Raw genomic sequence first — 109,910 nt, 5'->3', positions numbered from 1 at the left:
CTTGGCACGGCGGGCGGGGTGATCGGGGCGCTGTTGCTGCTTGGCCTCTCCGCGCTTGGCCTGCGCCTTGCCGCGCGGCGGCTGGCGCGGTCGCGGCTGGTGCGCGGGCGCGTGGGGTTGCGCGCGGCGCTGGCGGCGATTGGCGGGCCACGGTCCGACGCGCTGCCGGTGATCCTGTCGCTGGGCCTCGGGCTGTCGGTCCTGGCGGCGGTGGGCCAGATCGACTGGAACCTGCGCCGGGCGATCGACCAGGACCTGCCGACCCGCGCCCCCGCCTTTTTCTTTGTCGATATCCAGAACGACCAGATCGGGCCGTTCCGCGCGATGATGGCCGCGAACCCTCTGGTCGGCGACATCGAAAGCGCCCCGATGCTGCGGGGCGTGATCACCGAGATCAACGGCCGCCCCGCGCGCGATGTTGCGGGCGACCATTGGGTCGTGCGCGGTGACCGGGGGATTTCCTATGCCGAAACGCCACCGCCCGGCACCAAGATCACCGCCGGGCAATGGTGGCCCGAAGGCTATGCCGGGCCGCCGCAGATCAGCTTTGCCGCCGAGGAAGCCGCCGAGATCGGGCTGAAACTGGGCGACAGGATCACGACGAACATCCTGGGCCGCGACATCGAGGCGGAAGTGACCTCGTTCCGCGAGGTGGATTTCTCGAATGCCGCGATGGGTTTCGTGATGGTGCTGGATGCCGCCGCCCTGCGCGCGGCGCCGCATACCCATATCGCCACGGTCTATGCCCCGCCCGAGGCCGAGGCGGACATATTGCGCACCGTCTCGCGCACCTGGCCAAATATCACCGCCATTGCCATCCGCGAGGCGGTGGACCGGGTGACCGAGGCGCTGGCGGCGATTGCCTCGGCCACGGCCTGGGCGGCGGCGGGCACCTTGCTGACCGGCGTTGTCGTGCTGATCGGCGCGGCGGCGGCAGGCGAAGGGGCGCGGGCCTATGAGGCGGCGCTCTTGAAGGTGTTGGGCGCCACGCGTGGCCGCATCCTGGGCAGTTTCGCGCTGCGGGCGGCGCTTCTGGGCGCGGCGGCGGGGGTGGTGGCGATTGCGGCGGGGGCAATTTCCGGCTGGGCCGTCATGGTCTTCGTGATGGACAGCCCCTATCGATTCGAGCCGGTCTCGGCCCTGGGCATCGTGATCGGAGGCGTGCTGGCGACGCTGCTGGCCGGGCTGGCCTTTGCGGCGCGCCCCCTGTCGGTGCGTCCCGCGCGGGTGCTGCGGGGCCAGGAATAGGCGCCGGAGTTGCCTGCCCCGCCGCCTGTCCCACGGTGGGACAGGTGACTGCCACAAAGGAAATCAACGGGTTGATCCGGCGGGATTCACCAAATCTTAAGGCCTGCCCGCCGGTCAGGCGCTGGCAGCAACCCGGGCCAGCCGCGCCCGCGTCAGGCCCACCGCGCGCAATTCCTTGTTGCGGGGCAGGATCAGCCGAAGCGCCCGAGCCAGCGCACCGAGCCACCACAACCCGCGCGCGGCCTTGGCCACCCGCGCCATCGCACCATCCGGCGCATTGGCCGCATAGGCTGCAAGGGCTGCGTCCAGAAGCCGTGTGTCATCAGGCCAGCGCACGAAGCAGCTTTGGGTGAAGATCACCACATCCATCGCCTGCCAGAAGCCGCCGCGCTTGCCGGGCCGGAAGCGTTCAAGGTCGATGAATCGCGCCTCTTGCCCGTCCCAGCAGATATCGCGGATTGCCGGACGGGCATGGACAAGCCCGGCCCAGTGCAACAGCGCCAAAGCCTTGCCCGCAGCCGCAAAGGCCCGCACCCCGTCTTCTGGCGCGGCCTTGTCAAGCTGCCCCAGGGGCGTGCCGACATCGGGGGTGACCAGGAAATCCGGCCCTTCCAGCGCCACTGGAACCACGGGCATTCCGTGATCGGCCAGCACATGCAGGCCTTGGCGTTCGGCATCGAACAGCGCCTGCGGATCGCCTTTCTGCAGGCGCAGGATCAGCCCCATCCGCTCGACCCGTTTCAGCCAGAACCGCCGCCCATCGGGCAGGTCGACCGGCCGCACCCGCTTGCGCGGGCCGGACAGGGCAGTCTTGACGGCCCGTATCAGGGCAGGATCGGCGGTCGAGGTCAAAAGGCGTCTCACAGATGTGGGAAACGCGAATGTAAAACCTCAGCAACAGATTTGTAAGGTCAGGCCTGCCCGACCCGGCCTAATGCCCGGCCAGAAACCCGGTGGGTGCCCGTTCAAGCAGCTCATCCGCCAGCGCATGCCCCAGGGACGCGCCGTCCCGCGCGGGGCCACGCCGCTCTGCGGCAATCGCCTCGGAACCATCGGGACGCAGGATCTCTCCGCGCAGCCACAGGCTGTCGCCGTCCAGAAGCGCAAGTCCGGCAATCGGGGTTTCGCAAGAGCCGTCGAGCCGCGCAAGGAAGGCGCGTTCGGCGGCCAGCCGCAACCCGGTGTCGCGGTCATGAATTGCGGCCAGCAGCCGGGCGGTGGCGGGATCATCGGCGCGGCGTTCGACGCCGATCGCGCCCTGCGCCACGGCGGGCAGCATCTGGGCCGGTTCGATGGCCGAGCGCGCCACATCTGCCATGCCCAGCCGCGTCAGGCCGGCCATGGCCAGGAACGTCGCGTCCGCCACGCCTTCCTCCAGCTTGCGCAGACGGGTCTGCACATTGCCGCGGAACTCGACCAGCTTCAGATCGGGGCGCCGCAGCGCCAGTTGCGCCCGCCGCCGCAGCGAGGAGGAGCCGACCGTCGCGCCTTGGGGCAGATCGGCGATGGCCGCGAATTTCAGGCTGACAAAAGCGTCGCGCACATCGGCGCGCGGCAGGTAGCAGTCCAGCAGCAGACCCTCGGGCTGAACGGTCGGCATGTCCTTCATCGAATGGACGGCGATGTCGATGCCGCCCGCCAGCAGCGCCTCTTCGATTTCCCGCGTGAACAGGCCCTTGCCGCCGATCTCGCGCAGCGACTTGTCCTGGACCTGATCGCCCATGACCTTGATCACCACCACCTCGAAGGCGGTCTCAGGCAGGGCGAAGGCGGCCATCAGGCTGCGCCGCACCTCATGCGCCTGCCAGAGTGCAAGCGGCGAGCCGCGGGTGCCGATGCGGAGCGGATGAGCGGGGGAAGGCAGGGCTTGGGTCATAACGCAGGCTTACCCGCGACAGAAGCGCCATTCAACGGCCCATGGCACCGGCCCGCCTTGACATGCCGCCGCAGAGGGGCAAGGCAGGGGCCGGAGGCCCGAATGACCCAGAAGCTGATCCTGCGCGCCCTTTCGGGCGAGACCCTGCCCACCCCGCCCGTCTGGATGATGCGGCAGGCCGGGCGCTATCTGCCGGAATACCGCGCGACGCGGGCGCAGGCGGGGGATTTCCTGTCGCTGTGCTACAACCCCGAGCTGGCGGCAGAGGTCACGCTGCAACCGATCCGCCGCTATGGCTTTGACGCAGCAATCCTTTTTGCCGATATCCTGCTGCTTCCCCAGGCGCTGGGGCGAAAGCTGTGGTTCGAGACCGGCGAAGGCCCGCGGATGGAAACCACGACGACCGCCGCAGAACTGGCCGCCCTGCGCCCGGCCGAGGCGGTCCATGACACGCTGAACCCGGTTTATGAGACGCTGCGCATCCTGTCGCGGGAACTGCCGCGCGAGACGACGCTGATCGGCTTTGCCGGCGCGCCCTGGACGGTGGCGACCTATATGATCGCCGGGCGCGGGACCAAGGACCAGGGCCCGGCCCATGCCCTGAAGGCCGCCGACCGGGCGACCTTCGCGGCGCTGATCGACAAGATCACCGAAGCCACGATCCTGTATCTTTCGGCGCAGATCCAGGCCGGGGCAGAAGTGGTCAAGCTGTTCGACAGCTGGGCGGGCAGCCTGAAGGGCCAGGATTTCACCGATTTCGCGGTGAAGCCGACGGCCCGGATCATCGCCGCGCTGAAGCGGCGGCATCCCGGCATTCCGGTCATCGCCTTCCCGCGCGAGGCGGGCCAGGGCTATGTCGGCTTTGCCCGCGCGACCGGGGCGGATTGCGTGGCGCTGGACAATTCCGTCTCGGCCGACTGGGCGGCGGAGCATGTCCAGAAGGATGGCTGTGTGCAGGGAAATCTGGCGCCACATCATATGGTTACGGGCGGCCAGGCGCTGGTGGACGAGACGCGGGCCATCGTGAAGGCCTTCAGCCATGGCCCGCATATCTTCAACCTGGGTCACGGCATCACACCGGAGGCCGACCCGGAGAATGTGAAGCGCATGATCGATACGGTGCGGGGCGGCTGATGCGCTTGCGCCGCTGGCTGATGGGCGGCGCGGCGCTGGCGCTGATCGGCGCTTTGGCCTGGCTTTGGATCTCGGGCCTGATCGGGCTGGGGCTGCATCTCTGGGCGATGCGCGGGGCCGAGGCGGACTGGCGCGACAAGGGGCTTTGGCTGCCCTTCTATCAGGTGACGATCGAGGCACGGCCGGTGGTGGGATTGTCCGAAAATGTCTCGGGCCTGACCTTCTCGCCCGTGACCGGCACGCTGTTCGCGGCGATCAACCGCCCGCCCGCGCTGGCGGAAATCGCCACGGACGGCAGGCTTCTGCGGTTGATCCCACTGGAAGGCGCCCGCGATCTTGAGGGCATCACCCATGTCGAGGGCAACCGGTTTGTCGTTTCGGATGAAGGGGATCAACGGCTGGCCTTTGTCGAGATCACACCACAGACGACGCGGCTGTCGCTGGCGGGCCTGCCGCATCTGACGCTGGATTTCGGCACTTTCGCCAATATGGGGTTCGAGGGGGTAAGCTGGGACCAGAGGCGCGGCGAACTCTTGGTGGCGCAGGAGATGTGGCCGGTGCGCGTGCTGGTGATTGCGGGATTCGCGCAGACCATGGCGGGGCCGGGCCTGGACGTGACGGTGCACGACTGGGTTCCGCAGGCGCAGGGCGGCCATTTCACCGCTGACCTTTCCTCGCTTTCCGCCCATGACGCCACGGGAAATCTTGTTCTGTTGTCAGACCTTACCTCGGCCCTGGTCGAATATGCCCGCGACGGCAGGCCGGTCTCGGCCCTGCCGCTATGGGCCGGCTGGGCGGGGCTTGCGGCAGATGTGCCGCAGGCCGAAGGGCTGGCGATCGGGCCGGAGGGCGATCTCTATCTGGTGTCCGAGCCGAACCTGTTCTACCGCTTCACCCGCAATCCGCGGGCGCCCTGGGCGGAGGAGGAAGGATGAGCCTTTGGGTCTGGGCGTCACTCGCCGCAGCGCTGGCACAGACGGGGCGCAATGCGGCGCAGAGCGGCTTGACGAAGACCCTGGGCACGCTGGGCGCGACCAATGTGCGCTTCCTGTTCGGCCTGCCCTTCGCGGCGCTGTTCCTGGTCCTGACCGTGACGGCGACGGGCGAAGCGGTCCCGGCGCTGACCCGCGCCACGCTGGGCTATACGGCGATGGGCGCGCTGGCGCAGATCGCGGCTACCGCGTTGATGTTAAAGGTAATGTCGCGTCAGGGATTCGGGCTGACGACGGCCTGGACCAAAAGCGAGCCGGTGCTGGTGGCGCTGGTCGGCTGGGCCATGCTGGGCGATCCGCTGACCCTGCCGATGCTGGGCGCGATCGGCGTGGCTGTCCTGGGCGTCCTTGTGCTGACGCTGAAGCCGGGGCTTGGGCGGGCGATGCTGACCGATGCCGGGCCGGCGGCGATGGGTCTCTTGGCCGGGTTGCTGTTCGGGCTGGCAGCCATCGGCTTTCGCGGCGGGATCGTCGCCTTGGGAGAGGGCGGCTATCTGATCCGCTCGGTCACGACCCTGCTGCTTTCCCTTTTCATTCAGACCCTTGTGCTTGGCGCCTGGCTGGCCTTCACCGACCGCAAAGCGCTGACCGGGGCCTTTCGCGCCTGGACCCCGTCGCTGGCGGCGGGGTTTCTGGGGGCCCTGGCCTCGGCCTTCTGGTTTCTGGCCTTCTCGCTGACCTCGGCCGCGAATGTGCGGACGCTGGCGCTGGTCGAGGTGATCTTCGCGCTGGCCGTTTCCTGGTTCTGGCTGGGCCAGCGCACGACGGCGCGGCAGAACCTTGGCATCGCGATCCTGCTGGCGGGGGTGGCGCTGCTGATGCGGGTGGCGCCGTAAGCCGTTGGGAACGCTGGATTAATCCCGCAACAGGGCGACGATTTCGCCGTCTTGCGACGGTCTTCCAAACGTCTTCCGCGACGGGCAAGGCCCGGGGCGTTAACCAAGATCAGCGACTCGGGGGTCAGGCAAAGAACGCCGCACCCAGCATCTCGCGCAGCGCGGCGACGGCGGGGTCGGCATCTTCGCAATCCGTGCCAAGCCGCAGGTCGATGGTCGCGACAAAGCCAAGCGCCGCCCGGGCGGCGGGGCGCACCGTCAGGAGAAGACCCTTCGACGTTTCGCGGACGCTGTCCAGGGCATCCTCGGCACCGAAAGCCTCATCGCCGATCTCGAACCAAACAGGGCCGCCCGCGACGGGCTGGCGGAACAGGAGATAGGGTTCCTCTTCATCCTCACCCTCGGCGAAGCCGATGAAGAGAAGCCCCTCCTCCTCATCCTCGACCACCGAGGCATAAAGGGCGTGCAGCGTCAGGTCGGGCTCGGCAGGCATGGCGTCAGATCCATTTGGCAAGGGGCGGCAGGCTCATCAGCACGGCATTGGCGTCATGGCCAGTTTCCAGACCGAATTTCGTGCCGCGATCATAAACGAGGTTGTATTCGGCATAGAGGCCACGATGGACGAGCTGGGCGTCGCGATCCATGTCGGAAAAGGGCGTGGCGTGGCGGCGTTCGGCCAGAGGCAGGAAGGCCGGAAGGAAGGCCTCGCCCACCGATCTGGTGAAGGCGAAATCGGCATCCCAATTGCCGGTATTCAGATCGTCGAAGAAGATGCCGCCGACGCCACGGGCGCGGCCACGATGGGGGATGAAGAAATATTCATCCGCCCAGGCCTTGAAGCGCGGATAGTAGGACGCATCATGCGCGTCGCAGGCGGCGCGCATCCGGGCGTGGAAATGCGCGGTATCCTCGGCATATTCGATACAGGGATTGAGGTCGGCGCCGCCGCCGAACCACCAGGCGCCGGGCGTCCAGAACATGCGGGTGTTCATGTGGACGGCGGGGGCATGCGGGTTGGCCATATGGGCGACAAGCGAAATGCCCGAGGCCCAGAAGCGCGGATCGTCCTCCATGCCCGGCACACCGCGCGCGGCCATGGCCTTTTGCGCGCGCGGGACAAGCGTGCCATGCACTTCGGACCAGTTAACCCCGACTTTCTCGAACACCGCGCCGCCGCGCAGGACGCTCATCAAGCCACCGCCGCCGCCTTCGGCCCGCGTCGTCGGCGTGACTTCGAAGCGGACCGGGCCGCAGGGCGGACGCGCGGCCGCGGCCTCAAGCGCCTCGAAGGCGGCGGTGATGCGATCGCGCAGGGTGCGGAACCACTGGGCGGCTTCGGCCTTGCGGGCGGTGAAGTCTTCGGTCATCGGGCGGCCTTTCGCTGATGCGACGTGCCTAGCCGCCAAACCGCCGATTTCCAAGGCGTCATTTGGCAGCAGCGATGGCAGCGGATAGGCTTGGGCCACCCCTGAGCGAGTCGCCGAAAATGAGACGCCTGATCCTGTCCCTGCCCCTGCTGCTGATCGCCTGCGGCACGCCGCAGGAGCAATGCATCGCCCGCAACACCCGCGATCTGCGCACTGTGGACGCGTTGATCGCCGAGGCCGAGGGCAATCTGGCGCGCGGCTATGCGCTGGTGAAGGAAGAGATCAGCTTTCCCGCCTTCGAGCCCTGCTATCGGCCGGGAAAGGCGACGCCGGACAACCCCCAGCCGCAGCCGGTGCTGACCACCTGCCGGACGCGCAGCTACCATACCGTCACCAAGCCGCAGGCGATTGATCTGCAGGCCGAGGCGCGCAAGCTCGCGCAGCTCAAGGAAAAGCGGGCACAGCTGGCGCGGGCGGCGGAGACGGTGGTGGCGCAGTGCCGCGCGGCCTATCCGGAATAGGCGCTTCTGGCGGATGCCCCGGGGGTTTCACACCCCCGGACCCCCGTGGGATATTTGCGAACAGAAGATGAAGCCGGCTGCCGGAGGGCGACCTTGGCGTTCAGAAGGCGGGGGCGGCGACCACATCGAGCAGGCCGCGGCCGCCATCGACGGTCAGGACCTGGCCGGTGACGAAGCGGCTGGCATCGGAGGCGAGATATTGCACCGTCTCGGCCAGTTCATCCGGCCCGGCGATGCGGCCAAGGGGGGTGCCGGCCTCGATCCGGTCGCGATAGTCGGGGGCTTCGCGCAGGGCGTTTTGCAAGCTGGCGGTCATCACGCTGGCAATGGCGATGGCGTTGACGCGGATGCCCTGCCCGGCCAGCACCACGGCGAGGTTTCGGGTCATCTGGTCGATGGCGGCGGAGGCCATGGCATAGCCCATCAGCACGGGCTGCACCCGCTGGGCGGCGAGCGAGGAGATGTTGACGATCGAACCCTTGGCCTCGCCCGGTTCGAGCCCGGCCTTTTCGGCGCATTGGATCATGCGCTTGGCCGTCATCTGCGACAGGCGCAGCGAGGTGAGGACATTCTGCTTCCACATCGTCTCGACCCCGTCTTCATCGGGGTTGAGCGTGTCGGAGGGCATCAGGCGGCGGCTGGCATTGACCAGGATGTCGACGCGGTCGAAGGCATCGAACGTGGCGGAGAGGAGGTTGTTGATCGTCAGCTTCTGGCACAGATCGCCCGCGAACATGCGGATCTGGCCTTCGGCGCGGGCTTCCTCGCCCACTTCGGCATCAAGCCGGGCCTCGTCGATATCGGCGAACATGACATTCGCGCCCTTGTCGACCAGATGGCGGGCGATGGCGAGGCCAAGCCCGTTGGCGGCGCCGGTGACGATGGCGGTCTTGCCGGAGACGGAGAAGCTCATGGGAAACCTTTAGCGGACGGGACGCCGGGGTTTGGCGGCGCGGATCAGGCGGAAGGCGGCATCGCCGCCGATGGTCTCGACCGACAGGAAATGATCACTCAGCGGCTGATCATAGGGCAGATGGCGGTTCGCGACCAGATAAAGCACGCCATCGGGCGCAAGCATGCGGCGCGCGGCGGCGATGAAGGCGGCGCCAAGGCCCGGATCGGCGGCGCGGCTGGCATGGAAGGGCGGGTTGGTGACGACGGTTTCGGCCAGGGTTTCCGGGCGGAACGTGGTGGCATCGGCCCAGTGGAAGCGGGCGCGGTCATCCTGGATATTGGCCTTGGCGCAGGTGACGGCCTCGGCCTCGGCCTCGACCAGATCGAGCCGTTTCACGCCCTTGCGGGCCAGGATTGCGCGGGAGAGATAGCCCCAGCCGGCGCCCAGATCGACGACCTTGGGACCGAGCGTGTCGGGCAGGGCCTGGGCCAGCAGCATCGAGCCGCGATCGGGCGCATCTGCCGAGAAGACGCCGGGGCGGGTGATGAAGCCGCCCTCGATCTGACGGTCGCCTGCGGCCCAGGACGTGAAGGGGGCCGGGTCGGCGGCGATGGCGACCAGCTTGCCATGCGCCTTGGTGACAGGTTCCGACACCGGGACGAGGCCACGCAATTCGCGGATCATCGCCTCGATCCCATCGGTCTTCTGGCCATCGACCAGCACCGGCGCGCCGGGCAGGCATTCGGCTGTGGCCTGGGCGACCAGCGCCCGGGCATGATCGCGGGCGCGGGGCAGGCAGATCAGGGCGGCGGCATAGGGCGCGGCAGGTGCGGTGGCATAGCCCCGCGCGGCGAAGGCGGCATGGTCGGGAAAGAAGCCGGTCAGGACGGTGACGCGATCCTGCGGCAGTGCGGAAAGGTCATCGCCCGCCTGCGGCCGGTAAATGGCGATGCGGCCCTGGGGTGGCAGGTCGAAGATGCCGGAGGCCAGCGCAAGGTCAAGACGGGCAGAACGCATGGGCGGGGCGCGAGGCGGCCCCTATTCCTTTTCCATCGTGCATTGCAGCGGGTGCTGGTGGCGGCGCGAGAAATCCATCACCTGCGCCACCTTGGTTTCCGCCACTTCATGCGAGAAGACACCCACCACGGCGAGACCCTTCTTGTGCACGGTGAGCATGATGTCGAAGGCCTGGGCATGGGTCAGGCCGAAGAACCGCTCCAGCACATGGACGACGAATTCCATCGGGGTGTAATCGTCGTTCAGGATCAAGACCTTGTACAGCGGCGGGCGCTGGGTCTTGGTCTTGGGCTTAGCCAGGAGCGAGGTGTCCATCCCCGGGCCATCGGTCTTGTCCGACAGGATATGGGGTTGGGTCGACACCGGATGAAGCTCCGTCCTTGGGGGATTCGCATTGCGGAAAGATGACGGGAATATAGCGAAATTTCCTTTAACGAAAAGGGGGTGGCTTGCGGGAATCTGCGTCTGGCGGCATCACCCCGGCAAAAGGAGGGCGCCATGATCACCACCATCGGCTTCGATGCCGACGATACCCTGTGGCAGAACGAGGCCTATTTCCGCCTGACGCAAGAGCGGTTTGCCGACCTGTTGCGCGACCATGCCGCACCTGAGCATCTCATGGCGCGGCTGCTTGAGGCGGAGCGACGCAATATCGGGGCCTATGGCTTTGGGGTGAAAGGCTTTACCCTGTCGATGATCGAGACCGCGATCGAGGTGACCGAGGGGCGGGTGCCGGCAAGCGTGATCCAGGAAATCCTGGGCGCGGGACGGGCAATGCTGGACCATCCGGTCGAGCTTTTGCCGGGCGCGCTGGAGGCGGTGACGGCGCTGGCGCAGAGCCATCGCATCGTGCTGGTCACCAAGGGCGACCTGCTGCATCAGGAGCGCAAGCTGGCGCAATCCGGCCTGGGCGAACATTTCCACGGCGTCGAGATCGTGTCGGACAAGCAGGCCGATACCTATGCCCGCGTCTTCGCCCGGCACGGGACGGGTGCGGATCAGGCTGCGATGGTCGGCAATTCCCTGAAATCCGACGTGATTCCGGCGCTGGAGGCGGGCGCTTTCGGCATCTATGTGCCCCATGGCGTGACCTGGGCGCTGGAGGCAGCCGATGAGCCGCTGGGCCATGCGCGCTATGGGCAGATTTCCGACCTGACCGGCCTTGCGCCGCTGATCGCCCGGATCGGCAGTTGACGCTATCCCTAGGGGCCAAATCCGCGCCGCCCCCTAGATGTCCACATTTTTTTGACAACTGCTGCTTTGCGGCCACAGCAGGCGGTTTTCCCCCAAAGCCATTGGAAAGTGACAGTTTTCCGCGCGCGAGAGCCGTGCTAGCCTTTCCCCTGGCAGAAACGAGGCTCCGCAAAGGGGCCCGACCACAGGCAAAGGGACGGGCGACGTGACCACGTTGATCGGGCGGTTTTTTCGCAACCTCTGGGCATGGGTGCTGCTTGCGGCCTTCACGGTTACGCAACCGGCCCTGGCAGCCCCTTTCGCGGCGATCGTGATGGATGCGCGGACGGGCGAGGTTCTGTACGAGAAGAACGCCGATACCCGCCTGCATCCGGCCTCGCTGACCAAGATGATGACGCTTTATATCGCGTTCCAGGAGATCGAGGCCGGTCGGCTGTCGCTGGACACGATGGTGACGATTTCCGCCCATGCCGCCAAGGAGCCGCCCTCGCGGCTGGGGCTGAAGGCCGGGCAGAAGATCGCGCTGCGCTATCTGATCCGGGCGGCGGCGGTGAAATCTGCGAATGACGCGGCCATGGCGATCGGCGAACTGATCGGCGGCGGGTCCGAGGCGGCCTTTGCAAAGCGGATGACCAAGACCGCCAAGGCGCTGGGAATGCGCAACACGACCTTCAAGAATCCGAATGGGCTGACCGCCGAGGGCCATTTGTCGACCGCGCGCGACATGAACCTGATGGGCCGCCACCTGTTCTATGATTTCCCCCAGTATTACAACATCTTCTCGCGTCGGACCGCCGATGCGGGCATGGCCAAGGTGACCAATACCAACTCGCGTTTCTTGGATGGCTATGAGGGCGCGGACGGGATCAAGACCGGCTATACGGTCGCGGCGGGCTTCAACCTGACCGCCTCCGCCAAGCATGGCAATGTGCGGCTGATCGCGACGGTCTTTGGCTCGACCTCGACCGCGGCGCGCAATGCCAAGATGGCCGAACTGATGGACAAGGGCTTTGCCCTGGCCAAGACCAATGTGCGCGAGCGCAAGCCCGAGGCGCCTGCGGTGACGGACGATGCGCTGATCGCCTCGGCTGAACCGGGGCCGATCGACGAGCCGGATGCCCAGGGCGGCGCCGCCAAGACGATCCGGGTTTCGGGCCAGGTGACGCGGTCCTTGCGACCCAAGGCACGACCGGGCGCGGCCCCGGCGGAAGATCTGATGGTGGCCACCGCCGAAGACGCGGTTGTGCCCGATGCGCTGGCCGAAGCGATCGCTTCGGGCGTCGCGGATGCGCTGGCCGAGGCATCGGCCCCGCCGCCGCCGGAAGGCACGCTGGAGGCGCAGGTCGCGGCGCTGGAGGCATCGCCCGCGGTGGACGAGGCGCCCGAAGCAATCGCCCTGGCCGAGGCGGTAGAGGCCCCTGCCCCGGCTTCAGGCTCGCTCGAGGCGCAGGCAGCGGCCCTGGCCGCAGGTGCCGCGCCAGCCGAGACGCCGGTTGCGGAAGCGGTCGAGACCGTCGTGACCGGGTTGCGGCCGCAGGCCCGGCCCGAATTGCCGGCCGAAGGCACGGCCCCTGCCGAAGAGACAGTGGTGGCGGCAGCCCCGGACGCTGTGGCGGCGCCTCCCGTCGAAGAGGTTCTGGCCGAAGCCGCGCCTGTGGCAGAGGCTCCGGCCGCCCCGTCGGAAACCGCCCTTGCCATGGCCGATACCAGCGAGGCCCCGCTGCCGCTGATCACCGATGTCGAGGAAGCGGCGGCGGTGGTCGTGCCGGAAGCGGCGATCCCGGCCCCGGCGGAACCCGCCCGCGCCGCACCGATCTTTGAACCGGTCGACGTGGCCGAGGCGACCCCGGAAGAGGCCGAGGCGCTGGTCGTGGTGTCGAAATCCACCAGCGGTGGTCGGGCCTGGGGCGTCAATGTCGGCGCCTTCACCTCGCGGTCGCAGGCCGAGCGGGCGCTGTTGAAGACCGCCCTTGCCGAAAGCGCCACGCTGAACGAGGGCTTGAAGAAGATCACCGAGAAGGGCGGCAAGTACCGCGCCTCTTTCCTGGGCCTGTCGGAAGACCAGGCGGGGCTGGCCTGCCGCCGCCTGCGCGCGCGCGGCATGGAATGCGAGGCGATCGGGCCGGCCTAAGGGTCAGGCCCGGCGCCACACCCGCCAGCCGGTGATGGCGAAGATCCCCAGCACCACGGCTTCGGCCAGGGCGAAGGGCGGCTCGGACCCCGTGGGGGCGAGGGCGCGCAACTCTGGCAGTTTGGTGAAGGCCTGGGCCATGGTGACGAAGGCCTGGAAGAAGGTCGAGAGCACGATGCCCAACGCAAAGAGCCTGGCCCAGATGCCCTGAAGGGCAAAGCCATAGCGGGCCACCGCCATGCCGATCAGCACGAGCGTGCCGAGAATGCCCACGGCGACGGCGGGGGTGACGGCGGGCAGCGGGAAGAGGAAGCCCGTGCCAAGGACCAGCGCCTGACAGAGGATGAAGACGACCGTCCAGAGACGCGGGGTCGGGGCGAAATAGGCCCCGATGGCGACAAGGCCGAAAGCCAGGGCAAGGAAGCTGAGGCCGGTATGCACGAGGGTCAGGGTCTGCGGGTCCATGGGGCGGCTCCGGGCAGGGGCACGGCGCGGATGGGTGCGCCGCGCGCGCAGGGTGCCCGACTTCGGAAGCGCCGCCAAAGGAAAACCGCGCAGGCGCTCAGGGGCGCGGCTTGTCGTCCCAATCCTTGGTCAGAATCCGGTTGGCATCGCCGTCGGGATCCTCGAATTGCCGCGTTTTCATCGCCCAGATGAAGGCCAGAAGGCCAAGGCCGCCCAGGCCAAGCGAGACGGGAATCAGGATGCCGAGGATTTCCATTACTTCAGCCGCAAAGCGTTCAGGGAGACGGTGATCGAGGAAAGCGACATGGCCAGCGCGGCGGCAAGCGGCGTGGCAAGGCCGACCAGCGCCAAGGGCACGGCGATGACGTTATAGGCGGCGGAGATGGCGAAATTCTCGACCATGCGGCGGCTGGCCTGGCGCGAGATGCGCAGGGCATCGGCTATGGGGGCCATGTCCTGGCCCAGAAGCACGATATCCGAGGCAACCCGGGCGGCGTCCAGCGCGGTGGCGGGCGAGATCGAGACATCGGCGGCGGCCAGGGCGGCGGTATCGTTCAGCCCGTCGCCCACCATGAGGACCTGCGCCCCCTGCCCTTTCAGCGCGGCGATGCGGGCGGATTTCTCGGCCGGCAGCACGCCCGCCGACCATTCGGCGATACCCAGCCGGGCGGCCAGCGCCGCGACGGCGCCGTCGCTGTCACCCGACAGCAGGATCACGCGCTGGCCCTGCGTCTTGAGCGCGGCCATGACGGTTTCGGCGCCGGGACGCAGGCGGTCGGCAAAGGTGAAGGCGCGGGGGGACTGGCCCTCGCCGGTGCAGAGATAGGTCGCTGTGACCGGCAGCGCCGTGCCGCCGCACCATTCGGCGCGGCCCAGACGGACCTTGCGGCCCTTCCAGACACCTTCGATGCCATAGCCCGGATGTTCGCGGACCTCCTCGACCCTTGCCGGCCGCAGCCCCTTGGCGCGCGCGGCTTCGGCCAGAGCCATCGCCAGCGGGTGGGACGAGGCCCCCGCCAGGGCAAGGGCCACTTCCTGCGCGACCTGCGGGTGGTCGGTCAGGTTGGTCACTTCCGGCGTGCCCATGGTCAGGGTGCCAGTCTTGTCGAAGACGACAGTATCGACCCTGGCCAGCCGTTCCAGCGCGGTGCCCTGCTTGATCAGAAGGCCCTTGCGGAAGAGCCGCCCCGAGGCCGAGGTGACCACGGCGGGCACGGCAAGACCCAGGGCGCAGGGGCAGGTGATGATCAGCACGGCGGCCGAGATGTTGATCGCATAGCGCAGATCGCCGCCGGTCTGCCACATCCAGAAGCCGAAGGCCGAGAAGGACAGCAGGTGCACAAGCGGCGAATAGGCCTTGGCGGCGCGATCGGCGAGCGAGGTGTAGCGCGTCTTGGCGCTTTCGGCGACGGCGACCAGATCGGCCATGCGGTGCAAGGACGAATCGCGCCCGGCGGCGGTGACGCGCAGGGTCAGCGGGCCGGTGAGATTGACTTCGCCCGCCGAGACCTTCGTCCCCTCACCCGCCCAGACCGGCAGGCTTTCCCCGGTCAGAAGGCTGCGATCCAGTTCCGACGTGCCCGTGACGACAATGCCATCGACCGGCATCCGCCCGCCGGGGCGGACAAGGACAAGATCGCCCAGAGCCACTTCGGCCAGCGGCTTTGCCTGCTCGGTTCCATCCGTCACCACGATGGCGCGGGGCACTTCGAGCGCGGCCAGTTCCTGCGCGGCAGAGCGCGCCACGGCGCGGGTGCGGTGGTCGAGATAGCGGCCCAGCAGCAGGAAGAAGGACAGCATCACCGCGGCATCGAAATAGGCGTGATGGCCGGAATGAATGGTCTCGAACAGCGAGATCGAAGAAGCGAGGATGAGGGCGAGAGAGATCGGCACATCCATGCCCAGGCGGCCCGCTTTCAGCGAATTCCAGGCGGATTTGAAGAAGGGCTGGCCCGAGAACACCACGGTCGGCAGGGCGATGGCGGCAGAGATCCAGTGGAACATGTCGCGGGTCACGCCCTCGGCGCCCGACCAGACCGCGACCGACAGGAGCATGACATTCATCATGGCGAAGAAGGCCACGCCCAGCCGCATCAGCAGGTCGCGCGACTGGCGGTCGGTTTCGGTGGTGGACAGAAGACCGGGGTCCAGCTCATGCGCCTCATAGCCCGCCGCCTTGCAGATGCCGATCATCTGGGCGGGGGTGACGTCTGGCGCGGCGTCGATCGACAGGCGCTTGAGGGTGAGGTTCAGCCGGGCCGAGCGCACCCCGGGCGCGGCGAGCGCGGCGGCCTCGAGCGTCGAGATGCAGGCGGCGCAATGGGCGGCGGGCAGCGACAGCATGATGCGGGCATCTGCCGGCGCGGCCATGGCGGCGATGCGTTCCGCCGAAGGCGCTGCGACGCAGGCCGGGCAGGCGGACAGCCCGCCCGAGACCGGGTCGCTGCCGCCAAGATCGGGGTCGGCATAGGCCATGGCGTCAGCCCTTCACCGCAATGTCGACGCGCCGTTCGAACAGCGTGCCATCCCTGGCATGGGCCGTGACCTTGACCATCCAATAGCCCTTGGCCAGCGGCACTTCGGCCTCATAGGCATCGCCCAGGAGGGTGAAGGGCGGGGTCACGTCATCCTTGGCCTCGGTGGTGCGTCCGATCAGGACCGAGAGATCGGCCACCTGGACGGGGTGGCCCTGCTGGTCGGTGAAGGCCACGCGGACGCGGCCGCGGTCATGGCTGACGTCCAGCGTCCAGCCCAGCGCCTCCTGCGCGGCGCGGCGGGCATCGAACTCCTGGCTGGCGACGTAGGAATTGTCGGTCTCCAGCCCCGGAAAGGTGCTGACGGCCTTCCACGCCATCAGGACATTGACCGCGATGATGATGCCGAAGGCGCCGACGGTGATGGCCAGAACATGGCGGCCGGTGATCTCGGACATGGTTCAGTTGCCTTTCCCGTTGAAGATCGTCTCGTGCGAGACGCGGTCGGTGCCCGGCTGGTCGGCCGTTCCCTCATCGGCGATCCAGAACCGCAATTCGGTGCGGTCGGTGCTGGCGGCGACGGTATCCTTGGCGGCGGTGACATAGGCGCGCGCCTCGAAGGTTTCATTGGCGGGCACCAGGATGCGCAGATCGTCGCGCCCTTCAAGCGTAAGTGCAAGCGGCGCCGAAGAGGCGACCGAGATATCGAACCAGCGGTCCTCACCATGCTTGTTGCGCAGCCGCAGGTCATAGGTGTTGCGGATCGAGCCATCCGACAGGGTGACAAAGGTGGGGTTGCGCACCGGGGTCACGTTGACGTCGATTTCGGTGCGCAGGAACAGCGCCACGATCAGACTGACGCCGACCCCGGCCCAGAGCACGGTGTAGAGCACGGTGCGCGGGCGGAAGACGTGTTTCCACACCGATTTCGGCGGCTGGCCCGCGCGTTCGCGCACCTCGTCGGTCAGGGCCAGGTAGCCGATCAGGTCGCGCGGCTTGCCGATCTTGTCCATCACGTCATTGCAGGCGTCGATGCAAAGACCGCAGGTGATGCAGGCGAGCTGCTGGCCGTTGCGGATGTCGATGCCCATCGGGCAGACGTTCACGCAGGCCTTGCAGTCGATGCAATCGCCCGTCGGCACGCCCTCGGCGGTGTGGCCGCCCTGCTTGCCGCGCGGCTCTCCACGCCAGTCGCGATAGCCGATGGTGATCGTGTCCTCGTCCATCATCGCGGCCTGGATACGCGGCCAGGGGCAGGCATAGATGCAGATCTGTTCGCGCGCGAAGCCGCCAAAGGCAAAGGTGGTCAGCGTCAGGATCAGCATCGTGATATAGGCGACGGGATGGGCCTGGCCGGTCACCAGATCGCGCGCGAGCGTGGGGGCATCGGTGAAGTAGAAGACCCAGGCGCCGCCGGTGGCGAGGCCGATCAGGAACCAGGCGGTCCATTTGACCGCGCGCTTGCGGATCTTTTCGGCATCCCAGCCCTGGCGGTGCAGGCGGATGCGGGCGTTGCGGTCGCCCTCGATCCAGCGTTCCACAAGGATGAAGAGGTCGGTCCAGACGGTCTGCGGGCAGGCATAGCCGCACCAGACCCGGCCCGCGGCCGACGTGAAGAGAAAGAGGCCAAGCCCGGCCATGATCAGAAGGCCCGCGACGAAGTAGAATTCATGCGGCCAGATCTCGATCATAAAGAAGAAGAAGCGGCGGTTGCCCAGGTCCAGAAGCACGGCCTGGTCGGGCAGGTTCGGACCACGGTCCCAGCGGAACCAGGGCGTCAGGTAATAGATGCCCAGCATGACCGCCATCAGCCACCATTTGAGCGTGCGGAAGCTGCCCTTCACCCGGCGCGGAAAGATCGGCTCGCGGGCGGCGTAAAGGCTGGGCGGGTTCGTGTCGGGCGTGGTCACGGAACGTCCTCGGAATCGTGAATATGTTCTGCCAGCATATGGCGGGGTCGCGGCCCTGGCAGCCTTGACCTGCATCAATATTCCCATCGCCGATGCGGATTTCGAAGCCGCGCCCATGTCGCAGGGCGCAAATGCCGCAGGGGCGCAGACAGGGGCCGGACATGGCCAAAAGCCGGGTTTTGACCCGGCCCGAGAAACAGGAGGCACCGACCGCGCCCATAGAAACGCACGAACAGGGACGGGCGGGCCGGTGCCAGTTCCCCCGGGCGACAGCGGCGCCCGGGGAGAAAGGTCAGGCGATCATTCGCCGCCGCCCAGTGAGTGGACGTAATAGGAGACGGCGCGGATCTCGTCTTCCGAGAGACGCTTGTTCCAGTTCGGCATCACGCCGAAGCGGGCGTAGAAGACCGAGTCATGGATCGCCTCGCGCGTGCCGCCATAGAGCCAAACCGCATCGGCAAGGTTCGGGGCGCCCTGCGCGCGGTCGCCCTGGCCCGTCTCGCCATGGCAGGAGGCGCAGTTGTCGGCAAAGACGGTCGCGCCGGCGGTGGCAAGCGTGGCGTCGTGATCCTGGCCGGAAAGCTGCAGCACATACTCGACGACCTGGCTGATCTGGTCCTTGTCCAGCATCTCGTCCACGCCCCATTTCGGCATTTCCGAATAGCGGGCATCGGGATCGGTGGTGTTGCGGATGCCATGGGTGACGGTCAGGTGGATGTCCTCCATCGTGCCGCCCCAGAGCCAGTCGTCATCCAGCAGGTTCGCATAGCCAAGCGACTGCACCCCCGCCCCGCCCGCGCCGTGGCATTGGGCGCAATTGGTGCGGAAGACGGCGGCGCCGGCGTTTTCGGCATAGGAGGCCAGCGCCGGGTCATCCTTGATGCCGTTCAGGTCGGCGGCGATCAGCTTTTCCTTCACCGGGCCGTTTTTGGCATCCCAGTCGCCGATCTCGGCCACCACGGCGGCGCGCGGGTCGTCGCCGATCAGGCCGCGGGTGGTGCTGTTGATCAAAGGCCAGGCCGGATAGGCGATGGTATAGCCGATGCCCCAGACGATGGTGGCGTAGAAGACCCAGACCCACCAGCGCGGCATCGGGTTGTCGTATTCCTCGATCCCGTCCCAGCTATGGCCGGTGGTCGGCACATCGCCGGGGGCGGGTTTCGTCACTTTCTTGGCGCACATCTCACGCCTCCGTCCGGTTTGAGGTCACGGCTTCCGCGCGCGGCGCGGGGCGCCGATCGTCATCGCGGAAGATCGAATTGGCGGCATCGTCCTGCATCTTCCGGCTGCCGGGCCGGAAGACATAGAAGCAGACGCCCAGGAAGACCAAGGCCATGGCCAGAAGGCCCCAGCTATCGGCCATGTGGCGCAGGAAGGTGTAGAATTCCATCACACTCCTCCGGCGTCAGCGGTTCGGATCGGGGGTGAAGGTCGAGAAATCGACCATCGTGCCCAGCACCTGGATATAGGCGATCAGCGCGTCGGCCTCGGTCAGTTGCGGCTGGCCGTCGAAGTTGCGCACGTTCACCGCATTGCCGAAGGCATCCTTGCCGTAGCGCCCCTCAAGACCGGCACTGTCGGCATTGGGGTCCGCCTGGGCCTGGAAGTCGGCCTGGGCGTTGTCGATCATGTCCTGCGTATAGGGCACGCCGACCATGGCATTGGTCTTGACCACGTCCTGGATGTACTGCCCGTCGATCACCTTGTTGAACAGGAACCCATAGGGCGGCATCACCGATTCCGGCACCACCGACTTGGCATCGGCGAAGTGGTCCTGGTGCCATTCATCCGAGTAGCGGCCGCCGACGCGGGCCAGGTCGGGCCCGGTGCGCTTGGACCCCCACTGGAAGGGATGGTCGTATTTCGACTCCGCCGCCAGCGAGTAATGGCCGTAACGCGTAACCTCGTCCCGCATCGGGCGGATCATCTGGCTGTGGCAGACATAGCAGCCTTCGCGGATATAGATGTCGCGGCCTGCCAGTTCCAAGGGCGTGTAGGGGCGCACGCCCTTCACATCCTCGATCACGTTGTCGAGGTAGAAAAGCGGCACGATCTGCACGATCCCCCCGATGGTGACGACCAGGAAGGCCAGCACCATCAGAAGCGTCGCATGGGTTTCGATAGCCTTGTGCTTGTCGAGAAGAGCCATTTGTCCCCCCTCCCCTTATTCAGCCGGAACGGCGTTGTTGGCGTTCAGCGGCGCTTTCGCGGGCTGGGCCTTCACCGTCATCCAGAGGTTGTAGGACATGATCAGCGCACCGGTGAGGAACATGAGCCCCCCAAGCGAGCGGACGACGTTCATCGGGTGTTTCGCGGCCACCGTGTCGGCGAAGGCGTTCACGAGGAAACCGTTCGCATCGACTTCACGCCACATCAGGCCTTCCATGATGCCGGTCACCCACATGGACGAGGCGTAGAGGACGATGCCGATGGTGGCGAGCCAGAAGTGCCAGCTGACAAGCTTGAGCGAATACAGGCCCTCGCGGTTCCACAGGCGCGGGGTCAGGAAGTACAGCGCGCCGAAGGTGATCATGCCGTTCCAGCCCAGGGCGCCAGAATGGACGTGACCGATGGTCCAGTCGGTATAGTGCGACAGAGAGTTCACTTCCTTGATCGACATCATCGGGCCTTCGAAGGTCGACATGCCGTAGAAGCCGATGGCGACGACCATCATGCGGATGATCGGATCGGTGCGCAGCTTGTCCCAGGCGCCCGACAGCGTCATCAGCCCGTTGATCATGCCACCCCAGGACGGCATCCACAGGATGACCGAGAAGACCATGCCCAGGGTCGAGGCCCAGTTCGGCAGGGCGGTGTAATGCAGGTGGTGCGGACCGGCCCAGATATACAGGAAGATCAGCGCCCAGAAGTGGATGATCGACAGCTTGTAGCTGAAGACCGGGCGTTCGGCCTGTTTCGGGACGAAGTAATACATCATGCCCAGGAAGCCCGCGGTCAGGAAGAAGCCCACCGCGTTATGGCCGTACCACCACTGGATCATCGCATCCTGCACGCCCGAGGTGACCTGCACCGACTGGCTGCCCAGGATCGAGACCGGGATTGCCATGTTGTTGATCAGGTGCAGCATGGCGATGGTGATGATCATCGACAGGTAGAACCAGTTCGCGACGTAGATATGGGGCTCCTTGCGCTTCATCAGCGTGCCCGCGAAGACGATCAGGAAGCCCACCCAGACCACGGTGATCAGAATGTCGATATGCCAGGCCGGTTCGGCATATTCCTTGCCCTGGCTGCCGCCGAGCACATAGCTGGTCGCGGCCAGCAGGATGACCAGCTGCCAGCCCCAGAAGACGAAATTGGCAAGACCGCCGCCGAACAGCCGCGCCGCGGAGGTGCGCTGCACGACATAGAAGGCGGTGGTGATCAGCGCGGTGCCGCCGAAGGCGAAGATCACGGCACTGGTGTGCAGCGGGCGCAGGCGACCGAAATTGCCGATGCCCTGAAGGACCTCGAAATTGAGCCAGGGCCAGGCGAGCTGGCTGGCGATCACTACGCCGACCAGGAATCCGACGACCCCCCAGAAGGCGGTCAACCCCACCCCCCAGCGGATGATCCCGTCCATATACTCGTTCTCATTGGCCAGCTTCGGCGTCCCCACGCCGCGCAACACGATGACAAAGACGATGGCTGCCACCAGCATCACCTCGATCGCGTTGACCATGAAGGCCAGATCGCGCGCGTAATTGGCCGCGATAGCGGCCAGGACCGCCACCAGGCCCAGCGCGATCAGTTTCGCATAGTCCCACATTATTTGTGTCCCTTCGTCTCTTATGCCCGTGCCCGAAGAGCGAGCGCGACTCGTTCTTCGGGTGCAGAGTGTTCGACAATGCTCGTCTAACGGCCGTCGCGGTCACCATACCTTGATCTGCATCAACAATGGATTGCGACACTTTTGACCTTGGTCAATGAATCGCACTCGCTGGCTCACTATGCTTGGTTCGTGAACCGACTATGCCGCAGGAGGTACAGATGCGCTATAAATCCCTTCTCACGCTTGCAGCCTCGCCGAACAGGATTGGTCCCGCTCTTGCCGCCGCGGCGGGGCTGGCGCGCAGCTTCGATGCGCATCTCGATGCGCTGGCCGTGGGGGTGGACCGCACGCAGGTCGGCTATTCCTATGTCGGCTCGGGCGCGGTGATGTTGCAGATGGCGCTGGACCGCGCCGAGGAAGAGGCGCGGCGCACGGAAGCCGCGCTGAAGGCGGCGCTGGTGGCCGAGGGGCCCGAACTGCGCTGGGGGCTTGAAAGCGCCGTCACCCAGCTGGGCGCCCTGAGCGAACTGGTGGCGATGCGTGCCCGCTACGCCGATCTCGTGGTGCTGGCCAAACCCTATGGCAAGGGGGTCGGCCCCGAGGATGAGGCGATCCTTGAAGCCGCGATGTTCGAGGGCATGGCGCCGGTCTTGGTCGTGCCCGAGAACAGCGCGGCGCTGACCGGGCGCTTCCGCCACATCGTCCTGGCCTGGAATCAAAGCCGCGAGGCGCTGGTCGCCGCAAAGCAGGCGCTGCCCTTCCTGACAGCCGCCGAACGGGTGACGATCACCGTGATCGACCCGGCGGCCCATGGACCCGAACGCTCGGATCCGGGCGGGCTTCTGTGCCAGTTCCTGGTGCGCCATGGCGTCAAGGCCGAGGTCGCGGTTCTGGCCCGCACCCTGCCCCGGGTCTCCGACGTGCTGGTGCGGCAATGCCTGGACAGCAACGCCGATCTTCTGGTCATGGGCGCCTATGGCCATTCGCGTTTCCGCGAGGCGATCCTTGGCGGGGCGACGCGCAATATGCTGGAAGCCGCCGAATTGCCGGTCTTCATGGCGCATTGAAGCCTCCGCGACCCTGTTTCCACGTGGCAGGCCTGTGCTAGACTGGGCTGGTGTCAATGGGGGGCAAGCGCATGGGCGATGCTGTTTCCGACCAATGGGGCACCGGCGATGTGCTTGGCCGCGTGCTCGAGGCGATGCGTGCCTCGGGCCTGCCGACCGACAGCACGACGGTCGAGGCGCTGGTGCCGGTGGACCATTTTCACGCGCGAGGCTTCAAGTCGACGCAGGAATTGGCCGACAACCTGCCGGTGAAGCCCGGCGACCGGCTGGTCGATATCGGCTGCGGCATCGGCGGGCCGGCACGCTATCTGGCACAGCGCTTTGATTGCCGGGTCGAGGGGATCGACATCACCCCGCCCTTCGTGACGGCGGGCAACCACCTGTCGGCGCTGACCGGGATGCAGGACCGGGTGAAGATCGTGCTGGGCGACGGACAGCACCTGCCCTATCCCGACCAGAGCTTCGATGGCGGCTATTCCCAGCATGTCACGATGAACATCGCCGACCGCGACCGCTTTTTCGCCGAGGCCTTCCGCGTCCTGCGCCCCGGCGCCTTCTTCGCGCTGACCGAGCATGGTCTGGGCCAGGGCGGGCCGGTGCATCATCCGGTGCCGTGGAGCGACGATGGCAGCCATGAGCATCTGATGACCCCGGAAGACACGGTGACGCGGCTGAAGGCGGCGGGGTTCGAACGCATTCGCCTCAGCGAGACCGGGCCGAAATACCTCGAAGGCTATCGCCGGATGATGGAACTGGCGGCGAAGGGCGACTTGCCGCGTTTGGGCGTGCATATCCTTCTCGGGCCGGACGCCCCCGCCAAGACCAGGAATGCGGCGTGGAATATCGAAGAGGGACGAACAAGGCCGATCGAAATCCTGTGCTTCCGGCCGGTCTGACGCGGCTCAGCGCAGCAGGCCGTCCAGCGCGGGCATCCCCAGGATGGCCGCGACGGCGATCATGGCAAAGCACAGGCGGCGGAAGGTCTGTTCGCTGGCAAGCCCGAACATGCGGCTGCCCAGCCAGACGCCGAAACCATAGGGCGCGGCCGTGGCCAGCGCGAGGACCAGAAGCCCGGGGGTGAAGAGACCCTTCATCAGATAGCCGATGGCCGACATCACGGTCGAGACGGCGAAGAACAGCACGATATTGGCCCGCACGGTCTGGCGCGGGATCGCGCCGCCCAGCCAATAGGCCACGACCGGCGGCCCGCCCATCTGGGCCGCGCCGCTGAACAGGCCCGAGATCGCGCCGACAAGCACGGTCAGCGGCGTCTTCGGCCTGCCGTGATAGCGCCAGCCCGACAAGAGAAGGACGAGAAGCGAGAAGGAGCCGATCACCAGCCCCCAGCGCAGGATCACCGGCTCGAGCGTGGTCAGAAGCAAGACCCCCAGCGGCACGCCCAGAAAGGCCCCGAACGCCATGACAAGAACGTCGCGCCGCTCAGCGCGCCGAAAGGCGGGCGGGATCAGGCCAAGGGTCATCGCGCTGTCGACGACCAGCAGAAGGGGCGCGGCGACTTGCGGGCCGGTCAGGGCGCTGGCGATCGGGATGAAGATCAGCGCCGCGCCAAAGCCGGAAAAGCCGCGGGCCAGACCCGCCAGGAAGGCCGTGATCATCAGAAGCGCAAGCGCAGGCGGATCGGGAAGGGCGGCGAACATTCTGGCGCGGAGCGATGGGGCGCGTCTCTAGCGCGCCGTCTCGGCCGCGAGTTTCAGGCCAAGCGCCGCGAAAGACGCGGCGAAGGCGCGGCGCAGCCAGCGCATCGCGGCGGCGCTGGCCAGAAGCCGCTGCCGGCTGGTTGCGGCAAGCGCGGCATAACCCAGAAAAACCCCGAAGGTCATGGCGTTGAAGACGACGCCAAGCTGCACGAGATGCGCCGTGCCGCTGCCCGCGGGCATGAACTGCGGCAGGAAGGCGATGAAGAACAGCGGCAGCTTGGGGTTGAGGATGTTGAGAAGGATGCCGCGCCGGACAAGGCGCGCGGCGGGCTCGGGCGCGCGCGGCGCGATGGACAGGCCGCCGCGATCCTGCAAGACGCCCCAGGCCATCCAGAGAAGATAGGCGACGCCCGCGAATTTTATGGTCTGGAACAGGATGGCGCTGGTATGCAGCACCGCCGCCAGCCCGGCCATGGCGACGATCATGTGCAGCACCGTCGCCAGCGTGCAGCCGACCGAGGCCCAGAGCCCGGCGCGGAAGCCGCCGCCCAGGGTTGCGGACAATGTGTAGACCACGCCGATCCCGGGCGAGAGGCAGACGATGAAGGCAGTTAGAAGATAGTCGAGGCTCACGGCGGGCGCTCCTGTTGGCCAAGATGGCGGGCGGCAGGATGCCGGGGCCCGCGCGGCGGCCCAGAAGATCACGCGCCAACCGCTCTGTCACCTGAAATGCGCCGCATGCGGATCAGACCCGCGCCTTCTGCCCCGGGCCGGTCGTCAACACGGCCGTTCCGCGCTTCGCCTGTCGCGCGGCGTCTGGGCCGGGGACAAGGCGTGCACTGGCGGCGCGATGCGCAACGAAGCCGGATCGCACCGCCGCCGCCTCTGGCCACGACAGGGCATCGCCGGCCCGTCCTGCCTCGGCCGACGCCTGCCCCCGCCCGCCGATCGGCCCGCCGGGAATTGCTTTTCCTGCAGGCTCCGCTTATCTCGGGGTCCGACAGAAAAGGCCGGGAAGGCACCATCCATGAACTGGATCACCAATTACGTCCGCCCGAAGATCAACTCGCTCTTCTCGCGGCGCGAGGTTCCCGAGAACCTTTGGACGAAATGCCCCGAATGCGGGACGATGCTGTTCCATCGCGAACTGGCGGCGAATCTCAACGTCTGCTCGAATTGCGATCACCACATGACGATCAGCCCGCGCGATCGCTTTGCCGCGCTGTTTGACGGCGGCATCTTCACCGAGGTCAAGGTCCCCGATCCCACCACCGACCCGCTGCATTTCCGCGACCAGAAGAAATATACCGAGCGGCTGAAGGCAGCGCAGAAGGCCAGCGGCGAAAAAGACGCGATGCTGGTGGCCGAGGGCGAAATCGGCCGCACCCCGATCGTCGCCGCCGCGCAGGATTTCAGCTTCATGGCCGGTTCCATGGGCATGTATGTCGGCAACGCCATCGTCGCCGCCGCGACCAGCGCGGTCGAGCGCAAGAAGCCCCTCGTCCTCTTCTCCGCCTCGGGCGGCGCCCGGATGCAGGAAGGAATGCTCTCGCTCATGCAGATGCCGCGCACCACGGTCGCGGTGCAGATGCTGAAAGAGGCGGGCCTTCCCTATATCGTCGTCCTCACGCATCCGACCACCGGCGGCGTCACCGCCTCCTACGCCATGCTGGGCGACATCCAGATTTCCGAACCCAACGCCCAGATCGGCTTTGCGGGCGCGCGGGTGATCGAACAGACCATCCGCGAGAAACTGCCCGAAGGCTTCCAGCGCGCCGAATATCTCTTGGATCACGGGATGCTCGACCGGGTCATTCATCGCAAGGCGCTGCGCGAGGAACTGGTCACGCTCTTGCGGATGCTGCTGGCGCTGCCCCCCGCGATCAAGGGAGAGCTGGCCGCCCCGGCAGAAGCGCCCGTCGCGCCGCTGGAGGAGACCAAGGCGTGACCCCGACCCAAGTTGCCGCTTCCGGTTCCGACGCGATCCTCGCGCGGCTCATGGGGTTGCACCCCAAGATCATCGACCTGACGCTTGACCGCGTCCACCGCCTGCTCGCCGCGCTTGGCCATCCCGAACTCAGCCTGCCGCCGGTGATCCATGTCGCGGGCACCAATGGCAAGGGCAGCACCCAGGCCATGATCCGCGCCGGGCTGGAACAGGCGGGCGACCGTGTCCATGCCTATACCTCGCCCCATCTGGCCCGCTTCCATGAACGCATCCGCGTCGCGGGCCATCTGATCTCCGAACCGGCCCTGATGGCGCTTTTGGACGATTGCGAGGCCGCGAATGGCGGCCATCCGATCACCTTCTTCGAGATCACCACCTGCGCGGCCTTCCTGGCCTTCGCACGCAATGCCGCCGACTGGACGCTCCTCGAGGTCGGCCTGGGCGGCAGGCTTGATGCCACCAATGTCGTCGACCAGCCGCGCCTGACCATCATCACCCCGGTCTCGATCGACCATCAGCAATATCTGGGCGAAACCCTGGCCGAGATCGCGGGCGAAAAGGCCGGCATCATCAAACGCGGCGTGCCCTGCGTGGTCGGACCGCAGGAGGAAGAGGGTCTCGCCGTGATCGAGACCCGCGCCGCCCGTCTTGGCGCTCCCCTGTTCATCCATGGCCAGCACTGGCATGCGTTCGAAGAAAACGGCCGCCTGATCTATCAGGACGAGACGGGCCTTCTCGACCTGCCCTTGCCCAACCTGCCCGGCCCGCACCAAATCCAGAATGCGGGCGCCGCCGTGGCCGCGCTGCGGCTTCTGGGCCGCGACGCCGCCGCGTGTGAGGCCGCCGTCTCCAGGGCCGAATGGCCTGCAAGGATGCAGCGCCTGCGCACGGGGCCTCTGGTCGAAAGCGCGCCGGAGATCGAACTTTGGCTCGATGGCGGCCACAATCCGGCGGGCGGCCAGGCCGTTGCCGCGACGCTGGCCCGTCTGCCCGCCCGCGAGACGCATCTGATCTGCGGCATGCTGAACACCAAGGATGTGCGCGGCTATATGCGCCCGCTGGCGGGCCATGCCGCTAAGCTCTGGGCGGTCTCGATCCCCGGCGAGATGAACACCCTGCCCGCCGAAGCGACCCGCGATGCCGCCGCGGCCGAAGGCATTCCGGCCGAAGCGGCCGCCTCGGTTGCCGCGGCCCTTGCCGCCATCGCCGCCCGGACCCCGCAGGCCCGCGTCCTGATCTGCGGCTCGCTCTACCTGGCCGGTCAGGTGCTCAAGGAAAACGGCTGAGGCGACGGAAAAAGGGGGGCGCGGGCGGTCAGGCGGCATAGCGCGCCAGGAACATCTCCACCGCGCCCTTGACCGATTTCTGCACATCCTCGGGCTTGATCGCATCGGCCATGCCGAAGATCAGCTTTTCGTGGATATGCGCCTTGCACAATTGGGCGAACTGGTCGGCGGCCAGGTCGAAATCCTCGATGCGAAGCTGCCCCTTGGCCGCCAATTGGCGCATGTGATGCACCAGCCGCTCATGGATCAGCCCCGGCCCGTTCTCATAGAAGGTCCGGGCGATCTCGGGAAAGCGCGCCCCTTCCGCCACGATCAGGCGGAACATGTTGCGCCCGAAATCCGACATCAGGAATCCCGCGATCCGCGAGGCGGCAAAGGTCAGGATCACCTCGATCGGCGCGGTGTAATCCAGCTCCGCCTCGGCCTCTTCGGTCTGGCGGCGGCATTCCGAATTGCAGATCTCGGTGAACAACAGCCGCTTGTCGGGGAAATAGGCGTAAAGCGTCGCCTTGCTGACCCCGGCCTCGCGGGCGATCTCATCGACCGAGGCGCCATCGAACCCGTCGCGCAGGAAGATGCGCCGCGCCCCTTCGATCACCTGATCGAACTTGCGGCCCCGGCGAATCTCGATGTCTCGACTCTCGATCTCTTCGGTTGCTCTCATCATCCCCTCGTGGCCCGACCATAGCCGCAGCCGCTTTCCGGGTTCAAGCGCGCGAAGCGTCATTCGGTTCCCGCCCTGGCGGCTTCATCTTGGTGGATCTGCTCTGAGGGGGTCCCAGGGACGACGCGCCCCCGGGGCATCAGCCAGGGCATCGCAGGGGATTAATCCTGCCGCATGCAGACCGGCGTCGGGGCTTCGGGCGCGCAGCCCTTGCTGCCGCCGGTGACCGTCTCGGTCGGAAAGCTCAGCGAAGGCAGCAGGATCTCCATCGTTTGCGCCGCGGCGGGCAGGGCCAGCGAAAGGGCGATCACGGTGGCGGGGACAAGCGATTTCAGGGCCATCTTGCATCTCCATCGGAAGAGGGCGGGTGTTCGATGACTCGGAATATGAACCGAACAGTTCAGTTTGTACAGAGTAATTTGAACTGATCAGTTCACTTTTCACGGCTTGCCTTTCGGCGCGCCCCTCCGCTAGTTTAGAACCATTCCAAATTGTGGTGCCCCATGCTCTCCGCCCTCTCCTCCCGCCGCCGCTTCGCCGATCTGTCGGAACAGGAAGTGCTGGCCCTCGCCATCTCTTCCGAGGAGGACGACGCCCGCATCTATCGCAGCTATGCCGAACGCCTGCGCGCCGATTACCCCGCCACGGCCGAGATCTTCGACGGCATGGCGCTGGAAGAAGACGACCACCGCCGCCGCCTCATCGCCCTGCACGAATCCCGCTTCGGCACCGTGATCCCGCTGATCCGCCGCGAACATGTCGCGGGCTTCTACGCCCGCCGCCCGGTCTGGCTGACCGCCAACCTCTCGCTCGCCACCATCCGGGGCGAAGCCGCGGCCATGGAGCACGAGGCCGAAGCCTTCTACAGCCGCGCCGCCGCCCGCAGCCAGGACAGCGCCACCCGTACGCTTCTGGGCGATCTCGCCGCCGCCGAGGCCGGCCATGAGAAACGCGCCGAGGCGCTGGAAGACGCCCATCTCGACCCCGATGCCAAAGAGGCCGAGGCCTTCACCGAACGCCGCCAGTTCATCCTCACCTGGGTCCAGCCCGGCCTGGCCGGGCTGATGGACGGCTCGGTCTCGACCCTGGCGCCGATCTTCGCCACCGCCTTCGCCACCCATGACAGCGCCACCACCCTGACCGTCGGCCTCGCCGCCGCGGTCGGCGCCGGCATCTCGATGGGCTTCACCGAGGCCGCCCATGACGACGGCGTCCTGTCGGGCCGCGGCAGCCCGTGGAAACGCGGCCTCGCTTCGGGCGTGATGACCGCCCTGGGCGGCCTTGGCCATGCGCTGCCCTATCTGATCCACGATTTCTGGACCGCGACGGCCATCGCCATCGCCGTGGTCTTCGTCGAACTCTGGGCCATCGTCTGGATACAGAACCGCTATATGGAAACACCTTTCCTGCGCGCCACCTTGCAAGTCGTGCTCGGCGGTGCTCTGGTCTTCGCTGCGGGTGCCTTGATCGGAGGGGGATGATGTATCGCAAAGGGGATGTGACCTACCGGCCCATGCCGCTTCCCGATCGGGTGCAACTCGACCCGACCGATAGCCTTGCCGCCGTCGAGGGCTTCCTCGCCTATATGCGCAAGCGCCATTCCGTCCGGCAATTCTCGACCCGCGACGTGCCCGAGACGGTGATCGCCGCCTGCATCGCCGCCGCGGGCACCGCGCCCTCTGGCGCCAATCACCAGCCCTGGCATTTCGCCGCCATCGCCAACCCCGCGATGAAGGCCCGCATCCGCGCCGCCGCCGAAGAAGAGGAACGCGCCTTCTACCAGGGCGGCGCCGGCGATGAATGGCTGGCCGCGCTGGAACCCATCGGCACCGGCGCGCAGAAGCCGCATCTCACCGATGCGCCCTGGCTGATCGTGGTCTTCGCCCAGCGCTGGGGCACCACCCAGGACGGCGCCCGCTACAAGAACTATTACGTCCCCGAAAGCGTCGGCATCGCCACCGGCCTGCTGATCGCCGCCATCCATCACGCGGGTCTCGTCTGTCTGGAACATACGCCAAACCCGATGGCCTTCCTGACCGAGATGCTGGGCCGCCCGGGGCAGGAAAAGCCGATGATGATCCTGCCCGTCGGCTATCCCGCCGAGGATGCGACCGTCCCCGAGGTTGCCAAGCGCAAGAAGCCGTTGACCGAGATCCTCAGCCTCTTCCCCTGACTCTGCTGCCGATCGCGGGCCTTCGGCCTCCGACACGGCCTGTCCCGGCCATCCGGGGCGCGCCGCACCTTGTCCTCCGCCGCCCGGCATGACACCAAGGCCGCGATGCTGGCGATCTTCCTCAAGACCCTCCCCTTCTTCGCGCTGATCGCCCTGGGCTACGGCGCGGGCCGCTTGCGGATCTTTCCGCCCGAAGCCACAGCCTGGCTCACCAAATTCGTCTTCTACTTCGCTCTCTCGGCCATGCTGTTCAAGCTGACCGTGACGCTGTCCTTCGCCCAGCTGTGGGACCCGGTCTTCGCCGCCGCCTATCTTGCCGCCACGGCCGGGCTCTATGCGCTCCAGTTCGCGCTCTCGCGTCTGCGCGGCGTCTCGCTGGCCGAGGCGACGATCGAGGCGCAGACCGGCTGCATCGGCAATACCGGCTTCCTGGGCATTCCGATGCTGGCCGTCCTGCTGGGCCCCGCCTCGAACGGCCCGATCCTGATGGTCCTGACCATCGACATGATCATCTTCTCCTCGCTGGTCACGCTGCTCATCACCGCCGCGCGCAGCGGGCGGCTGGGCCTGTCCTCGATCCGCAGCCTTGCCCTGGGCCTGGTGCAGAACCCGATGATCGTCTCGATGGTCGCGGGCTTCGCCTGGTCCGCCGCCGCCCTGCCCGTGCCGGGCCCGATGATGGAGACGCTGACCCTTCTCGGCAGCGCCGCCACGCCCTGCGCGCTTTTCGCCATCGGCGCCTCGCTGGCCGGTCGTTCGGCCGAGCGCCTTGCCGTCGCGGGCTGGCTCAGCTTCTCGAAGCTGATCCTCCACCCCGCCATGGCCGCGCTCATGGCCTTTGCCGTCTTTCCGGTCGACCGCCAGGCCGCCGGCGTGATGATCGCTGCCGCCGCCCTTCCGGTCGCCGGCAATATCTATATCCTCGCCCAGCATTACCGCGTGGCCCCGCAACGCGTTTCGGCGGCGATCCTTCTGTCCACCGCCTTCAGCATCGTGACGGTGCCGCTGGTGATTGCCTGGGCAACAGGCGCTTGAAGTCAAGGAGTTCCCACATGAAGACCCTGTCCGAGAACCGCTGCTTCGGGGGCATGCAGGGCGTCTATTCCCATGCCTCCACCGCCACCGGCACCGAGATGACCTTCGGTCTCTTCCTGCCCGCCGAGGCCGAGGAAGGCGCCGTCCCGGTGCTGTGGTATCTCTCGGGCCTGACCTGCACGCATGAGAATGCCATGGTCAAGGCGGGTGCCCAGCGCTGGGCGGCCGAGGCGGGCATCGCGCTGGTCTTTCCCGACACCTCGCCGCGCGGCGAGGGCGTCGCCAATGACCCGGCCTATGATCTGGGCCAGGGCGCGGGCTTCTATGTCAACGCGACACAGACCCCCTGGGCGCCGCATTTCCGCATGTGGGACTATGTGTCCGAAGAACTGCCCCGGCTGCTCTTCAACACGTTCCCGCTGATCGAAGAGGCGCAGTCGATCACCGGCCATTCCATGGGCGGCCATGGCGCGCTGACGCTGGCCATGTCCTTCCCCGGCCGCTTCACTTCGGTCTCGGCCTTCGCGCCGATCTGCCAGCCCAGCGCCTCCGACTGGGGCCGCAAACAGTTCACCGCCTATCTCGGCCCCGACGAGAGCACCTGGGCCGCCCATGATTCGACCGCGCTGATGCGGCGCTACGGCTTCGACGGCCCGCTTCTGGTCGATCAGGGCACGGCCGATCAGTTCATCGACCTCCTTCGCCCCGAGGCGCTGGCCGCCGCCCTTACCGAACGCCGCCAGGGCGGCACGCTGCGGATGCAGAAGGGCTATGACCACAGCTACTTCTTCGTCTCCTCCTTCATCGAGGATCATGTCGGCTTCCACGCCGGGGCGCTCTTGGGCTAGGGGCAATTTCCGTCGAGGACGTTGCCATTTTCCTCGAAGGCGATTGGGCGGAGTTTTCCAGAACTCCGCTCTCCCGGCCCCCGAGTCGCCATTCTTCCCAGAACGTGGTTAACCTGGCGGGCGTTGCCCCCAGTGGAAGACGTTCGGAAGACAATCGGAAGACCTTGGAAAGACGCCGGAATGACCGATGAACGCCCGGATTAACACAGCGTTCCCAATATCTTGCGAGGCGCCATGACGCTTTACATCGACGCCGATGCCTGCCCGGTGAAAGCCGAGGCCGAACGCGTCGCCACCCGGCTTTCCATCCGCATGGTTCTGGTCTCGAACGGCGGCATCCGGCCGAGCGCGAACCCGCTCGTGGAAAGCGTCTATGTCGGCACGGGGCTGGATGAGGCCGACCGCTGTATCGCCGATCATGCCGCCACGGGCGATGTGGTCGTCACCTCCGATATCCCGCTTGCGGCCCGGGTGATCGAACGCGGCGCGGCGGTGGTCAAACCGGATGGTGAGGAACTAACCTCTAGAAATATTGGAACAATTCTTGCCACCCGCGACCTGATGGCCGATCTGCGCAGCGCCGATCCCTTCCGCCAGGGCGGTGGGCGCAGCTTCTCGAAATCCGACCGCTCGCGCTTTCTCGACGTGCTGGATCGCGTCTTGCGGCGTGGACATGTCGCTTAGGGGATAGAGTTTTCAGCCCGTCCGGGCTTCCCTCTCGCCATGATGACGACGCAGACCCAAAGCAGCGCGACGCCCGGTATTCTTCTTGCCCTTGGCGGCTCGGTCGTGATGTCGATGAACGACCTTGCCATCAAGGCGCTGTCCTCGACCTATCCGCTGCACCAGGTCATCCTCGTCCGTGCCTTGATCGGCATCGCCGTCGTCTGCCTTCTGATCGCCTTTTCCGGCACCGGATTCCGCCAGCTCCTCACCCGCCGCCGCGGCGCGCATCTGTTCCGCGTCTCGATCGTGATGATCTCAAATGTCAGTTATTTCGTGGGCTTATCGCTCATGCCGCTGGCCGATGCCGTGGCCACGGCCTTCATCGCGCCCATGCTGGTCACGCTGATGTCGGCGGTGATCCTGGGCGAGCAGGTGGGGCCGCGGCGCTGGTCGGCGGTGGCTGTCGGCCTCTTGGGCGTCATCGTGATGACCCGCCCGGGCGACGGCATGATCCAGCCCGCGGCACTGCTCGTCCTGCTGTCGGCGTTCTGCTACGCGGGCAGCCATATGATGACCCGCCACATGCGCGAAACGGAAAGCGCGGCGGCGCTGTCCTTCTATGTCCAGCTTGGTTTCGTGCTGGTCTCCAGCACCATAGGCCTGACCTTCGGTGACGGGCATATGGCGCAAGCCCCTGGGAGCACATGGGAATTTCTGTTCCGTCCTTGGATCCTGCCCGCCGCCTCCGACCTCTGGGCCTTTGCCGCCACCGGTCTTGCCGTCTCGATCGGCGGGCTGATGGTCAGCCAGGCCTATCGCACCACCGAGGCCTCGCTGATCGCACCCTTCGAATATGTCGGGATGCCGATGGCGATCTTCTGGGGCGTCGTGGTGTTTCACACCTGGCCCGACCGCACCGCCTGGTTCGGGATTGCGCTGATCTGCGGCGCCGGGCTTTATACGCTCTGGCGCGAAACCGTGCGCAACAAGAAGGATATCAACGTCGCCGCCCCCAGTGGCGATGTCTGACGGCGAAGGAAGACAGATGACCCCCGATTTCATCCCCGGCAGCGCCGAAAAGCTGCTCGACTGGCGTGGCCTGATGGCGGCCTTCGAGGCCGGGCATCGCCTGAAGCAGCCGGATATCAAGGACTTGTTCGTCTATCGCGGGCCGGACACCGTGCTTGACCGTGCCACCTGGATCGATGGTCTGGGCGCTTTGGTCAAAGTGGCAACCGTGGTGCCCGGCAATACCGCCCGCAAGAAACCCACGGTGAACGGCGCGGTGACGCTTTATGACGACGTGACCGGAGAGCTGACGGCGCTGGTGGATTTCCATCTGGTCACCAAATGGAAGACCGCCGGGGACAGCCTGCTTGCCGCGTCGAAACTGGCCCGCAAGGACAGCCGCCGCATCCTTCTGGTCGGCGCGGGCAATGTCGCACGCTCGATGGTCTCGGCCTATCGCACCATCTTCCCCGCTGCCGAATTCCGCATCTGGTCGCGCAGCGTCGCCAGCGCCGCCCATCTCGCCACGCCGCTCGGCCTGGAGATCGCCGCCGACCTCGAGGCCGCCGTGGGCTGGGCCGATGTGATCTGCACCTGCACCATGGCGACGGAACCGCTGATCAAGGGCGAATGGCTGCGCCCCGGCCAGCATCTTGACCTGATCGGGGCCTATCGTCCCGACATGCGCGAGGTGGACGATGCCGCCATCGCGCACGCCCGGCTTTTCGTCGATGCCCGCGCCACCACGGTGCATCATATCGGCGAGATCATGGCCCCACTGAAATCCGGCGCGATCACCGAAAAGGCGATCCTGGCGGATTTCTACGACCTGCCCTCGGGCCGCTATGCCCGTGAAACGGCTGAAGAAATCACCATCGCCAAGAATGGGGGCGGCGCGCATCTCGACCTGATGACCGCCGATTACATCCTGCGCGCCTGGCGGTCCCGCCAAGTTTAAGGCGTCACGCGATAGACATACCAATGGTCGCGCTGCAAGGGCGCGTCGCCCAAGGGCGCCAGGTCCGACCGCGTCAGGGGCGCGACGGTTAGCAGCAGCCCGCCCGGATGATCCTGCATCCAGGCCACCAGCGCGGCATCGTCACGCAGCACCCTGACCGGCGCGGGCAGGCGGGCGGCATAGGTGAACTCGCCCGCATAGGTGATGTCCGTCGTGGCAACGCCCTTGTCGGCATCGGCAGCCAGCAGCGCTGCGATGCGGCCGGGGTCGCTGTCCAGCCAGAGGCTGCGCCAGACCAGCAGCTCGAACAGGATCAGCGTGGCTGGGGCCACCGGCGCCAGCGCCCCGAGCGGCGTCCGCGCCCGGGCCACCAGCCCCAGGGTGGCCGCCAGCAGCGCCAGCCCGCCCAGCAGCGCCAAGGGCGAAACGCCGCCCGGCAAGGTCTTTTCGGGCACGAAGCCAAGCAGCGCCGCCACGCCTGCACCCGCCAACCCCAGCGCGGGCAGCAGCGGCAGGAAGCGGGTGACCCTACCCAGGCTGCCGGGCGCGGCAATCGAGAGAAGGAGCGCCAGCGCGGCCAGTTCCGGCAGCAGGTAATGGATCTGCTTGCCGCTGACAAAGCTGAAGGCGACCAGTCCCGCGACAGCCCAGATCATCAAGAGCCGGACCTGCGGGCTGGCTCTTTCTTGCCAGCCTCCCAGAACCTGCCGCCCCCAGCCAAAAGGCCAAAGGAACAGCGGCAGAAGCGCCGCGAAAAACCAGACCGGCCGGTCATGGGCAAAGCTCTGCACCATGCGGCCCGCGCTCTGCCGCCACAGGATGTCATTGCGATAGGCAGCATCGCCCAGGATCAGCGCCGGCCCCAGCCACAGCGCCAGAAGCGCCAGACAGACCAGAAGGCCCAGGCCAAGCCCGGTGTAGAAGCGACGCGGCGGCAGGGTCAGCGGCCCCGGTCGCCACAGAGGATAGGCCAGCGCGGCAGGCAGCACATGCAACAGGATCACCGGCCCCTTGGCCAGCACCCCCAGCGCCAGCGCCGCACCAAGGCCCAGCACGACCGAGCGCGAGATCTCGGCCCGGCGCGCCAGCGCCCAGAGCGACCAGATCCCGCACAGAGTCGCCACAGTCAGAAGCGTGTCGAACATCGTGGCAGAACCATAGGCAAGGAACACTCCGGTCCCCGCGAGCGCCCAGGCGGCGCGTCCGGCGCGCTCGGGCATCTCGGGCCACAGCACCCGGGCCAGCCGACCGGTCAGCAGCACCGCCCCCGCCCCCGCCAGCGGCGCGACGAAGCGGGCCAGAAGGTCACTCGTGCCGAAGATCGTCCAGACCAGATTGACCAGCCAGAACAGCAGCGGCGGCTTGTGGCTGTAGACCTCGCCATTCAGATGCGGAACGATTTTCGAGCCGCCCGTCCACATTTCCCAGGCGACGGTCAGATAGCGCGTCTCGTCCACCGCGAGCAGCGGCCGCAAGAGGATCAGCACCAGCGCCGCGATCAGAAAAGCCAGGGCGGCGGCTCCGGGCCGGGAGAGAAGTCTGACAAGAATCTGCATCTTCGATCTTCGGGGCGCATCCAGCTGCACAGGCATGTCTGACATCAAGCCCTATCCCGCCGCGTGGCAGGGGGCCAGCAGGCAATTTTGCCCCTCGCCCCGCCATAAGCCCCCGCTGACACGGCTGGAGGGCGGCGAAGGGAAGAATAAGGGCGCCAGGACCCTCACGCCGCTGCGGAAAATTCATCCTGCGGCAGCCCAGGCCGAGGCCCGGCGCTCGCAGCCTGCCCCCGCGGCGGGGGAACAACCGCCCGGGACGCCGCAGCTAGACCGCCGCGGAATGCTGCGCCTTGCTCTGGTCATAGGCGTCGAAGGCGCGCGCGATCATGCGGGTCAGGGGGCGGCCCTTGCCGGAAATCGTCAGCACCCCGTCCGTCACCCGGACCAGATCCTCGAACCCGGCGGCCGCATCGCGGAACAGCGCATCGACACGGGCCGCCGTCACGCCGAAATCCCGCAGCAGTTCAGTCCGGTCCACGGCGAAATCGCACATCAAGGCCTCGATGATCCGCCCGCGCAGCAGATCCTCGCCTGCAAAGACATGGCCGCGATGGGTGCTGAAGCGGCCCTCGCGGATCGCCTTGGTATGGGCCGCCGTGGCCGAGGCGTTCTGCGCATAGCCCTGCGGAAAGCGCGAGATCGACGAGGCGCCAAGCCCCACCAGCACCTCGGACGTGTCGTCCGTATAGCCCTGGAAGTTCCGCCGCAACCGCCCCAGCTGCTGCGCCACTGCCAGCCCGTCCTCGGCCCGCGCGAAATGGTCGATGCCGATCTCGCGATAGCCGTCCCAGGCGAACAATTGCCGCGCCACGCCAAAGAGGCGCAGCCGTTCTTCCGGCGTTGGCATCGCATCCGATGGGATCATCTGCTGGCGCCGGCTCATCCAGGGCACATGGGCATAGCCATAAAGCGCCACCCGGTCAGGCGAGAGAGACAGAAGCTTCTGCACCGAATCCGCAATCTTCTGAGGAGTCTGATGCGGCAGACCGTAGAGAATATCGGCATTCAGGCTGCGCACGCCGCGGTCGCGAATTTTATCTGCCACTTCGCGGGTCAGCTCATAGCTTTGCTCGCGCCCGATCGTGGCCTGAATCTGCGGATCGAAATCCTGCACCCCGATCGAGGCACGGTTCATCCCCGCCGCCGCCAGGGCGTCGAGCCGGGCATCATCCACCTCGTTCGGGTCGATCTCGACCGAGAACTCGCCCTCCTCGGCCATCGGCATGACGGCCAGGATGGTATCGGCCAGGTCGCGGATCTGGTCGGCAGGCAACAGCGTTGGCGTCCCGCCGCCCCAATGCAACCGGGACAGGGTGACGCCGCGCGGCAACAGGCGCGCCAGCAGGGCGATTTCCGCCTTCAGCGTCTCGACATAGGCGAGAACCGGATCCAGCGTCGATGTGCCCTGCGTCCGGCAGGCGCAAAACCAGCACAGTCTGCGGCAGAATGGCACATGCAGGTAAAGGGAAATTGCCGCCCCTTCCGGAATTGCCGCGATCCAGCTTTCAAAGACCTCAGGCGTTACACCACCGGCAAATTGCGGTGCGGTCGGGTATGAGGTATATCTGGGCACCCGCGCGTCAAAAAGACCGAGGCGCGTGAGTTGCGCATCCGTTTCCATGGGATTAGCCTTATTGGCGCGCGGGCAGAGATGCCTTGACGCAGATCAAGTGGTGAAAGGCTGTTGATGGCTCTGCAGGATATTCAGTTTCACGCAGGCCACCAGGAATGCGGCGATTGTCCCATTCGCCATCGCGCCGTCTGCGCGCGCTGCGAAAGCGACGAGCTTTCGAGGCTGGAGCAGATCAAATATTATCGGTCCTATGAGGCGGGACAGGCCATCGTGTGGTCGGGCGACCGGATGGATTTCGTGGCCTCGGTCGTCTCGGGCATCGCCACGCTGACCCAGACGATGGAAGACGGCCGCCGCCAGATGGTCGGGCTGCTGCTGCCCTCGGATTTCGTCGGCCGTCCGGGCCGCGCGACGGCGGCCTATGACGTCACCGCCACCACCGATGTCGTGATGTGCTGCTTCCGCAAGAAGCCCTTCGAGGACATGATGGTCCAGACCCCGCATCTCGCGCAGCGCCTGTTGGAAATGACCCTCGACGAGCTGGATTCGGCGCGGGAATGGATGCTGCTGCTGGGCCGCAAGACGGCGCGGGAGAAGATCGCCTCGCTGATCTCGATCATCGCCCGGCGCGACGCGGCTTTGCACCTGCGCCATGCCAAGGGCGCGCTGAATGTCGACCTGCCGCTCACGCGCGAGGAAATGGCGGATTACCTCGGCCTGACGCTGGAAACGGTCAGCCGACAGATCTCGGCGCTGAAGCGCGATGGGGTGATCCATCTTGAAGGCAAACGCCGCATCGTGATTCCCGATTTCGACCGCCTTCAGGAAGAAGCCGGCGATGACAGCGATGGCGGGATGCTGGCCTGACCCGCCGGTCCCCGCGCAAAGCGGTGCTTGCCGTCAGCGGTGACCGCGGACTGCCCCTGTCCGATGGGCCTTGCTGCGGCGTTCTTGAGGCTGGCTGGTGCCCTGCCGGGCCTGCCATTGCGCCGACGCGGCCGAGGGCCTTAGGATTTCAGCGGATGCGGCGGGGGGTCTCTCGCCGGCCAGATCATGGAGACTGGATGTCAGAGCTTGTGTGAGAAGGCTCTCTGATCCGCAGAGCGCCATCCCGCCCTCATCCACCCGCGCGCACCGCGTCGGGTGCCCTCTTACGTCCATCACATGAGACATCCATGAAATCCAAGGAAATGAAGGGCCCGTCCGGCCTTTTGATTCGCGACGAGATCGCCGCCGACATCCCGGCGATCAGCCGCACCATCACCGAGGCAATGCGGCTTCTGGCCCAGGCATCGGGCACCGAGGCCGCGATCGTGGACTTGCTCCGTGCCGACAAGGCGCTGGCGCTGTCGCTTGTCGCGACGCTGAAGAGACAGGTCATCGGCCATCTGGCGGCTTCGGCCGCCTCGGTCGGTGGGCAAGACGGTTGGGGGCTGATCGGGCCGCTGGCTGTCGCGCCCGACTGGCATCGGCAGGGCGTCGGATCGGTCTTGATGGCCGAGGCGTTGCGCCGCCTGCGCGCCACCTGCCGCGGTGCGGTGCTGGTCGGAAGTCCCGCCTATTACAACCGCTTCGGCTTTGCCGCCTTTCCCGGTCTTGGCGCCGCCGGATACCCGCCCGAGGTGGTGCTGGCCCTACCCTTCCATGGGCGGGCGCGCGCCGTGGGCGAGGTGACCTATCACCCGGCCTTCGCTCTGGATCAGCCGGACTAGGGTCGAGGCGGCCAGGATCGCGGGCGTCGGCCCCTGCCGGACGCGAGGCGATCCTGGCCTGGGTCACCGTCGATGCGCGTGTGGTGCAAGGTGCCTGATCCGCCAGCGAGGGCAGATGGGACAGGGGCGTGGTGCCAGGTCAGACGCGGCGGCGGGCGCGCAGGGCGGCGCCGATCGTGCCGTCGTCGAGATAGTCAAGCTCGCCGCCGACCGGGACGCCCTGGGCAAGCGTGGTGATCTCGGCCTGGGTTCCGGCCAGAGCGTCGGCGATGTAATGCGCGGTGGTCTGGCCGTCGACCGTGGCGTTAAGGGCGAGGATGACTTCGGCAATACCCTGATCGGCGACGCGGCGGGCGAGGCGGGGAATGCCCAGCTCATCGGGGCCGATGGCATCCAGCGCCGAAAGCGTGCCGCCGAGGACGTGGTAGCGGCCCTTGAACACACCGCCGCGTTCCAGCGCCCAGAGATCGGCCACATCCTCGACCACACAGATCGTGCCGGTGGCGCGGGCGGGATCGGCGCAGATCGGGCAGGTCTCCTCGGTCGAGATATTGCCGCAGATATGACAATCCCTGGCGGTGAGAGCGACCTGGGCCATGGCCTGCGCCAGCGGCGCCATGACCTGACCGCGCTTCTTGAGCATCATCAGCACGGCACGGCGGGCCGAACGAGGCCCGAGGCCCGGCAGGCGGGCCATCAGCTCGATCAGCGCCTCGATGCCCGTCGCGTCGCTCGCCATGGCTCAGAAGGGCAGGTTCATGCCGGGGGGCAGGCCCAGCGCATCGGCCATCTTGCGCATTTCCTCGGACTGGCGGGCGGCGCCTTTCGACTGGGCGTCACGGATCGCGGCAAGGATCAGGTCTTCCAGCACTTCCTTTTCGGTGGGGACCAGGATGGAGGCGTCAATGTCGAGGCCGGTGACCTCTCCCTTCGCCGTCGCCCGCGCCTTGACCAGACCGGCGCCAGATTCACCCACAACGACGGTGCGCGCCATGTCTTCCTGCAGCGCGGCCATCTTTTCCTGCATCTCCTGGGCGGCCTTCATCATCTTGCCCATGTCGCCCAGACCGGCGAGGCCTCCAAGTCCCTTGAACATGCGTGTTTCCTCCTGACGGCTTTTGTCTCAGATACGGTCGGGGCGGGTCTGGCGCAAGGCAAAGCGCTGTTTCAGGGCAGCGCGCGCCACAAGCTGCGGCGGGGGGCGAAACCTTCGGCGGCGAAGAAGCGGTGAGCGTCGTGGTTCGCCTCCCACGTGTCGAGCAGGATCTCGTCGCAGACAAGGGCCCGCGCCTCGGCCCGGGCGGCGGCAAGAAGCGCGCGGCCAAAGCCCTGACGGCGGAAGGCAGGATCGACGGCGATATGGTCGATCATCAAACGGCGGCGCGCGGGAGAGAAGGGCGAAGCGGGGCGATCCTGAAGGGACAGGAGCGCATAGGCCTGCGGCGGGTCACCGAGAAGAAGGCAGGTCACGCCCGGTTCGGCCAGACGCGCGGCGAAATGGGCGGTGACTTCGGCAGGATCGGGTTCGGCGTGGAAGGTTTCGGGGTATTGCGCCGCGTGCCAAGACTGGATGTGGCGGTTCAGCCGCGCGATCTGCGCCGCATCGGTGGGCGTGGCGCGGCGCGGGGTCAGCATGGCGAAGAATTTTCGGCGAAAATTCTGGTCAGGGCCGCAGGCGCGTTTTCCGCGAAACCTCGGGGTCGGGGCACGGGGCGGACGATTTCCCGGACGGGGTCAGGATTCGAACGGGTCCCAGTCGTCATCGAATTCGGCCTCCACCTCGGGCAGGGCTTCGGCGGCGGCGCGGGCGGCCAGCGCCTCGGGGTTGCGGATCTCGGTGATTCTCGCCTGCGGGAAGGCGGCGAGGACGGCCTGCACCAGCGGGTTCTCGCGCGCTTCCGCCAGGGCCGCTTCCTGCTCGCGGGCCTTGACCTCGGACACGGTGGGCGCGCCGCCAGAGGACACGACCGAGACGCCCCAACGCGCGCCGGTCCAGCCTTGCAGGCGCTGCGACAGGCGGGCGGCAAGATCGGGCCTGGCGCCGGGGCCCGGCTCGAACTCGATCCGTCCGGGGGAATAGCGGACGAGGCGGACATAATCCTCGACTTCGGCCAGCAGCAGCATGTCGCGCTTTTCCCGGATCAGGGCGACGATCTGATCAAACGTGGCATAGACCTGCAATTGGCCTTCGGCCAGCACCGGAGCCGCCGCCGCAGCGACCGGCCCGCTGACCGGGCCGCGCATCGGCGCGCGGGCCATCGGGGCATGGACCGCGCCCGCGGGCGCCCCCCCTGTCCTCGCGCCGCCCCCACCGCCGGGCGCGGGCGGGCGCGGGCCTTCCGACAGTTTGCGCACCAGGGTTTCGGGATCAGGCAGGTCGGCGACATGGGTCAGCCGGATCACCGCCATCTCGGCGGCCATCATCGCATTGGGGGCGAGGCCCACTTCCTCGATTGCTTTCAGCAGCATCTGCCACATGCGCGAGAGCGCGCGCATCGACAACCCTTGGGCCATTTCAAGCCCGCGGCGGCGTTCGTCGGGCGGCGTGGTCGGGTCTTCCGCCGCTTCGGGCGTGATCTTGATGACCGAAATCCAATGGGTGATCTCGGCAAGATCGCGCAGCACGGCCATGGGATCGGCGCCATCGGCATATTGCGCCGAAAGCTCGGACAGGGCAGCGGCGGCTTCGCCCTTCATGATCAGGTCGAAAAGGTCAAGGACGCGGCCCCGGTCGGCAAGGCCCAGCATGGCGCGGACCTGGGGGCCGGAAGTTTCGCCGCCGCCCATGGCGATGGCCTGGTCCATCAGGCTCATCGCGTCGCGGACCGAGCCTTCGGCGGCGCGGGTGATGAGAGCAAGGGCATCTTCGGCCAGCGTCGCCCCTTCGGCTTTCGCCACCTTGGCAAGATGGGCCAGCATCACTTCGGGTTCGATGCGCTTAAGGTCGAAGCGCTGGCAGCGCGACAGGATCGTCACCGGAACCTTGCGGATCTCGGTCGTGGCGAAGATGAACTTCACATGGGCGGGCGGTTCCTCGAGCGTTTTCAGAAGCGCGTTGAAGGCCGAGGTCGAGAGCATATGGACCTCGTCGACGATGAAGACCTTGTAGCGCGCCGAGGCGGGCGCGTAATGCACCGAGCCGATGATGGTCTGGCGGATGTCGTCGACGCCGGTGTTGGAGGCGGCGTCCATCTCGATCACATCGACATGGCGGCCTTCGGCGATGGCGCGGCAGGGTTCGCAGACCAGACAGGGTTCGGTCGTGGGGCCGCCTTTACCATCGGGGCCGATGCAGTTCAGCCCCTTGGCGACGATGCGCGCCGTGGTGGTCTTGCCCACCCCGCGCACCCCGGTCATCACAAAAGCATGGGCGATACGGTCAGAGGCGAAGGCGTTCTTGAGCGTGCGGACCATGGCGTCCTGACCGATCAGGTCGGCGAAGGTCTGCGGGCGGTATTTCCGCGCCAGCACCTGATAGGATTTCTCGGAGGTCTCGCTCATGGGGCTGGGCTTCGGCTTTCGGCTGGGACTCGGAGAGGCAGACTAGGCGCTGACCGCGCCGAGGTCCACCGCCCATGCGGCCCCGCAGTCCCGCCGCCTAGCTTTGCGATGGCTGGACCAGCGTGGCAAGCCAGGCGAGCAGCTCGTCGTTGAAGAAGAAGCGGCGGATGCCGTCCTCGACCTCGGGGGGGTTGGCGGATTGCAGGCTGCCGACCACTGCAATCATCGCGCCCTGTGCCGACAAATCAGCCGCAAGAGCAGTACGTTCGGCGCGGTTCAGCGCGGCGTCAAAGACCGCAAGCCCGATATGCGACAGGCATGGCAGCATCTCGCGCGCCTCGGCCACGCTGGAGATCGCCACGACGCGGATGTCGTTGAACATCTCTTCCAGCGAGAAGGTGAGATCCACGGAAAGATAGGGGTCGTGGGCCACAACAAGGCAATCCGTCGCACGCAGCATGGTCGCCTCCAACAAAGCTGACGCCTCTATGCAACCAAATGCGACGCCGCGCATTTAACTGTGACATAGCAACAGATCTTTCCGGGATGAATCGGACATGACGGTCACCAGATGCGACACCTGCCCGCTGCGCAGCATGGAAATCTTCGTTCCGTTTGATCCACAAGAACTTGAATTCATGCTGAAATTCAAAAGCGGCGAGCTGGTGGTCGATCGCGGCACGACGATCCTGATCGAAGGATCGAAAAGCCCGCAGCTTTTTACCGTGCTGCGCGGCATGGCGACACGTTACAAGACATTGGAAGACGGCAGCCGACAGGTGATCAACTTTGCCATGCCGGGCGATTTCCTGGGCTTGCAGGCAGGCGTCATTGGCGCGATGCGCCATTCCGTCGAGGCATCGACTGACATGGTGCTGTGCGTCTTCAAGCGCGAGGAGATCTGGTCGGTCTTCCGCAACCACCCCTCGCGCGCCTTCGACCTGACCTGGATTTCCGCCGTCGAAGAGCATTTCCTGGGTGAGACGGTCGCCACTCTGGGCCAGCGCGACGGATTGCAGCGGGTGGCTTGGGCGCTGTTCCGGCTGTTCAAACGGCTGCGGGCGGTGAAGCTGGGCACGAAGGATACGGTGCCGCTGCCGTTCCGCCAGCAGGATCTGGCCGATGCGCTGGGCCTTTCACTGGTGCATACGAACAAGACCCTGGCCGAACTGCGCCAGCGCAAGATCGCCAATTGGGCGCGCGGCGTGCTTGAGGTGATGGACGCGGACCAGTTGCAGGCCGTCGCAATGATCGAGGAGCCGAAGGAGGAGCGGCGCCCGCTGATGTAGGGGAGAGGACTGCCGCTAGCCGTTCTCGGCACCGCCGCGGACAAGACGGCGATGGGTGGCCGCCCGGCCGAATTCGGGCAGCATGAGGCGGGTAAAGGCCATGCGGGTGATCAGGACGTCACTGTCCTCGAGACGCATATGATAGACGGCATCCGACCAGTCCGGCCCATAGCTTCCGCCCATATCCTGCCGCCAGCGCACCCAGACCCGCGATCCGGCGCCGGGCAGGTCGATTGCCACCACGCGCGGCACCAGCGCCTTGATGCTGGCCGCCTGCAGCGCGGTGCGATGACGATGCAAATGCACGATAAGCGCGCTGCGATCCGTTATGGTCAGACGGGTGCCGCCCAGATCGACCTCAAGCGGATAGGCATAGAATTCGCACAGGGAATCGTAGCTGGCTGCCATGAGCGCCCGGCCCCGCCATTCGAAGTGTTTTTGATAGAAACGGAACATGCCCCTACGATCCAACATGCTGAAGAGGCACCGCCTAAGGCGCGACACGCGCTCGCCCTAACAAAAAACGACCAAATACGGTGAAATTACGACACCATGTCGGGTATGCGCAGTACGCATAACACAAACTTGCCTGTCACACGCGGCGGTTGCACGAACCTTGCGGGAAGGGGTCAGTTCGGCCCGATGACAGGGGCAAGGCTCTCCACCAGGGCGACGAGACGCGGCAGGCAAACCGTGGTCAGGTCATAGCGCTGGATCACCGTGTGCCGGGCGGCTTCGCGCAAGGGGGCGAAGCGGGCGGGGTCTTCAAGCGCCGCGATCAGAGTGTCCGACCAGGCGGGGATGTCGAAGAAATCGACCAGAAGCCCGTTCTCGCCATGGCGGATCACTTCTTCCACCGGGGCCACACGGCTGCCCACGACCAGCGCGCCCGCGGCCATCGCCTCGACCATCGACCAGGACAGGACGAAGGGATAGGTCAGATAGGCGTGAACGCGGCTGATCTGCATGAGGCGGGTGAAATCCGCATAGGGCAGCTTGCCCGCGAAATGGACGCGGGACAGGTCGATCCGGTCGCGCACTTCGTTCAGGAAGATCTGTTTCCAGCCCTTGCCGTTCTTCGGCGCGGCACCATAGCTGACCTCGTCGCCGCCCACAATGACGACACGGGCCTCGGGCCGCGCCTTGAGCACGGCGGGCAGGGCGCGCAGGAAGATATGGTAGCCGCGATAGGGTTCGAGGTTGCGGTTCACGAAGGTCAGCACCTCGTCCCCCGCACGCAGTGTCGGGCCGCCCGGCAGGGTCAGTTCGGCCTGCGGGTCAGGCCGCAGCGCCCGCGTATCGACCCCGTCGAAAATCACGTCGATCATCGCGCGCAGGGCGGGCGGATAGGTCGAGGCCTGCCAATGGGTCGGCGACAGGCCCCGGTCGGCATGGGTCAGCGCCTGGCCCAGATGGGCAGTGCGGCCTTGGGCGATCATCACCTGGTCAAAGCTGGCCGGGTTGAATTCAGGGTCGAAGCCAACATCTGCCCCGCGGCCCTTGTAGTAGAACTCGGCGTAGACCAGAAGGTTCGCCTCGGGCCAGACTTCCTTGAGGAACAGGGTCTCGCCCCAGCCGGAATGGCCGACGATCACGTCGGGGACATAGCCTTCGCGATCGCGCAGTTGCAGGCAAGCACGGGCGACGGTCACGCCGCGGTCGGACATGGTGGTGTAGTTGCGCCCCAGCCGGGTGGCGACGGGATCGACCTTTTCCGGCTGGTGCTTGTAGCGCCAGGTCTGGATCGCGGTCTGGCGCTGGTTGACCGCATCGGTAAGCGCACGGCAGTCATGCCCGCGCGCAGCCAAGGCGGGCGCGAGATGCAGGAACTGGCCGGGAAAGTTCTGGTGGACGAAGAGGATCTTCATCTGCCCTCTGCCCTAGCCGGCCGTGCCGAAGGCGGCCTTCATCAATGCTTTGGTATAATCGGTCGCGGGCCGGGCGAAGACCTGCTCGACAGAGCCTTCCTCGACCACATCGCCCGCCTTCATCACCATCACCTTATGTGACATGGCCCGGATCACGCGCAGGTCATGGCTGATGAAGATGAAGGCCAGGCCCCATTTCGCCTGAAGATTGCGCAGAAGGTCGACGATCTGGACCTGCACCGTCATGTCGAGGGCCGAGGTGGGTTCATCCAGCACGACGAGATTCGGGCGCAGGATCATGGCGCGGGCGATGGCGATGCGCTGGCGCTGGCCACCCGAAAACTCGTGCGGGTATCGGCCCATCATGGCGGGGTCTAGGCCCACTTCGGCCATGATCTCGGCCACCATCTCGCGCCGGTTGCGACCGGGTTCGACGCCATGGACACCCAGCCCCTCGGCAATGATCTCTTCGGCCGTCATGCGCGGCGAGAGACTGCCGAACGGGTCCTGAAAGACAATCTGCATATGGCGGCGCAGTGCGCGCATCGCCTTGCGCCCCCGGGCGCGCAACAGCGCCTCCAGCCCGGCTTCGGCGACATCGCCCAAGGTATCGGCTTCGGAAAGGCCGCCCGAACTGCGGACCGCCGCCTCGCTGTGGACCTGATCGAGCCGGGTGATGTCGCGGCCGAAGAACACGATCTTGCCCTGTGAGGGGATCAGCCGCATCAACGCGAGCGCCAGCGTCGTCTTGCCCGAGCCGCTTTCACCGACAATGCCCAGGGTCTCGCCCGCGCGCAGAGAGAGCGTCGCCTCGTTCACAGCCTTCACATGGCCGACGGTGCGCTTCAGCAAGCCCTTGGTGATCGGAAACCAGATGCGCAGTTTCTCGGCTCGCACCACTTCGGGCGCATTGGCCGCCACCGGACGAGGTTGGCCCACAGCTTCGGCGGCGAGCAGTTTTCTTGTATAAGGGTGCTGAGGATCGGCGAAGACCTGGGTCGAAGGGCCGGTTTCCACGATCTCACCGCCCTGCATCACCGCCACGCGGTCGGCGATGCGGCGGACGATGTTCAGGTCATGGGTGATGAAGAGAAGCGACAGGCCTTCCGACCGCTTCAACTCGGCCAGAAGGTCAAGGATCTGGGCCTGGATCGTCACGTCCAGCGCGGTGGTCGGTTCATCCGCGATCAGAAGCTGCGGTTTGTTCGCCAGCGCCATGGCAATCATCACCCGCTGGCGCTGCCCGCCCGACAATTCATGCGGATAGGCGGTCAGACGGTTTTTCGCGTCGCGGATGCCGACCTTCTCCAGAAGGTCCAGCGCGCGGGCCATGGCGGCTTCACCAGTCAGGCCCTGATGCAGCGTCAGTGCCTCGGTGATCTGGCGGCCGATGACATGCAGCGGATTGAGCGAGGTCATCGGCTCTTGGAAGATGAAGCTGATGTCATTGCCGCGCACGCCGCGCAATTCGCGCTCGGACAGGCCGGCAAGATTGCGACCCTGCCAGTTGATCTGGCCCGAGACGCGGGCGCTGTCGGGCAGCAGACGCACGGTCGACAGGGCCGTGACCGATTTGCCCGATCCGCTTTCGCCGACCAAGGCCAGCGTCTCGCCCTTTTCCACCCGGAAAGAGACTCCCTTGACCGCTTCGATCACGCGGCCGTCCTGGGTGAAGGAGATCCGCAGGTCGCGGACATCAAGGAGGCTCATCTGAAGGTCTTCCGGGGATCGAAGGCGTCACGCACGCCTTCGAAGATGAAGATCAGCAGCGTCAACATGATGGCGAAGGTGAAGAAGGCGGTGAAGGCCAGATGCGGCGATTGCAGGTTGCCCTGGGCCTGGCGCGACAATTGCCCCAGCGAGGGCGCGTTGGCGGGCAGGCCGAAGCCCAGATAGTCAAGCCCGGCAAGCGAGCCGATGACACCGGTGACGATGAAGGGCAGGAACGTCAGTGTCGCGACCATGGCATTGGGCAGGATGTGGCGGAACATGATCTGCGTGTCCGACACGCCCAGCGCGCGGGCGGCGCGCACATATTCGAAATTGCGTGCCCGCAGGAACTCGGCCCGGACCACACCGACGAGCCCTGTCCAGCCAAAGGCGACCATTAGCACGACCAGAAGCCAGACCGATTTCGACAGGATCGAGGTCAGGATGATGATGATGTAAAGCTGTGGTGTCGCGCCCCAGATCTCGATCAGGCGCTGCATGACAAGATCGGTCATGCCGCCGAAATAGCCCTGCACCGCGCCCGCCGCGATGCCGACGACCGAGGTCAGAACCGTGACGACAAGCGCGAAGCTGACCGAAAGCCGGAACCCATAGATCACGCGGGCCAGCACGTCGCGCGACGTGTCGTCCGTGCCCAGCCAGTTTTGCGCCGTGATCGGGCCCGGCGCCACCCCGCCGGTGTTGACGATGGTGTTGTAGCTGTAGGGGATCGGTGCCCAGACCATCCAGCCCTTCTGGACGGGTTCGCCCTTGGCCGTGCCCTTGTCCTGCGCCTCGGCCATGATACCGTCAGGGTCGTCCCAGCAATCCAGCGATCCACCCGCGACGATCAGGCATTGCACCTCGGGCGTGGCATAATTCGCCTCGGTGCCCAGATCGCCACCGAAGGTCTTTTCAGAGTAGAAGTTCAGGAAGGGCATGTAATAGCCGTCCTGATACTTGACGAGAAGCGGCCGGTCATTGGCCAGAAGCTCGGCAAAAAGCGAAATGCCGTAGAGGACGACAAAGATAGCCAGCGACCAGACCGCGCGGCGGTTCTGCTTGAAATTGCGCCAGCGGCGCTGGTTCAGGGGGGACAGCGCCATCAGCCCCCCCGCTTTTCAAAGTCGATGCGTGGATCGACATAGACATACATCAGATCCGACACGATCCCCATCACCAGCCCGATCAGGCCAAAGGCGTAAAGCGTGCCGAAGATGATCGGATAGTCACGGTCAAGGATGGCACGGTACGAAAGCTGCCCCAGCCCGTCGAGCGAGAAGATCACCTCGATCAGCAGGGACGAGCCGAAGAAGACCGACAGGAACAGCGCCGGAAAGCCCGAGATCACCAGCAGCATCGCATTGCGGAAGACATGGCCGTACAGCACGCGGCCTTCGGACAGGCCCTTGGCGCGGGCGGTCATCACATATTGCTTGCGGATCTCGTCGAGGAAGCTGTTCTTCGTCAGCAGCGTCAATGTGGCGAAGCCCGAAATCAGCAGGGCCGAGACCGGCAGCACGATATGCCAGAGGTAATCGGCCACCTTGCCCACAAGGCTCAGGTTGTCCCAGTTTGACGAGGTCAGGCCGCGCAGCGGGAACCACTGGAAATAGGACCCGCCCGCAAAGAGCACCATCAAGAGGATGGCGAACAGGAAGGACGGGATCGAATAGGCCGCGATGATGATGCCAGAGGTCCAGGTGTCAAAGCGCGAACCGTCATGCACCGCCTTGCGGATGCCAAGCGGGATCGACACGAGATAGGAGATGAGCGTGGCCCAGAGGCCGAGCGTGATCGAGACCGGCATCTTGTCGAGGATCAGCCCAACCACGCTTTTGCCCTGGAAATAGCTGTCGCCGAAATCGAAGACCAGGAACTTGCCCATCATGATGAAGAAGCGTTCCAGCGCAGGGATCGGCTCTTCGTGGCATTCCGGTGCCTTCAGGCTGGGCGTTCCGGTGAAACCCGCATCGCAGACCACGCGCGAGAAGCCGAACTGGACCTTAAGCTTGGCCAGGAATTCGGGGGGCAGGCCGCGGGCACCGGCATAGCCCGCGCTGTCATCCTGCACGCCGCCGCCTTCGGTGCCCCCGATGGAATCGATCGCATCGCCGCCCCCCTCGAACCGGGCACGCACCTGGTCGATCGGGCCGCCGGGCACGAATTGCGTCAGCGCGAAATTGATCACCATGATCCCGATCAGCGTCGGGATCACGAGGAGAAGCCGGCGAAGGATATAGGCGCCCAAGGTTCGGTCTGCCCCCGCTAGGTCAGGACACGGTCACTTCAACGTGCCATTGGCGCGCAAAGCATCGGCCTTTTCGGGGTTGTACCACCAGAAGGCAAGCTCTCCTACCGCATAGGGGGGCAAGTTTTGCGGATGATCATACATGTTGTAATAGGCCACCCAGCTGTCGCGTTTGAAATAGCGCGGCACCACCACGTATTCCGACCGCAACACCCTGTCCAGCGCGCGGATGACATTCGTCAACTCTTCCCTGCTGGAGGCGCTGTCCACAAGGTCCAGAATCTTGTCGACCGCCGGATTGGCATAGCCCATGCGATTGCGACTGGAATTGTCCTTGGCGATCGAATCCCAGGCCTGTTTCAGCACGCCGCCGGGTTCCAGCCCGCCATTGACCACGGTGGTCGGCAGCGCGTCGAAATCGAAGCTGGGCGGGCTGGCGCGCTGTTGCAGCTGTGCGTCGTCAATCAGCTCGAAGCTGGCCTGCACGCCGATGGCCTTCAGGTTTTCCACATAGGCCAGCATCACCGGCAGAAGATCGGTCCTTGTGTGGATCATGTCCATCCGCAGCGGCTCACCCTTGGCATTGCGGCGGATTCCGTCGGCGCCGGCGACCCAGCCCGCTTCGTCTAAGAGCGCCGAGGCCTTGCGCAGGTTGCGGCGGTCCAGCGCATTCGCCTCGCTTGAGACCGAGCCCATCGGCACCTCATCCGTTAGGATGCTGGCAGGCAGCAGCCCTTCATCCACCAGGGGTTTGAGGATGGCGGCTTCCTCGGGCGTCGGCGTGCCAGTGGCGGCCATGTCCGAATTTTCCCAGATCGAATTCGTCCGGGCGAACAGCCCGTAGAAGATCGCCTTGTTGGTCCATTCGAAGTTGAACATCAGACCCAGCGCCTCGCGCACCTTCGGGTCCTGGAATTGCGGGCGGCGCAGGTTGAAGATGATCGATTCCCCGCCGGCGATGTTGCCGCTGGGAATGGTTTCCTTGACCACGCCGCCGGACTTGACCGAGGGGAAGTCGAACTCCTGCGCCCAGCGTTTCGGCAGGCTTTCGGTGCGGAAGGTGTAGACGCCAGCCTTGAACGCCTCGAAGGCCGCGTTGTCATCGGCGAAATATTCGATGCGGATGCGGTCGAAATTGTTCTGGCCGACGTTCAGCGGGTGCTTCTCTCCCCAGTATTTCGGGTTGCGCGCAAAGATCACCTGCTGGCCCGGGCGCATGCTTTCCAGCACATAGGGGCCGGTGCCGAGGAAGGGCTCGAGGCTCGATTTCTCAAGATCGCGGTTATGCTCTTCGTAATCCTTTTTGGAAAAGATCGGCCCGCTGCCGGCCTGGGCAGGCATGTCACGGAAGGGGGTGCCGGGGGTGAAGGTGAACTTGATGCGGTAGGGATCCAGCACCTCGACCGACTGGAACTTGCCGCCCGCGACGCTGCGATATTCCGGGATGCCCTTTTCCATGAACAGGTTGTGGCTAAAGAGCACGTCTTCCGCGGTCAGCGGCGAGCCGTCCGAGAAGGTCACGTCCTTGCGCAGGTTGAAGATCACCCAGCTGCGATCCTCGGGGTATTCCATCGTCGTGCACATCAGGCAATAGGCGGCGCTGACGTCATCCGCCGTGCCCGAGAGGATGGATTCGTAGAAGATCGAGGACAGGGCGGCGGCATTGCCCGCGATGGCATAGGGGTTGAAGCTGTCGAAGGTCCCCGAGGCCCATTCGCTGATCTCGCCCCCCTTGGGCGCATCGGGGTTCACATAGGGCAGATGGGCGAAGTCGGCGGGCAGCGCCAGGTCGCCGAAAGTCGAGATGCCATGCGCGACGATGATTTTCTGGTCGCCGCCCGGCGCCGTCGCCGCATCTGCCGCAGGGGCGGCGTCGGGCGCGGGGGTGGGGGTGTCCGTCGGGTCCTGAGCGCGGGCGACCCCGGACAATGCCAGGAGCAGCGCTCCGGCGAGAAACCCGCCCGTCAGTGCCGCGCACCCTTTCGCAGCCCGATCATCCTGGACCAGAACCCGCATATTCGCCGCCATCAAACCCCTCCGCCGCAAACTCGGTCGCAGTCTGTGATGCTAGAGCGCGGAATGTCGATGGAAAAGGCGCGAATGCGTGAGGGAAACGTGTCCTTGACCGCGCGGCAATCAAAAAGGCCGCGCCTTTCGGGCACGGCCTTGGCGTTCCGCAACGGGAATACCCTTAGGGGTGCTGGGTGAGGAAGGCGATCAGGTTCGCCCGATCCTCGGGCTTCGGCAGCCCTGCGAATTTCATCTTGGTGTCGGCGGCGAAAGCCTTGGGGTTTTCCAGGAAGTGGAACAGGGTTTCCGGATCCCAGACCGCCGGGTGATGCGCGGCCATCGAGTCGGAATAGGCGAAGCCCTCGACCGTGGCGATCGGGCGACCGACCACACCGTTCAGATGCGGGCCGGTGCCATCCTTGGCCTCGATGCTGTGGCACGCCTTGCACTTGCCAAAGACCTTTTCGCCCGCGGCGGCATCGCCCGCAGCCAGCACAGCGGGCACATCGATCGCCGGGCCTGCCTCGGCGGCCGGAGCAGCGGCACCGGTGTCGATCGTATAGGCCTGGGTGCTTTCGCCTTCGGCGCCATGGCCGCCCGAGCTCATCGCATAGATCGAGGTCGCGGCCCAGTTGCCCAGCAGGAACACCAGCAGCGCCCCGCAAACCGCCCCAACAGTCTTGGTCGCCGTCATCGTGTCGAACATGTCGCTTGCTTCCCTTGGCCGTCCGTCGCGGGGTTTCTATATGCTTCCCCCCATGTTGCGCAAGGTGTAGGAGCGCGACGAAACGCCCCTGCCGCCCTTTTCGGCAGGCCAAGGACGGAGCACCCGCGCATGACGGCCAAACCCGACGCCCCTTCCGCCGACAGCCCGGGCCGGATCGCCTTTCAGGGTGAGCCGGGCGCCTATTCGCATCAGGCCTGCGCCCAGGCCCGACCGGGCTGGGAGGTGGTGCCCTGCCAGACCTTCGAGGATGTGGTCGAGATGACGCGATCCGGCGAGGTGGAGCTGGGGATGTTGGCGGTCGAGAATTCGACCTATGGCCGTGTCGCCGATGTGCACAGCCTTCTGCCGCGTGCCGGCCTGCATATCGTGGACGAGGCCTTCGTCCGGGTGCATGTGAACCTGCTGGGCGTGAAGGGCGCGAAGCTGGAAGACGTGACCGAGGCGCATGGCCATGTGGTCATCCTGCCGCAATGCGCGGGCTTCCTGAAGGTGCACGGCATCAAGGGCAAAGTCTCGAGCGACAATGCCCGCGCCGCGCGCGAAGTCGCCGAGGCTGGGCTGAAAGAGCGGGCGGCTCTGGCCAGCGAACTTGCGGCCGAGATCTACGGCCTGGACGTGCTGGCCCGCCATATCGAGGATCACAAGAACAACACGACGCGTTTTCTGGTTATGTCGCGCGAGGCCGATCGCAGCCGCCGCGCCCAGGACATGATCACCACCTTCACCTTCCGGGTGCGCAATATTCCGGCGGCGCTGTACAAGGCGCTGGGCGGATTTGCCACCAACGGGGTGAACATGACCAAGCTGGAAAGCTATATGGTCGGCGGCAGCTTCACCGCGACGGAATTCTACGCCGATATCGAGGGCCATCCCGAAGACGCGGCCGTGGCCCGCGCGCTGGAGGAGCTGGGCTTCTTCACGACCGAGCTGAATATCCTGGGCGTCTATCCGGCCGATCGCAAGCGCTGAACCGCGGGCGCGCCCTCACCGCTGGCCGGGGTTGCGGAACTTGTCCTCGATCAACGTCGCCAGCTTGCCCGCGGCGCCGTCGATGCGTTTCTGCACCCGCCCCCGCGCCAGCCGCAAGGATTGCAGCATCAGCCGCGCGGCCAGCGTTTTCGGGCGCACTTCGCCCGCGATGGTCAGCCGCGTGCGGCGCGGCGACAGCGCCATAAACTCGACCCGCGCGTCGCCCGAGATGGCCTGGCCCTCGATCCCATAGGCCAGAAAACTGTCAGGCTGAGCATCGGCAACGCGCAGGGCCAGCTTGCGCGTCTTGCCGCGGAAGGAAAACTTCACCCGCCATCCCATGCCCGGCCCGTCCTGCTCCAGCTTGTCGCTGCGCTCGATCTCAGCCCCACGGCGCATCGCCATGCGCTCGAACTGAGCGAAATCCGACATTTGCGCATAGACGAAGTCCAGCGGGGCCTCGATATCCTGGCGGGTGGTCAATTTCATTCTGCGGCCTGTCCCCGTCGCTGCGCGCCCCTTGCGGGTGGATTCTGGTGTTGTCGGACCCGCCGCGGCAAAAGGATCACCGCCTGCACATCGGCCCAAGACAATCTTGCGTCAATCCAGCCGTCCGGCAAGCCAGTTCGCCATGAGGAATTGCGCGATGGCACCCTGACGCGGCGGGCGCATTCGGTCATGCCGCCCAGCAAAGACCTCGGCCAGATCCTCACGGCTGATCCAGAAGGCATCCTCGAGCTCGGCCGGGTCCAAGGTGATCGCCTCGTCCAGCGCCTCGGTTTTGCAAGCCAGCATCAGCGAGGCCGGGAAGGGCCAGGGCTGACTGGCGACATAGGAGACGGCACCGCAGGCCACGCCGGTTTCCTCGGCCACTTCGCGGCGGACGGCGGCTTCCATGGTCTCACCCGGCTCGATGAAGCCGGCGAGGCAGGAATACATCTTCTCGGGCCAGCCCGGACTGCGCCCCATCAGGGCGCGGTTGCCGGACGTGACCAGCATGATCACCACCGGATCGGTGCGCGGGAAATGCTGGCTGTTGCAGGCGGGGCAACGCCGGTGCCAGCCCGCCGCCTCGGGCAGCGAAGCCGCGCCGCAGACCGCGCAGAAGGCGTGGCTGCGATGCCATTCGACCAGCGCTTTGGCCATGGCGGCCAGCTCACCCTCGACCGGTGTCAGAAGCATCAGTGCCTGGCGGAGATCGGCGAAGGCCTGGGTCTCGGGCAGGGCAGGATGGGTCTGGCGCCCGGCATCGAAGGGATTCGCTCCGGCAGCGACCGGCGCCTCGGGCTGCCACTGTGACAGATCAGCGGCAAAGCGGCCCCGGCCTTCGACGTCCAGTCCCAGAAAGATCGGTGCCGCCGCGCCGTCGATCACGGCATGATCGCTGGCGACCCACACCAGCCCGGTCGCGGACAGGGCAGGACTTCCGCGCCAGAAGGGCAGGACAAGCCCTGCCGCCCAGAGCCTGGCCTGTGCCGCAGCATCGCCCCGCAGGGCCTGCCCGCGGTCAAGTCCGCCATCGCCTGCAAAGGCCAGATTGCGCCTATCCTGCATCCTGCCGCCATCCCCTTGCCGTGGCCCGCAGGCCGCGCCCGGGCCATCCGGCCCGCCGCTTGAGCCCCGCGTTCGCCGCATCTTCCTGCCATGTCGGCCCGCGCGGCGAAAGCCCGGCTGGAAGGGCGATGCGCGCTTTCGTGCGAAACGCAACCGTTAGATGAAAAGCATTGGAATACCGCGCATTTTCCTTGCCCCTCGCGCGAAGCAATGACAACCTTGGGCTGTTTCCAGTAGGATGCCTTGTGACCGTAGGCTCCAAGGCAAGAATTAGCCCCGCCGGGGCACCGTGAGTTTCGCGATGACGCAGGACAACCCGTACGCATCTCGGCCCCAGCCCCTCAGGCCGGCCAAGTCCACAACGCCCTCAACCGCCCCTCTTCACCATTTGCGGCTTCTGGCCACGACCGATCTGCATTCGCAGCTTCTTTCCTTTGACTATGCCACAAACAGCCCGCAATTTGGCATGGGCCTTGCCCAGACTGCCAGCTTGATCGCCGCAGCCCGGGCCGAATCGCCGGCCGCGATCCTGCTTGACAACGGCGACTTCCTTCAGGGTTCGGCCATGGCCGAATTTGCGGCTTCGGGGCGGCGGCGACGACGGGCACATCCGGCCGTCGTGGCGTTCAATACCCTGGGTTACGATGCCGTCGCCCTGGGCAATCACGAATTCAACTATGGTCTCGCACGGCTGCGGGCCGCGCTGACCACGGCGCGCTTTCCGCTGCTGTCGGCCAATGTAGCCCTGACGCTGGGCGAGACGCCGCCGCGCGACCGGCTGCTGGTGCAGCCCTATGCGCTGATCCCGCGCGAGCTGCTGGGCAGCGACGGTCGGCGGCGGCGCATTCTGGTTGGCGTTCTTGGCCTGACCCCGCCCCAGATCCTGAACTGGGATCATGGTCATCTGGCAGGACGGCTGGAAGTTCGCCCGATGCTTGAGGCGGCCCAGGCCTGGGCGCGAGAGATGCGTCAGACTGGAGCCCAGCTTGTCGTCTGCCTGGCCCATAGCGGCATCGGCACCCCGACGCAGGACCATCCCGACGAGGCTCTGGCCACCGAGATTGCGGCCCTGCCCGAGATTGACGTGGTCATCGCAGGTCACAGCCATCAGGTCTTTCCCAACGGCCAACCAAGTTCCGACCCGCGCGTCGATGCCCAGCGCGGGCGGCTAGCGGGCAAGCCTGCCGTACAGCCGGGCCATTCGGGCAGCCATCTGGGCATTGTCGATCTAGCGCTTGTCCCCAATGCCGCGGGCGGTTGGCAGGTGACCGCCGCGCAATCGCGCTGCCAGAGCACCTCGGAAGTGCTGGCCGGATTGCCACCGACGACCATCCGTCAAAATGCCCTGCCGCTGCGCCGTGCGCTCGAGGCCGACCACCGCTCGGTCCTGGGCTGGACGCGGCTGGTGATCGGGCACAGCCGCATCGCATTGTCGACCCAGTTCGCGCTGGCCGCCGATGTACAGGCGATGCGGCTTGTCGCGGCCGCCAAGCGTGACCATGTGGCGCGCATGTTGCAGGGTCGGCCCGAAGCCGACCTGCCGATCCTCGCCTCGGTCACGCCTTTCCGCGTGGGTGGACGAGGTGGGCCGCTGAACTTTACCGACATACCGGCGGGCGTACTGTCGATCCGGCATGTCTTCGACCTTTACCCCTTTCCCAATGCCATCGCGGCGACGCTGATCACCGGCGCGGAGATCCTGTCCCGCCTTGAACTGGCGACAAATCTCTTTCATCAGGTCCTGCCCGGCCAGGCCGACCAGCCGCTGATCGATGCCGCGCTGTCGAGCTATGGCTTTGAATCGATTCCGGGCCTCAGCTACCAGATCGACCTGTCACGCCCGCGCGGCCAGCCGGGCCGCATCCGCGATCTGAAGCTGGACGGTCGCCCCCTGTCGCCGCGCGCGCGGCTGGTGCTGGCGACGAACAGCTATCAGATCGGCCGGTTGGGCCCGCTGGCGGGCGAGACGCTGCTGGCCGCCGGACCGCTGGTGACGACGGTGCTGACCGATTATCTTCGCGCGACGGGCGAGGTTGCCGCCGAAACCGGGCCGGGCTGGTCCTTCACTCCGGTGCCGGGGGCATCGGTGCTGCTCGATGCCGGGGCGGGGGCGCTGGACCATCAGGGCGAAGTGAAGCATCTGTCGCCGGAAGCCATCGGGATCAGCGAAGAAGGCTTTCACCGCTTTCGCCTGCGGCTGTGATCCGCTAAGCCGCCCGGGCAGCACCGCAGGCACAAGGCAGGACAGTCATGTCGACCCCGATCTATGAGGCCCTTCTCTTCGATCTCGACGGCACGCTGATCGACACCGAAGCGCTGGCGCTGCGCACTGGCCTTGCCGCCTTTGCCGATGCGGGGCATCCGGTTGAAATCGACCTTCTGCACCGGCTGGTCGGGCGCGATGAACCGACCTCAGAAGAGATCCTGCGCGCGGCTTTGCCCGCGGCGGATCTGGGCGCGATTCGCGCCGCATGGGGCACGGCTTTCGCCGCGGCGGTGGAAGACGGCCTGCCGCTGAAACCCGGCGCTACAGAATTGCTGGACGCGACCGATGGCCGCCGCCGGGCCATCGTCACCTCAACCGGGCGCCCCGGCGCACATCGCAAGCTGGCGATTGCAGGCATTGCCCGGCGCTTCGAACTGGTGATCTCGCTGGATGACGTGACCGCGCCCAAGCCCGACCCCGCCCCCTATCTGCTTGCGGCCGAGCGGCTGGGCCTGTCCCCCCGCGCCTGCCTGGTCTTCGAGGACAGCGACACCGGCGCCGAAGCCGCGCGGCGCGCGGGGTGTACCGTTGTGCAGGTGCCCGATCAGGGCGAGGTGACGGGCCTGCACGCCCATCACCTCGCCGCCGACCTGATGGAAGGCGCCCGCATGGCAGGCCTGATCGACTGAGCCCGCCTACAGCGCCGCCACCTGTGCGGGGTCCAAAAGCCAGGGCGCGAGGATGCCGCATGTATCGGCAAGGGGCAGCAGCGTGTCAGGCACATCCATGCCGATCTGGTCGCGCATGAAGCGTGCCCGCACCTCAATCCGCCGCGCGACATTGGGAAACCGCGCGGTCAGTTCAGCCCGCAGGTCGTCATCCGCCAGCACATAACCATCCTCCATCCGGGTCGAGCCATAGATGGTGTGGCCGGGGATCACATCCATCTGCATCGCCATGCCCGAGGCGAGCGAAATGTCCGACCCCTCGTAGATCGGCGAGGAAACCCATTCCTCAAGCCCGATCAGATGGCCCGGGTTCAGGCTGATGCCAAAGGTCTCGTAAGGCAGAATCTCCTGCATCCGCGCCCAGACCGCGCCGCCCGCCACACCGGGCCGCATCAGACCGCACCAGTCCGACATGGCGGCCAGATAGGGCAGGACAAAGGCCTCGAAATAGTCGCCCGCCGCGACTGGCAGGTCCTCGGCACCACGCGCCAGCCAGCCAGCCCGGCAGATGTTCGCTCCCCAATGGGCGATATTGAAGCTGACGGGCTGGCCCAGCTCCAACCGCTCGCCACTTGGCCCCGACAGGCCCAGATGGGCGCGCGCGCCGGTGGCGAATGTGGCATGGCAGCCCAGCGGCAACCCGCCGATCCGTGCCGCCTCGATGGCGGCGAAATCAGTCATGCCTTCGCGAAAGGCAAAGACCATCCGCTTCAGCGCCGCCGCCGCCATGTGGTTGGCGAATTCCAGCCGGGCGATGTCGGCCGCGCCGATCCGCGCGCGCAGGCCATGGCCCGGATGCTGGAACAGATCGGTCGCATTCTCGGCCCGGCCCGCCCGCGCCCGCAGCGGATCGGCCAGAAAGGCCGGAACGTCCAGTGCAGTGGCGGGATCGTCCACCTCGTCCGGCCCGAACCATTTCCACCCGGCCACACCGATCCTGGCCCCGCGCGGCACCAGCGGCGCCAGCAGATCTGAAAGCCGCGCCCCGCCCCGCGGCTGCGAGGGCAGCGACAGGCTGGCGCAATGGACGGGCCGCACATGGCCCGCCTGCACCAGCGGCGACACCTCGGTCCAGGCCAGGCATTCGTTGCCGGCCAGAAGATGCGCCGCATCCGGCCCGATCACCAGCACCGCCTCTTCGAAACGCGGATCGAAACCGGTCAGCCAGTGCAGGTTGGCCGCATGTTCACGGTCGCCATAGACCACCAGCGCAGCATGGCCTCGCGCCGTCATCGCCACGCGCGTGGCCGCCAGCCGCGCCTCGGCTTCTGCCAGAGTGAAGCCCGGCGGCAGGTCGGGCGTGCCGCCTTCGGGCCAGTCCATCCGCATCAACCGGGTCATCGCCGCCCACCCTTCCTCTCCACCGCGCGCGGGGGGTGCCGCATCACCGCCGCGGCCCTTGGCCTCCCGTGCCTTGTGCCAAGCCTATGCCCCCTGGCCGCGCACGCATAGCCCCCCGCGCGCAGAGCGGCGCGCTTGCGAATCCTCGCGCCCGCGCCTATATGGGCCGCGAGAGGTTGGCGCGGGCGAGCGCCTCGCCAACCCGGTCAGGTCCGGAAGGAAGCAGCCGTAACGAGATCCGTTTGGGTCGCTGTCCAGCCTCTCACCTTCGCCCCGCTCTCAGCCCGGGCGCATCCGGGGGATCGCACCCCTTCCCTATCCTTGCCGCTCAATCCCGCTCGGCCTCCAGCACCAGCGGGCCCTCCAGCACCAGCCGCACCTGCCCCCGGCCCGCGCGTTCCAGCCGAAGGGCGGCGCCCTTTTCCTCCAGTCGGCGACGCAGCAGCAGAAGCCGGGTCTCCAGATTGTCCTTGATATCGGGCATCCTGGCCCCCAGAGCCAGCCGCAGCTCGCGGTTGCTGAACACATTGCGGCCCTCGGCCTGATGCCAATGCAACATCTGCCGCAGCAACAGCCCGGCAACGCCCTTGATCACATAGACTCCGTCGACGAAAACGCTGTCGTCAAAGCGGTGGTGCACGACGCGGATGCCGCGGCCGACCCCCGGCTTGGCGGCACCGACCGGGAGGGCGGCCCGTTCGGTATCCGCCTCGCGCTCCACCGCCCGCAGCGCACCCGCCGCCTGTGCGGCAAGGATCTGAAGCACAGCCTCATCCTCGTCTCGGAATGCCAGCCGTGCCGTGCTTTCCGCAAAAAGCACCCCCGCAAGCCCACCCCGCGCCAGCATCGGCAGGGCGATCTGGCTCATGGTGCCGGGCAGGACAGGGAAAGCCACGCTGCGGCTGGCATTTTCGGCCTCGTCGGCCTCAAGCCCCATCGCGGCGCCCAAGCGGCGTACGCGGCTCATGTCGCTGACCTTGATCGTCACGCCGCTGACGGCCGCCTCGCCGATCAGCCCCTCGTCCATCGCCACTTCAGAGCCCAGCCCCGAACGCGCATAGCCCATGCTGCCCATGGTGATCAGAACCCCGCGCGGCACGTCGGGCACCAGCACCAGGGCATGATCGCAGCCCAGGATCTGCCGCACCGCCGCCAGAAGGCTGTCGATGACCCCCTCGGCACTGACCTGCCGTTCGATCGCCGCCACCGCCCCCGCCAGCGCCATGAGGTCCGGCGCGGGACGGACGACCGGGGTTGTGCCACCGGGCGAGGGCACGGCGGCAATTGTGTGGACGCGGAAGATGTCGGCGCTGCGCAAACGCATCACCTCTGCCATGCCGACCTGGGCGCTGCTCGCCTTGAGCTGGCGCGCGATCCGCCCGAACAGCGGTCCGGCATCGACAGAACGGACAAAGCTGATGTCAAGCTGGTACTGCGCGCCGGTCAGCCCGTCGACCAGGATCAGCAGGACCTGCGGATTGGCCCGCACATTCGCCGCCGTCTTGGCGAAGAACTGGTTCGACAGCGCGACATGATCGTCATCCACCCGAACCACATGCGACAGATAGGACACATTCGGCATCCCATCCGCCGCCGCCGTGGCAATGATCGAGGGGATGACTCCTTCGAAACAGGTGGCAAGATCGGCCAGGCGCAGGCTCATGGCGTATCGGCCCCCGCCCGCATCCCGGCCTGCGGCCCGGGCGTCTGCACATAGATTTCGGTGATCTCCAACACCGCGACCCGCGCGCCCTGCTCGGTCAGCCAGGGCGCGATCACCGCCGGGTCGACACCCAGCGCGGCAAGCTCGCCAGTCGCGCGGGCCATGAAGTCCTTGGCCCTGTCCAGATCCCCTGCCGCAGTCTCGCGCAGCGTCGCACGGCCCTTGATCTGGAAGCTCACATAATCCGAGGGGCTGACAAAGGTCGCGGCCAGCTTGCCGCCCTCGGCAATGGCGGCCTCGAGTCGAGGCCATTGCCAGGCCGAGAAGATGACCTCGATCGCCTCGCGCCCCGGCAGCAGCCGAAAGCCGATGCCGCGCCCGGCGCCGGGCCGCCCCTCGCGATCCGCCGCCGCCAGGATGCACATCAGGGGCCGGTCGAAAAAGCTGGCCAGGCTGTCGTCGATCCGCACGCCGCACCTTCCCCGCCGGCTTCTTCTCTCCTTCTTAGCAAGCTTTTAGGATTCCCGCACCGCCTTGCAGGTTCATTTAGGAAGCGCTGCGGTCGCCCCCTGCTATCATCCCCCGGCACTTTCCCCGCATCCCGGGGCCTGCACCCGAAACCCCGATCCCGATCCACCGGTCCTGACAGAAGGAGACCGACCGATGACGCATGACACCTGGAGTGAGAACCTGATGACCCTTACCCCGCGCCAGATCGACGCCTACCTTGCCCGCGTCGGGCTGCCGCGCCCGCAGGAGATCGATCTTGGCTTCCTGCGTGCCCTGCACCGCGCCCATCTGCTGACTTTCAGCTTCGAGGCGCTGGATGCCTTCATGGGCTGGCGCTCGGGTTTCACGCCCGCTGCCGCCTTTGGCAAGATGGTCGAAGGCCGCCGCGGCGGCTGGTGCTTCGAGATGAACGGTCTCTTCGGCGAGGTTCTTGCCGGGCTTGGCTACCGCGTCACCCGGCTGTGCGGCGGCGTCAACCGCGAGATCCTGGGCGATCTGGCGATCGGCAACCACCTGACGCTGCGCGTCGATCTGGACCAGCCCTGGCTGGCCGAGGTGGGCGTGGCCGATGCGATCATCGCCCCGGTTCCGCTGGTGGTCGGGCCGATCCGCCAGCGCGGCTTCGATTTCTCGATCACCCCGGCCGATGGCGGCTGGCTGCGCTTCAACAACCATGCCCGCGGCATCGCGAAGAGCTTTGACTTCCGTCCCGACCACCAGAACGAGGCGGCGCTGATCGCGGCACATGGCTGGCTGATGCAGGACCCGGCCTCGCCCTTCACCGGCGCGCTGGCGGTGCTGCGCCATACCGAGACCGGCTATGTCGCCCTGCACAATGACCGGCTGCGCCGGGTAAAAGCGACGGAAGACAGCGAACAGCGCCTGACCTCGGCCGACCAGCTTGCCGAGGTGCTGGACACGGTGTTCGATCTGGACGTGCCGCAGGTGGCGAGGGTCTGGGATCGCATCCGCGAGGTGACGCAAGCCCAGGCGGCCTGATCCGCGCATGAAAATGCCCGCGGCAGGCCCTTGACCTTGCCAGCTTGGCAAGCCCCATCTCGGCGCAACGGCACCCTTGCCGATCTGACAGGATGGAGAAAGCCATGCTCGAACTGACCCTCCCCAGCATGACCTGCGGCGGCTGCGCCCGGGGCGTGACGGCCGCGATCAAGGCGGTGGACCCGGCCGCCACGGTCGAGGCCGACCCTGCCGCCCATAAGGTGCGCGTGACGACCGGCGCCAGCCCGGAGGCGGTGAAAACGGCGCTGGCCGAGGCCGGCTTCCCGCCCGCCTGACCCGCGATACCCGCTGCAAGACCCCATGGGGCCGAAGGGAGAAACCCTTTCGGCCCCATCCTTTTACGCTCCGGCGCGCCATCTGATCGCACGGCAGTTTTGCGCCCTTGACCTTCCCATCATTGGAAGTCCCAGAAGGTGAGTCGCACGATATCTGTCCCGTCAGGAGACCAATCATGAAAGACATGTTCGCCCCGCTGCCGGACAGCGGCACTGACAGCATCGCGATCCTTGGCATGACCTGCGCCTCCTGCGTCCTGCGCGTCGAGAAGGCCATCGCGCGCGTTCCCGGCGTTGCCTCGGCGCGGGTGAACCTTGCCACGGAACGGGCGCAGATCGCCTATAGCGGCGCGCCGGTCCGCACCGCCGTGACGGCGGCGATCCGCGCCACGGGATACGAGGTCGCCCCCGAAACGCTGGAGATCGGTATCGATGGCATGACCTGCGCCTCCTGTGTCGCCCGTGTCGAACGCGGGCTCGCCGCCGTTCCAGGTGTGCTCTCGGCCAGCGTCAACCTCGCCACGGAACGGGCCACGTTGCGGCTTGCATCAGTCCAGACCGAAATCGTGCCGACCATAGAGGCCGCGATCCGCACTGCGGGCTATACGCCACGACGGATCACCTCAGCCGGGTCGGACAGAAAAGCAGAACGCGACGCCGAGACTGCAGGCCTGAAACGCGACCTGCTGATCGCGGGCGCCCTGACCCTGCCGATCTTCCTGCTGGAAATGGGCAGCCATGCCATCCCCGCTTTGCATCAATGGCTGGCCATGACTTTCGGCCAGACTCCTCTCTACCTGTTGTATTTCCTTCTTGCGACGCTGGTGCAATTCGGCCCCGGTCTGCGCTTCTACCGCAAGGGTCTCCCGGCGCTTCTGAGGGCAGCGCCAGACATGAACGCGCTGGTGATGTTGGGGTCCAGCGCTGCCTGGGCCTATTCGACTGTGGCGGTCTTCGCCTCGGACCTGCTGCCCGAAGGCACGGCGAATGTCTATTTCGAGGCTTCTGCGGTTATTGTCACGCTGATCCTGCTGGGGCGCTTCCTTGAGGCCAAGGCCAAGGGCCGCACCTCCGAAGCGATCAGCCGGTTGATGGGGCTTCAGGCCAAGACCGCCCGTGTCCAGCGCGGAGAGGCCTTCGTCGACCTTCCTCTGGAAGACGTCCGATCGGGCGACATCCTGCTGGTCCGTCCCGGTGATCGCGTGCCGGTGGATGGCACGGTCCTGTCCGGGGCATCGCATGTCGACGAAGCGATGCTCACCGGCGAACCCGTGCCAGTGAAGAAGGCCGAAGGCGCACCAGTCACCGGCGGCACGATCAACGGCACCGGCAGCTTCACCTTCCGCGCCGAAAAGGTGGGAAGCGAAATGATGTTGTCGCAGATCATCCGCATGGTGGAATCCGCACAGGGGGCGAAACTTCCGATCCAGGCGGTGGTTGATCGCGTGACCCTGTGGTTCGTGCCCGCCGTGATGCTTGCCGCCACATTGACCTTTGCGTTCTGGGCGCTCTGGGGGCCCGAACCTGCCCTGCCATTCGCGCTGGTCAATGCCGTCGCCGTCCTGATCATCGCCTGCCCCTGCGCCATGGGCCTCGCCACGCCGACCTCGATCATGGTCGGCACCGGCCGCGCCGCCGAGCTGGGCATCCTGTTCCGCAACGGCGAGGCGCTGCAATCGCTGAGCGGGGTTCAGATCGTCGCCTTGGACAAGACCGGCACGCTGACCGAGGGGAAGCCCGTCTTGACCGATCTTATCGTAGGCGAGGGTCATGACAGGGCCGAAGTGCTGGCGCTGGTTGCGGCAGCCGAAGCCGGATCGGAGCATCCGATTGCGACCGCCATCGTCACGGCGGCACGCAAGGACGGGCTGGCTTTGCCTGTCACGACGGGGTTTGAGGCACTTGCCGGCCACGGCATCCGGGCGCAAGTCGCGGGGCATCGGGTCGAGATCGGCTCCGAGCGGTTCATGCAAGACCTGGGCCTGGACCTTGCGCCCTTCTTGGCGCAGGCGGCAGCGCTTTCGATACGTGCCCGTAGCCCGCTTTACGCCGCAATCGACGGCAGGCTGGCCGCCCTGATTGCCGTGGCCGACCGCGTCAAGCCGACCACCCCTACCGCCCTTGCCGCGCTTCACCGCATGGGGATCAAGGTCGCCATGATCACGGGTGACAATGCCCGCACCGCCCAGGCCATCGCGACCGAGCTGGCCATAGACGAGGTCATCGCCGAGGTCCTCCCCGCGGGCAAGGTCGCCGCCCTCGCCAAGCTGCGGGCCGATGGTCAGCGCGTGGCCTTCGTCGGCGACGGCATCAACGACGCCCCCGCCCTGGCCGAGGCAGATGTGGGCCTTGCGGTCGGCACCGGCACCGACATCGCCATTGAAAGCGCCGATGTCGTGTTGACCGGCGGTGATCTGCGCGGGGTGGCGCGGGCGATCGGCCTGTCGCGCGCCACCCTGCGCAACATCCGCCAGAACCTGTTCTGGGCCTTTGCCTATAATGCGGCATTGATCCCGGTTGCCGCAGGTGCGCTCTATCCGCTTTGGGGCATGCTTCTGTCGCCGATGCTCGCCGCCGGAGCCATGGCGCTGTCTTCGGTGTTCGTTCTTGCCAACGCGCTCCGACTGAAGCGATTCGACGCCGCCATTCCCGCGCAGGAGGCGGCGTCCGAAGACCTGCGCCCGTCGCACCCGCAAACCGCCTGAGCCTTGCCATGACCGACAACCCCGTCGAGCGCCCCAGCACACCGGACGGCGCCTCGCCCCGATCACCCTGGTACGGCTGCGCCGTCTGGCACACGACGATGACCGGCACCGCCCGCCTGCATCCGCTTCTGGCCGCCGATCACAATCGGCGGAGCGCAGGACGGAAACTGCTTGACCTTCCAACGGTGGCAAGGCGCAGGCTGGGCCTGACCGCATGCTGGAGACCGCAACCATGAACATCGGTGAAATAGCCAAGGCCACCGGGATTTCGGCCAAGATGATCCGCTATTACGAGGAAACCGGGCTGATCCGCCCGGCCACCCGCGCGATGTCGGGGTATCGTGTCTATGGCGAGAATGACCTGCAGACGCTGGCCTTCGTGCGCCGCGCCCGCGATCTGGGCTTCACGGTCAAGCAAATCGAAGACCTTTTGGCGCTCTGGCGTGATCGCAGCCGCGCCAGTGCCGACGTGAAGGAGATCGCACTCGGCCATGTGGCCGCGCTGGAGCGCAAGATGCTGGAACTGAAAGCCATGGCCGAGACGCTGAAACATCTGGCCGCAACCTGCCATGGCGATGCACGCCCCGACTGCCCCATCCTGACAACCCTCGCCAGCCCCGAACCGCTGGAACCGGCACGCCGACCACGCCGCAAGCCGCGCGGCTTCGACCGCCTGAGCTGACCCCTTGCTTTGAAGACCGGAGAGACCTGCATGTCCACCCTGACCCGCCGCCGCTTCCTTGCCGCCTCGGCTTGCCTGCCCGCAGTCTACGCGCTGCCCCGCCGCGCCCTGGCGCAAGATGCGTCTCTGGCCTTGCACGCCACGAGCCGGACGCTCGACATCGACGGCAAGGCCGCGACCGTCTGGGGCCTGGCCGGGCCATCCGGTCAGGGGCTGATCCTTGATCCCGGCCAGCGTTTCCGGGTGGAGCTGACAAACGACCTGCCCGAGCCGACGCTGATCCACTGGCATGGCCAGATCCCTCCGAATGACCAGGACGGCGTGCCCGACATGCCGCGGCCCAAGCTGCAACCGGGCGAGGCGCGCAGCTATGATTATGACCCTCTGGCCGGCACTTACTGGATGCACGCGCATATTCCGTTGCAGGAAATGCGCCTTCTCGCCGCCCCGCTGATCGTGCGGGCGCCCGAAGATGCGGCCGCCGACCGGCAGGAAGTGGTGATGTTCCTGCACGACTTCTCGTTCAAGACGCCCGAAGAGGTGATGGCGGAAATCACCGGCGGCGCGGGCGGGCATGGCGCCATGGACCATGGGGCAATGCCGATGGAAGGTTTGGACGGCATGCAGGGCATGGACCATGGCGCTATGGGCCACGGCGGCATGACGATGGGCATGGAGGGCATGATGCCCGGCATGGATATGGGCGCCATGCCCGGCATGGCCATGGATCTGAACGACTATAACTTCGATGCCTATCTGACCAATGACCGCACGCTTTCCGACCCCGAGGTCGTTGCCGTAGAAGCAGGTGGGCGCATCCGGCTGCGAATTGTCAATGCCGCAGCGGCCACAGTGTTCTGGATTGATACCGGCGCCGCGGCGGCGCGGCTGGTCGCTGTCGATGGGCAGCCCGTGCAGCCCGTGCCCGGCACCCGCTTCGGTCTGGCCATGGCCCAGCGGCTGGACCTGGAGATCGACCTGACCGGCGCGGGCGCCTGGCCGATCCTTGCCCTGCGCGAAGGCGCCCGCGAGCGCACCGGGCTTATCCTTGCCAGCGCAGACGCCCAGGTGCCGAAGCTTGCGCCGCTCTCGGACGAGCCCGCCCCTGCCTTCGATCCCGATCTTGCGCAGGAGCGCGGGCTGGTGGCGCTTGATCCCCTGCCCGAACGCCCGGCGGACCGGACACATATGGTGATGCTGGGTGGGTCGATGCAGCCCTATCGCTGGACGATCGACGGCCGCACCTGGGAAGATCATCTGCCGCTGGCCGCCCGATCCGGCGAGCGGGTCGAGATCATGTTCCACAACATGTCGATGATGACCCATCCGATGCATCTGCATGGCCATACGTTCCAGGTGGTCGAGATCAATGGCCGCCGCTTCTCGGGCGCGCGGCGCGACACGATCCATGTTCCGCCGATGTCGATGGTGACCGTGGCGCTGGATGCGGGCGAGGCGGCGCGCTGGATGCTGCATTGCCACCATATGCCCCATCTGGAAACCGGCATGATGACCGAATTCGCGGTGTCCTGAGCTTGCACCTGGGGCGCCGCCCGCAGGCTGCCCCGGCAACCGCCGCCAGAAACCGGAGGATCCCCATGGAACACCATCATCACGCCCAGCCGCCTGCCTCTGGCCCCACGGCGACCGACCCGGTCTGCGGCATGACCGTCGCGATTTCGCCGGAGACCCGGCATGAGGACTGGCAGGGCCGGACCTTCCATTTCTGCTCGGCACGCTGTCAGGAAACCTTCCGCGCCGATCCGTATTTCTTCGCCTCGGGACGCAGCAAGACCGACCGGGCCGCGCCGAAAGCGGCGCAATGGACCTGCCCGATGCACCCGCAGATCCTGCGCGATGAGCCCGGTGCCTGCCCGATTTGCGGCATGGCGCTGGAGCCGGTCGTGCCGACCGACGGACCCAGCCCCGAACTGGCCGACTTCACCCTGAGGATGTGGGTCAGTCTTGCGGCCGCCGTGCCCTTGGTAGCACTGACGATGGGCGAGCTGGTGGGCCTGCCCCTGCGCGACTGGGTCGGCCATGCCGCCGCCCCCTGGATCGAATTCGCCCTTGCCACGCCCATCGTCCTCTGGGCCGCATCCCCCTTCTTCCGCCGAGGCTGGGACTCGATCCGCAACCGCTCGGCCAATATGTGGACGCTGATCTCGCTCGGCGTCGGCGCGGCCTTCCTCTATTCCGTCGTCGCCACTGTCGCGCCCGGCCTCTTTCCCGCAGAATACCGGATGGGTCATGGTGTCGGCACCTATTTCGAGGCCGCGGTCGTGATTGTCGCGCTGGTCTTCCTGGGGCAGGTGCTGGAACTTCGCGCCCGCGAACGTACTGGTGACGCGATCCGCGCCCTTCTTGACCTTGCCCCCAAGACCGCCCGAAGGGTCCTGCCCGATGGCACCGAATATGATGCGCCACTCGAGAACATCCTGCCAGGCGACCGCCTGCGCCTGCGCCCGGGCGATGCGGTGCCGGTCGATGCCGAAGTGATCGAGGGCACCTCATCGATCGACGAAAGCATGATCACGGGCGAGCCGCTTCCAGTGAAGAAATCTCCCGGCGTCTCGGTGACTGGCGGCACGATCAACCGCGCCGGCACGCTGATCATCGAGGCGAGGCGCGTGGGCGCGGATACGGTCCTGTCGCAGATCGTCGACATGGTGGCGCAGGCCCGCCGGTCGCGCGCGCCGATCCAGGGCCTGGCCGACCGCGTCTCGGGCGTGTTCGTGCCCACGGTTGTCGCGGTGGCCGTTCTGGCCTTTTTCGGCTGGCTTGTCTGGGGGCCGACGCCCGCCCTGGTCTTTGCCATCGCGGCGGCGGTATCGGTTCTGATCATTGCCTGCCCTTGCGCCCTTGGGCTGGCGACTCCAATTTCGATCACCACGGCCGCGGGACGCGGCGCGCGGGCGGGCGTGCTGATCAAGGATGCCGAGGCGCTGGAACGGATGGCCGCCGTCACCACGCTGATTGTGGACAAGACCGGCACGCTGACCGAGGGTCGCCCCCGACTGACCGACGTGATCGCACTGGGCGACATCGCCGAGGACGAGATCCTCTCCGTGGCGGCGGCGCTGGAGCGCGGGTCGGAACATCCCCTGGCCGAGGCGATCGTTGCCGGTGCCGAGGAGCGAGGCATCGCCCGGCGCGAGGCTTCCGAGTTCGATGCCGTCATCGGCAAAGGCGTGCAGGGCCGGGTCGAACACCGTCGGGCAGCCCTGGGCAATGCGGCGATGATGACCGGGCTGAACCTTGACCCGGCCCCGCATGAAGCGCAGGCCGATGCGCTGCGGGCCGAGGGCCGCACCGTCATGTTTGTCGCCATCGATGGCGCCCTGGCGGGGCTTGTCGCGGTCGCCGATCCGATCAAGGCGACGACCGAACAGGCGATCCGCGACCTTCACGCCGAAGGGCTGCGCATCATCATGGCGACCGGCGACACAGTGCGCACCGCTCAGGCGGTGGCCGCGCGCCTTGGCATTGATGAAGTGCGCGCCGGTGTCTTGCCCGAAGACAAGAAGGCCTTGATCGACCGCCTGCGCGCGGAAGGGGCCGTCCTCGCCATGGCGGGCGATGGCGTCAACGATGCCCCGGCCTTGGCGGCGGCGGATGTCGGCATTGCGATGGGAACCGGCGCCGATGTCGCGGTTGAAAGCGCGGGCATCACGCTCCTGGGCGGCGACCTGACCGGCGTAGTGCGGGCAAGGCGCCTTGCGCGCGCGACCCTGGCCAATATCCGCCAGAACCTGTTCTTCGCCTTTGCCTATAACGCCGCCGGCGTCCCCATCGCAGCCGGGTTGCTCTATCCGCCGACGGGCACGCTTCTATCGCCAATGATCGCAGCGGCGGCGATGAGCCTGTCCTCGGTTTCGGTGATTGCCAATGCCCTTCGGCTTGGGCGCGTAAGGTTGTAGCGGCCGCAACCCGCTGTCCTGACCGTGACCAGCCATGCCTCCGGGTCCGATAGCGCGGGCCTGGACCAATCACTGCGACGATATGCAGGCACGGCAGGGCGCTGCGCGATACACTGAGGAAGTTCGCCAGGCAGGCGTAATTTCGGGAAATGGTCGGAGCGAGAGGATTCGAACCTCCGACCCCCTGCTCCCGAAGCAGGTGCGCTACCAGGCTGCGCTACGCTCCGACCGTGGCGGGGGGGATAGCGTCCGGCGCAGGCTTTGGCAAGGGGGGTGGCGCCGCGCGAGACGATTCATTTGCGCCTTGGCCAAAGGCCCAGGCGCAGGATCGGCCCGGCATCCAGCCGCCAGCGGTTCTGCGACACCGGCTGGTTCTGGGAAACCTGCGGCCGCCCCTCGCGCAGCACGATGTAGAGGCCAGACCCGACGATTACGGCCGCCCCGACTCCTGTCCACAGGTCGATGCTTTCGCTGAAGAACAGCCAGCCGTAGAAGGCCGCCCAGAGAAGTTGGGAATATTGCATCGGCGCCGCCACTACGGCGGGCGCGGCGCGATAGGCCGCGATCAGCAAGAGGCCCGCCACGACCGAAAACGCCGCGACAAGCGCGTTCAGCGCCAGATGCTCGAACGGCATCGGCACATAGTACCATGGCATCAAAAGCGCCATGCCCAGCACTTGCAGCATCATCGGATAGAGCATCAGCACGACCGATCGCTCATTCGCGCCGATCTTGCGCACGATGATCGAGCTGGTCGCTCCGGCCAGCGCCCCTCCCAAAGCCGCCAGATGCCCAAGCGACAGTGGCGCCGAGCCGGGGCGCAGCACGATCAGCACACCGATCATCCCCACCAATACAGCAAGGCCACGGCGCAGGCCCACTTTCTCGCCCAGCATCGGGATCGACAGAAGCGTGATCAGCATCGGCGTGGCGAAGAGAATGGCATAGGTCTGGGCCATCGGCAGTTGCGAGAAGGCAAAGAAGCCGAAGACAAGCGCGCCGAGCGAGGCAAAGCTGCGCAGCGCCGACCACCAGGGATGGCGCGGGATCAGATTTCCGTCGGTCTTGTCCTGCATCAAGAGCAGCGTGATCAGAGGAAAGCTGAACAGGCCGACGAAGAAGACGATCTGGAAGGCGCTGTAATGCGCGCCCAAGGTCTTCACCACCACGTCATGCGTGGAATAGACCCCGAAAGCCGCCAGAGCGAGAAGGGCGCCGCGCAGGGCTGGAGACATGGTTCAGATCCATCGAAATCAAGCGGCGCGCCGGGCGCCCGTTGACGCATTCAGTCTTGCCGCAAGCCCGTTCATCCCGCAAGCGCGCGGCCCTTGCGCAGGCGGTCAGGCTCCGCCCTGCACGGTCAGCGGCGGCGTGGCATCCGCCTTTTTCGGCGCCGGTTCCGACTTGGCCGCCACGACGATACCGGCCGCCGCCACCAGCACCATGCCGATCATCAGCCTTGGCCCGATCTCCTCGCCGAAGAGGAGCGAGCCCAGAAGCGCGGCCCAGGCGATCTGAGAATATTGCATCGGGGCCACCACGATGGCAGGCGCGCGGCGATAGGCGGCGATGATCAGCAGGATGCCGGCGATCAGCGCCACGGCCATGAAGGCGGTGATGCCCATATGCGCGGCGCTCATCGGCACATAGACAAAGGGCATGGCGGCGGCGGTCACGAAGAACAGGACCAGCAAGGGCCAGACCAGCAGAACCGCCGTGCGCTCGACCGCGCCGGTCATGCGCACGATGCAATAGTTCATCGCGCCGACCAGCGAGCCGATCAACGCCGCGACATGGCCCCAACCCAAGGCGGTCTGCGACGGGTCCAGCGCCACGATCACCCCAGCAAGACCCATCAGAACCGCCAGCCCGCGGGTCAGGTCGATCTTCTCACCCAGCATCGGAACCGCCAGCACGGCGATGAACAGGGGCATGGTGAAGAAGATCGCATAGGCCTCGGCCAGGGGCAGCAGCGTAAAGGCCCAGACGCCCAGGATGAAGTTCACCAGTGTGCCAACCACCCGCAGAGCCATCATGCCCGGGCGGCGCGGCAAAAGTGAGCCCTGGGTCGGGTCAACGAGGACGTATAGCAGCAAAAGCGGCATGCACATCGCGCCAGCCGCAAAGATGATCTGAAGGGGATGGTAGCCCTCGCCCAGGAACTTGGCCGAGGCATCGTAGCAGGCATAGGCGCCGAATGCCGCAAGGCCAAGGCCGGCGCCGGCGAGGTTCTGGGATCGGCGCGACATCTGCGGCGGGCTTTCAACGGTTGCAACGCCAGAAGCCATAAATGCAGCGGGTCGGGCGCGCTGTGCCGCGCCCGACCCGGTTTGCAGATGCGCGACATGACCGCGCGTATTTACTGATTAAAGGGCGGCGTTCAGCGCCGCGACCACCGCATCGCCCATCGCGGCGGTGCTGATCGGCGTGCCGCCATCGGGACCCATCAGATCGGCGGTGCGCAGGCCGTCGGCCAGCACTTTTTCGACCGCCTTTTCCACCCGCGTCGCATCATCGCCCAGGTTGAACGAATAGCGCAGCGCCATGGCGAAGCTCAGGATACAGGCGATCGGGTTGGCCTTGCCCTGACCGGCGATATCGGGGGCCGAGCCGTGGACGGGCTCATACAGCGCCTTGGGACGGCCATTCTCCATCGGCGCGCCGAGGCTGGCCGAGGGCAACATGCCAAGGCTGCCGGTCAGCATCGCGGCCAGGTCGGACAGCAGGTCGCCGAAGAGGTTGTCGGTGACGATCACGTCGAACTGCTTGGGCCAGCGGGTAAGTTGCATGGCGCCCGCATCGGCATACATGTGCGACAGCTCGACATCCGGATATTCGGCGTCGTGGATTTCCTGCACCACGTCGCGCCACAGAACACCCGATTCCATGACATTCGCCTTCTCCATCGAGCAGACCTTGTTGCCGCGCTTGCGGGCCAGTTCAAAGGCCGAGCGCGCCACACGGGCGATTTCGCTTTCGGTATAGCGCTGGGTGTTGATGCCGATGCGCTCATTGCCTTCCTTGAAGACGCCGCGCGGCTCTCCGAAATAGACGCCCGAGGTCAGTTCGCGCACGATCATGATGTCGAGCCCGGCAACCACGTCCTTTTTGAGCGAGGAGAAATCGGCCAGAGCATCGAAGCACTGGGCCGGGCGCAGGTTGGCGTAGAGGTCCATCTCCTTGCGCAAGCGCAGGAGGCCGCGCTCGGGCTTCACCGAGAAGTCGAGCTTGTCGTATTTCGGGCCGCCCACCGCGCCCAGCAGAACGGCGTCCACTTCCTGCGCCTTGGCCATGGTGGCGTCGGTCAGCGGCGTGCCGTGGGCGTCATAGGCGCAGCCGCCCACCAGATCCTCCGAGACGTCGAAGGTGACGCCGCGCTTCTCGCCCATCCAGGCAATGATCTTCTTCACTTCGGCCATGACTTCCGGGCCGATGCCGTCGCCGGCGAGGATGAGAAGGGAAGGATTGGCCATGGGATGGGGCTCCGCCGCGAGGGAAAAGGGTCGCGGCTGGCCTACCCAATGGGCCAAGGCGGGTCAAGAGCGGCGCCGGCCAGAAAGTCCGGGCTGTCCCACGGTGAGACAAAATGAAAACAAATATGAATCAACATCTTGAGTTCCGAGTTTTACCTTTCGTTAAGCATTGCACCCCATCGCGCCTGAAATTCCAATCGCGGCCAGGTCAGCCGACGGCCTTTACCCGGCCCGGGCGAGGCAGCGGGCCAGGGCTGCCCATTGGCGCGGCAGGACGGATCACCCGGCCGGATCGATGACCGCCCAGACCGGGAAATGACGCGAGGCGGCGGAAAGCGCAGCCGCCTCGGGCGTGCCTTGGGGCGCGCGCATCACGCCAGAGGACAGTACCGTGACCCCGGCAGAGGGAAGAAGAAGCTCGACCCGCAGCCCGCCGGTCTGGGGGAAGACCGCCGTGTCCAGCGCCGCATCGCCCTTTTGCCCACGATCGGGCGGCGGCGCGAAAGGCGCGCGGGGGGCCGGGTCCTGCAACTGCGGACTGGCGAGCAGCGCGTCCACCGCATCGCGCCGCCCCTCGCCATCTTCCGGGTCTAGATTGGCGGTGCCCAGCAGCACAAAGGGGCCCTCGGGTGGCGCGAGACCGGGCAGGCGCCGCTCCAGCAGCGCCAGCCAGAACGCCGTCTCGTCATGGTTGCGGCGGCCATTGCGGTCTTCAGGACCGTCAAAGACCGGCGGCGTGGCGTGCCAAGCCAGCAGTGTCAGGATTTTGCCATCGGACAGCAGCACCGGCACCTGCCAATGGCCCGTGGAGGACAGGCGCTGCACGGCCTTGGCCTCGGCGCTCATGGCAGGCGGCAGAAGCGCACCGGGCAGGTCACGCCAGAGGAAGGCAGAATGGTCGGTCACGCCTGGATCGATGGGCAGGCGCGAGAGCAGAAGCATGCCGCCCTGCCCCGAAAACTGTCCCCAGCCCTGCGCATCGCCCGGCCCGCCCAGCTGACCGTCGCCGTCCAGATCCAGCCCAACCTGCCAGCCCGTGTTCGGGCGCAGGGCAAAGCGATGCGGAGAATCGGCACCCAGCACCGCCAGCCGGTCGGACAGAAGCTCGGCGGCGATCAGCTCGCGGTCATAATCGACCCCCGTCAGCAGCAGGATATCGGCATCGAGCGTCGCCAGCACGTGCAGGACCGCCAGAACCTGAGCGTCCTTGCCGCTTGCGATGTCGCGCGCGAGAAGCCCCGGCCCCGCGCGTGACAGTTCAACATTCCAGATGGCGAGTTTCACAGGCTGGGCCTGTGCAGCCCCGGCCAGAACGAGCAGACAAAGAAGCGGTGCTATCAGCCAGTCGGCGCAAGGGATCAGGCTGTCGCCAGATCTGCCCCGCCCGACGGTGTTGCATTGGCCTCGCGCTTCGCACGGATCATGGTGGCGATCCGCGCCATGGCCACGCCACGCATCAGCAGGCTTGCGGGAAGAAAGGCCCATGCTGCCATCGTCCAGATCAGCGTCTGCGGCGAGGTCAGCGTCAGAGGCTCGAATCCGATCGAGGCCAGGCTGACCACAGCCGGGATCAGGAATGGCAGCAGAAAGCCTAACGAAAGGTTAACCCGTGCATCGCGTTCGAGCCGCTCAACCACATCGCCGCCTGCCGTCGGTTCGAAGGTGGGCAGGTTGACCCAGACGTTGAAAGCCTGATTGCGCGCAGGCCAGCCCTTGAGTTTCAGGACAAGGACGAAGAAGGCCAGCGCCAGCAGCGACAGGATATAGGCCGTACCCGCAGCAGTGCGCACAGCCAGCATCTGCGTGGGCGACGCGCCTTCCGCCATCATCATCGTGGCGAGGCGCACCGGCGAATAGGGAAAGTCCATCGCATGGCCGACCAGCATGCCGACCGCCTCGAACAGCCGGTTCGTGGCCGTGGGTTCGCCTTTGGCCGCGGCGATGACCGACAGGGTGAAGACGATGACGAAGAGCATCAGAAAGCGGATGCGGTTGAAAGGCTGGGCGTCGCGGAACTCGACCAGGCTTGGATAGGCGGCGTTGTATTCGGCAAAGGTCAGCGCGCCGCCGAACAGGGCGATCAGCGCGACCATCTGCTTGGTATCTGCCCCCACCCCCGGCAAAAGCACCGAGGGCGTGACCACAAGCACCATGACTAGGAAGGCGCGTGTCAGCGCGCCGGTCAACCGTGTGACCACTGCCCGTATATCCTCGACCTGGACGAGCGCGATACGTGGCCGCGCCCTTGTTCCAACGATTTGCCGCACATTGTGGCGGATTGCCCCAATCTTGCCCAATTTGTGCCTTCTTTCCCGCAACCCAGCAACAGCTTCATAGAGTTAACGGGGCAGTCGTGGCGCTTTCGGGGCGCAGGTGTTGCAGGATTGAATCAAACTCGGGGAGTCTTGGGGGCCAAAAAAAGGCACATCAAAGGCGCGCCGCAAGATACTGTGGTCACGGGCTTTTTCGACACAATCGCCTTATGCGTGTGTCGGATCAGCCGCCAATTGAGGCAAAACCACTCGACAGATCATGGCTAAATTACGGCGGGAACAGGCCAAGATCAGGGAAATTCACGGGGAATCGGGCAGGCTGCGCCGCAATTGACGGCAGGAATCGGGCCTTCACGTGATGCTCCTGGCTAGAAATGCAGAATGCGGCGGACCCAGCCCGCCGCATCCGCGAAATGCCCAGGCGCGTCAGGCCCAGGGGTGTTGAGCCGCATTCTTCTTTTCGAAGGCGTCGATGGCGCCGGATTTCTCCATGGTCAGGCCAATGTCGTCGAGCCCGTTCAGCAGGCAATGCTTCTTGAAAGCATCGACTTCGAAGGTGAAGACCTGTCCATCCGACGAGGTCACGGTCTGCGCGTCAAGATCCACCGTCATGCGCGCATTCTCGCCGCGCTCGGCATCCTTCATCAGTGCCTCGACCGCGGCGGGGGGAAGCACGACCGGCAGGATGCCATTCTTGAAGCAGTTGTTGTAGAAGATGTCGGCAAAGCTCGTCGAGATCACGCAGCGGATGCCGAAATCCAGAAGTGCCCAGGGCGCGTGTTCGCGCGAAGAGCCGCAGCCGAAATTGTCGCCCGCGACGATGATCTGGGCCTTGCGATATTGCGGCTTGTTCAGGACGAATTCGGCGATCTCCTTGCCGTCCTGGGTATAGCGCATCTCGTCGAACAGATTCACGCCCAGCCCCGACCGCTTGATGGTTTTGAGGAACTGCTTGGGAATGATCATGTCAGTGTCGATATTGACCAGCGGCATGGGGGCCGCGATGCCGGTCAGGGTGGTGAACTTGTCCATGGCTTTCAGCTCTGTACTTCGGGGTTTCGTTCAAGGATGAGCGGGGCGCCGGGTGTGGCTGTGGCCACATAGCCCTGCGCAAGGAAACGGCTGGCAAGGTCGGATTTGAGCGCGTGAACGCGCCGCCCGGCCTCAAGGATCACCAGGTTGGGCCGCGCCGCAAGGACGGCTTCGGCCAGCTCTGCCGCGACAAATGCCCCAACCTGTACCACGCGGAACGCGTCTGGCAGCGCGTCCAGCACCGCCAGCGCCGAGGCGGCACTGGCCATGGGCTGGATATGCAGGCCGGGATTGACCGAGACATGGCGCAGAACCGGACGCGCCGCCTCTTCGGTCTCGGCCAGGACCGTGACGCACGAGTCCGGGGCCGCCGCGCAAGCGCAGACCATCGTGACCAGACCGGCGCCGGGCGCAAGATCGGCCATGGCCAGGGTCTTGCCCGCCACAAGGCCGCGCAGCGCCTCGATCGCCTCGTCGCGCAGGTCTTCGCCCCGCGCGATCAGGCAATGGGCATAGTCCGTGTCTGGCGCAAGACGCAGGGTCGCGCCATGCCAGTCGACCGTTGTTTCGAAGGCGGCGGTCTGCGAGTTGAAGCCCGCATCGCGCAGCCGCGCCGCGCCACCGAACACCGCCGCACGCTTGGCCTCGCGCCAGAGATTGGCCTTGGTCAAGGCCGAGGCGGCGGCCAGCACGCGCTTTTCCGGGCCATAGGTGCAGGCCACACGGAAGAACCGCTCAAGCCCGGCCTCGCCTTCGGTGCGGTGCAGGTCCTGCAACGTGGCCAGAAGCGTCAGGTTGGTCGTCTGCCCCCCCTTCGCGGCCAGACGGCCCGAATAGGTGCCGCCCGCATCGTCGGACAGGCGACGGTCAAGGTGACGCCGCCAGGTGTCATAGACGCCGCCATGGAAATGCAGCAACCGCATCGCTGCGGTTTCTTCATGCGGCGCGCGGTCGTGGTTCAGGAACGGGCCATGCACGGCCAGCGCCATGCCGGCAATGCCGGTGCGGACAAAGAACTTGCCGGCCTGATGGCTGAGCATCCCCTGCGCCAGGCAATGCTCGAAGGGCGCATAGGCCTCGCGCGCAAGGCGGCTGCCTTTGCGCCCGCGCGGCAGCACACCGCGATAGTAATGCTCGGGCGCATCGCCGATGCCGCCGCCCGGCGTGGCCAGCGCCTCGAACGGGGCCAGGCGGACAACATCTGCCGCCGCACCCGCCAAGAGCGCCGCGACCGGGCGATCAGCGGCAATGAATTCATCGGCGTCGATATGGATGATCCAGTCGGCACGGGTCATCTGATAGCCCTGCGCGGCGTGGATTTTTTGCCGCGCCGGCAGGCCCGGCGGATGCTTGCCGCGCGCGGCCACGAAAGCCGCATCGCAGCGGATCGCGCGGACTTGGGGCAGATGCTCGACCCGCTCGATCACAGGATCGTCGGGATCATCGAAAAAGATGATGATCTCGGACGCGCCCAGAAGCAGGTGATGGGCGATGAAATCCATCACCACCTCGGGGCTTTCCTTCATGGTGCTGACTGTGGCCCAGCTTGGCGCACGCGCCATCTCGGGCAGGTTGGCGGCGGTCTGCCGGGGCAACGCCCCCTCTTCGATCGGCCGCACTGCCTGCGCCAAAGCCATGCCTACCTCCCCAAAGCCGCGCTGACGCGGACCGTCCCGGAGCAACAATGCCCCGGGGCAGTTTCCGCACCGGAAACGGTTTCGGCAAGGCGGAAGGCGCGGATCATGCGCCCGCCATGACCTCGCGGACATCGGTCAGATGGCCGGTGATCGCCGCCGCCGCCGCCATCGCGGGCGACATCAGGTGGGTGCGGCCGCCCCGGCCCTGACGGCCTTCGAAATTGCGGTTCGAGGTCGCGGCGCAGCGTTCGCCGGGCGAAAGCTGGTCGGGGTTCATGGCAAGGCACATCGAACAGCCCGCCAGGCGCCATTCGAAACCGGCGTCGATGAAGATCTGGGCCAGACCTTCCTCTTCCGCCTGAGCGCGGACGAGGCCCGAGCCGGGCACGACCATGGCGCGCATGCCATCCTTGATCTTCTTGCCCTTCAGGATCGCCGCCGCGGCGCGCAGATCCTCGATCCGGCCATTGGTGCAAGAGCCGATGAAGACCGTGTCGATCTTGATATCGGTCAACTTCATGCCCGGGGTCAGGCCCATATAGTCCAGCGAGCGCTGCGCGGCCTCGACCTTGCCGCCGGTGAAGTCGCCGGGCGCGGGAACGGTGCCGGTGATCGGCAGCACGTCCTCGGGGCTGGTGCCCCAGGTGACGACGGGGGCAATATCCTCGCCCTTCAGCGTCACGACCTTGTCGAAATGCGCGCCTTCGTCTGTGAAGAGCGTCTTCCAATAGGCCAGCGCGGCTTCCCATTTGGCGCCTTTGGGCGCATGCGGGCGGCCCATGACATAGGCGAAGGTCTTTTCATCCGGTGCGATCAGGCCAGCGCGGGCGCCGCCTTCGATCGCCATGTTGCAGACGGTCATCCGGCCTTCCATGGAAAGCTCGCGAATGGCCTGGCCGCAATATTCGATGACATAGCCGGTGCCGCCTGCCGTGCCGGTGGCGCCGATGACGGAAAGGGTGATGTCCTTGGCGGTCACGCCGGGGCGCAGCGACCCGGTGATCTCAACCTTCATGTTCTTGGATTTCTTCTGGATCAGCGTCTGGGTGGCCAGAACGTGTTCCACCTCGGATGTGCCGATCCCATGCGCCAGCGCACCGAAAGCGCCATGGGTGGCGGTGTGGCTGTCACCGCAGACCACGGTCATCCCCGGCAGGGTCCAGCCCTGTTCCGGCCCGACGATATGGACGATGCCCTGGCGGATGTCCGACACGGGATAATAGTTGATCCCGAAATCCTTGGCGTTCTTGTCCAGCGCCTCGACCTGGATGCGGCTGTCCTCGGTCATCGTGGCGGCATTGGCGCGGTCGAGCGTCGTCGGAACGTTATGGTCGGGCACGGCGATTGTCTTTTCCGGCGCGCGCACCTTGCGGCCCGCCATGCGCAGCCCTTCAAAGGCCTGCGGGCTGGTGACTTCATGCACCAGATGGCGGTCGATATAGAGAATGCAGGTGCCGTCTTCCGACCTGTCGACGACATGGTCGTCCCAGATCTTGTCATAGAGCGTGCGGGGAGCGGTCATGGCTCACGTCCTTGGGCTTGCTGTTGGGAAAGGGCGCGCGAAAGGGGTGGGGCCGCCCGCGCAGGCGGCGCGCCGTCAGGCAAGACGGGCGAGGATCGTCCGGGTCATGCCGAAGAAGCGCGCGGGCAGGCGCGCGTGATCGGTGATGTTGAAATAGATGAACCCGTCCATGGCCAAAGGATTTACGCCTTGTCCGGCAGGTTTGCAACTGTCGCGGCAGGGGGGCCTTAGCCCATGAAGGCTTGGCGGATCAGGTTCAGGCCGCTGGCGACCAGCAAGGCCTGGGTCCAGCGCCGGAAGCGCACCTGATCCAACCTGTCCTGCACCCGGTAGCCCAGCGCCATGCCCAGCATCGCGGCGGGCACCAGGATGGCCGAGAACCACAGCCTTTCGCCCTGCATCAGCCCCGTGCCGAGATGCGCGGCCAGAAGCGCGATGGCGCCGATCAGGAAGACGACGCCCTGCGCGCGCACCGCCTGGATCTTCGGCGCGTTGATCGACAGAAGATAGACCAGCAGCGGCGGCCCCCAAATGCCCGAGACGCCGCCGTAAAGCCCGCCGATCACCCCCAGCACCCATTCGGCGCGCGCCCGGTGTTCCAGCTTCAGCGCCAGCGGCAGGCCGAGAAGCTGCGCCCCGGCAAAGAGCGTCACTGGCACGCCCAGCAGCAGCAGATAGCCCATGCGCGGGATCAGCCAGAACAGCTGGGCCGAGAGCAGGATGAACACCACCGTGCCGATCAGGAAGCGGCGATAGTCGCGCGCCGTCTCCATTGCGGGAGCCCAGCCCTGCCGGAAGGCCTGGCTGATATTCGTGACCAGTGTGGGCAGAATCAACCCTGCCAGAGCCACATCGGCGGGCAGGAAGGCCGAAAAGGCCGAGACCATGATCAGCGGCATGGCAAAGCCCACGGCGCCCTTGACGAAGCCCGCGAAGACCACGATCGCCAGAGCCAGCCCGACCTGCCACAGCGTCAGCGTGACGAAGAGTGAATCCATGCCCGCCCCCTTTGGCACCGCCGCCCTTGTGACAGGCCCTGACGTCGGACGAAAGCGCAAAGGCCGCGCCTCCGACGATTGACCCCGCGCGTCGGCCATGTTTGCCTGCCGCAATTGCGAACCGGACACGCCATGACCCTTGCCGTTCTGCTGCGCCGCGCATTTGCCCGATTTGCCATTCTGGCGCTGCTGGCGGGCGTTCCGGCCAGCCCGCTGGGGGCCGAACCCGCCCCGGTCACGGCCAGCCCCGGCATCTCGATCCTGTCCTATGGCGTCTACTGCCCGCCCCGCGTATCGGGGCAGATGGACGCGCCCGAGACCGAAAGCGGCAGCGTCAACCTCCTTGCCGACCTGCCGCGGATCGCCCGGAACGGCCAGGAGGTTCCGGCAGTTCTGGGCCTGGCCTTCGGTCTTGTCTACCTCAGCGATCGCGACCTTGGGGTGGTGCGGTTCCAAGCGCTGCGACCCGGCCGGGAAACGCCGGAAATCTATTACGGCTCTGTCACGGCGGGCGAAAACGGCACTCAGGGTTTCACCTTCGAGACGCCGTCCGAACTGGAAGCCGGGCGCTGGCGATTCGAGAGCTGGTCAGGCGACACATTGCTTTATCGGGTCGAGTTCGACGTGCTGCCCGCCGATGCCCTGCCCGGTCTGGCCCAGCTTTGCGGGCTGACCTCATAGCCCTGGGCCGCACAACCGCGAATTGCGGCAGCAATGTGGCGGATCGCGCGCGCCCTGGCGATGGTCTGTTTCCACTTGGCGGCAGGGTTGCGGGTTTCTTCCGTTGAAAAGCGGCTCTCGCCATGTTTTTATCCCTATATGCGCCATGTTTTTGCCCAGTTTCGCCCCGCCCTTCGTGCCCCCCTTCTTGCAGGGCTTTTGTCTCTTTCCGCTCTGTCTCCGGCCTTGGCCGGTGCAGGCGCCGAGCCGGTGCTTCCCGCCGCCGTGCCGCAGATCGCCCGGCTCGAGGTCGGCGTCTTCTGCGCCTGGCAGCAGATGGACCGCGCCCCTGCCCCGGATACGGCAAATGGCTGGATCCATGTGCCTGTGGATGAGGTCACCTTCCAATGGCCAGACCGCCAGGTCGTGCCAGCGGTGATCGGCATGGGCTTTGGCCTGCGCGCCACTGCCGCTCCCGGCTTTGAGACCGCGGCTGGCGAAGTGCGGGTCTATCGGCCCGGCCGCAGCACGCCCGAAACCTGGGCCTCGGATGTTTCGGATTTCGGGCCGACGCTGGCCTTCTTCCGCTTTGACACCCAGGACGAACTTGTTCCCGGCCGCTGGGTGTTCGAAGGTTGGGATCGCGACCAGCTTCTCTATCGCGCCGAGTTCGAGGTCGTTCTGCCTTCGGCCCTGCCGGGCATGGCGGGCGCCTGCGACGCCACCTCGTAACAGGGGCGGATTTCCCTGCGACATATTACGTCGCAATGCGCGCCACGAACGAAATGATATTGCGCTGCGGTCGCGAAGGCGGTAGGCCTCGCAGGTGCAGAATGGCGAGTCGGTCCAGGCTGCGACTGTTGTCCCCGCCCAAGACCGGAGCGCCGATATGCCCCATGATGGCCAGCCCCTTCCCCCCGCCGCGCCGCTGCTGCCCGGTCTGACCGGCCTTGCCGCCGCGACCCTGCCCGAAATAGAGGCGCTGTTCGTTGACGCGCGCGAGGGGTTGCGCAGGCAGGTGACCCGGGGCGGCAAGATCTCGGCTGCGGCGCTGGAGGAAAACCAGTTCACGGCCCATGCGCTGTCCTGGCTTGCCACCTATGTCGAAGCCCTGCGCCAGTTGCGCGCCTGGGCCCTGCGGCTGGAAGAGATGGGCAGCTTTGGCGAAATGGAGGCGCTGATCCTTCAGATCGGCTTCGGCGAGTATCTGAACCAGATCGCGGGTGGCATTCCGATGAGCCAGGGCGAGATCGCCCGGCTGGCCGATCTTGGCCTGAACTGGACCCCGGGCAAGGAAGCCCAGGCGCTGATGGCGGGCGGCAACACGCCCGCCGCCCGCGATCGTCTGGTCGCGCTGATGCAGGACAATCACGGCCGCGCCACTTTTGGCGCCACGGGCCTGGACGAAGAATTGGAGATGATCCGCGAGCAGTTCCGCCGCTACGCGGATGAAAAGGTGATCCCGGTCGCGCATGACTGGCACCTCAAGGACGAGCTGATCCCGATGGAGGTCATCTCGGACCTGGCCGAGATGGGCGTCTTCGGCCTGACCATCCCCGAGGAATTCGGCGGCTTCGGCCTGTCGAAAGCCTCGATGGTCGTCGTCTCCGAGGAATTGTCGCGCGGCTATATCGGCGTCGGATCGCTGGGCACACGGTCGGAAATCGCGGCGGAACTGATCCTGACCGGCGGCACGCCGGAACAGAAGGCGCAGTGGCTGCCCAAGCTGGCCTCGGGGGAGATCCTGCCCACGGCCGTCTTCACCGAGCCGAACACCGGATCGGATCTTGGATCGCTGCGCACCCGCGCCGTCCGCACCGAGGATGGCTGGGAAGTCACCGGCAACAAGACCTGGATCACCCATGCCGCCCGCACCCATGTGATGACGCTGCTGGCGCGGACCGACCCTGACACCACCGACTGGCGCGGGTTGTCGATGTTCCTGGCGGAAAAGACCCCCGGCACCGACGAAGCCCCCTTCCCGACGCCGGGTATGACCGGCGGCGAGATCGAGGTTCTGGGCTATCGCGGCATGAAGGAATACGAACTGGCCTTCGACCGGTTCAAGGTGAAGGCGGAGAACCTGCTGGGCGGCCAGCCCGGCCAGGGCTTCAAGCAGTTGATGCAGACCTTTGAAAGCGCCCGCATCCAGACCGGCGCCCGCGCGATCGGCGTTGCGCAATCGGCGCTGGAAGCCGGGATGCAATATGCGCTGGAGCGCAAGCAGTTCGGCCGCCCGCTGATCGCCTTCCCGCGCATCGCGGGCAAGCTGGCCATGATGGCAGTCGAGGTGATGATCGCCCGCCAGCTGACCTATTTCAGCGCCTGGCAGAAGGACCATGACAAGCGCTGCGATCTTGAGGCCGGGATGGCGAAACTGCTGGGCGCCCGCGTGGCCTGGGCGGCGGCGGACAATGCGTTGCAGATCCATGGCGGCAACGGTTTCGCGCTGGAATACCGCATCAGCCGCATCCTCTGTGACGCCCGCATCCTGAACATCTTCGAGGGCGCCGCTGAAATTCAGGCCCAGGTGATCGCGCGGCGCCTGCTGGACTGAAAGAGCGGGGGTTGCGCCTCGTGGAAAGTGCCGCGGCTCTGCCCCCCGGACCCCGGTATGCTTTTAGACAGATGATGAAGGCAGGCCGCCCCGGGAGGGACGTGCCGCGCCCAGTCTGGGGTGCAGGCTGCCCGCGATCAGCCAGCTCGCGAACAGGCCGGCCGCGCTGACGGCGAAAATACCGGGCAGTGGCAGCACGAAAAGCACCAGCCAGGCCGCGCCGGGGGTCAGGATGCCCGAGACGTCGCGGAAGCTGGAATAGACCGCCGACATCTCGGTCCGCTCGGAAGGCTTGACCGACATCAGGAAGGGCAGCCCACCCACCACATCCAGCATGACCAAGAAGAAGGACGAGCCGAAGATCAGCACGACCGTGACCCAGGGCAGAACCGACAGAAGTGCCGCGGCCAGCATCAGCGTGCCGCAGCCGGCAAAGGCCAGCCGCACCGAGCGGCGCACCGACAGGCCGCGGGCATAGCGGTTGATCTGCGGCGCGACGAAGAGGAAGGCGTTGGACAAGGACAGCGCGATACTGCCCACCATGTCGCCGATTCCCGCCTCGACGCAGAAGATCGGCAGATAGACGACATAGACCCACCAGCCGCAGCTTCGCATCACCGCGAAGAACCAGCCGGCGATCAGCCGGGGCTGGCGGAAGAAGCGGGAAAGATAGCCCAGCGGGTTCACCGCCGGGCCGCGCGCGCGGGCGATCTGCTTGCCATTGCCCAGGCGCAGGATCCAGAAGGCGGTCAAGAGCGCGATGGCAAAGCCGCCCGCCACCAGGAAAGGCGCGGGCGCCCACAGGTAATACAGCCCCATCCCCGCCATCGGCCCCATCGACCAGGGCAGCGCGGCATAAAGCATCTGGACCGATTGGCTGCGGCCAAGATTCTCGCGCGTCACATAGTCCAGCACATAGGCGTTGAAGCAGACAAACAGCGACGCCGTGGCGATGGCATTACAGATCAAGGCCAGATGGACCGAAAGATTGCTGCCATGGATCGCCAGCGCCATGCCCACCAGATACAGCAGCCCTCCGCCGGTATAGGCCCAGCGCCGCGGCACGAACGTGGTGATCCAGGGTACCATCAGCCCCGAGATCAGCGACACGATCCCCGCCCCCAGATAGGCCAGCGATGTGGCCTGCGCGCTGCCAAGCACCTCATAGATATATAACGGCATGACCGAGATCAGCGAACCGCGCACGGCGGCTTCGAGCCCTGCAAGTAGCGCCAGATGTTCGACCTGCGGCGTGGCGGTATGCTTGAGAGCGAGCGGAATGTAACGGACGGCCATGCCCCATGGACACGATCCCACCCCGCCGCGTCTGTCGGGATGCCGACACCTTTGGGTCGTTTCACGCCGCCCCGGGCGTTCGGGCCAGAAGGTCGAGCAGTCTGCCCCGCGCTTCGGGCAGCGGGCGGCCGCGATGGTCTTCGGCCAGTTCACGGGTCAGGAAATGGCTGGTGATCGCAAATCCCTGCCCCAGTGCGGCCGCGGAAAGCGGGACGGTTCCGGCAAGGCCTTCGGGCAAGGGAAAAAGCTTTTCGGCCCAGTCTCCGGCCCCTTTGCGACTGACCGCGCGGCCGCTGCGCGGGCTGACAAAGGCAAGATCTGTGGTTGCGCCGGTGACCGCGCAGGCGGACAAGTCAAGCCCGTAGCCCAGCTCTTCCAGCAGAGCCAGTTCCCATCGCAGATAGGCCGAGGGCCAGCCCGGCTGGCCCAGTGTGTCCAAGAGCGTGATGCTGCGGTCCCACAGCTCTGGATGCGGCGCGCGTTCGGGCAATGTGGCACAGCACAGCGCGCAGACCGAAGACAGCGCCGCCAGGGCCAGTCGGTCAGCCATCAGATGCGCCCGGCTGCGCAGGGGTTCAACCGTGAACGCCCCCATATGGTCAGAAAGCCGCGCCTGCCAGCGCGCCATGACCTGGGTGCCGGGCTGGAGATGCGGCGCCATCCGGCGCGAAGCGCCGCCGCGCACGACGCCGGGTTGGCGCCCCTGCGTGCGGGTGAAGATTTCGATGATCGCGGCGCTTTCGCCATGCGGCCGCATGGAGAGGATCACGCCTTCGTCCTGCCAATCCATCCGCCGACTATCCGCGCGCGCGCGCCGCGCCGCAAGCCCGGCTCACCGCCGCGCCGCGCCCTGCCGCCTGCGCCGCCGACGCGCCCACCAGCGCCGGACGCGGATTGACCAGGCCGAGACCGGCGCCTGCAAGGCCGGAATGTCGATGGCCAGCAAGAAGAGGCCCGCAGGTAGCATCCATATCCCCAGGATCGGCAGGAACCAAAGCATCCCGCCCAGGACCAGCAGAAGGGCGAGAGGCAGGCGGATGCGGGCGGCGCGGTCCGATTGCAGATGCGCGATCCAGCCATCCAGCCAGGGCAGCGTGCGGCGCAGGCTGGCGAATTGCCGGTCCAGCCGGGCGCGGGCACGCTGGCGGCGGTGCCGGATGGACAGGACAGGATCGACGGGCTCTGGCGACACGGGGGGACCGGCGGCTGATGGGGCCAAGGCATAGATATAGGCACGCCCTGTAACTTTCCCATGGCAGGCGGCCGCTCTTTGCAAGGATTGGCCGGTCAATCGCCCGACAGCCCCTCTTCGTCCAAAAGAGTGCGGCCCAGCCGGTCCTCGATCTCGATCACCCAGAGGTCGGGGTCGCGCGCGCGCGCCCGGGTCAGGACGGCATCGACATCGCCTTCTGCGCCCTCGGCCAATATGCCCCAGCGGCGGCCATCCGTGGCGAAATCGACCTGGCGCTCATAGGCGCGCGCCTGCCCGTCCAGCGTGGCAAGCTTGACCACGACGGCCCCCGCCGTGGCATCGCCCCGCGCCGTGACATAGGCCGGGATCGCCGCCAGCCGCAGCCGGGCCAGATAGGCCGCGACCCAAAGGTCCGATGTCAGCCGCGCACTCATCGGCGGGCGCGCTCAGGCATCGCCGTCGCGGAAATCCAGGCCCATCTCGGAATAGCGTTCGGATTCTTCCTGCCAGTTCGGACGCACCTTCACGGTCAGGAAGAGATGGACGGTTCGGCCCAGGAATTCGGCAATCTCGGCCCGGGCGGCAGTGCCAATGGCCTTGATCGTCTCGCCCTTGTTGCCAAGGACAATCCCCTTGTGCCCGTCGCGCGCCACATAGACCACCTGGTCGATCCGGGCCGAACCATCGGCCTGATCCTCCCATTTCTCGGTCTCGACGGTGAGCTGATAGGGCAGTTCTTCATGCAGTCGCAGGGTCAGCTTCTCGCGCGTCATCTCGGCTGCGATCATCCGCATCGGCAAGTCGGCCAACTGGTCTTCGGGATAGAACCACGGACCTTCCGGCAATTGCGCGGCCAGCCATTCGCGCAGATCATCGACGCCATAGCCGCGCTCGGCCGAAATCATGAAGGTCTTGGCGAAGGGGAAGGCCGCGTTCATCTTTTCGGCAAGGCCCAGCAGGGTCTCGGCCTTGACCTTGTCGATCTTGTTGATCGCCAGCGCGACAGGCCGGTCCTTGGGCAATTCATCCGCCAAGCGGTCGATGATCGCCTGGGCGCCCTCGGTCAATCCGCGATGCGCCTCGATCAAAAGAACGACCACATCGGCATCGGCAGCGCCGCCCCAGGCCGCCTTGACCATGGCGCGGTCCAGCCGCCGACGCGGGCGGAACAGGCCCGGCGTGTCGACAAAGACGATCTGCGCCGCGCCCTCCATACAGACGCCGCGGATGCGGGTGCGCGTGGTCTGCACCTTATGGGTGACGATGCTGACCTTCGCGCCCACCATGCGGTTCAGCAGCGTGGATTTGCCGGCATTCGGCTCTCCGATCAGCGCGACGAACCCCGCGCGGGTCGCGCTGGGGGCGGTTTCGGTCTCAGCCATTGTCTTTCTCCAGCCGCGCCAGAAGCGCCTTGGCGGCGGCCTGTTCGGCCGCGCGTTTCGAGGGGGCGGCGGCGGAAGCCGCCTCTCCGTTTTCCAGCGTCACCTGCACGGTGAAGACCGGCTGGTGGTCGGGGCCCTTGCGGCCCGTCTCGGCATAGGCGGGGGGCGGCATGCCACGGGCCTGCGCCCATTCCTGAAGGCTGGTCTTGGCATCGCGGGCATCTTCGGCGACCGAGACAATCCGCTTGCCCCAAAGCCGCAGCACCATCTGGCGCGCGACCTCGAAGCCCGCATCGGCATAGACCGCGGCGATCACTGCCTCCATCGCATCGCCCAGAAGCGCTTCTTTCCGCCGCCCGCCCGAGAGCATCTCGGAACGGCCAAGCTTCAGCACCTCGCCCAGACCCACGGCGCGCGCCACCTCGGCGCAGGTCTCCTTGCGCACCAGGGCGTTGAAACGGGGCGCCAGCAGTCCCTCGGCGGCTTGCGGATCGGCATCCAGAAGCGCTTCGGCCATGACAAGGCCCAGCACCCGGTCACCGAGGAACTCCAGCCGCTGATTGTCGGGGCGGCTGGAAGAGGAGATCGAGGCATGGGTCACGGCGCGGATCAGGTGTTCGGGATGGCGGAAGTCATGCCCGATCCGGTCCTGAAATGCCTTGAGTTCGGCCGAAAGCCTCACGCCCCGCCCCTCATCCGATGCACCTCACTCGACCGCCTTGAAGAAGCGGTCGGCGCGCCAGGTCCAGAAATACCACATCCGGCTGCCGGCCGAGGAAAAGATGATCCGGTCGGCACGGCCGATCAGATATTCCGCCGGCAGCATGCCCACGCCGCCCGCCGCCACCGAAAAGCGGCTGTCGGCACTGTTGTCACGGTTGTCGCCCATGAAGAAGTAATGGTCCGGCGGCACGGTAAAGACCTCGGTATTGTCGCCCGGGCCATTGTCCCGGATGTTCAGCACCGAATGTTTCACGCCGTTGGGCAGCGTCTCGATGGCGCGCGATTTCTGGCACATGGCGCCCTCGCCCACGGCACCGTTCTGGCAGGCCGGGCGGTTGCGCATCGGGCCCTGCGGCTCGAACACTTCCTCGAAGATTCCGTCGGGCCGCTGCGGCACTTCCTGGCCGTTGATATAGAGGATACCCGCCTTCATCTGCACCGTGTCGCCGGGCAGGCCGATCAGCCGCTTGATGAAATCCGAACCATTGCCGGGATGGCGGAACACCACCACGTCCCCGCGCTCGGGCTCGGACGCGAAGATCCGGCCCGAGATCGGGCACAGCGCGAAGGGGCAGGAGTATTTGGAATAGCCATAGGCCATCTTGTTGACGAACAGGAAATCGCCAATCAGCAACGTGTCCTTCATCGATTCCGACGGAATCCAGAAGGGCTGGAAGAACAGGGTGCGGAAGATGCCCGCGATCACCAGCGCCCAGAAGACGGTCTTCACGGTCTCGAGGATACCGCCCTCGGACTTAGCCTTGCCTGCCATTCTGCCCCTGCCTGTTCCTCTGGTGTCGCGGCGGTGTTTGCGCGCCCCTTGGGGCCGAGTCAAGCCTATGGGCCCGGTCGATCACGACCCCGGGGGGACGATGGGTCGGGCCTCGATCACCACGAAGGCCTGCGCCCAGGGGTGGTCGTCGGTCAGGGTGACATGGATCACCGCCTCATGCCCCGCGGGCGTCATCTGCGCCAGCCGTTCCGCCGCCCAGCCGGTGACATGCATCACCGGCTGGCCCGAACGCAGATTGGTGACGGCCATGTCCTTCCAGGCGATCCCCATGCGCAGGCCGGTGCCCAGCGCCTTGGAGCAGGCCTCTTTCGCGGCCCAGCGCTTGGCATAGGTCGCGGCGACGGCGCGGGGTCGGCTTTCGGCTTTGGCCTGTTCCCGCGGCGTAAAAACCCGCTCGCGGAAACGGTCGCCAAAACGGTCCAGCGTGGCCTCGATCCGCTCGATATTGGCCAGATCGGTGCCGATTCCCAGGATCAAAGCCCGCGTTCCTTCCAGGCAAGGCCCAGGAAGAACAGGCCCCAGCCATAGGTCAGCAATTCGATCGCCAGAAGAATGCCCGGCACCACGATGGCCGAAGAGGGCAGGCCGGTGACGATCATGACAGCCAGCAAGATCGAGATCGCGCCACCGATCACCAGCGACCATTTCCAGGCGGGCACGGACAGGCGCCAGCCCAGCATCAGCTTGAAGATGCCCGAGGCAAGGAACCCGATGGCAAAGACCATCGTCAGGGTCTGCAATCCCGCAACGGGGTACAGAAGCATGATCCCACCCAACACCAGCACCAGCAGGCCCAGAAGCGCACCCCAAAGCCGGTCGCTGCCTTCTGCCAGCCGCAGTGCCCCGAGCGCGCCCGCTATTCCCGCCACCACAAGCGCGGCGCCGACCAGCGCGTTGACGGTGAGCGAGGCCGGAAGCGGAAAAGCCAGCGCCACGATCCCTGCCAGGATTGCCAAACCACCGACCACCATCAGATGCGTGCTTTTCATCGTCCTTTTCCTCTGTTGAGGCGCGGCCTCAGGCAAGACCGCGCGCGGCATCCATCCGGCGACGCATTTCCTCGATCGCCGGGCCAAGGCCGCGGAACAGCGCCTCACCCACAAGGAAATGGCCGATATTCAGCTCCATCACCTCGGGAATCGCGGCGACGGGCTCGACATTCTCATAGGTCAACCCATGGCCAGCATGGACCTCAAGGCCCAGCGAGGCCGCCAGCGTCGCCCCCTTGCTCAATGCTGCAAGCTCGACCGCCGCCTCTTCGGCCCGGCCTTCGGCATCGAGGTCCGAATAATGGCCGGTATGCAGCTCAACCACGGCGGCGCCAATCGCGGCGCTGGCCTCGATCTGGGCGGGATCATGCCCGATGAACATCGACACGCGGATGCCCGCGTCGCGCAGGGCGCCGACATAGCGGGTCAGCCGGGCCTGATCGCCCGCGACATCCAGACCGCCTTCGGTCGTCCGTTCCTCGCGCTTTTCCGGCACCAGGCAAGCGGCATGAGGTTTGAGGCGCAGGAGGATGGCCTGCATCTCGTCGGTGGCGGCGCATTCGAAATTCAGCGGAATCCCGATTCCCGCCCGCAGCGCCTCCATATCGGCATCGCGAATGTGGCGGCGATCTTCCCGCAGATGCGCCGTGATTCCGTCCGCGCCCGAGGCCTCGGCCAGGATCGCAGCCCGCAGCGGATCGGGCCAGGCCGTGCCCCGCGCGTTCCGCACCGTGGCCACATGGTCGATGTTCACCCCAAGCCTGAGTTTTCCGCTCGTGCCCATGCCAGCCCCTTTGCCGTAACTTGCCTTGCTGTCTTGTGTTCGTGCCTGGCAGCCTAGGGAGAACCCGGCCGGTCGTCATCCGCATTCTGCGCTCCGCGCCCTTCCTCTGCCCGGTGCTTGATGCGCGCTGCCGCCTCGGCCAACGCCGCACGCAACTTGCCGCGCTTTTCCTTGCGTTCGGCCGCCTTAGCGGCGCGGGCCTTCTGATAGGCTTCGACCAGCGGAATGGTGATGTAATAGGCCGCGATCGACAGGATCAGCCCCGGCCCGAGCGCGCCGATGAAATAGGGCACATAGATTTCGTGCCAGAACTTGATCAGCCCGCCCCAGCGCGCGACATCATCGTTAAAGAGCGCCATGAAGTTGAACCACAGATCCGCGCCCGCATCGCCAAAGGCATGACCGATATATTCGGCATTGAGCGGCGCCTCGATTCCCATGATCCAGTGTCCCAGCGTCATGGCCAGGACGGCGAAGAACGGCGTGGTCAGCGGATTGGTGTTGAACGTGGCGAGAAGCGCCGCCAGCAGATTGCCGTTCACCGCGCGACTGGCCAGCCAGGCCGCGACGAATTGCAGACCGGGCAACGGCAGGAAACCGATCAGCGACCCCGCAAAGACCCCGCGCGCCACGCGATGCGGCTGATCGGGCAGGCGGCGCATCCGGTGGATGACATAGCGCGTCGCGCGCTTGATGCCCGATTTGGGATAGACCTGCTCGCGCAGCCACGGCCCCCAGCCAAGCGGATCTCTGCGTTTGAAGACCAAAAGTCCGTCCTTCCTGTTCGTCTCGCCCGCTTCCCCTTGGAATCAGGCCCTCTTCCCTGCGGCCGGGTCCGCACCCCAGCCGGTCTGCACCACAACTGCGCCACCCTCAAGCGGCCGGAGGCCCCGGTCATCGGGATTTGAACATCGCCCCTCGGCGCCTTCAAATCTCCGATCGTCCTGCGGGCCGAGTCTGTCCCTGCCAAGTCCGGTCTGTGGCGATTTCGGGGATAGGGATGATCCGCCAGGCAATCAACGCGCAAAATCGCACAGGGCGAAAGAAAGCCCCCGACCGGGCGCGGCGGCACCGCCTGCCCCTTTCACGCCCGCCCCACATTCCGCCGCGATCAGGGCTTGCGGGACAAATCCCTGTGCCGGGCAACCTGGGCCACATCGGTCTCGGCCTCAAGCGCGGTCATGACCATATGCAGATGTTCGACATCGCGCAGATCCGCATCGACGATCAGGCGGTAGAAATCCGGCTTACGGTCGACGAAGGTGAGGTCCGAGATATTGGCCTTTTGCTCGCCGATCAGCGTGCAGATCCGGCCCAGCACCCCGGCATCGTTGGAGATCGTCAGCTCCAGCGACACGGTGTTGTTGGGCGGGTGCCGCCCCGATTTCCAGTGCAGGTCGACCCAGCGGTCGGTCTGGTCCTCGAATTCCTCAAGCGCCGGGCAGTCGATCGCATGCGCGACCACGCCCTTGCCGCGATAGGTGATGCCGACGATGCGCTCGCCCGGCAAGGGCTGGCAACAGGGGGCGCGGCGCATGTCCTGACCCGGCTGCAGACCCAGGACAGGGCGCTTCTCGTCGATCTCGTCGGGCTGGGCCAAGGCCAGTTCGGGGTAAAGCAGTTCCACGACACGCCGAGCCGTGATCTCGGCACTGCCCAGCCGCGCCAGAAGATCCTGCTCGTCGGTCAGGCCCATCATCCGTGCGGCGGTGCGCAGGGCCTTGTCGCTGGCCTTCTTGCCGACATGGTCAAAGGCCGCCCGCGCCAGTTCGTGCCCCAGCCGGATGAACCGGCCGCGATCCTCTTCGCGCAGCCGCCGCCGGATCGCGGCCTTGGCGCGGCCCGTCGTCACGATGTCGATCCAGGACGGTTGCGGGCGCTGGCCCTCGGCGGTGATGACCTCGACCGATTGGCCATTCTTGATCCGGGTCCACAGCGGCACGCGGATGCCGTCGATCTTCGCCGAAACGGTGGAATTGCCGATGCGCGTATGGATCGCATAGGCGAAGTCGAGCGGCGTCGCTCCGCGAGGCAACTGGATCACGTCGCCCTTGGGCGTGAAGCAGAAGACCTGGTCCGAATACATCTCGAGCTTCACATTCTCGAGAAACTCGTCATGGTCGCCCTGATCCAGCCGCTCGGTCAGGCTGGCGATCCATTTGGCGGGATCGACGGCGAAGGGGTTCTTCGCGCGAACGCCCTCGCGATAGGACCAATGCGCAGCGACGCCCGCCTCGGCCACTTCATGCATCTCACGGGTGCGGATCTGCACCTCGACCCGCTTGCCATCGCGTCCCGAGACGGTGGTGTGGATCGAGCGGTAGCCGTTCGACTTGGGTTGGCTGATATAGTCCTTGAACCGGCCCGGCACCGCGCGCCAGCGCTGGTGGATCACGCCCAGAATGCGGTAGCAGTCCTGCACCGAATTGCTGATGATCCGAAAGCCGTAAATGTCGGACAGTCGCGAGAAGGCGAGGTCCTTCTCCTGCATCTTGCGCCAGATCGAATAGGGCTTCTTGGCCCGTCCGAAAACGGCGGCATCGATCTGCGCCTTGTCCAGCTCATGCCGGATATCGCCGGTGATCTTGTGGACCACATCGCCCGATTCCTTTTGCAGCGTCACATAGCGGCGCAAGATCGAATTGCGGGCTTCGGGATTGAGGACCTTGAAGGACAGATCCTCCAGCTCCTCGCGCATCCATTGCATCCCCATCCGGCCGGCCAGCGGCGCGAAGATCTCCATCGTCTCGCGCGCCTTCTGCACCTGCTTTTCCGGCTTCATGCTGCGGATGGTGCGCATGTTGTGCAGCCGGTCGGCCAACTTGACCAGGATCACCCGCAAGTCCTTGGACATGGCCATGAACAGCTTGCGGAAGTTCTCGGCCTGCTGGCTTTCCGTGGACGAGAGTTGCAGATTGGTCAGCTTGGTGACGCCATCGACCAACTCCGCGACTTCATGGCCGAACTTGGCCTCGACCTCGGTATAGGTCGAGCGGGTGTCTTCGATCGTGTCGTGCAGCAGCGCGGTGATGATCGTGGCGTCATCCAGCGACTGCTCGGTCAGAATGGCCGCAACGGCGACGGGATGGGTGAAATAGGGCTCGCCCGACTTGCGGATCTGGCCGTCATGCATGGCGGCGCCATACTCATAGGCCTTGCGGATCAGATCAGCATTGCTGCGCGGATTGTAGTTGCGGACAAGGGCGATGAGGTCTTCGACGTCGATCATCACCGCCCCGCCGGCCGGACCCCCGAAGGGATCGGCTCAGTGCTCCCCTTGCGCTTCCATCAGAGCGCGCAGAAGTTTTTCTTCCGACATGTCGTCGACGACAGGGCGGTCGATCTCGCCAGCCATCAGAAGCGCCATCTGGTCTTCCTCGGGCTCGTCGACCTCGATCTGGGTCTGGTGCGATTCGATCATCCGCTCGCGCAGGACATCGGCGCTTTGCGTTTCCTCGGCGATTTCGCGCAGGGCGACGACGGGGTTCTTGTCATTGTCGCGGTCGATCGAGATCGGCGCGCCGGAAGCGATCTCGCGCGCCCGGTGGGCGGCCAACATCACCAGCTCGAACCGGTTCGGGACCTTGTCAACGCAATCTTCAACCGTCACGCGGGCCATGGCGCACCTTTCGTCAATCCCGGTTTCCCGGAGGGCATGGAAACCGTGTATCTATGCGCGAAAGCAACGCTTGACAAGCGCGGAATCGCCGGGGCTTGGCGCCCGCCCCGCGCCGTCGACTTGTGCTCACAGGCGGCAGGGCCGGGCGGGACGAATGATGAGGCCGACGATGATCCCCGGCCTAAAGCGGCACCAGCGCGGCGCGATCCGCTTCGGGCAGCGCCGCAAGCATGTCCTGCACAGTCAGGCCAAGCCGGGGATGACGCCAGACAGGCGCGATATCGGCCAGGGGCACCAGCACGAAGGCGCGATCCTGCAGGCGGGGATGCGGCAGGATCAACCGGTCAGGCGCTTCCGCCTGCTGCACCTCTGGCGCGAGATGCCGCCAGCGATCCTGCGTCGCGGCATCGGGCAAGACCGATTCGCCCGCCGCCAGCAGGTCGAGATCCAGCGTCCTCTGCCCCCAGCGCTGCCGCCTCTCACGGCCGAACCGCGCCTCGACCCGGTGCAAGAGCGCCAGAAGTGCCGCAACGTCATGCGTCGCCGCGCCCGAAACCTCGACCGCGCCGTTCACATAGTCAGGCCCGGCCCCGGCAGGAAAAGCCGGCGAACGATACAGTCGGCTGACGGCCACCAGCGCCAGTCCTTCGGACTGAAGCGCCTGCAAGGCTTGTGCGATCGTCTCCGCAGGCGCCTGCCCATCCAAGGGCAGGTTTGCGCCGAAGGCCACGAGCACCGGCGAGTTTTGTGTATTCCCGGATAGATTCATACCATATTGTTCACTTGTCGGGTCGCGCCTTCGACGCTATCTGCGATTGGTTCCGAAGCGGATTTCTCTACATCACGTAGGCCATTCAAGGAAGTTCGATTGGCGGAACGCATTTCGAGGGGATCGTACTGATGTTCTACAAGGACGAACGGCTCGCGCTGTTCATCGATGGATCGAATCTATACGCCGCAGCCAAGGCGTTGGGATTCGACATCGACTATAAGCTCTTGCGCATGGAGTTCATGCGCCGCGGCAAGCTGTTGCGCGCCTTCTACTACACTGCCCTGCTGGAGAACGAGGAATATTCGCCGATCCGGCCGCTGGTGGACTGGTTGCATTACAACGGGTTCACGATGCGCACCAAACCCGCCAAGGAATATACCGACAGCCAGGGCCGCCGGAAGGTCAAGGGCAACATGGATATCGAGCTGACGGTCGATGCCATGGAACTGGCCGCGCGTCTGGACCATGTCGTGATCTTTTCGGGCGATGGTGATTTCAAACCGCTGGTGGAAAGCCTGCAACGCCAAGGCGTTCGCGTCTCGGTCGTCTCGACGATCCGCTCGCAGCCGCCGATGATCGCCGATGAGTTGCGCCGCCAGGCCGACAATTTCATCGAGCTGGACGAACTGCGTGAAGTGATCGGCCGTCCGCCGCGCGAGCCACGCCCGATGAGCACCGAGGAAGCGTCCCTCGAGGCAAAATGACCCGTCGCAGACCCGCGCCTCTGGGGGGCAGGGATCTTGCGTGGGACAGGGCGGCCCGCTGGGGATGATGGGCCTGCTCTGGATGTTTGTGGTGGGGCTGCTGGCCGCCTCACCGGTTCCCCTGCCTTCGGAACCGGTCTTTCTGGGTCTTCTGGTCGCCGGTTCGGCGCCGGTAGCCTTGGTGCTGTTCGCCACCGTGGGCAATGTCCTAGGAAGTTGCATCACCTTCGCGTTGGGGCGCTGGGCCGTGCATTTCCAGGATCGCAAATGGTTCCCGGCCAAGCCTGGCCAGATGGCAAAGGCCACGGCCTGGTTCAACCGCTGGGGCCGCTGGTCGCTTTTGCTGTCCTTTCTTCCCGGCGGTGATGCGCTGGTTCTGGTCGCGGGCATGTTGCGGGTGCCAGTCTGGATCTTCCTGGCGCTGGTCGCGCTGGCCAAGGGCGGTCGCTATGCCGCGCTGGCGGCGGCGACGCTTGGCGTCATGTGAGCCGCACTTTACCTTGGCCCGCTTTGCCCCTACCTCTGGCCCGACAGAACCGGACCCTGCAATGACCGAAAAGCCCGCCCTGACCCTTCATCTCGCCGCCCCGCGCGGCTTTTGCGCGGGCGTGGACCGGGCGATCAAGATCGTCGAGATGGCGCTGCAGAAATGGGGCGCGCCGGTCTATGTCCGGCACGAGATCGTGCACAACCGCTTTGTCGTCGATGGATTGCGCGCCAAGGGCGCGGTCTTTGTCGAGGAGCTGGACGACTGCCCGCCCGACCGGCCGGTGGTGTTTTCCGCCCATGGCGTGCCGAAATCGGTTCCGGCCGAGGCGGTGCGGCGCGAGATGATCGCCGTCGATGCCACCTGCCCCCTGGTGACCAAGGTGCATAACGAGGCCGCCCGCCATGCCGAGGCCGGGGTGCAGCTTGTCTATATCGGCCATGAGGGCCATCCCGAAACCGTCGGCACCATGGGCCAATTGCCCGAGGGCGAGGTTCTGCTGGTCGAGACGGTGGCCGATGTGGCGCGGTTGCAGGTCCGCGACCCGGCCAAGCTGGCCTATATCACCCAGACCACCCTGTCGGTCGATGACACGGCGGAAATCGCCGCCGCCCTGCGGGTGCGCTTTCCGTTGATCCAGGTCCCGGCGCATGACGACATCTGCTACGCCACCACCAACCGTCAGGCGGCGGTCAAGGCCATGGCGCCGAAAATCGACGCGCTTCTGGTGATCGGCGCGCCCAATTCGTCGAATTCCAAGCGTCTGGTCGAGGTGGGCCGCGCCGCGGGCTGTGCTTACTCCATGCTGGTCCAGCGCGCGGCGGATATCGACTGGCGCGCTTTGCAGGGCATCCGCTCGGTCGGGGTGACCGCCGGGGCCAGTGCGCCGGAAGTGCTGGTAAACGAGGTGATCGATGCCTTCCGCGCCCGCTATGAGGTGACGGTCGATCTGGTCGAAACCGCGGTCGAGACCGTTGAATTCAAGGTGCCGCGCATCCTGCGCGAGCCGCTCAAGGCCCGGACATGAAACACATTGCCGTGATCCTGACCCTGCTGGCCCCCGCCGCACCTTCGCTGGCCGAAGAGGCCAGCCCCTTTGCCGGATGGGGCGAAAGCTCGGGTTCCTTGCCGCCGGAATACGCCTGGGAATACACCGTCACCTTCCGAGAAGACCGCAGCGTGACAGTGGAATATTGCAAGGGCTACGCGAATGCGGCGCCGGGCTGTGCCACGATCAGCCGTCGCCTGTCCAAATCGCAGCTCGCGGCCTTGCATGAGGCACTTGACCCGCTGGCCGCCCCCATGGCGGAGAACCCGCCGCAGCCCGACCCCAACCCGCCCATCGGCGGCGGCGCGGCCTGGGCCTGGGTGAATGTCGCGGGCGAGGATATCCGCCTGCCCGCCTTCCCGATCGATCAGGACCATGCACGGGTGAAGGCCGTGCTGGCGCTGCTGCAGGACCATACCCCGAAGAACGCGATCGCCACTGCCGAACGCCGCGCCAAGGCACCCTGACCATGCCCGATCTTTACGCCTATACCGACGGCGCCTGTTCAGGCAATCCGGGCCCCGGCGGCTGGGGCGTGCTGTTGATCGCGCGCGAGGGCGAGGCGGTGGTCAAGGAACGCGAATTGCAGGGCGGCGAGCCGGACACGACCAACAACCGGATGGAGTTGATGGCGGCGATCTCGGCGCTGGAAAGCCTGACCCGTGCTTCGGAGATCACCATCGTCACCGACAGCGCCTATGTGAAGAACGGTGTGACAGAATGGATCCATGGCTGGAAGCGCAAGGGATGGCGCACGGCAGGCGGCCCTCCGGTCAAGAATGTCGAGCTGTGGCAAAGGCTTGACGCCGCGCAGGCCCGCCACAAGGTGACCTGGCGCTGGATCAAAGGCCATGCCGGCCATGCCGAGAACGAGCGCGCCGATGCCTTGGCCCGAGCCGGCATGGCGCCATTCAAGCCGAAGGCCGCCTCGCAGCCACAGGGATAGGGCTGTCTGGGCGGGGTTGATTGCGAATACCCGTTCGCCTAGCCTTGCGCCATGCCACGCAAGAAATTGATCCCTGACAGCGAAGTTCTGTCTCTTGTCCGCCGCCTGATCGCCCTTCATGGCGAAAAGGCCGTCAGCTTCGGCAGCATCGGTCAAAGCGCGGGCCTTGCGCCCTCGACACTTGCGCAGCGTTACGGCTCGATCGAGGGCATGTTGGCCGCCGCCGCCATCGCGGGCTGGGACGGGTTGATCGCGGCGGCCGTGAAGACCGGGGACGACAAGGGGCCGCAGGGGTATCTGAAGCTGCTCGACAGCGCAGAAGTGCCGCTTCTCCTGTACCTCGGTGGGCGCGACGCGCAGGCCCGCGACAAGGCGGCGGAATGGCGCAGTGTGGTCGAGGCCGGATTGGCGCGCCGCATGGGCCAAAGCGAAAAGGCCCGCACGGCGGCCCAGGCCCTGTTCGCGGCTTGGCAGGGCCAGATCCTGTGGGATGGCGCGGCCAGCGGCCTGAAAGACATCGCCAAGAAGCTTACTTGAAATAGGTCTGCCAAACCCAGATCAGCGCCAACGCGCCCAGAACCGCGCCGACGAACCCGGCCGCCCAGCCCAGTGCCATGATCATGAAGCGCAGGACAAGGCCGCCGATCAGCGCCCCCAGCACCCCGACGGCGATGGTCGTCGGCACATCGGCCTCGATCCGCATGATCCGCGTCGCCAGAAACCCCGCCGCCGCCCCGATGATGATCAGCCAGAGAAAGGCCATCCGCGTGCCCTCCTTTGCGGCACGGCTTCAATATGGGGCGTCCTCGGCCAGTGCAAAAGCCTGTTCCGCCCCCATCGCCCGGGCGATCATCTGGAAATCCTGCTGCGGGATCCGGCACAGGCCATAGCGGAAGGCCATGCCCCAGCTCTGGTGCCCACGCAGGAACGCCAATTGGTCGAGCAAGGGCCGGATCGGCGCCGGATGCGACGGTTCCCACCGCACGCGCCGCCGCCAAGGCAGAAAGCCGCCGCCCATATCGGCCTGCCAAGCCGCGCCCGGCGCGATGCGGCCGATGGCGGCAAAGGCCTGAAACGGCGCGCCGCCCATGCGCGTCTCGCGCGGGGCATAGATCACCACGCCGTCGCCCGGCCGCATCCGTTGCAGCGGCGCCGCCTTGCCATGGCAGGCCTGCACGATCCCTTCGACCAGCCCCCGCGCCGCATGATCTGCCGAGGCGGTCACGCACCAGAAATTCTCTATCATCCCAAGGCTCCTTTCGGTCCTCAGGATAGCAACCGCCCTCTGTCAGAACCGGTCAGGATCCGATGACGGGAGGCAAGGCTAGCCCCTTGAGCACCTCGGCCGATGGCATGGGCCGCTTGCCCTCGCGCTGCGCTTCCAGCACTTTGATCGCCCCCGTCCCGCAGGCCAGGATAAAGCCGCCCAACACCTGCCCGGGCGCACCCGATCCGGCCACCAGGCGCGAGCGCAGAAGTTTCACCCGCTCGCCCGCGATCTCGACCCAGGCGCCGGGAAAGGGCGACAGGCCACGGATCTGGCGGTCGACCTCGACGGCGGATCTGCGGAAATCCACCCGCGCCTCGGCCTTGTCGATCTTTGCCGCATAGGTCACGCCCTCGGTGGGTTGCGGTTCTGGGATCAGGTCGGGCAGACGGTCGAGCGCTTGACTGATCAGCCGCGCGCCAAGGTCAGACAAACGGTCATGCAATTCGGCCGTGGTTTCTTCCGGCCCGATCGGCAGCGCCTCGCGCAGCAGCACCGGCCCGGTATCAAGCCCGGCTTCCATCTGCATGATGCAGACGCCCGTCTCGGCATCACCCGCCAGGATCGCCCGATGGATCGGCGCCGCCCCGCGCCAGCGCGGCAGAAGCGAGGCATGGATGTTCAGGCAGCCCTGGCGCGACGCGTCCAGCACCGCCTGCGGCAGGATCAGGCCATAAGCCACCACCACAGCGACATCGGCCCCCAGGGCGGCGAATTCCGCCTGGGCCTGCGCATCGCGCAGCGAGACCGGATGACGGACGACCAAGCCAAGCGCCTCGGCCGCCGCCTGCACCGGCGAGGGGCGCAGCGCCTTGCCCCGCCCGGCGGGGCGGGGCGGCTGGGAATAGACGCACAGAATCTCATGCTGCTTGGCCAGCGCCTGCAACACCGGCACCGAGAACTCGGGCGTTCCCATGAAGACGATCTTCACCCGCGCCTCCGCAGCTTGTCGGCCTTGGCCAGCAGCATCTTGCGCTTGAGGGGCGACAGCCGGTCGAAATACATCTTGCCCGCCAGATGGTCGATCTGGTGCTGGGCGCTGGTGGCCCAGAGGCCGACGAAATCGCGCTCTTCCATCTGCCCCTCGGCATTCAAGAAGCGCACCGTCACCGCGCGCGGGCGCGAGATCACCGCCGAGACGCCGGGCAGGTTGGGGCTGGCCTCGTCATGCTCGCGCATCTGGCCGCTGACATGCAGCAATTCGGGATTGGCCATCAGCACGGCCTGTCCGCGCGTATCGGAACAATCGACCACGGCCAGCCGCAGCGGCACGCCGATCTGCACGGCGGCAAGGCCATAGCCGGGCATGGCATCCATGGTCTCGACCATGTCGCGCCAGATTGCCCGCACCTCGTCGGTGATCACGGCCACCTCGGCGGCCGGGACTTTCAGCATCGGGTGCGGCCAGGGCAGGAAGGGGCGCTGGGTCATGCGATCAACTCGGCCTCCGCCCGCGCGCGGTCTTCGGGCGCCAGGCGATCCAGTGTCAGGACACCGTCGAGGTGATCATATTCATGCTGGGCGCAGATCGCGGCGAAGCCCGTCAGCATCGCCTCATGTCGCGCCCCCAGCGCATCAGTCCAGCGCATCCTGATTTCGGAAGCGCGCGAGATTTCGGTGACCGGGCCGGGGATCGACAGGCAGCCCTCGGGGCCGGTGACGCGATTGTCCGACATCCAAAGGATCTCGGGGTTCACGATCACCAGCGGATCGCGCGGCCCCTCTTTCCAGCCCACATCCATGACGAAGAGCCGCAGCAGATGCCCAACCTGCGGCGCCGCGAGCCCGCGCCCGGGCGCGGCATACATGGTCTCGAGCATGTCCTCGGCCAGCGCCATCAGCTCCGCCCCCGGCACGGCGGGGGCGCAAGGGCGGGAAAGCCTGACATCGGGCCAGCGCAGGATCGGCAGGATCATCCGGGATACCTCAGGTGTGTCGCCCGTCCCTTACGGCTATCGAAAGGTGAAGTCACGCTTTCACCCGAGGATTTCATGCGCAAGACCCTGATGCAGACCGCCCTTCTGGCCGCCTTGGCCACGCCCGTCCCTGCCCTTGCCGATGGCGGCGTGACCGTCGCCCTGCCCGACCAGGGCCAGATCGCCCGCGCGGCAAGCGAGGCCTTCCTGCATGAACTGGTGCTTGCCAATGTGGTCGGGATGAATTGCGAGGGCTATCTGATCGGCAACGGTGAATGGGCGTTGATCGTCGGCACGGCCGATCTGGTGGCCGCCGCGCTGAAGCTGGACGTCAACGCCTATGACGACCGCTTCTATGACCCGGCTTTTGCCGCGCTGGACGCGCCAGAAACTTGCCCGACCGAAGGCCCAAAAATCGCAGCCCTGATCGCGCGGCTCAAGGCGATGGGCGGCGACACGGTGCCGCTGGGTTGACCGTGGCGCGCCTCGCATGATCGGCGCCCGAAGAGCGATGAGGTCGCGCGGCATCTTGGCGCGTGTGGGATCTACAGCCCCCGCGCCCGCTCTCGCTTCAGCTTTTCCATCTTGCGGGTGATCATCTGACGCTTCAGGGGGCCAAGATAGTCGATGAACAGCTTGCCATCGAGATGGTCGATCTCATGCTGGACACAGGTCGCCCACAACCCCTCGAAGATCCGCTCCTGTTCGACCCCGTCAAGATCCATCCAGCGCACCGTCACGGCGGCGGGGCGCTTTACATCCGCATATTGTTCGGGGATCGACAGGCAGCCTTCCTCATAGGTCGAGACATCCTCGGAGGACCAGACCACCTGCGGGTTGATCAGCACCATCGGCTCGGGCGGGCCGTCCTTGATACAGTCCATCACCAGCACGCGCTTGGTCACGCCGACCTGCGGCGCGGCAAGCCCGATGCCCGGCGCGTCATACATCGTCTCAAGCATGTCGGCGGCCAACCGCTTCACCTCATCGGTGATTTCGGCCACGGGCTCGCAGAGCTTCTTGAGGCGGGGATCGGGATGGATCAGGATGGGGCGGATCATGGGCAATGATCTAGGGGAAGGGGCACAGGCCGCGCAAGACCCGCGTTCGACCCGGCGCGTCAAATCATAGTTTCTCGAGAATACCGAGAAATGCAGAACAACGCTCCAATGTGAGCTGATATATCAGGATGACTTCCCGATATGGACGGATTATCTGGAACGAAATCAACCAGCGAGACCACGGCCGAGATGAGCTTCGACACCCCGATCCCCCGCACCGGCACCCATTGCTCGAAATGGGACATGATGGAAACCCTGTACGGCCTCTCGCCGCAGACGGCCCTGCCGATGTGGGTGGCCGACATGGATTTCCGTCCGCCCGCCGCCGTGCAGGCCGCGCTGCAAAAGATGCTCGACCATGGAGTCTACGGCTATTTCGGCGATGACCGCGCCTATCTGGCAGCGATCCGCTGGTGGATGGAGACGCGGCATGGCTGGTCGCCCGAGCCGTCGCATATCTTCACCACCCATGGCCTGGTGAACGGCACCGCGCTTTGCGTCGATGCCTTCACGCAGCCCGGCGATGCGGTCGTGCTGATGACCCCGGTCTATCATGCCTTCGCCCGGGTGATCCGCGGCGCGGGGCGCAGCGTCACCGAATGCCCGCTTTCCGTGGTGAACGGACGGCACGCGATCGACACCGCTGCCTGGGAGGCTTGCCTCACCGGACGCGAAAAGATGCTGATCCTCTGCTCGCCGCACAATCCGGGCGGGCGGGTCTGGACGCTTTCCGAATTGCAGGCGGTGGCCGAATTCTGCCGCCGCCATAACCTGATCCTTGTCTCGGACGAGATCCACGCCGATCTGGTCTTTCCCGGTGGGCCGAAGCACATTCCGATGGCCATGGCCGTGCCCGAAATCGCCGACCGGCTGGTGATGATGACGGCGGCGACCAAGACCTTCAACATCGCGGGCGCCCATACCGGCAATGTCATCATCGCCGACGAGGCGCTGCGCAAGACTTTCGCCGCGCGGATGAACGCCATGGGCATCTCGCCCAATGCCTTCGGCATGGCCATGGTGACGGCTGCCTATTCGCCGGAAGGCGCGGCCTGGGTCGATGACCTGATGCGCTACCTCGACGGCAACCGACGTCTCTTCGATGACGCGGTGAACGCGCTTCCGGGCCTGCGCTCGATGCCGCTTGAGGCGACCTATCTGGCCTGGGTGGATTTCACCGGCACGGGCATGACCCGGGACGAGATCGTCGCGCGGGTGGAAAAGCAGGCCGCCATCGCCACCAATTACGGCGAGGCCTTCGGCACCGGCGGCGAACATCACCTGCGCTTCAACCTGGCCATGCCGCGCGCGATGGTGGCCGAGGCGGTGGCGCGGCTGCAACGGGCCTTTGGCGACCTGCAATAGATGCGCAAAAGGGCGCGGGTCTGGATTCTCGTCCTGCTCTGCGCGGCGGCGGCCGGGCTCTGGCTGCGGCCACCGACGCCGGAGCTGGTGCCAGAGTCGCCCCGTCCAGCCCTGTCAGGCCCGGTCGATCTGATCCTGATCGAGAAATCGGCCCGTCGGCTGTCGCTTCTCCGCGACGGCGCGGTGCTGCGCGCCTATCCCGTCGCCCTGGGTTTTTCGCCCGAGGGCGACAAGGCGCGCGAGGGCGATGGCCGCACCCCCGAGGGTCGCTTCACCATCGACCGGCGCAATGCCGCTTCGGCCTATACCCTGTCGCTTGGCATCGATTACCCGCGCCCGGAAGACCGGGCGCGGGCGCGCAAGGCTGGCTATTCTCCCGGCGGCGACATCATGATCCATGGCCAGCCCAATGCCGTGCCGGATGGCAGTATGCTGCCGGGCGACTGGACCGCGGGCTGCATTGCGCTCAGCAATGCCGAGATCCGCGAGATCTGGCAGGTCGTGCCAATCGGCACCCCGGTCGAGATTCGCCCCTAGGCACGGGGCAGGCTTTCCCCTTGCGCAGGCCGGGAATCGGCTGTATTGCCCCGCGCCTTCCCGGATTTGTTGTGATTCAAGTCATTCGCCGCTACCTTGGGAGGAAGCCCGGCGCCGGGGCTTTTGTCCGGTGCGTTTCTGGAGGACCCAAGTCCTGTCGCATTCTGACCCCAAGACCGGGTTGCCCACCGCCCCGCGCGCTGGCCGCATCAGCCCGGAAGATGTTCCCTCCGAAGAGCTTCTGGCGGCGGTTCTGGCATCGGTTGACGATGACAAGGCCGAAGAGATCGTGTCGATCGACCTGCGCGGCCGTTCGGACGTGGCGGATTACATGGTGATCTGCTCGGGCCGCTCATCGCGCCAGGTCGGCGCCATCGCGGAAAAGCTGGCCGACCGTCTGAAGCAGGCCTTCGGGATCAACGTCAAGATGGAAGGCAAAGAGACCGGCGACTGGGTGCTGATCGATTCGGGCGATGTGATCGTCCATGTCTTCCGCCCCGAGGTCCGCGACTTTTACCAGTTGGAAAAGATGTGGATGCCGGCAGGCCAGGCCGCCGCGCGGTCGGCCAAGGGCTAGGCCGGGTCGACCGCCGGTGCGGGTGCAGCTTTGCGTCGTGGGCCGGTTGCGGACAGGGCCCGAACGGGCGCTGATCGACGATTATCTGGACCGTTTCGGCAAGACCGGCCGGGCTTTGGGCCTTGGCCCCGCCACCGAGCATGAGGTCGAAGACCGCAAGGGTGGCGGCATGGCCGCCGACGCGGCGCTTCTGTCACGCGCCGTGCCGGCCGGGGCGGCGCTGGTGATCCTGGACGAACGCGGCGAGGAATTGACCAGCCCCGATTTCGCCGCGCGCATAGCCCGCTTTCGCGATAGCGGTCGGCAGGACCTGGCACTGCTGATCGGCGGGGCCGACGGGCTTGACCCCGCCCTGCGCGCCCGCGCCGATCTGGCGATCCGCTTTGGCCGCATGGTCTGGCCGCATATGCTGGCCCGGGTCATGCTGGCCGAACAACTGTACCGCGCCGCGACGATCCTGGCCGGATCGCCCTATCATCGGGTGTAGCGGCCTTATCCGCGCAATTCCGCCGTGATCCGCACCGGCCCTGCCGTACCCTTCAGCTTGGCGCGATAGATCACCACGCCTTCGGTCACCCGCATCACATAGGTGCGGGTCTCCTCGAAGGGGATCGTCTCGATCCAGTCGACCACATCGGCGCCCGGCGCGCGGGGGTCACCGAATTCGGTGATCCAGCGCCGGGGGCGGCCGGGACCGGCATTATAGCCGGACGCGACCAGCGCAATGGAATTGCCGAATTCCTCGACCATCTTTGCCAGATAGGCGCTGCCGAGCCGGGCATTGAAGGCCGGATCGCTGAGCAGCCTGGCGGATTCGTATTCGATCTCCAGATCATCGGCCATGTGCTTGGCCGTCGTGGGAAGGACCTGCATCAGCCCGCGCGCATCCGCGGCGGATCGCGCGGCGGGGTCAAATTCGGATTCGCGCCGCGCGATGGCCAGCGCCAGCGCGCGGCTGACCTTCAACCCATCGGAGGGCACCAGATCGGGCACCGGATAATAGGCGAAGGGCAGGATGACCCCGCGTTCAGCCGCCGCCTTTGCGATCAGCACGGCGATATGCGGCTCGTCCATCTGCATCGCCATGCCGGCCAGTTGGGCAAGCTCGGCATCATCCAGGCTTTCTCCCAGATGCAGGAAAAAGCGCTTGGCCAGCGTGCGGTCCCCCGCCGCCGCCAGAAGCCGCCCCGCGACCAGAACCGAGGCATTGGCGAAGCGCGCTTGCCGCCAATCGGGCGGGCGCTGATCCGAAAGCAGCGCGGCATCCAGCGCAAGGCCCAGCCGCTCCGCCGCCAGAAGCCCGTAAAACGCGGTCTGGTGCCTGGCCGCCGCCTGATAATGCGTCTCGGCCGCCGCCTTGTTCCCGGCGGCGTCTTCGGCGCGGCCCTTCCAGTATTCGCCGCGCGCGATGGAAATGGGCGTGCTGACGCCTTGGCGCAGATGGTTGAAATGCTTGAGCGCCAGCGCAGGATCGCCCAGTTTGCGCAAGGCGATGAATCCTGATAGGAATTCCAGATCGGCATAGGCGGACCCGGAACTCAGCCCGTGGCGCGAGGCGACACGGAAGGCATCCTGCGTGCGGCCCTGCCGCATCAGCCAGCGCGCCAGTGTGGCCCGGCGCGGCGCCCAGGCCTCGGGGCGGCCCAGTTCGTCCGAGGCGCGCGCCAGCACCAGCTCGGCGGCGCCGTCGTAATTGTCTTTCTTCATCCGATAGACGAAGCGGTCGAAGGCCAGGCCGGCATCGCCTTGCAACGCCTTGGGCACGGCGGCGACCACGGCGTCGACGCCCTTGTCTTCAGCCCTAAGCGCCAGCCGCGCGCGGGCCAGCGCCGCTCGGTCTTCTGGAACACGAGGCAGCATGCGCAGCGCCTCGGCCCGGCGACCTTCCCAGAGAAGGTTGTCCAGCCGCAGCGTGTTCACGGCGGCCAGGGCGTCTGGTTGCAACGTCAGAAGCTGCGCCTCTTGCTCGGCGGTGAAATCCAGCTCGGCCCAGGCCCCCATCGCCTCGGTCTCGGCCCGGGCCGGATTGCCCTCGGCCAGAAGCGCCCGAACAAGGGCGATCGCCCCTTCCGCCGTTGCGGGCGCGCCCGCGCCGAAATAGGCCACAACGCGCGAGGGCGTGTCCGACCGTCCTGCAGCTTCCTCGCCCTTCTCCTTCAGGTAGGGCAGGCCCGGCCAATCAGGGCGGCGCTTGAGGAAATCCTCGTAGTCGCCCAGCCGCCCCTCGCCCGCGCGCAGCCATTGCCAAAGGATCACGTCGCGGCCCACGCCGGGCGGCGCGGTGGACAGGGCGGCCTCCCATTGCTTGCCCGCGGCCAGATCGAGCGCGGTTTTCATCGCCTGCACCTCATCGGCGCGGGCGGCGGGGGCGATCAGCGCGCAAATCAGCGCGAGCAGGCGGAGAAGACGGATCATGGCGGAGAATCTGCCGCAGGCATCCGCGCGCCACAAGCCACGATCCTGTCAGGAAAGGCGCGGCGGCGGCGCTTGGCAAGCCCGGCCCGGCAGATTAAGGAAGGCGGCGATGGGCGGGCGATGGGCGCCTGCACCGCAAAACGGAGAAGCGTGTCATGTTCAAAGGGTCAATGCCTGCCCTGGTCACGCCGTTCAAGGACGGCGCTGTGGACATGGAGACGCTGAAAAAACTTGTCGACTGGCAGATCGCCGAAGGCTCGGCCGCGCTGGTCCCCGTCGGCACGACCGGCGAAAGCCCGACGCTGACCCATGACGAGCACGAGGCGGTGGTCTCGGCCGTGGTCAAGTTCGCGGCAGGTCGCGTGCCGGTGATCGCGGGCGCGGGCTCGAACAACACCGCCGAAGGCATCCGCCTGATCCAGCACGCCGAAAAGGCGGGCGCGCAGGCGGCGCTGGTGGTGACCCCCTATTACAACAAGCCGACCCAGGCCGGCATGATCGAGCATTTCACCGCGCTGCATGATTGCTGCAAACTGCCGATCATCATCTACAACATCCCCGGCCGGTCGGTGGTGGACATGACGCCCGAGACCATGGGCAAGCTTGCGAAACTGCCGCGCATCCTCGGCGTCAAGGACGCGACCGGCAAGATCGAGCGGGTCAGCCAGCAGCGCGCTTCTTGCGGCAAGGATTTCATACAGCTTTCGGGCGAGGATGCGACCGCGCTGGGTTTCAACGCCCATGGCGGCGTCGGCTGCATCTCGGTCACGGCCAATGTCGCGCCGCGCCTCTGCGCCGATTTCCAGGCGGCAACGCTGCGTGGCGACTATGCTTCGGCGCTGGACTATCAGGACCGGCTGATGCCGCTGCATGAGGCGATCTTCATCGAGCCGGGTCTGGCCGGGGCGAAATACGGTCTCTCGCTTCTGGGCCGCTGCGCCGAGGATGTTCGCCTGCCGCTGGTCGGGCTGA

General features: G+C 66.3%; 114 protein-coding genes, 1 tRNA gene and 1 other RNA gene (2 of these 116 cut by a window edge). 46 read left to right on the top strand and 70 right to left on the bottom strand.

Going from position 1 to position 109,910, the window contains the following annotated elements; translation table 11 throughout:
• A protein-coding gene (locus ACED67_RS06985; RefSeq protein ID WP_395540856.1) for an ABC transporter permease crosses the window boundary here: on the top strand, positions 1-1,248 show its 3' portion. The gene continues 1,266 nt to the left of window position 1, outside the view; only the last 1,248 of its 2,514 coding nucleotides appear in the window; the start codon falls outside the window, past its left edge; it ends in the stop codon at positions 1,246-1,248.
• A gap of 114 nt (positions 1,249-1,362) precedes the next feature.
• Here the strand turns inward: ACED67_RS06985 and ACED67_RS06980 are convergent, their stop codons facing one another.
• Together ACED67_RS06980 and hemC are read right to left on the bottom strand one after the other, a co-directional pair.
• Positions 1,363-2,100, bottom strand: a complete 738-nt coding sequence (locus ACED67_RS06980; RefSeq protein ID WP_395540855.1) for a BUD32 family EKC/KEOPS complex subunit — start codon at positions 2,098-2,100, stop codon at positions 1,363-1,365.
• A gap of 79 nt (positions 2,101-2,179) precedes the next feature.
• Positions 2,180-3,124: a hydroxymethylbilane synthase gene (hemC, locus tag ACED67_RS06975; RefSeq protein ID WP_395540854.1), complete on the bottom strand. Its 945-nt coding sequence runs from the start codon at positions 3,122-3,124 to the stop codon at positions 2,180-2,182.
• A gap of 102 nt (positions 3,125-3,226) precedes the next feature.
• On the opposite strand from hemC, the gene hemE reads away from it, so the two are divergent.
• Genes hemE through ACED67_RS06960 form a run of 3 tightly spaced genes read left to right on the top strand, consistent with a single transcriptional unit; the run spans position 3,227 to position 6,086 of the window.
• On the top strand, positions 3,227-4,258 hold the full coding sequence (gene hemE / locus ACED67_RS06970) for a uroporphyrinogen decarboxylase (RefSeq protein ID WP_395540853.1): 1,032 nt from the start codon (positions 3,227-3,229) through the stop codon (positions 4,256-4,258).
• Positions 4,258-5,193 (top strand): SdiA-regulated domain-containing protein, encoded by a 936-nt coding sequence (locus ACED67_RS06965; RefSeq protein ID WP_395540852.1) that lies wholly within the window; start codon positions 4,258-4,260, stop codon positions 5,191-5,193. Before hemE ends, ACED67_RS06965 begins: the two co-directional genes overlap by 1 nt.
• Positions 5,190-6,086 (top strand): EamA family transporter, encoded by an 897-nt coding sequence (locus ACED67_RS06960; RefSeq protein ID WP_395540851.1) that lies wholly within the window; start codon positions 5,190-5,192, stop codon positions 6,084-6,086. Before ACED67_RS06965 ends, ACED67_RS06960 begins: the two co-directional genes overlap by 4 nt.
• A 124-nt stretch (positions 6,087-6,210) precedes the next feature.
• Here ACED67_RS06960 and ACED67_RS06955 read toward each other — a convergent pair whose 3' ends face one another.
• Together ACED67_RS06955 and hemF are read right to left on the bottom strand one after the other, a co-directional pair.
• Positions 6,211-6,579, bottom strand: coding sequence for a hypothetical protein (locus tag ACED67_RS06955; RefSeq protein WP_395540850.1), 369 nt, complete (start codon positions 6,577-6,579; stop codon positions 6,211-6,213).
• A gap of 4 nt (positions 6,580-6,583) precedes the next feature.
• Complete coding sequence (hemF, locus tag ACED67_RS06950) at positions 6,584-7,453, bottom strand: oxygen-dependent coproporphyrinogen oxidase (RefSeq protein ID WP_395540849.1); 870 nt, start codon at positions 7,451-7,453, stop codon at positions 6,584-6,586.
• Positions 7,454-7,572: 119 nt separating this feature from the next.
• Here hemF and ACED67_RS06945 point away from each other — a divergent pair, with 119 nt between their 5' ends.
• Complete coding sequence (locus tag ACED67_RS06945; RefSeq protein ID WP_395540848.1) at positions 7,573-7,974, top strand: hypothetical protein; 402 nt, start codon at positions 7,573-7,575, stop codon at positions 7,972-7,974.
• Positions 7,975-8,074: 100 nt separating this feature from the next.
• Here the strand turns inward: ACED67_RS06945 and ACED67_RS06940 are convergent, their stop codons facing one another.
• The 3 genes from ACED67_RS06940 to clpS are packed head-to-tail and all read right to left on the bottom strand — an operon-like array spanning position 8,075 to position 10,201.
• A complete protein-coding gene (locus tag ACED67_RS06940; RefSeq protein ID WP_395540847.1) occupies positions 8,075-8,887 on the bottom strand; it encodes an SDR family NAD(P)-dependent oxidoreductase in 813 nt (270 codons plus the stop codon).
• A gap of 9 nt (positions 8,888-8,896) precedes the next feature.
• Positions 8,897-9,886, bottom strand: a complete 990-nt coding sequence (locus ACED67_RS06935) for a class I SAM-dependent methyltransferase (RefSeq protein ID WP_395540846.1) — start codon at positions 9,884-9,886, stop codon at positions 8,897-8,899.
• A gap of 21 nt (positions 9,887-9,907) precedes the next feature.
• Complete coding sequence (clpS, locus tag ACED67_RS06930; protein WP_395541144.1) at positions 9,908-10,201, bottom strand: ATP-dependent Clp protease adapter ClpS; 294 nt, start codon at positions 10,199-10,201, stop codon at positions 9,908-9,910.
• A gap of 183 nt (positions 10,202-10,384) precedes the next feature.
• Between clpS and ACED67_RS06925 the strand changes: the two genes are divergently transcribed.
• Both ACED67_RS06925 and ACED67_RS06920 read left to right on the top strand, forming a co-directional pair.
• Positions 10,385-11,080, top strand: coding sequence for an HAD family hydrolase (locus ACED67_RS06925; RefSeq protein WP_395540845.1), 696 nt, complete (start codon positions 10,385-10,387; stop codon positions 11,078-11,080).
• A 313-nt stretch (positions 11,081-11,393) separates the two neighbouring features.
• Positions 11,394-13,211 (top strand): D-alanyl-D-alanine carboxypeptidase family protein, encoded by a 1,818-nt coding sequence (locus ACED67_RS06920; protein WP_508436217.1) that lies wholly within the window; start codon positions 11,394-11,396, stop codon positions 13,209-13,211.
• Between the two features lie 3 nt (positions 13,212-13,214).
• On the opposite strand, the gene ACED67_RS06915 is transcribed toward ACED67_RS06920, so the two are convergent.
• The 9 genes from ACED67_RS06915 to ccoN form a co-directional block, all read right to left on the bottom strand.
• Positions 13,215-13,676, bottom strand: coding sequence for a hypothetical protein (locus tag ACED67_RS06915; RefSeq protein ID WP_395540843.1), 462 nt, complete (start codon positions 13,674-13,676; stop codon positions 13,215-13,217).
• A gap of 97 nt (positions 13,677-13,773) precedes the next feature.
• Positions 13,774-13,932, bottom strand: a complete 159-nt coding sequence (gene ccoS, locus ACED67_RS06910) for a cbb3-type cytochrome oxidase assembly protein CcoS (protein ID WP_395540842.1) — start codon at positions 13,930-13,932, stop codon at positions 13,774-13,776.
• Positions 13,932-16,151, bottom strand: coding sequence for a heavy metal translocating P-type ATPase (locus ACED67_RS06905; RefSeq protein WP_395540841.1), 2,220 nt, complete (start codon positions 16,149-16,151; stop codon positions 13,932-13,934). Before ACED67_RS06905 ends, ccoS begins: the two co-directional genes overlap by 1 nt.
• A gap of 4 nt (positions 16,152-16,155) precedes the next feature.
• Positions 16,156-16,608 (bottom strand): FixH family protein, encoded by a 453-nt coding sequence (locus tag ACED67_RS06900; protein WP_395540840.1) that lies wholly within the window; start codon positions 16,606-16,608, stop codon positions 16,156-16,158.
• Positions 16,609-16,611: 3 nt separating this feature from the next.
• Positions 16,612-18,060: a cytochrome c oxidase accessory protein CcoG gene (ccoG, locus tag ACED67_RS06895; protein WP_395540839.1), complete on the bottom strand. Its 1,449-nt coding sequence runs from the start codon at positions 18,058-18,060 to the stop codon at positions 16,612-16,614.
• 300 nt (positions 18,061-18,360) lie between these two features.
• Positions 18,361-19,242 carry a cytochrome-c oxidase, cbb3-type subunit III gene (ccoP, locus tag ACED67_RS06890; protein ID WP_395540838.1) on the bottom strand — a complete coding sequence of 294 codons (882 nt, stop codon included), beginning with the start codon at positions 19,240-19,242 and terminating at the stop codon, positions 18,361-18,363.
• Position 19,243: 1 nt separating this feature from the next.
• Positions 19,244-19,450 carry a cbb3-type cytochrome c oxidase subunit 3 gene (locus ACED67_RS06885; RefSeq protein ID WP_395540837.1) on the bottom strand — a complete coding sequence of 69 codons (207 nt, stop codon included), beginning with the start codon at positions 19,448-19,450 and terminating at the stop codon, positions 19,244-19,246.
• A 15-nt stretch (positions 19,451-19,465) separates the two neighbouring features.
• Positions 19,466-20,209 carry a cytochrome-c oxidase, cbb3-type subunit II gene (gene ccoO, locus ACED67_RS06880; protein WP_395540836.1) on the bottom strand — a complete coding sequence of 248 codons (744 nt, stop codon included), beginning with the start codon at positions 20,207-20,209 and terminating at the stop codon, positions 19,466-19,468.
• A 15-nt stretch (positions 20,210-20,224) separates the two neighbouring features.
• Entirely contained in the window at positions 20,225-21,829 is a 1,605-nt protein-coding gene (ccoN, locus tag ACED67_RS06875; RefSeq protein ID WP_395540835.1) for a cytochrome-c oxidase, cbb3-type subunit I, read from the bottom strand.
• Between the two features lie 221 nt (positions 21,830-22,050).
• On the opposite strand from ccoN, the gene ACED67_RS06870 reads away from it, so the two are divergent.
• Positions 22,051-22,899: a universal stress protein gene (locus ACED67_RS06870; RefSeq protein WP_395540834.1), complete on the top strand. Its 849-nt coding sequence runs from the start codon at positions 22,051-22,053 to the stop codon at positions 22,897-22,899.
• Positions 22,900-22,970: 71 nt separating this feature from the next.
• Complete coding sequence (locus tag ACED67_RS06865) at positions 22,971-23,795, top strand: class I SAM-dependent methyltransferase (protein ID WP_395540833.1); 825 nt, start codon at positions 22,971-22,973, stop codon at positions 23,793-23,795.
• A 6-nt stretch (positions 23,796-23,801) separates the two neighbouring features.
• Here ACED67_RS06865 and ACED67_RS06860 read toward each other — a convergent pair whose 3' ends face one another.
• Positions 23,802-24,557 (bottom strand): TSUP family transporter, encoded by a 756-nt coding sequence (locus ACED67_RS06860; protein WP_395540832.1) that lies wholly within the window; start codon positions 24,555-24,557, stop codon positions 23,802-23,804.
• Positions 24,558-24,584: 27 nt separating this feature from the next.
• Entirely contained in the window at positions 24,585-25,190 is a 606-nt protein-coding gene (locus tag ACED67_RS06855) for a LysE family translocator (protein ID WP_395540831.1), read from the bottom strand.
• Between the two features lie 394 nt (positions 25,191-25,584).
• Here ACED67_RS06855 and accD point away from each other — a divergent pair, with 394 nt between their 5' ends.
• Both accD and ACED67_RS06845 read left to right on the top strand, forming a co-directional pair.
• A complete protein-coding gene (gene accD, locus ACED67_RS06850) occupies positions 25,585-26,505 on the top strand; it encodes an acetyl-CoA carboxylase, carboxyltransferase subunit beta (protein WP_395540830.1) in 921 nt (306 codons plus the stop codon).
• A gap of 50 nt (positions 26,506-26,555) precedes the next feature.
• Positions 26,556-27,791, top strand: a complete 1,236-nt coding sequence (locus tag ACED67_RS06845; protein WP_395541143.1) for a bifunctional folylpolyglutamate synthase/dihydrofolate synthase — start codon at positions 26,556-26,558, stop codon at positions 27,789-27,791.
• A gap of 28 nt (positions 27,792-27,819) precedes the next feature.
• Here the strand turns inward: ACED67_RS06845 and ACED67_RS06840 are convergent, their stop codons facing one another.
• Both ACED67_RS06840 and ACED67_RS06835 read right to left on the bottom strand, forming a co-directional pair.
• The gene (locus ACED67_RS06840; RefSeq protein WP_395540829.1) at positions 27,820-28,455 is read right to left on the bottom strand and encodes a TetR/AcrR family transcriptional regulator; all 636 of its coding nucleotides are present in this window, start codon (positions 28,453-28,455) and stop codon (positions 27,820-27,822) included.
• Positions 28,456-28,616: 161 nt separating this feature from the next.
• Positions 28,617-28,796, bottom strand: coding sequence for a hypothetical protein (locus ACED67_RS06835; RefSeq protein WP_395540828.1), 180 nt, complete (start codon positions 28,794-28,796; stop codon positions 28,617-28,619).
• A gap of 162 nt (positions 28,797-28,958) precedes the next feature.
• Here ACED67_RS06835 and mbfA point away from each other — a divergent pair, with 162 nt between their 5' ends.
• The 7 genes from mbfA to ACED67_RS06800 all read left to right on the top strand — a co-directional run bounded on the left by mbfA (position 28,959) and on the right by ACED67_RS06800 (position 35,143).
• Positions 28,959-29,936, top strand: a complete 978-nt coding sequence (mbfA, locus tag ACED67_RS06830; RefSeq protein ID WP_395540827.1) for an iron exporter MbfA — start codon at positions 28,959-28,961, stop codon at positions 29,934-29,936.
• Entirely contained in the window at positions 29,936-30,628 is a 693-nt protein-coding gene (locus ACED67_RS06825) for a nitroreductase family protein (protein WP_395540826.1), read from the top strand. Before mbfA ends, ACED67_RS06825 begins: the two co-directional genes overlap by 1 nt.
• A 105-nt stretch (positions 30,629-30,733) precedes the next feature.
• A complete protein-coding gene (locus ACED67_RS06820) occupies positions 30,734-31,663 on the top strand; it encodes an AEC family transporter (protein WP_395541142.1) in 930 nt (309 codons plus the stop codon).
• Between the two features lie 17 nt (positions 31,664-31,680).
• Positions 31,681-32,511 carry an S-formylglutathione hydrolase gene (gene fghA, locus ACED67_RS06815; protein WP_395540825.1) on the top strand — a complete coding sequence of 277 codons (831 nt, stop codon included), beginning with the start codon at positions 31,681-31,683 and terminating at the stop codon, positions 32,509-32,511.
• A 234-nt stretch (positions 32,512-32,745) separates the two neighbouring features.
• On the top strand, positions 32,746-33,195 hold the full coding sequence (locus ACED67_RS06810) for a YaiI/YqxD family protein (protein ID WP_395540824.1): 450 nt from the start codon (positions 32,746-32,748) through the stop codon (positions 33,193-33,195).
• A 39-nt stretch (positions 33,196-33,234) separates the two neighbouring features.
• Positions 33,235-34,206, top strand: a complete 972-nt coding sequence (locus ACED67_RS06805; RefSeq protein ID WP_395540823.1) for a DMT family transporter — start codon at positions 33,235-33,237, stop codon at positions 34,204-34,206.
• A gap of 16 nt (positions 34,207-34,222) precedes the next feature.
• A complete protein-coding gene (locus ACED67_RS06800) occupies positions 34,223-35,143 on the top strand; it encodes an ornithine cyclodeaminase family protein (RefSeq protein ID WP_395540822.1) in 921 nt (306 codons plus the stop codon).
• Here ACED67_RS06800 and ACED67_RS06795 read toward each other — a convergent pair.
• Both ACED67_RS06795 and hemN read right to left on the bottom strand, forming a co-directional pair.
• Positions 35,140-36,699, bottom strand: a complete 1,560-nt coding sequence (locus ACED67_RS06795) for an ArnT family glycosyltransferase (RefSeq protein ID WP_395540821.1) — start codon at positions 36,697-36,699, stop codon at positions 35,140-35,142. The genes ACED67_RS06800 and ACED67_RS06795 overlap by 4 nt on opposite strands.
• Positions 36,700-36,964: 265 nt before the next feature.
• Positions 36,965-38,320: an oxygen-independent coproporphyrinogen III oxidase gene (hemN, locus tag ACED67_RS06790; RefSeq protein ID WP_395540820.1), complete on the bottom strand. Its 1,356-nt coding sequence runs from the start codon at positions 38,318-38,320 to the stop codon at positions 36,965-36,967.
• A 66-nt stretch (positions 38,321-38,386) separates the two neighbouring features.
• Between hemN and fnrL the strand changes: the two genes are divergently transcribed.
• Positions 38,387-39,139: a transcriptional regulator FnrL gene (gene fnrL / locus ACED67_RS06785; RefSeq protein WP_395540819.1), complete on the top strand. Its 753-nt coding sequence runs from the start codon at positions 38,387-38,389 to the stop codon at positions 39,137-39,139.
• Between the two features lie 308 nt (positions 39,140-39,447).
• On the top strand, positions 39,448-39,984 hold the full coding sequence (locus ACED67_RS06780) for a GNAT family N-acetyltransferase (RefSeq protein ID WP_395540818.1): 537 nt from the start codon (positions 39,448-39,450) through the stop codon (positions 39,982-39,984).
• Between the two features lie 139 nt (positions 39,985-40,123).
• Here the strand turns inward: ACED67_RS06780 and recR are convergent, their stop codons facing one another.
• The 5 genes from recR to ACED67_RS06755 form a co-directional block, all read right to left on the bottom strand.
• Positions 40,124-40,723, bottom strand: a complete 600-nt coding sequence (gene recR / locus ACED67_RS06775; protein ID WP_395540817.1) for a recombination mediator RecR — start codon at positions 40,721-40,723, stop codon at positions 40,124-40,126.
• A gap of 3 nt (positions 40,724-40,726) precedes the next feature.
• On the bottom strand, positions 40,727-41,080 hold the full coding sequence (locus ACED67_RS06770; RefSeq protein WP_395540816.1) for a YbaB/EbfC family nucleoid-associated protein: 354 nt from the start codon (positions 41,078-41,080) through the stop codon (positions 40,727-40,729).
• Positions 41,081-41,151: 71 nt separating this feature from the next.
• Positions 41,152-41,619 (bottom strand): GNAT family N-acetyltransferase, encoded by a 468-nt coding sequence (locus tag ACED67_RS06765; RefSeq protein WP_395540815.1) that lies wholly within the window; start codon positions 41,617-41,619, stop codon positions 41,152-41,154.
• A 99-nt stretch (positions 41,620-41,718) separates the two neighbouring features.
• On the bottom strand, positions 41,719-43,485 hold the full coding sequence (locus tag ACED67_RS06760) for a DNA polymerase III subunit gamma/tau (protein WP_395540814.1): 1,767 nt from the start codon (positions 43,483-43,485) through the stop codon (positions 41,719-41,721).
• A 97-nt stretch (positions 43,486-43,582) separates the two neighbouring features.
• Complete coding sequence (locus ACED67_RS06755; protein WP_395540813.1) at positions 43,583-43,945, bottom strand: hypothetical protein; 363 nt, start codon at positions 43,943-43,945, stop codon at positions 43,583-43,585.
• 97 nt (positions 43,946-44,042) lie between these two features.
• Here ACED67_RS06755 and ACED67_RS06750 point away from each other — a divergent pair, with 97 nt between their 5' ends.
• A complete protein-coding gene (locus tag ACED67_RS06750; protein WP_395540812.1) occupies positions 44,043-44,774 on the top strand; it encodes a Crp/Fnr family transcriptional regulator in 732 nt (243 codons plus the stop codon).
• Positions 44,775-44,789: 15 nt separating this feature from the next.
• On the opposite strand, the gene ACED67_RS06745 is transcribed toward ACED67_RS06750, so the two are convergent.
• The 7 genes from ACED67_RS06745 to ACED67_RS06715 form a co-directional block, all read right to left on the bottom strand.
• Positions 44,790-45,182, bottom strand: a complete 393-nt coding sequence (locus ACED67_RS06745) for a hypothetical protein (RefSeq protein ID WP_395540811.1) — start codon at positions 45,180-45,182, stop codon at positions 44,790-44,792.
• Between the two features lie 221 nt (positions 45,183-45,403).
• The gene (locus tag ACED67_RS06740) at positions 45,404-46,642 is read right to left on the bottom strand and encodes a glycosyltransferase family 4 protein (RefSeq protein ID WP_395540810.1); all 1,239 of its coding nucleotides are present in this window, start codon (positions 46,640-46,642) and stop codon (positions 45,404-45,406) included.
• A gap of 12 nt (positions 46,643-46,654) precedes the next feature.
• Positions 46,655-48,352, bottom strand: coding sequence for an ABC transporter ATP-binding protein (locus ACED67_RS06735; RefSeq protein ID WP_395540809.1), 1,698 nt, complete (start codon positions 48,350-48,352; stop codon positions 46,655-46,657).
• A complete protein-coding gene (locus ACED67_RS06730; protein ID WP_395540808.1) occupies positions 48,349-49,458 on the bottom strand; it encodes an ABC transporter permease in 1,110 nt (369 codons plus the stop codon). The genes ACED67_RS06735 and ACED67_RS06730 overlap by 4 nt, the downstream gene beginning before the upstream one ends.
• Complete coding sequence (locus tag ACED67_RS06725) at positions 49,458-50,603, bottom strand: microcin C ABC transporter permease YejB (RefSeq protein ID WP_395540807.1); 1,146 nt, start codon at positions 50,601-50,603, stop codon at positions 49,458-49,460. Before ACED67_RS06725 ends, ACED67_RS06730 begins: the two co-directional genes overlap by 1 nt.
• Positions 50,604-50,636: 33 nt before the next feature.
• Positions 50,637-52,631: an extracellular solute-binding protein gene (locus ACED67_RS06720; RefSeq protein WP_395540806.1), complete on the bottom strand. Its 1,995-nt coding sequence runs from the start codon at positions 52,629-52,631 to the stop codon at positions 50,637-50,639.
• A 163-nt stretch (positions 52,632-52,794) separates the two neighbouring features.
• On the bottom strand, positions 52,795-53,319 hold the full coding sequence (locus ACED67_RS06715; RefSeq protein ID WP_395540805.1) for a c-type cytochrome: 525 nt from the start codon (positions 53,317-53,319) through the stop codon (positions 52,795-52,797).
• A gap of 129 nt (positions 53,320-53,448) precedes the next feature.
• Between ACED67_RS06715 and ACED67_RS06710 the strand changes: the two genes are divergently transcribed.
• A complete protein-coding gene (locus ACED67_RS06710; RefSeq protein ID WP_395540804.1) occupies positions 53,449-54,309 on the top strand; it encodes a prephenate dehydratase in 861 nt (286 codons plus the stop codon).
• A gap of 15 nt (positions 54,310-54,324) precedes the next feature.
• Here the strand turns inward: ACED67_RS06710 and ACED67_RS06705 are convergent, their stop codons facing one another.
• The gene (locus tag ACED67_RS06705; RefSeq protein WP_395540803.1) at positions 54,325-54,798 is read right to left on the bottom strand and encodes an SRPBCC family protein; all 474 of its coding nucleotides are present in this window, start codon (positions 54,796-54,798) and stop codon (positions 54,325-54,327) included.
• A gap of 111 nt (positions 54,799-54,909) precedes the next feature.
• Entirely contained in the window at positions 54,910-55,863 is a 954-nt protein-coding gene (nudC, locus tag ACED67_RS06700) for an NAD(+) diphosphatase (RefSeq protein WP_395540802.1), read from the bottom strand.
• A gap of 301 nt (positions 55,864-56,164) precedes the next feature.
• On the opposite strand from nudC, the gene ACED67_RS06695 reads away from it, so the two are divergent.
• Positions 56,165-58,066, top strand: a complete 1,902-nt coding sequence (locus ACED67_RS06695; RefSeq protein ID WP_395540801.1) for a 5'-nucleotidase C-terminal domain-containing protein — start codon at positions 56,165-56,167, stop codon at positions 58,064-58,066.
• Positions 58,067-58,113: 47 nt separating this feature from the next.
• Complete coding sequence (locus tag ACED67_RS06690; protein ID WP_395540800.1) at positions 58,114-58,758, top strand: HAD family hydrolase; 645 nt, start codon at positions 58,114-58,116, stop codon at positions 58,756-58,758.
• Positions 58,759-58,764: 6 nt separating this feature from the next.
• Here the strand turns inward: ACED67_RS06690 and ACED67_RS06685 are convergent, their stop codons facing one another.
• Complete coding sequence (locus ACED67_RS06685) at positions 58,765-60,138, bottom strand: hypothetical protein (protein ID WP_395540799.1); 1,374 nt, start codon at positions 60,136-60,138, stop codon at positions 58,765-58,767.
• A gap of 170 nt (positions 60,139-60,308) precedes the next feature.
• Here ACED67_RS06685 and ffs point away from each other — a divergent pair.
• Positions 60,309-60,405: signal recognition particle sRNA small type (ffs, locus tag ACED67_RS06680), an RNA gene on the top strand.
• A gap of 61 nt (positions 60,406-60,466) precedes the next feature.
• Here ffs and ACED67_RS06675 read toward each other — a convergent pair.
• Both ACED67_RS06675 and ACED67_RS06670 read right to left on the bottom strand, forming a co-directional pair.
• Positions 60,467-61,801, bottom strand: coding sequence for a GAF domain-containing protein (locus ACED67_RS06675; protein WP_395540798.1), 1,335 nt, complete (start codon positions 61,799-61,801; stop codon positions 60,467-60,469).
• A complete protein-coding gene (locus tag ACED67_RS06670; protein WP_395540797.1) occupies positions 61,798-62,271 on the bottom strand; it encodes a pyridoxamine 5'-phosphate oxidase family protein in 474 nt (157 codons plus the stop codon). The genes ACED67_RS06675 and ACED67_RS06670 overlap by 4 nt, the downstream gene beginning before the upstream one ends.
• Positions 62,272-62,464: 193 nt before the next feature.
• Here ACED67_RS06670 and ACED67_RS06665 point away from each other — a divergent pair, with 193 nt between their 5' ends.
• From ACED67_RS06665 to ACED67_RS06640, 6 genes are all read left to right on the top strand, one after another.
• Positions 62,465-63,310, top strand: a complete 846-nt coding sequence (locus ACED67_RS06665; protein WP_395540796.1) for an arylamine N-acetyltransferase family protein — start codon at positions 62,465-62,467, stop codon at positions 63,308-63,310.
• 104 nt (positions 63,311-63,414) lie between these two features.
• Positions 63,415-63,606, top strand: coding sequence for a heavy-metal-associated domain-containing protein (locus ACED67_RS06660; protein ID WP_395540795.1), 192 nt, complete (start codon positions 63,415-63,417; stop codon positions 63,604-63,606).
• A 176-nt stretch (positions 63,607-63,782) separates the two neighbouring features.
• The gene (locus ACED67_RS06655) at positions 63,783-66,311 is read left to right on the top strand and encodes a heavy metal translocating P-type ATPase (protein WP_395540794.1); all 2,529 of its coding nucleotides are present in this window, start codon (positions 63,783-63,785) and stop codon (positions 66,309-66,311) included.
• Between the two features lie 232 nt (positions 66,312-66,543).
• Complete coding sequence (gene cueR / locus ACED67_RS06650; protein WP_395540793.1) at positions 66,544-66,993, top strand: Cu(I)-responsive transcriptional regulator; 450 nt, start codon at positions 66,544-66,546, stop codon at positions 66,991-66,993.
• A 30-nt stretch (positions 66,994-67,023) separates the two neighbouring features.
• Positions 67,024-68,526 carry a multicopper oxidase family protein gene (locus ACED67_RS06645; protein WP_395540792.1) on the top strand — a complete coding sequence of 501 codons (1,503 nt, stop codon included), beginning with the start codon at positions 67,024-67,026 and terminating at the stop codon, positions 68,524-68,526.
• A 65-nt stretch (positions 68,527-68,591) separates the two neighbouring features.
• Positions 68,592-70,913: a heavy metal translocating P-type ATPase gene (locus ACED67_RS06640; RefSeq protein ID WP_395540791.1), complete on the top strand. Its 2,322-nt coding sequence runs from the start codon at positions 68,592-68,594 to the stop codon at positions 70,911-70,913.
• Positions 70,914-71,063: 150 nt separating this feature from the next.
• Here ACED67_RS06640 and ACED67_RS06635 read toward each other — a convergent pair.
• From ACED67_RS06635 to ACED67_RS06590, 10 genes are all read right to left on the bottom strand, one after another.
• Positions 71,064-71,140: transfer RNA gene (locus tag ACED67_RS06635), tRNA-Pro, on the bottom strand.
• A gap of 66 nt (positions 71,141-71,206) precedes the next feature.
• Positions 71,207-72,148, bottom strand: a complete 942-nt coding sequence (locus ACED67_RS06630) for a DMT family transporter (protein WP_395540790.1) — start codon at positions 72,146-72,148, stop codon at positions 71,207-71,209.
• Positions 72,149-72,253: 105 nt separating this feature from the next.
• Positions 72,254-73,162, bottom strand: coding sequence for a DMT family transporter (locus tag ACED67_RS06625; RefSeq protein WP_395540789.1), 909 nt, complete (start codon positions 73,160-73,162; stop codon positions 72,254-72,256).
• A 117-nt stretch (positions 73,163-73,279) separates the two neighbouring features.
• Positions 73,280-74,386 (bottom strand): 3-isopropylmalate dehydrogenase, encoded by a 1,107-nt coding sequence (gene leuB, locus ACED67_RS06620; RefSeq protein WP_395540788.1) that lies wholly within the window; start codon positions 74,384-74,386, stop codon positions 73,280-73,282.
• A gap of 279 nt (positions 74,387-74,665) precedes the next feature.
• On the bottom strand, positions 74,666-75,670 hold the full coding sequence (locus ACED67_RS06615) for an endonuclease/exonuclease/phosphatase family protein (protein ID WP_395540787.1): 1,005 nt from the start codon (positions 75,668-75,670) through the stop codon (positions 74,666-74,668).
• 74 nt (positions 75,671-75,744) lie between these two features.
• Complete coding sequence (locus tag ACED67_RS06610; RefSeq protein ID WP_395540786.1) at positions 75,745-76,584, bottom strand: hypothetical protein; 840 nt, start codon at positions 76,582-76,584, stop codon at positions 75,745-75,747.
• Between the two features lie 501 nt (positions 76,585-77,085).
• Positions 77,086-77,691 (bottom strand): 3-isopropylmalate dehydratase small subunit, encoded by a 606-nt coding sequence (gene leuD, locus ACED67_RS06605; RefSeq protein ID WP_395540785.1) that lies wholly within the window; start codon positions 77,689-77,691, stop codon positions 77,086-77,088.
• A 5-nt stretch (positions 77,692-77,696) separates the two neighbouring features.
• Complete coding sequence (locus ACED67_RS06600; RefSeq protein WP_395540784.1) at positions 77,697-79,328, bottom strand: glycosyltransferase family 2 protein; 1,632 nt, start codon at positions 79,326-79,328, stop codon at positions 77,697-77,699.
• A gap of 103 nt (positions 79,329-79,431) precedes the next feature.
• Positions 79,432-80,850 carry a 3-isopropylmalate dehydratase large subunit gene (gene leuC / locus ACED67_RS06595; protein ID WP_395540783.1) on the bottom strand — a complete coding sequence of 473 codons (1,419 nt, stop codon included), beginning with the start codon at positions 80,848-80,850 and terminating at the stop codon, positions 79,432-79,434.
• 227 nt (positions 80,851-81,077) lie between these two features.
• Positions 81,078-81,848 (bottom strand): sulfite exporter TauE/SafE family protein, encoded by a 771-nt coding sequence (locus tag ACED67_RS06590; RefSeq protein ID WP_395540782.1) that lies wholly within the window; start codon positions 81,846-81,848, stop codon positions 81,078-81,080.
• A gap of 132 nt (positions 81,849-81,980) precedes the next feature.
• Here ACED67_RS06590 and ACED67_RS06585 point away from each other — a divergent pair, with 132 nt between their 5' ends.
• The 3 genes from ACED67_RS06585 to ACED67_RS06575 all read left to right on the top strand — a co-directional run bounded on the left by ACED67_RS06585 (position 81,981) and on the right by ACED67_RS06575 (position 85,065).
• Positions 81,981-82,529 carry a DUF3859 domain-containing protein gene (locus tag ACED67_RS06585; RefSeq protein ID WP_395540781.1) on the top strand — a complete coding sequence of 183 codons (549 nt, stop codon included), beginning with the start codon at positions 81,981-81,983 and terminating at the stop codon, positions 82,527-82,529.
• 249 nt (positions 82,530-82,778) lie between these two features.
• Entirely contained in the window at positions 82,779-83,240 is a 462-nt protein-coding gene (locus tag ACED67_RS06580) for a hypothetical protein (protein ID WP_395540780.1), read from the top strand.
• A gap of 157 nt (positions 83,241-83,397) precedes the next feature.
• On the top strand, positions 83,398-85,065 hold the full coding sequence (locus ACED67_RS06575; RefSeq protein WP_395540779.1) for an acyl-CoA dehydrogenase family protein: 1,668 nt from the start codon (positions 83,398-83,400) through the stop codon (positions 85,063-85,065).
• Positions 85,066-85,128: 63 nt separating this feature from the next.
• Here ACED67_RS06575 and ACED67_RS06570 read toward each other — a convergent pair whose 3' ends face one another.
• From ACED67_RS06570 to folK, 14 genes are all read right to left on the bottom strand, one after another.
• On the bottom strand, positions 85,129-86,361 hold the full coding sequence (locus tag ACED67_RS06570; RefSeq protein ID WP_395540778.1) for an MFS transporter: 1,233 nt from the start codon (positions 86,359-86,361) through the stop codon (positions 85,129-85,131).
• 61 nt (positions 86,362-86,422) lie between these two features.
• Positions 86,423-87,151 carry a DNA repair protein RecO gene (gene recO / locus ACED67_RS06565; RefSeq protein ID WP_395540777.1) on the bottom strand — a complete coding sequence of 243 codons (729 nt, stop codon included), beginning with the start codon at positions 87,149-87,151 and terminating at the stop codon, positions 86,423-86,425.
• 42 nt (positions 87,152-87,193) lie between these two features.
• Complete coding sequence (locus ACED67_RS06560) at positions 87,194-87,553, bottom strand: hypothetical protein (RefSeq protein ID WP_395540776.1); 360 nt, start codon at positions 87,551-87,553, stop codon at positions 87,194-87,196.
• Positions 87,554-87,648: 95 nt separating this feature from the next.
• The gene (locus ACED67_RS06555; protein WP_395540775.1) at positions 87,649-87,987 is read right to left on the bottom strand and encodes a DUF1491 family protein; all 339 of its coding nucleotides are present in this window, start codon (positions 87,985-87,987) and stop codon (positions 87,649-87,651) included.
• Between the two features lie 12 nt (positions 87,988-87,999).
• Complete coding sequence (era, locus tag ACED67_RS06550) at positions 88,000-88,935, bottom strand: GTPase Era (protein ID WP_395540774.1); 936 nt, start codon at positions 88,933-88,935, stop codon at positions 88,000-88,002.
• Entirely contained in the window at positions 88,928-89,617 is a 690-nt protein-coding gene (gene rnc / locus ACED67_RS06545; protein ID WP_395540773.1) for a ribonuclease III, read from the bottom strand. Before rnc ends, era begins: the two co-directional genes overlap by 8 nt.
• Positions 89,618-89,641: 24 nt before the next feature.
• Positions 89,642-90,430 (bottom strand): signal peptidase I, encoded by a 789-nt coding sequence (gene lepB / locus ACED67_RS06540; protein ID WP_395540772.1) that lies wholly within the window; start codon positions 90,428-90,430, stop codon positions 89,642-89,644.
• A gap of 81 nt (positions 90,431-90,511) precedes the next feature.
• Positions 90,512-90,928 (bottom strand): holo-ACP synthase, encoded by a 417-nt coding sequence (acpS, locus tag ACED67_RS06535; protein WP_395540771.1) that lies wholly within the window; start codon positions 90,926-90,928, stop codon positions 90,512-90,514.
• Complete coding sequence (locus tag ACED67_RS06530) at positions 90,925-91,440, bottom strand: HdeD family acid-resistance protein (RefSeq protein ID WP_395540770.1); 516 nt, start codon at positions 91,438-91,440, stop codon at positions 90,925-90,927. Before ACED67_RS06530 ends, acpS begins: the two co-directional genes overlap by 4 nt.
• A 28-nt stretch (positions 91,441-91,468) precedes the next feature.
• Positions 91,469-92,224, bottom strand: coding sequence for a pyridoxine 5'-phosphate synthase (locus tag ACED67_RS06525; RefSeq protein WP_395540769.1), 756 nt, complete (start codon positions 92,222-92,224; stop codon positions 91,469-91,471).
• 53 nt (positions 92,225-92,277) lie between these two features.
• Positions 92,278-92,991 (bottom strand): DUF2062 domain-containing protein, encoded by a 714-nt coding sequence (locus ACED67_RS06520; protein ID WP_395540768.1) that lies wholly within the window; start codon positions 92,989-92,991, stop codon positions 92,278-92,280.
• Between the two features lie 344 nt (positions 92,992-93,335).
• The gene (locus ACED67_RS06515) at positions 93,336-95,453 is read right to left on the bottom strand and encodes a RelA/SpoT family protein (protein ID WP_395540767.1); all 2,118 of its coding nucleotides are present in this window, start codon (positions 95,451-95,453) and stop codon (positions 93,336-93,338) included.
• Positions 95,454-95,489: 36 nt separating this feature from the next.
• Positions 95,490-95,843: a DNA-directed RNA polymerase subunit omega gene (gene rpoZ / locus ACED67_RS06510; RefSeq protein ID WP_395540766.1), complete on the bottom strand. Its 354-nt coding sequence runs from the start codon at positions 95,841-95,843 to the stop codon at positions 95,490-95,492.
• A gap of 181 nt (positions 95,844-96,024) precedes the next feature.
• Entirely contained in the window at positions 96,025-96,612 is a 588-nt protein-coding gene (folK, locus tag ACED67_RS06505) for a 2-amino-4-hydroxy-6-hydroxymethyldihydropteridine diphosphokinase (RefSeq protein ID WP_395540765.1), read from the bottom strand.
• 131 nt (positions 96,613-96,743) lie between these two features.
• Between folK and ACED67_RS06500 the strand changes: the two genes are divergently transcribed.
• The 6 genes from ACED67_RS06500 (at position 96,744) to ACED67_RS06475 (ending at position 100,337) form a co-directional block, all read left to right on the top strand.
• Entirely contained in the window at positions 96,744-97,319 is a 576-nt protein-coding gene (locus ACED67_RS06500; RefSeq protein WP_395540764.1) for a LabA-like NYN domain-containing protein, read from the top strand.
• 40 nt (positions 97,320-97,359) lie between these two features.
• Positions 97,360-97,806 carry a YqaA family protein gene (locus tag ACED67_RS06495; RefSeq protein ID WP_395540763.1) on the top strand — a complete coding sequence of 149 codons (447 nt, stop codon included), beginning with the start codon at positions 97,360-97,362 and terminating at the stop codon, positions 97,804-97,806.
• A gap of 61 nt (positions 97,807-97,867) precedes the next feature.
• Positions 97,868-98,833: a 4-hydroxy-3-methylbut-2-enyl diphosphate reductase gene (gene ispH, locus ACED67_RS06490; RefSeq protein WP_395540762.1), complete on the top strand. Its 966-nt coding sequence runs from the start codon at positions 97,868-97,870 to the stop codon at positions 98,831-98,833.
• Positions 98,830-99,321 carry a hypothetical protein gene (locus ACED67_RS06485; protein ID WP_395540761.1) on the top strand — a complete coding sequence of 164 codons (492 nt, stop codon included), beginning with the start codon at positions 98,830-98,832 and terminating at the stop codon, positions 99,319-99,321. The genes ispH and ACED67_RS06485 overlap by 4 nt, the downstream gene beginning before the upstream one ends.
• A 2-nt stretch (positions 99,322-99,323) precedes the next feature.
• Positions 99,324-99,800 (top strand): ribonuclease HI, encoded by a 477-nt coding sequence (gene rnhA, locus ACED67_RS06480; RefSeq protein WP_395540760.1) that lies wholly within the window; start codon positions 99,324-99,326, stop codon positions 99,798-99,800.
• A 51-nt stretch (positions 99,801-99,851) separates the two neighbouring features.
• A complete protein-coding gene (locus tag ACED67_RS06475; RefSeq protein WP_395540759.1) occupies positions 99,852-100,337 on the top strand; it encodes a TetR/AcrR family transcriptional regulator in 486 nt (161 codons plus the stop codon).
• Here ACED67_RS06475 and ACED67_RS06470 read toward each other — a convergent pair.
• From ACED67_RS06470 to def (ACED67_RS06450), 5 genes are read right to left on the bottom strand one after another with little or no spacing between them, the layout of a single operon-like run.
• Positions 100,330-100,563 carry a GlsB/YeaQ/YmgE family stress response membrane protein gene (locus ACED67_RS06470; RefSeq protein ID WP_395540758.1) on the bottom strand — a complete coding sequence of 78 codons (234 nt, stop codon included), beginning with the start codon at positions 100,561-100,563 and terminating at the stop codon, positions 100,330-100,332. The two genes, ACED67_RS06475 and ACED67_RS06470, sit on opposite strands and share 8 nt — an antisense overlap.
• Before the next feature lie 27 nt (positions 100,564-100,590).
• Positions 100,591-101,046 (bottom strand): EVE domain-containing protein, encoded by a 456-nt coding sequence (locus tag ACED67_RS06465; protein ID WP_395540757.1) that lies wholly within the window; start codon positions 101,044-101,046, stop codon positions 100,591-100,593.
• 52 nt (positions 101,047-101,098) lie between these two features.
• On the bottom strand, positions 101,099-101,998 hold the full coding sequence (gene fmt / locus ACED67_RS06460; RefSeq protein WP_395540756.1) for a methionyl-tRNA formyltransferase: 900 nt from the start codon (positions 101,996-101,998) through the stop codon (positions 101,099-101,101).
• A complete protein-coding gene (gene def, locus ACED67_RS06455; RefSeq protein WP_395540755.1) occupies positions 101,995-102,498 on the bottom strand; it encodes a peptide deformylase in 504 nt (167 codons plus the stop codon). Before def (ACED67_RS06455) ends, fmt begins: the two co-directional genes overlap by 4 nt.
• Positions 102,495-102,983 carry a peptide deformylase gene (gene def / locus ACED67_RS06450; RefSeq protein WP_395540754.1) on the bottom strand — a complete coding sequence of 163 codons (489 nt, stop codon included), beginning with the start codon at positions 102,981-102,983 and terminating at the stop codon, positions 102,495-102,497. The genes def (ACED67_RS06455) and def (ACED67_RS06450) overlap by 4 nt, the downstream gene beginning before the upstream one ends.
• Positions 102,984-103,058: 75 nt before the next feature.
• Here def (ACED67_RS06450) and ACED67_RS06445 point away from each other — a divergent pair, with 75 nt between their 5' ends.
• Positions 103,059-103,457, top strand: a complete 399-nt coding sequence (locus ACED67_RS06445) for a hypothetical protein (protein ID WP_395540753.1) — start codon at positions 103,059-103,061, stop codon at positions 103,455-103,457.
• 71 nt (positions 103,458-103,528) lie between these two features.
• Here the strand turns inward: ACED67_RS06445 and def (ACED67_RS06440) are convergent, their stop codons facing one another.
• Positions 103,529-104,044: a peptide deformylase gene (gene def, locus ACED67_RS06440; RefSeq protein ID WP_395540752.1), complete on the bottom strand. Its 516-nt coding sequence runs from the start codon at positions 104,042-104,044 to the stop codon at positions 103,529-103,531.
• 189 nt (positions 104,045-104,233) lie between these two features.
• Between def (ACED67_RS06440) and ACED67_RS06435 the strand changes: the two genes are divergently transcribed.
• The 4 genes from ACED67_RS06435 (at position 104,234) to rlmH (ending at position 107,010) form a co-directional block, all read left to right on the top strand.
• A complete protein-coding gene (locus ACED67_RS06435; protein WP_395541141.1) occupies positions 104,234-105,409 on the top strand; it encodes a MalY/PatB family protein in 1,176 nt (391 codons plus the stop codon).
• On the top strand, positions 105,410-105,946 hold the full coding sequence (locus tag ACED67_RS06430; protein WP_395540751.1) for a L,D-transpeptidase family protein: 537 nt from the start codon (positions 105,410-105,412) through the stop codon (positions 105,944-105,946). It abuts the gene before it with no gap.
• Between the two features lie 181 nt (positions 105,947-106,127).
• The gene (gene rsfS / locus ACED67_RS06425) at positions 106,128-106,523 is read left to right on the top strand and encodes a ribosome silencing factor (protein ID WP_395541140.1); all 396 of its coding nucleotides are present in this window, start codon (positions 106,128-106,130) and stop codon (positions 106,521-106,523) included.
• 16 nt (positions 106,524-106,539) lie between these two features.
• Complete coding sequence (gene rlmH, locus ACED67_RS06420) at positions 106,540-107,010, top strand: 23S rRNA (pseudouridine(1915)-N(3))-methyltransferase RlmH (protein WP_395540750.1); 471 nt, start codon at positions 106,540-106,542, stop codon at positions 107,008-107,010.
• A 5-nt stretch (positions 107,011-107,015) separates the two neighbouring features.
• Here the strand turns inward: rlmH and ACED67_RS06415 are convergent, their stop codons facing one another.
• A complete protein-coding gene (locus ACED67_RS06415; protein WP_395540749.1) occupies positions 107,016-108,938 on the bottom strand; it encodes a lytic transglycosylase domain-containing protein in 1,923 nt (640 codons plus the stop codon).
• Positions 108,939-109,093: 155 nt separating this feature from the next.
• On the opposite strand from ACED67_RS06415, the gene dapA reads away from it, so the two are divergent.
• A protein-coding gene (dapA, locus tag ACED67_RS06410) for a 4-hydroxy-tetrahydrodipicolinate synthase (RefSeq protein ID WP_395540748.1) crosses the window boundary here: on the top strand, positions 109,094-109,910 show its 5' portion. The gene runs 59 nt beyond the window's last position; 817 of the gene's 876 nt are visible here — the first part of the coding sequence; it begins with the start codon at positions 109,094-109,096; the stop codon falls past the right edge of the window.

Source organism: Neotabrizicola paludis (assembly GCF_044142105.1).
Lineage (GTDB): Bacteria > Pseudomonadota > Alphaproteobacteria > Rhodobacterales > Rhodobacteraceae > Pseudogemmobacter.
The sequence above is the reverse complement of the archived record's forward strand: the minus strand, read 5'-3'. Positions and strand labels throughout refer to the sequence as shown.

What these genes read in the sequence shown, in the direction of transcription:
- hemC (WP_395540854.1), bottom strand. Translation starts at nt 3,124, where the DNA reads ATGACCCAAGCCCTGCCTTCCCCCGCTCATCCGCTCCGCATCGGCACC.
- hemE (WP_395540853.1), top strand. Translation starts at nt 3,227, where the DNA reads ATGACCCAGAAGCTGATCCTGCGCGCCCTTTCGGGCGAGACCCTGCCC.
- ACED67_RS06965 (WP_395540852.1), top strand. Translation starts at nt 4,258, where the DNA reads ATGCGCTTGCGCCGCTGGCTGATGGGCGGCGCGGCGCTGGCGCTGATC.
- ACED67_RS06960 (WP_395540851.1), top strand. Translation starts at nt 5,190, where the DNA reads ATGAGCCTTTGGGTCTGGGCGTCACTCGCCGCAGCGCTGGCACAGACG.
- ACED67_RS06955 (WP_395540850.1), bottom strand. Translation starts at nt 6,579, where the DNA reads ATGCCTGCCGAGCCCGACCTGACGCTGCACGCCCTTTATGCCTCGGTG.
- hemF (WP_395540849.1), bottom strand. Translation starts at nt 7,453, where the DNA reads ATGACCGAAGACTTCACCGCCCGCAAGGCCGAAGCCGCCCAGTGGTTC.
- ACED67_RS06945 (WP_395540848.1), top strand. Translation starts at nt 7,573, where the DNA reads ATGAGACGCCTGATCCTGTCCCTGCCCCTGCTGCTGATCGCCTGCGGC.
- ACED67_RS06940 (WP_395540847.1), bottom strand. Translation starts at nt 8,887, where the DNA reads ATGAGCTTCTCCGTCTCCGGCAAGACCGCCATCGTCACCGGCGCCGCC.
- ACED67_RS06935 (WP_395540846.1), bottom strand. Translation starts at nt 9,886, where the DNA reads ATGCGTTCTGCCCGTCTTGACCTTGCGCTGGCCTCCGGCATCTTCGAC.
- clpS (WP_395541144.1), bottom strand. Translation starts at nt 10,201, where the DNA reads ATGGACACCTCGCTCCTGGCTAAGCCCAAGACCAAGACCCAGCGCCCG.
- ACED67_RS06925 (WP_395540845.1), top strand. Translation starts at nt 10,385, where the DNA reads ATGATCACCACCATCGGCTTCGATGCCGACGATACCCTGTGGCAGAAC.
- ACED67_RS06920 (WP_508436217.1), top strand. Translation starts at nt 11,394, where the DNA reads ATGGATGCGCGGACGGGCGAGGTTCTGTACGAGAAGAACGCCGATACC.
- ACED67_RS06915 (WP_395540843.1), bottom strand. Translation starts at nt 13,676, where the DNA reads ATGGACCCGCAGACCCTGACCCTCGTGCATACCGGCCTCAGCTTCCTT.
- ccoS (WP_395540842.1), bottom strand. Translation starts at nt 13,932, where the DNA reads ATGGAAATCCTCGGCATCCTGATTCCCGTCTCGCTTGGCCTGGGCGGC.
- ACED67_RS06905 (WP_395540841.1), bottom strand. Translation starts at nt 16,151, where the DNA reads ATGGCCTATGCCGACCCCGATCTTGGCGGCAGCGACCCGGTCTCGGGC.
- ACED67_RS06900 (WP_395540840.1), bottom strand. Translation starts at nt 16,608, where the DNA reads ATGTCCGAGATCACCGGCCGCCATGTTCTGGCCATCACCGTCGGCGCC.
- ccoP (WP_395540838.1), bottom strand. Translation starts at nt 19,242, where the DNA reads ATGTGCGCCAAGAAAGTGACGAAACCCGCCCCCGGCGATGTGCCGACC.
- ACED67_RS06885 (WP_395540837.1), bottom strand. Translation starts at nt 19,450, where the DNA reads ATGGAATTCTACACCTTCCTGCGCCACATGGCCGATAGCTGGGGCCTT.
- ccoO (WP_395540836.1), bottom strand. Translation starts at nt 20,209, where the DNA reads ATGGCTCTTCTCGACAAGCACAAGGCTATCGAAACCCATGCGACGCTT.
- ccoN (WP_395540835.1), bottom strand. Translation starts at nt 21,829, where the DNA reads ATGTGGGACTATGCGAAACTGATCGCGCTGGGCCTGGTGGCGGTCCTG.
- ACED67_RS06870 (WP_395540834.1), top strand. Translation starts at nt 22,051, where the DNA reads ATGCGCTATAAATCCCTTCTCACGCTTGCAGCCTCGCCGAACAGGATT.
- ACED67_RS06865 (WP_395540833.1), top strand. Translation starts at nt 22,971, where the DNA reads ATGGGCGATGCTGTTTCCGACCAATGGGGCACCGGCGATGTGCTTGGC.
- ACED67_RS06860 (WP_395540832.1), bottom strand. Translation starts at nt 24,557, where the DNA reads ATGTTCGCCGCCCTTCCCGATCCGCCTGCGCTTGCGCTTCTGATGATC.
- accD (WP_395540830.1), top strand. Translation starts at nt 25,585, where the DNA reads ATGAACTGGATCACCAATTACGTCCGCCCGAAGATCAACTCGCTCTTC.
- ACED67_RS06845 (WP_395541143.1), top strand. Translation starts at nt 26,556, where the DNA reads ATGGGGTTGCACCCCAAGATCATCGACCTGACGCTTGACCGCGTCCAC.
- ACED67_RS06840 (WP_395540829.1), bottom strand. Translation starts at nt 28,455, where the DNA reads ATGAGAGCAACCGAAGAGATCGAGAGTCGAGACATCGAGATTCGCCGG.
- ACED67_RS06835 (WP_395540828.1), bottom strand. Translation starts at nt 28,796, where the DNA reads ATGGCCCTGAAATCGCTTGTCCCCGCCACCGTGATCGCCCTTTCGCTG.
- mbfA (WP_395540827.1), top strand. Translation starts at nt 28,959, where the DNA reads ATGCTCTCCGCCCTCTCCTCCCGCCGCCGCTTCGCCGATCTGTCGGAA.
- ACED67_RS06825 (WP_395540826.1), top strand. Translation starts at nt 29,936, where the DNA reads ATGTATCGCAAAGGGGATGTGACCTACCGGCCCATGCCGCTTCCCGAT.
- ACED67_RS06820 (WP_395541142.1), top strand. Translation starts at nt 30,734, where the DNA reads ATGCTGGCGATCTTCCTCAAGACCCTCCCCTTCTTCGCGCTGATCGCC.
- fghA (WP_395540825.1), top strand. Translation starts at nt 31,681, where the DNA reads ATGAAGACCCTGTCCGAGAACCGCTGCTTCGGGGGCATGCAGGGCGTC.
- ACED67_RS06810 (WP_395540824.1), top strand. Translation starts at nt 32,746, where the DNA reads ATGACGCTTTACATCGACGCCGATGCCTGCCCGGTGAAAGCCGAGGCC.
- ACED67_RS06805 (WP_395540823.1), top strand. Translation starts at nt 33,235, where the DNA reads ATGATGACGACGCAGACCCAAAGCAGCGCGACGCCCGGTATTCTTCTT.
- ACED67_RS06800 (WP_395540822.1), top strand. Translation starts at nt 34,223, where the DNA reads ATGACCCCCGATTTCATCCCCGGCAGCGCCGAAAAGCTGCTCGACTGG.
- ACED67_RS06795 (WP_395540821.1), bottom strand. Translation starts at nt 36,699, where the DNA reads ATGCAGATTCTTGTCAGACTTCTCTCCCGGCCCGGAGCCGCCGCCCTG.
- hemN (WP_395540820.1), bottom strand. Translation starts at nt 38,320, where the DNA reads ATGGAAACGGATGCGCAACTCACGCGCCTCGGTCTTTTTGACGCGCGG.
- fnrL (WP_395540819.1), top strand. Translation starts at nt 38,387, where the DNA reads ATGGCTCTGCAGGATATTCAGTTTCACGCAGGCCACCAGGAATGCGGC.
- ACED67_RS06780 (WP_395540818.1), top strand. Translation starts at nt 39,448, where the DNA reads ATGAAATCCAAGGAAATGAAGGGCCCGTCCGGCCTTTTGATTCGCGAC.
- recR (WP_395540817.1), bottom strand. Translation starts at nt 40,723, where the DNA reads ATGGCGAGCGACGCGACGGGCATCGAGGCGCTGATCGAGCTGATGGCC.
- ACED67_RS06770 (WP_395540816.1), bottom strand. Translation starts at nt 41,080, where the DNA reads ATGTTCAAGGGACTTGGAGGCCTCGCCGGTCTGGGCGACATGGGCAAG.
- ACED67_RS06765 (WP_395540815.1), bottom strand. Translation starts at nt 41,619, where the DNA reads ATGCTGACCCCGCGCCGCGCCACGCCCACCGATGCGGCGCAGATCGCG.
- ACED67_RS06760 (WP_395540814.1), bottom strand. Translation starts at nt 43,485, where the DNA reads ATGAGCGAGACCTCCGAGAAATCCTATCAGGTGCTGGCGCGGAAATAC.
- ACED67_RS06755 (WP_395540813.1), bottom strand. Translation starts at nt 43,945, where the DNA reads ATGCTGCGTGCGACGGATTGCCTTGTTGTGGCCCACGACCCCTATCTT.
- ACED67_RS06750 (WP_395540812.1), top strand. Translation starts at nt 44,043, where the DNA reads ATGACGGTCACCAGATGCGACACCTGCCCGCTGCGCAGCATGGAAATC.
- ACED67_RS06745 (WP_395540811.1), bottom strand. Translation starts at nt 45,182, where the DNA reads ATGGCAGCCAGCTACGATTCCCTGTGCGAATTCTATGCCTATCCGCTT.
- ACED67_RS06740 (WP_395540810.1), bottom strand. Translation starts at nt 46,642, where the DNA reads ATGAAGATCCTCTTCGTCCACCAGAACTTTCCCGGCCAGTTCCTGCAT.
- ACED67_RS06735 (WP_395540809.1), bottom strand. Translation starts at nt 48,352, where the DNA reads ATGAGCCTCCTTGATGTCCGCGACCTGCGGATCTCCTTCACCCAGGAC.
- ACED67_RS06730 (WP_395540808.1), bottom strand. Translation starts at nt 49,458, where the DNA reads ATGGCGCTGTCCCCCCTGAACCAGCGCCGCTGGCGCAATTTCAAGCAG.
- ACED67_RS06720 (WP_395540806.1), bottom strand. Translation starts at nt 52,631, where the DNA reads ATGGCGGCGAATATGCGGGTTCTGGTCCAGGATGATCGGGCTGCGAAA.
- ACED67_RS06715 (WP_395540805.1), bottom strand. Translation starts at nt 53,319, where the DNA reads ATGTTCGACACGATGACGGCGACCAAGACTGTTGGGGCGGTTTGCGGG.
- ACED67_RS06710 (WP_395540804.1), top strand. Translation starts at nt 53,449, where the DNA reads ATGACGGCCAAACCCGACGCCCCTTCCGCCGACAGCCCGGGCCGGATC.
- ACED67_RS06705 (WP_395540803.1), bottom strand. Translation starts at nt 54,798, where the DNA reads ATGAAATTGACCACCCGCCAGGATATCGAGGCCCCGCTGGACTTCGTC.
- nudC (WP_395540802.1), bottom strand. Translation starts at nt 55,863, where the DNA reads ATGCAGGATAGGCGCAATCTGGCCTTTGCAGGCGATGGCGGACTTGAC.
- ACED67_RS06695 (WP_395540801.1), top strand. Translation starts at nt 56,165, where the DNA reads ATGACGCAGGACAACCCGTACGCATCTCGGCCCCAGCCCCTCAGGCCG.
- ACED67_RS06690 (WP_395540800.1), top strand. Translation starts at nt 58,114, where the DNA reads ATGTCGACCCCGATCTATGAGGCCCTTCTCTTCGATCTCGACGGCACG.
- ACED67_RS06685 (WP_395540799.1), bottom strand. Translation starts at nt 60,138, where the DNA reads ATGACCCGGTTGATGCGGATGGACTGGCCCGAAGGCGGCACGCCCGAC.
- ACED67_RS06675 (WP_395540798.1), bottom strand. Translation starts at nt 61,801, where the DNA reads ATGAGCCTGCGCCTGGCCGATCTTGCCACCTGTTTCGAAGGAGTCATC.
- ACED67_RS06665 (WP_395540796.1), top strand. Translation starts at nt 62,465, where the DNA reads ATGACGCATGACACCTGGAGTGAGAACCTGATGACCCTTACCCCGCGC.
- ACED67_RS06660 (WP_395540795.1), top strand. Translation starts at nt 63,415, where the DNA reads ATGCTCGAACTGACCCTCCCCAGCATGACCTGCGGCGGCTGCGCCCGG.
- ACED67_RS06655 (WP_395540794.1), top strand. Translation starts at nt 63,783, where the DNA reads ATGAAAGACATGTTCGCCCCGCTGCCGGACAGCGGCACTGACAGCATC.
- cueR (WP_395540793.1), top strand. Translation starts at nt 66,544, where the DNA reads ATGAACATCGGTGAAATAGCCAAGGCCACCGGGATTTCGGCCAAGATG.
- ACED67_RS06645 (WP_395540792.1), top strand. Translation starts at nt 67,024, where the DNA reads ATGTCCACCCTGACCCGCCGCCGCTTCCTTGCCGCCTCGGCTTGCCTG.
- ACED67_RS06640 (WP_395540791.1), top strand. Translation starts at nt 68,592, where the DNA reads ATGGAACACCATCATCACGCCCAGCCGCCTGCCTCTGGCCCCACGGCG.
- ACED67_RS06630 (WP_395540790.1), bottom strand. Translation starts at nt 72,148, where the DNA reads ATGTCTCCAGCCCTGCGCGGCGCCCTTCTCGCTCTGGCGGCTTTCGGG.
- ACED67_RS06625 (WP_395540789.1), bottom strand. Translation starts at nt 73,162, where the DNA reads ATGTCGCGCCGATCCCAGAACCTCGCCGGCGCCGGCCTTGGCCTTGCG.
- leuB (WP_395540788.1), bottom strand. Translation starts at nt 74,386, where the DNA reads ATGGCCAATCCTTCCCTTCTCATCCTCGCCGGCGACGGCATCGGCCCG.
- leuD (WP_395540785.1), bottom strand. Translation starts at nt 77,691, where the DNA reads ATGGACAAGTTCACCACCCTGACCGGCATCGCGGCCCCCATGCCGCTG.
- ACED67_RS06600 (WP_395540784.1), bottom strand. Translation starts at nt 79,328, where the DNA reads ATGGCTTTGGCGCAGGCAGTGCGGCCGATCGAAGAGGGGGCGTTGCCC.
- leuC (WP_395540783.1), bottom strand. Translation starts at nt 80,850, where the DNA reads ATGACCGCTCCCCGCACGCTCTATGACAAGATCTGGGACGACCATGTC.
- ACED67_RS06590 (WP_395540782.1), bottom strand. Translation starts at nt 81,848, where the DNA reads ATGGATTCACTCTTCGTCACGCTGACGCTGTGGCAGGTCGGGCTGGCT.
- ACED67_RS06585 (WP_395540781.1), top strand. Translation starts at nt 81,981, where the DNA reads ATGACCCTTGCCGTTCTGCTGCGCCGCGCATTTGCCCGATTTGCCATT.
- ACED67_RS06575 (WP_395540779.1), top strand. Translation starts at nt 83,398, where the DNA reads ATGCCCCATGATGGCCAGCCCCTTCCCCCCGCCGCGCCGCTGCTGCCC.
- ACED67_RS06570 (WP_395540778.1), bottom strand. Translation starts at nt 86,361, where the DNA reads ATGGCCGTCCGTTACATTCCGCTCGCTCTCAAGCATACCGCCACGCCG.
- recO (WP_395540777.1), bottom strand. Translation starts at nt 87,151, where the DNA reads ATGGATTGGCAGGACGAAGGCGTGATCCTCTCCATGCGGCCGCATGGC.
- ACED67_RS06555 (WP_395540775.1), bottom strand. Translation starts at nt 87,987, where the DNA reads ATGAGTGCGCGGCTGACATCGGACCTTTGGGTCGCGGCCTATCTGGCC.
- era (WP_395540774.1), bottom strand. Translation starts at nt 88,935, where the DNA reads ATGGCTGAGACCGAAACCGCCCCCAGCGCGACCCGCGCGGGGTTCGTC.
- lepB (WP_395540772.1), bottom strand. Translation starts at nt 90,430, where the DNA reads ATGGCAGGCAAGGCTAAGTCCGAGGGCGGTATCCTCGAGACCGTGAAG.
- ACED67_RS06530 (WP_395540770.1), bottom strand. Translation starts at nt 91,440, where the DNA reads ATGAAAAGCACGCATCTGATGGTGGTCGGTGGTTTGGCAATCCTGGCA.
- ACED67_RS06525 (WP_395540769.1), bottom strand. Translation starts at nt 92,224, where the DNA reads ATGGGCACGAGCGGAAAACTCAGGCTTGGGGTGAACATCGACCATGTG.
- ACED67_RS06515 (WP_395540767.1), bottom strand. Translation starts at nt 95,453, where the DNA reads ATGATCGACGTCGAAGACCTCATCGCCCTTGTCCGCAACTACAATCCG.
- rpoZ (WP_395540766.1), bottom strand. Translation starts at nt 95,843, where the DNA reads ATGGCCCGCGTGACGGTTGAAGATTGCGTTGACAAGGTCCCGAACCGG.
- folK (WP_395540765.1), bottom strand. Translation starts at nt 96,612, where the DNA reads ATGAATCTATCCGGGAATACACAAAACTCGCCGGTGCTCGTGGCCTTC.
- ACED67_RS06500 (WP_395540764.1), top strand. Translation starts at nt 96,744, where the DNA reads ATGTTCTACAAGGACGAACGGCTCGCGCTGTTCATCGATGGATCGAAT.
- ispH (WP_395540762.1), top strand. Translation starts at nt 97,868, where the DNA reads ATGACCGAAAAGCCCGCCCTGACCCTTCATCTCGCCGCCCCGCGCGGC.
- ACED67_RS06485 (WP_395540761.1), top strand. Translation starts at nt 98,830, where the DNA reads ATGAAACACATTGCCGTGATCCTGACCCTGCTGGCCCCCGCCGCACCT.
- rnhA (WP_395540760.1), top strand. Translation starts at nt 99,324, where the DNA reads ATGCCCGATCTTTACGCCTATACCGACGGCGCCTGTTCAGGCAATCCG.
- ACED67_RS06475 (WP_395540759.1), top strand. Translation starts at nt 99,852, where the DNA reads ATGCCACGCAAGAAATTGATCCCTGACAGCGAAGTTCTGTCTCTTGTC.
- ACED67_RS06470 (WP_395540758.1), bottom strand. Translation starts at nt 100,563, where the DNA reads ATGGCCTTTCTCTGGCTGATCATCATCGGGGCGGCGGCGGGGTTTCTG.
- ACED67_RS06465 (WP_395540757.1), bottom strand. Translation starts at nt 101,046, where the DNA reads ATGATAGAGAATTTCTGGTGCGTGACCGCCTCGGCAGATCATGCGGCG.
- def (WP_395540755.1), bottom strand. Translation starts at nt 102,498, where the DNA reads ATGACCCAGCGCCCCTTCCTGCCCTGGCCGCACCCGATGCTGAAAGTC.
- def (WP_395540754.1), bottom strand. Translation starts at nt 102,983, where the DNA reads ATGATCCTGCCGATCCTGCGCTGGCCCGATGTCAGGCTTTCCCGCCCT.
- ACED67_RS06445 (WP_395540753.1), top strand. Translation starts at nt 103,059, where the DNA reads ATGCGCAAGACCCTGATGCAGACCGCCCTTCTGGCCGCCTTGGCCACG.
- def (WP_395540752.1), bottom strand. Translation starts at nt 104,044, where the DNA reads ATGATCCGCCCCATCCTGATCCATCCCGATCCCCGCCTCAAGAAGCTC.
- ACED67_RS06435 (WP_395541141.1), top strand. Translation starts at nt 104,234, where the DNA reads ATGAGCTTCGACACCCCGATCCCCCGCACCGGCACCCATTGCTCGAAA.
- ACED67_RS06430 (WP_395540751.1), top strand. Translation starts at nt 105,410, where the DNA reads ATGCGCAAAAGGGCGCGGGTCTGGATTCTCGTCCTGCTCTGCGCGGCG.
- ACED67_RS06415 (WP_395540749.1), bottom strand. Translation starts at nt 108,938, where the DNA reads ATGATCCGTCTTCTCCGCCTGCTCGCGCTGATTTGCGCGCTGATCGCC.